Below are 111,253 nucleotides of genomic sequence, written 5' to 3'. Positions count from 1 at the left end.
GACCTGGTAGGCCATCGCCAGTTTCTTGGCCTTCTCGAGCTGGCCCTTGATGGCGAAGGAGTTGTAGGTGCTGAGGAACTTGGCCTTGTCGATGCCCTGTTCGGCGACGAAATCAGCCATCTCATCCGGAGTGGTCAGGCCCTTCGGGTTGCTGTGCAGCTTCTCGAAGATCGCGTGGTGGACCTTCTTCTCCACGCCCATGGATTCCAGGGTCAGGAACAGCTGGCCGTGGATGTCCCAGATACCGCCGAACATGGCCGGAATGCGCACGAAGTGCACGTCGGCGGGCAGCTTCTCGATCCACGGGTTGATGGTCGGTTCGAAGGCATAGCAGTGCGGGCAACCGTACCAGAACAGCTCCACCACCTCGATCTTGCCGGGCTGGGAGACCGGTACGGCCTGGCTCAGCTCGGTGTAGTTCTTGCCCGCTTCGAAATCGGCTGCGTTCGCGTTGAAGGCGAACAGGCCGGCGAAGGCAAGCGCGGCGGTGAAAATCAGGTTACGCATGGTTCACTCCTTGGCTGAGCGGAACCGCCGCGCCCATGGCGCAGCGGGATGAAGCGGTTTGACCGGAAAGGCCAGACACAGTTCGGAGCATTGTAGTGGGGGCGGATGCAAAAAAGGGTGGCCGAAGCCACCCTTTTTTCGAAGCAAATTGTCGCTTTGGCGTTTCCGCCCGCGCCAGGCTGCTTAGTGCAGGCCTTCGATGTAGCTGGAGATCGCAGCGATGTCCTTGTTGGACAGCTTGGCGGCGATGCTGCGCATGATCATCGCGTCGCCGTCGTTGGTGCGCTCGCCCTCGCGGAAGGCGGTCAGCTGCTTGGCGGTGTAGGCCGCGTGCTGGCCACCCAGGTGCGGGAAGCCGGCTTCGGCATTGCCCAGGCCGCTGGGGTTGTGGCAACCGGTGCAGGCCGGCATGCCTTCGGCGAGCTTGCCGCCGCGGAACAGGGCTTCGCCCTGGGCGACCAGCTTGGGATCGGCGGCGCCGATGCTGCCGTTCTGGCTGGAGAAGTAGGCGGCGATGTCGGCCAGGTCCTCGTCGCTGAGGTTGGTCAGCAGGCCGGTCATTTCCAGCACGGTACGCTTGCCGTCCTTGATGTCGTGCATCTGCTTGAGCAGGTAACGCTCACCCTGCCCGGCCAGTTTCGGGAAGTTGGGCGCCATGCTGTTGCCATCGGCACCGTGGCAGGCACCACAGACAGCAGCTTTCGCCTGACCGGCCTTGGCATCGCCCGCGGCGTTCGCCACACCGACAAGACCCAGGGTCAACAGCAGACTCACGATCAATTTGTTCATCAGCTAATCCAATAACGGCTAAGGGTGAAAGAGTAAGGCCGGAGGTTACTTCGACATCCACTGGATAATTGTCTGGTAATCCTCGGCGCTGCAGTCGGTGCACAGGCCGCGAGGCGGCATCGCGTTGAAACCGGTGGTCACATGTTGCACCAGCGTGTCCATGCCCTTGTCCAGGCGTGGCTTCCAAGCGGCGGCGTCGCCCTTCTTCGGCGCCATTGGCAACTGACCATTGTGGCAGGCGCCACAGGCTCTGTTGAAAACGGCTTCCGGATCCTGGGCCGCCAGGGCGCTGGATGCCAGCGCGGCAACGATGGCTGCGAACAGCAGTTTCTTCATGATTGTCCTCATCGCAGGGAACATCCACGTTCTTGATTGCGCGGACTCCAACGTTCCCGTGTGGCTCGACCCTGGGGGATAAAGCGCACACAAAATCCGCGGCATTATATACTTCAGATGCCCAAACGGAAACGAAACCGCCCCCCGCGACACCGCGTCGCACCCGCCGCGAAGTTACCCATGTCCTCGAAGAACACTGCGAAAAACCCCATTCTCGGCCTCTGCCAGCAGGCCACTTTCCTCATTTCCGCCGCCAAGGTGAACCAGTGCCCGGAGGATTCCGGCCTGGAAGTCGCCTTCGCCGGCCGATCCAACGCGGGCAAGTCCAGCGCGCTGAATGCGCTGACCCACGCGAACCTGGCACGGACCTCCAAGACCCCCGGCCGCACCCAGTTGCTGAACTTCTTTCGCCTGGATGACGAACGCCGCCTGGTCGACCTGCCCGGCTACGGTTACGCCAAGGTGCCGATCCCGCTGAAGCTGCACTGGCAGCAGCACCTGGAAGCTTATCTCTCCAGCCGCAATGCGCTAGCCGGCGTCGTGCTGATGATGGATATCCGTCACCCGCTGACCGATTTCGACCGCCTGATGCTCGACTGGGCGCAGGCCAGCCAGCTGCCGATCCACGTGCTGCTGACCAAGGCCGACAAGCTGGCCTATGGCGCGGCGAAGAACGCGCTGCTCAAGACCCGCAAGGAGATCCTCGACGGCTGGGGCGATGTCGCCACCCTGCAGCTGTTCTCGGCACCCAAGCGCCAGGGCGTGGAAGAGGCGCAACTGGTCCTGGCCGGCTGGCTGGGGCTGCTGGACGAGGAAGAAGAGGAAGCCGGCGAGGAGGCCTGAGGCCAAATCGCAGGCAAAAAAAACCCCGAGCTTCGTATGGGGAGGGGGAAGTTCGGGGTTTAAGTCCGGACCGCTAGGGCGGGGTCCAGTAATCTGCCAACACTAAACACTGCAAAGGAGCATCGAAGGGCTTCACCAGCCATTCACGAGTTCTGACTCGGCTCCCGAGGTGAAGTTCAGCGGGTCACAAAAGATTTTTTGTGGAAGGCCCGAAAGTACCCCTTCAGGCTTGCCGGAAGGCCCGTCCAGCGGGCCCTCCGACCGTTCGTCCAGTCGATCAGTGGGCCTCGTCCCAGTTCGCTCCCACACCGGCTTCGACGACCAGCGGCACGTCCAGCTGCGCCGCGTCGCTCATCAGCGGCCGAATGCCATCACGGACCTGGTCGACCAGGTCTTCGCGCACCTCCAGCACCAGTTCGTCGTGCACCTGGAGGATGACGCGGGCATCGATGCCGCTTTCCTGCAGCCAGTTATCCACAGCCACCATGGCGCGCTTCATGATGTCCGCAGCCGTGCCCTGCATCGGCGCGTTGATCGCGGTGCGCTCGGCGGCCTTGCGCATGGCGCCGTTCTTCGAGGCGATTTCCGGCAGGTACAGGCGACGGCCGAACAGGGTCTCGACGAAGCCCTGCTCAGCAGCCTGGGCGCGGGTGCGCTCCATGTAGGCCAGCACGCCCGGGTAACGGGCGAAGTAGCGGTCGATGTAGGCCTGGGCTTCCTTGCGCTCGACGCCGATCTGCTTGGCCAGGCCGAAGGCGCTCATGCCGTAGATCAGGCCGAAGTTGATCGCCTTGGCGCTGCGGCGCTGATCGCCGGTGACCTCGTCCAGCGGCACGCCGAAGACTTCGGCGGCGGTGGCGCGGTGTACGTCGCGGTCATGGCGGAAGGCGTCCAGCAGGCCTTCGTCCTTGGCCAGGTGGGCCATGATGCGCAGTTCGATCTGCGAGTAGTCCGCCGCCAGCAGCTGGTAGCCCTTGGGCGCGACGAAAGCCTGGCGGATGCGGCGGCCCTCGGCGGTGCGGATCGGGATGTTCTGCAGGTTCGGGTCGCTGGAGGACAGCCGGCCGGTCGCCGCCACGGCCTGGTGGTAGCTGGTGTGGATGCGCCCGGTGCGCGGGTTGATCTGCTCCGGCAGCTTGTCGGTGTAGGTGCTCTTGAGCTTGCTCATGGAGCGGTACTGCATGATCACCTTGGGCAGCTCGTAGTCCTGCTCGGCCAGCTCGGCGAGGACGTTCTCGGCGGTGGACGGCTGGCCGGTGGCGGTCTTGGACAGCACCGGCAGGCCGAGCTTTTCATAAAGGATGGCGCCCAGCTGCTTGGGCGAGCCGAGGTTGAACTCCTCACCTGCCAGGTCGAAGGCCTGGCGCTGCAGCTCGACCATCTTCTCGCCCAGCTCGACGCTCTGCTTGCCCAGCAGGTTGGCGTCGACCAGTGCGCCGTTGCGCTCGATGCGCGCCAGCACCGGCACCAGCGGCATCTCGATCTCGGTGAGGACCTTGGCCAGCGACGGGATGGCTTCCAGCTTCTGCCACAGGGTCTGGTGCAGGCGCAGGGTCACGTCGGCATCTTCGGCGGCGTAGGGGCCGGCCTGCTCCAGGGCGATCTGGTCGAAGGTCAGTTGCTTGGCACCCTTGCCGGCGATGTCCTCGAAGCGAATGGTGCTGTGGCCCAGGTACTTGAGCGCCAGGCTGTCCATGTCGTGGCGGGTCGCGGTGGAGTCCAGCACGTAGGATTCGAGCATGGTGTCGAAGGCAATGCCCTGCACGGCGATGGGTGTCGAGGCGTTGGCCAGGACGTTCATGTCGTACTTGGCGTGCTGGCCGACCTTGCGCTTCTTCGGGTCCTCCAGCAGCGGCTTGAGGGCCTTGAGCACAGCGTCGCGGTCCAGCTGCGCCGGTACGCCCATATAGCTGTGAGCCAGCGGCACATAGGCGGCCTCGCCCTCTTTCACGGCGAAGGACACGCCCACCACCTGCGCCTGCTGCGGATCGAGGCTGGTGGTCTCGGTATCGAAGGCGATCAGCTCGGCGGCTTCCAGCTTCTTCAGCCAGGCATCGAACTGCGCTTGTTCCAGGACAATCTCGTAGCTCTTCTCGGCCTCGGCAGCAGCCGGCGCCTCTTCCAGCGCCAGCTGCGGGCTGCCGGCCTTGGCTGCCTGGCGCTGGAGGTCGTCCAGCCCGGTCTTGAATTCGAGGGTGCGATACAGCTCGGTCAGGGCTTCGCGGTCCGGCTCACCGGGGTGCAGGGCGTCGATCTCGATATTCAGTTCGACATCGCACTTGATGGTGGCGAGCTGGTAGGACAGGTAGGCCATGTCCTTGTGTTCTTCGAGCTTGGCCGGCAGGCCCTTGGCGCCGCGGATCGGCAGTTCGGGCACCTTGTTCAGGCTGGCGTAGAGCACATCCAGGCCACCACCGACGCCGGTAAGCAGGCCCAGCGCGGTCTTTTCGCCAACACCGGGTACGCCGGGAATGTTGTCGACCTTGTCGCCCATCAGCGCCAGGTAATCGATGATCAGCTCAGGACCGACACCGAATTTCTCCTTAACGCCATCCACATCGAGCACGCTACCGGTCATCGTGTTGACCAGCGTAATGTGCCCGTCGACCAGTTGCGCCATGTCCTTGTCACCGGTGGAGATCACCACCGCCCGGCCGCCGGCTGCACTCTGCCGGGCCAGGGTGCCGATCACGTCGTCCGCTTCCACGCCTTCCACGCACAGCAGCGGCAGGCCAAGGGCGCGCACCGTGGCGTGCAGCGGCTCCACCTGCACCCGCAGGTCGTCCGGCATCGAAGGACGGTTGGCCTTGTACTCGGCGAACATCTCGTCGCGGAAGGTCCCGCCCTTGGCATCGAACACCACTGCGAAAGGGCTGTCCGGGTACTGCTTGCGCAGGCTCTTGAGCATGTTCAGCACGCCCTTGACCGCTCCCGTGGGCATGCCGGAGGAGGTCATCAGCGGCGGCAGGGCATGGAAAGCGCGATAAAGGTAGGACGAGCCGTCCACGAGGACGAGGGGTGCTTGGCTCATGAGGGGAATCAACCTTTTCAGAAGGGCTCGGGCTAAAATGTCCGTAGCCAATTCGACAAAGGGACAAGGTTATCATGCGTACGTTGAACCGCCTGTTGCTCGCCGCTCTGCTGGGTCTTGGTGCAACCACCGTGATGGCGGCGGACGATGCCCCGACGCCGGAACCGGATGTGACCATCCGCCAGGAAGGCGACAAGACCATCCAGGAATACCGCGTGAACGGTTTCCTCTACGCCATCAAGGTCGTGCCCAAGCATGGCAAGCCGTACTTCCTGGTGCGCCAGGACGGCAGCGACGGCAACTTCATCCGCTCCGACCAGCCCGACAAGCTGATCCCGCAGTGGCAGATATTCAGCTGGTAAACCTTCCCCACCACGACGCTCCAGAGGATTGAGCATGTCGGTATTCACCCCTCTGGAACGTCCGGTTCTCGAAGACTTCCTCGCCCCCTATGGCCTCGGCCGGCTGCGGGATTTCCGCGGCATCGCGGAAGGTTCGGAGAACAGCAACTTCTTCGTCAGCCTGGAACAGGGCGAATTCGTCCTGACCCTGGTGGAGCGCGGCCCGGTGCAGGAGATGCCGTTCTTCATCGAACTGCTCGACGTGCTCCACGAAGCCGACCTGCCGGTGCCCTATGCCCTACGCACCCAGGGCGGCGAAGCCCTGCGCCAGCTCGAAGGCAAGCCGGCACTGCTGCAGCCGCGCCTGGCTGGCCGGCATGAGCGTTCGCCGAACAACCACCACTGCCAGGAAGTCGGCAACCTGCTGGCACGCCTGCACCTGGCGACCCGCGAGCGGATCATCGAGCGCCCCAGCGACCGAGGCCTGGGCTGGATGCTGGAGGAAGGCGGGAAGATGCAGTCGCACCTTGCTGGCACGGCCGCCGATCTGCTGGGTAATTCGCTGAAAGAAATCGCCCGACTGCTTGCCGAGCAACCGGCGCTGCCGCGCGCCAACCTGCACGCCGACCTGTTCCGCGACAACGTGCTGTTCGACGGCCCGCACCTGGCCGGGGTGATCGACTTCTACAATGCCAGCTCCGGCTGGATGCTCTACGACCTGGCGATCACCGTGAACGACTGGTGCTCGACCGACGACGGCGCCCTCGACGCCCCGCGCGCCCGCGCCTTGCTGGCGGCTTATGCGGCCAAGCGGCCGTTCACCGCGTTGGAGGCCGAGCTGTGGCCAGCGATGTTGCGGGTGGCCTGCGTGCGCTTCTGGCTGTCACGCCTGATCGCCGCCGAGGCGTTTGCCGGGCAGGACGTGCTGATCCACGACCCGAGCGAGTTCGAACGGCGCCTGGCGCAGCGGCAGGTGGTGGGGATTCATTTGCCGTTTGCGCTGTGATTGGCGCAGCGACGACTCTGCGTAGGAGCGGACTCCGTCCGCGATAGGGTCGCCCCCGGCCTCACGGCCGGATCGCGGATAAATCCGCTCCTACAAGATCAAAAGCCCCTCACCCTAACCCTCTCCCGCAAGCGGGAGAGGGGACTGTTCGGTGCAGGTTGAGGCCATGGCGTTAGCCGGTATGGACAGCTCCCTCTCCCTCAGGGAGAGGGTTGGGGTGAGGGAATGTGGTCACACTGACTTTCAGAAGAAGACGGTTGCTCCTACGGGGAAATCAGTGTGATGCGAGTGGAGTGAATATCTAACCCGGAGCCGGCATCCCTGCCGCAGCTCCTCTGCTCAAGTCAGCCCCGGCCTGGCCATCCTTGGCCAGTCGTTCGCCGGCGCGACATATGCGGGCGTAAAGATCCAAATCGGAGCCGGCATCCCTGCCGCCACTTCTCTGCTCAAGGTCAGCCCCGGCCTGGCCATCCTTGGCCAGTCGTTCGCCCTTCAAAACGCATGCGTTTTGAGCGGGCTCACCCACATTTCGAATGGCCGCAGTTCAGGCAGGTGGCGCAGCCATCCATCTGCACCACGGCCATGGTGTTGCACTTGCCGCACAGTTGGGCGCCAGCGGGGAAGCCTTCGCCGGGTTCGGCCTTGTTGGTGCCCTGGGCCGCCTCGTAGGCAGCGCGCTTTTCGGCGAGGTAGAGGCGCTGCTCCTGGTCCAGCTGCGGGCCTTCCATCAGGCCGATGGCGACCATGTGGCGTTCGATCACCGCGCCGATCTCGGCGACGATTGACGGCATATAGATGCCGCCGCGTTTCAGATAGCCACCGCGCGGGTCGAACACCGCCTTCATCTCTTCCACCAGGAAGGTGCAGTCGCCGCCCTTGCGGAACACCGCGGACATGATCCGGGTGAGCGCGACGATCCACTGGAAGTGGTCCATGTTCTTCGAGTTGATGAAGATCTCGAAGGGCCGGCGCTGCTCGTACGGGGTGTCCGGGTTGAGCACCACGTCGTTGATGGTCACGTACAGGGCGTGCTCGAACAGCGGCGACTTGATCTTGTAGGTGGCGCCCACCAGCAGCTCGGGGCGCTGCAGGGTCTCGTCCATCTTCACCACGGCGGCGGCCGCGGCGGCTTCGGTGCGGGCCTTCTCTTCGGCCACGTCCACCACCTGGAAGCCTTTGATCTTCTGGTTGATCTTGACGCTCATAGCATTCTCCAGGGGTATCAGTACTTGCCGTAATAGCCTTCTTTCAGGGCGTCGAAGAGGTTGGCAGCAGTATGCATCTCGCCGTCGTATTCCACTTCCTCGTTACCCTTGAGCTCCACCACGCTGCCGTCTTCCAGTTCGAAGCGATACAGCGTCTTCTCCAGATCCGATTCCTTGACCAGCACGCCCTGGAAGGCCGCCGGGTTGAAGCGGAAGGTGGTGCAGCCCTTCAGGCCCTGGCGCCATGCATAGCGATAGATGTCCTTGAAGTCCTCGAACGGGTAGTCGGTAGGCACGTTGGCGGTCTTGGAGATCGACGAGTCGATCCATTTCTGCGCGGCGGCCTGGATGTCCACGTGCTGCTGCGGGGTGATGTCGTCGGCGGTGATGAAGTAGTCCGGCAGACGATGCTTCTCTTCTTCGGCACCCGGCACGGCGTGGTTGTCCACCTGGTCGCGGTAGGCCAGCAGTTCGTAGCTGAACACCGAGATCTTTTCCTTGGTCTTGCGCCCAGGGCGGATCAGGTTGCGCGAATAGTGGTGGGCGAAGCTCGGCTCGATGCCATTGGAGGCGTTGTTCGCCAGGCTCAGGCTGATGGTGCCGGTGGGCGCAATGGAGCTGTGGTGAGTGAAGCGCGCGCCGTGCTCGGCCAGTTCCTCGATCAGTTGCGGTGCATGCTCGGCGACGCGCTGCATGTAGCGCGAGTACTTGGCGTGCAGCACGCGGCCGGCCACCTTGTCGCCGACCTTGAGGCCATCGGCCTTCATTTCCGGACGCTTGCGCAGCATCTCGGCAGTGACTTCGTAGTCCTTCACCAGCGCCGGCGCCGGACCTTTCTCGCGGGACAGCTCCAGCGCCACTTCCCAGCCGACCAGGGCCATCTCGCGCGCCACTTCTTCGGTGAACACGCAGGCTTCCGGGCTGCCATAGCGCAGCTTGAGCAGGGTCAGCGCTGAACCGAGGCCAAGGAAGCCCATGCCGTGGCGGCGCTTGCCGAGGATTTCTGCGCGCTGCTGTTCCAGCGGCAGGCCGTTGATCTCCACCACGTTGTCGAGCATGCGGGTGAACACCCGCACCACTTCGCGGTAGCGCTCCCAGTCGAAGCGCGCGTTGTCGCCGAAGGCATCGACCACGAAGGTGGTCAGGTTCACCGAGCCCAGCAGGCAGGAGCCGTAGGGTGGCAGCGGCTGCTCGCCGCAGGGGTTGGTGGCGCGGATCGCCTCGCACCACCAGTTGTTGTTCATCTCGTTGACCCGGTCGATGAGGATGAAGCCGGGCTCGGCGTAGTCGTAGGTGGAGACCATGATCATGTCCCACAGGTGCCGCGCCTTGACCCGCCCGTAAACCTTGCAGGCCACGCGGCCGTCATCGCCCACCAGGTACTCGTCGTGTAGCGGCCAGTCGCGCCAGACCACCTCCTCGGCGTTCTTCAGGTCGACTTCGTTGCGCTCCTTCTGGTGGATCGGGAACACCAGCGGCCAGTCCTCGTCGTCCTCCACGGCGTTCATGAAGCCGTCGGTGATCAGCAGGCTGAGGTTGAACTGGCGCAGGCGGCCGTCCTCGCGCTTGGCGCGGATGAACTCGCGCACGTCCGGATGGCTGACGTCGAAGGTGCCCATCTGCGCGCCACGCCGCCCCCCGGCGGAGCTGACGGTGAAGCACATCTTGTCGTAGATATCCATGAACGACAGCGGCCCGCTGGTGTGCGCGCCAGCGCCGGAGACGTAGGCGCCGCGCGGGCGCAGGGTGCTGAACTCATAGCCGATGCCGCAGCCGGCCTTGAGCGTCAGGCCGGCCTCGTGGACCTTCTCCAGGATGTCGTCCATGGAGTCGCGGATGATCCCGGAGACGGTGCAGTTGATGGTCGAAGTGGCCGGCTTGTGCCCCTGGGCACCGGCGTTGGAGATGATCCGCCCGGCCGGGATGGCGCCATTGCGCAGGGCCCAGAGGAAGCGCTCGTACCAGTGTTCGCGCAGGGCCTTGTCGCCCTCGACGTCGGCCAGGGCGCGGGCGACGCGCTGCCAGGTCTCGTCGACGCTGCCGTCGATGGGTTTGCCGCTCTTGTGCTTGAGGCGGTACTTGCTGTCCCAGATGTCCTGGGAGGCAGGCTGCAGGGCAAGCATTCCTTGGTCGGCGCCGCGTTGGCGCGCATCGGTCTTGGCCATCCGGGAAATAACCTCCTGTCGGTTGGGTGGCAGGCGCAAATGGAGCGCGAGTAGACCCCATATGTAGGCATGAATTCCTGACGACCATCAATATCTTGTGTCAGGCAACCCCAACTAGACACCATAGACAATTGAACGGCGAACGCCGTCAAAGATGCTGAAAGCCGACGATTGGCGGGGAATTGGGGGAGGAAAGAGAAGGAAATTTCAGATAGAGGGGTGCGGCGATCGGGCGCGGCGGATACGGAGCTTCAAGGGGAAACGTAGGAGCGGACTCCGTCCGCGATTGACCCAGCACCGAGCGGAAGCCATCGCGGACAGAGTCCGCTCCTACGACAGTCATGGGATGGAAATGTCAGCAAAGTAGGGCGCATAAAGCGGAACGCTTTATCCGCCAGCCGAAATCCGGCGGCGGATAACGCCAGAGGCGTTATTCGCCCTACGATCGGATCGGGAAGCTGCAGCAGCGGGCCGACTCAGAGCTTCTCCAGACACCCGGCAAACTCATCCGCCAGATTGCCCAGCAGATTCTCATAACCCTGGGCATCCACCTTCACGCCCACGCCCAGGTCATCCAGCTCGGCCAGGCGCACCGGCAGACCCTGGCTCAGGGTGTCGGCCAGGCGCGGGCGGATCGGCGGTTCGCTGAAGATGCAGGACGGGCCGGCCTTCTGCAGTTGCGCACGCATGGCGGCGACGTGGCGGGCGCCCGGCTGCACGTCGGCGGAGACGGCGAAGACCCCCGCATGACGCAGGCCGTAGGCCTCTTCGAAATAGTCGAAGGCCTCGTGGAAGACGAAGAACGGCTTGCCCTTGAGCGGGTCGATGCGCTGTTTCAGGCGCGCATCCAGGGTTTCCATGCGCTCGTCGAAGGCCTTCAGGTTGGCCTGGTAGCGGCTGGCGTTGGCCGGGTCGGCGATGGCCAGGTCCTCGGCCATGCGTGCGGCAATCACCTGGGCGTTGGCTGGCAGCAGCCAGAAGTGCGCGTCGATCATGCCGGGGCGGTGGTCATGATCGTGCCCGACATCATCGTGGTCATCGTCATGCTCGGGATGGTTCGACTCGCTGAAGTCAGCGAACTTGCGCAGGTGCATGCCGGCCTGGTCCTGCACCGCCACGCTGGGTCCCTTGCGGCTTTCCAGCACCTTGGGCAGGAAGTTCTCCAGGTCCGCGCCGACCCAGTAGAACAGCTGCGCATCGCGCACCCGGCGGATGTCGGAGGGGCGCAGCGAATAGCTGTGCGGCGAGGCGCCCGGCGGCAACAGGACGTCCGGCGTGCCCTCGCCGTCCTGGATGGCGGCGGCGATCAGTTGCAGCGGCTTGATGCTGGTCAGCACGCTGACCTCGGCGCGCACGGGAAGGCTGAGCAGCAGCGCGCAGGCGGCAGTCAGCAGGGCGACGGGACGGAAGGACACGGCGGCACTCACACAGGGGGGACATGACAGAGTAATATAATAACGTCTCTGAACCCGAGCGTCGCCGCGCATGTACAAGATCGCCCCCAAGACTCCCCTCGCCTGCCGCCCGCACGACCACGCCAACTGCGTGGCCAGCGCCCTGGCTGACGCCGACGCGCTGTGCGCGCGTCAGGGCGTACGCCTGACCGAGCTGCGCCGGCGCGTGCTGGAGCTGGTCTGGGCGAGCCACAAACCGCTGGGCGCCTACGACATCCTCGCCGTGCTGAGCGAGGAAGACGGCCGCAAGGCGGCACCGCCGACGGTCTACCGTGCCCTCGACTTCCTCCTGGAAAACGGCCTGGTGCATCGCATCGCCTCGCTCAACGCCTTCATCGGCTGCGCCCACCCCGAACACGCCCATGAAGGTCAGTTCCTGATCTGCCGCGCCTGCCACACCGCCATCGAGCTGGAGCAACCGGCCATCAGCGAGGCCATCGTCGCCGGCGCCAGGGGCGTCGGCTTCGCCGTGGAAAGCCAGACCGTCGAGATCGTCGGCCTCTGCGGCGCCTGCGCTCCCGCCAAGCAGGAAGCCTGATGAGCGACGCCCTGATCCGCCTGCAAGGCGTCGGCGTCAGCTATGGCGGCCAGGCGGTGCTGCAGAACGTCGACCTGACCATCGCCCCCGGCGAGATCGTCACCCTGATCGGCCCCAACGGCGCCGGCAAGACGACCCTGGTGCGCAGCGTGCTCGGCCTGCTCAAGCCCGACACCGGCAGCGTCTGGCGCCAGCCGAAGCTGTCGATCGGCTACATGCCGCAGAAGCTCCACGTCGACCCGACCCTGCCGCTGACCGTCTTCCGCTTCCTGCGTCTGGTCCCCGGCGTGCAGCGCACCCAGGCGCTCGACGCACTGAAGGAAGTCGGCGCGGCGCACGTGATCGACAAGCCGCTGCAGAGTGTCTCCGGCGGCGAACTGCAACGCGTGCTGCTGGCCCGCGCCCTGCTGCGCAAGCCGGAACTGCTGGTGCTCGATGAGCCCGTACAGGGCGTCGACGTCGCCGGGCAGGCCGAGCTGTACCGTCTGATCGGCCGTCTGCGCGACCGCCTGGGTTGCGGCGTGCTGATGGTCTCTCACGACCTGCACCTGGTGATGAGCGCCACCGACAAGGTGGTCTGCCTGAACCGTCACGTCTGCTGCTCCGGCCATCCGGAACAGGTCAGCGGCGACCCGGCCTTCGTCGAGCTGTTCGGCCAGGACGCCCGCAGCCTGGCGGTCTATCACCACCACCACGACCATTCCCACGACCTGCACGGCGAGGTGGTGAAACCCGCCTTCCCGGCCGGCACCCGCTTCACTCCGGTCCACCAGCACGGCCCCGACTGCAACCATGGCTGATTTCCTGCTCAACGCCCTCCTCGCCGGGCTGGCCCTGGCGGTGGTCGCCGGGCCCCTGGGTTCGTTCGTCGTCTGGCGACGCATGGCCTATTTCGGCGACACCCTGTCCCACGCCGCCCTGCTCGGCGTGGCCCTGGGCTTCCTGCTGGACGTCAGCCCGACTCTGGCGGTAACCGTCGGTTGCGTGTTGCTCGCCGTGTTGCTGGTCACCCTGCAACAGCGCCAGCCGCTGGCTGCCGACACCCTGCTGGGCATCCTCGCCCACAGCACGCTGTCGCTGGGCCTGGTGACCCTGAGCTTCATGAAGGAAGTGCGCGTCGACCTGATGGCCTACCTGTTCGGCGACCTGCTCGCGGTCAGCCAGAACGATCTGATGTGGATCATCGCCGGCAGCGCGCTGGTGCTGGGGCTGATCTGCTGGCTGTGGCGGCCGCTGCTGGCGATCACCGTGCACGAGGAGCTGGCGCGGGTCGAAGGCCTGCCGGTCACCGCCATCCGCCTGGCGCTGATGCTGCTGATCGCCATCGTCATCGCCGTGGCCATGAAGATCGTCGGCGTGCTGCTGATCACCTCGCTGCTGATCATCCCCGCCGCCGCCGCCCAGCGACATGCGCGCAGCCCGGAACAGATGGCCTTCGGCGCCAGCCTGATCGGCCTGGTGGCGGTATGCGCCGGGCTCTCGCTGTCCTGGTTCAAGGACACCCCTGCCGGCCCCTCCATCGTGGTCAGCGCGGCGGCCCTGTTCCTGCTGAGCTTTGTCCTGCCACGCCGGACGGTGTAGAATCTGGCGATTTTTTGATCAAAAGAGACCCCGACGCATGAAGTCATTCGTCATCCGCCTGTGCGCGCTGATGGCCATGGCGCTGGCCCTGGCGGCCTGCCAGAGCACCGCGAGCCATCCGCCCAGCAGCAGCGCGTTCGAGACCGAACTGGCCGCCGGCCGTCTGGAATCCGCGCAGCTTGCGCTGGGCTCCGAACAGGAAGACGCCACCCAGCTCGCCGAGCGCCGCAAGCGCCTGGCCGACGCCTACCTGGAGCGCAGCCGCGAAGCCCTGGCCAAGGGCGACGTCAACGGCGCCACCACCGCCCTGACCCGTGCCCGTTCGCTGATGCCGCGCGCCCCCGGCGTCGCCGCCGACGTCAGCGGCCTGCAGAAGCCCGCCCCGGTGCCCGCTCCGGCGACCCAGCCGACCTGCACGCCCTGAGCCCACGGGCGCCCGTTCGCGGCGCTCGTTATTTCCTTTTGTTCCGTGCTTAGCTGAACAAAGATTAATCAGCCATAAAAAAGCAGGTTAAAATGCGCGGTTTTGGCTGACCGCCTACGCTCGTTGCCGACGCCTGTTGATCCGACGGCCCAGGCGGCGAGCGGCGCCTCCCCGTACCCACAAGGTTCGCTACGTGATCGAATTCCACGACGTCCACAAGACCTATCGCGTCGCCGGACGCGATATCCCGGCCCTGCAGCCGACCCGCCTGTCCATCGAGGGCGGCCAGGTCTTCGGCCTGATCGGCCATTCCGGCGCCGGCAAGAGCACCCTGCTGCGCCTGATCAACCGCTTGGAAGAACCCAGCGGCGGACGCATCGTCATCGACGGCGAAGACATCACCGCCCTCGACGCCGACGGCCTGCGCCGCTTCCGCCAGCGCGTCGGGATGATCTTCCAGCACTTCAACCTGCTGGCCTCCAAGACCGTCGCCGATAACATCGCCATGCCGATGAAGCTCGCCGGGACCTTCAGCGCCGCCGAAATCAGCGCGCGGGTGGACGAACTGCTGCAGCGCGTCGGCCTCCAGGAGCACGCCCGCAAGTACCCGGCACAGCTTTCCGGTGGCCAGAAGCAGCGCGTCGGCATCGCCCGCGCCCTGGCCTGCCGGCCGACCATCCTGCTCTGCGACGAGGCCACCAGCGCCCTCGACCCGCAGACCACCGGCCAGGTCCTGCAGCTGCTGGCGGAAATCAACCGGGAGCTGAAGCTGACCATCGTGCTGATCACCCACGAAATGGACGTGATCCGCCGCGTCTGCGACCAGGTCGCGGTCATGGATGCCGGGCGCATCGTCGAACAGGGCGAGGTCGCCGACGTGTTCCTCCATCCGCAGCACGAAACCACCCGCCGCTTCGTCTTCGAGGCCGAGCGCGTGGATGAAGAAGAACAGCACGACGACTTCGCCCACGTGCCGGGCCGCATCCTGCGCCTGACCTTCCGCGGCGAGGCGACCTATGCACCGCTGCTGGGCACCGTCGCGCGCCAGACCGGCGTCGACTACAGCATCCTGGCCGGGCGTATCGACCGCATCAAGGACCAGCCCTACGGCCAGCTCACCCTGTCCCTGGTGGGCGGTGACATCGAAGCCGCGATGACCCAGCTCAATGCCGCCGAAGTCCATGTGGAGGTGCTGCGCGCATGAGCGACTTTTTTGTGAATATCGACTGGTCGGAAATCCTCCAGGCCAGCCTCGACACCTTCTGGATGCTTGGCGGTTCGCTGCTGTTCACCGTCATCCTCGGCCTGCCGCTGGGCGTGCTGCTGTTCCTCACCGGGCCGCGGCAGATGTTCGCCAACCGCGGCGTCTACGGCGTGCTGGCGTTCATCGTCAACGTGCTGCGCTCGCTGCCGTTCATCATCCTGCTGATCGTGCTGATCCCGCTCACGGTGATCCTCGTCGGCACTTCGCTGGGCGTCGCCGGGGCCATCCCGCCGCTGGTGGTGGGGGCCACGCCGTTCTTCGCGCGCCTGGTGGAAACCGCGCTGCGCGAGGTGGACAAGGGCATCATCGAAGCCACCCAGGCGATGGGCGCCAGCACCCGCCAGATCATCTGGAACGCCCTGCTGCCCGAAGCCCGCCCGGGCATCATCGCCGCCATCACCGTCACCGCCATCACCCTGGTGTCCTACACCGCGATGGCCGGCGTGGTCGGCGCCGGCGGCCTCGGCGACCTGGCGATCCGCTACGGCTACCAACGCTTCCAGGACGACGTGATGCTGCTCACCGTGGTGATGCTGGTGGTCCTCGTCCAGATCCTGCAGACCGTCGGCGACAAGCTGGTGGTCCACTACTCGCGCAAATAACCACAGGGCCCGCCGGACGCGGGCCGACCAAGGAGCCAAGCATGAAGAAACTGTTCGCCGCGTTCGCTGCCGCCGCCGTCATCGGCGCCCCGCTGGCCCAGGCCGCCGACACCCTGACCGTCGCCGCCACCCCGGTGCCGCACGCCGAGATCCTCAACTTCGTCAAACCCATCCTGGCCAAGGAAGGGGTTGAGCTGAAGGTGAAGGAATTCACCGACTACGTGCAGCCCAACACCCAGGTCGCCGAGAAGCGCCTGGACGCCAACTTCTTCCAGCACCAGCCGTACCTGGATGAGTTCAACAAGACCAAGGGCACCAGCCTGATCGCCGTCACCGGCGTGCACATCGAGCCGCTGGGCGCCTACTCCACCAAGTTCAAGAAGCTCGACGAGTTGCCCGCCGGCGCCACCGTGGTGATTCCCAACGACGCCACCAACGGCGGCCGCGCCCTGCTGCTGCTGGACAAGGTCGGCGTGATCAAGCTCAAGGACAACAAGTCGATCACCGCCACCCCGAAAGACATCGTCGAGAATCCGAAGAACATCAAGGTGCGTGAGCTGGAAGCGGCCACCCTGCCGCGCGTGCTGACCCAGGTCGATCTGGCCCTGATCAACACCAACTACGCCCTGGAAGCCAAGCTGAACCCCACCAAGGACGCCCTGGCCATCGAAGGCGCCGACTCGCCCTACGTGAACATCCTGGTGGCCCGCCCGGACAACAAGGACAGCGCCGCCATGCAGAAGCTGGCCGCCGCCCTGCACAGCCCCGAGGTGAAGCAGTTCATCCTCGAGAAGTACAAGGGTGCCGTGGTGCCGGCGTTCTGATTGCCGCGACGCTGACGCTCAGGAAAAGCCCGGTCGAATGACCGGGCTTTTTCGTTTCTGGCTCTCTGCTTTTCAGCTTTAGAGGTTTCTGCTTTTCGTAGGAGCGAGCTTGCTCGCGAACCCGCCCAGCCCAGGCGTCACCGGCAAACACGGTTCGCGAGCAAGCTCGCTCCTACAGGTACGCCGGAAGCCGCCGACTAGGCGCAACAAGTTCAGACACTTACTTTTCGGCCACCACGGCAATGCCCGTGGTCGGGTTTGACAGCCCGCAGAAAGGGCGCTTCAGCGCCAGTAGGTGCATGTGAAAACGGCGTACGTTTTTGCAGGCCCCCGCACGCAGAAAATCTGCAACGCTAGATGGTGGAGCGCGCGGGGAGGCCTATTGGTCTGCCGGTTCCTTTTCCCGGTCTGTCAACCCCGCGCGTTCCGCCCCCACTCGATTGACAGCGAGCCAAGGCGGGCTCACTTCCGAAAAGGAGCCTTCCACATGCAAGAGACCTACACCCCCACCTTCTTCAAACGCCACCACCGCACCCTGCGCGCAGTCCTGATCGATCAGCAGCCGTGGTTTTCCGCCTACGACCTGGCGCGCCTGCTGGTGGTGCATTACCCGCAATCCTTCCACCACCGCTTCTTGGCCCACGAAGTACGCAGCGTCCGCCTGCAGTACGTCAGCGGCAAGGAGGAGGTCATCGAAATGCTCAGCGAGGCGGCGCTGTACAAGGCGCTCGTGCGTTTCGGCCACCCCGAGGTCCAGACCCTCGACCTCTGGCTGACCAGAGAGGTTATCCCGGTACTGCGCGACCAAGTCGGCGAGGACAGCATGCATCCCAGGAGGGTGCTGATGACCTGGCACTCCCAACGACTGACGCTGCTGAGCTGGCAAGGCGATCTCTGGATGCCCTGGGAAGACATGCCCCGGCTGGTGGCCGCACACCTCTGACTTCCCCCGCGAACCCAGCGAAGCTGCCTGGGTTCGCCCTATCACGGGCCTTCTGGCGATTTTTTCGCCAACCTTCCCTGCATATTTTCCATGCCACAAAGGCATCGGATTTTCACGGATTCGCGCAAAGCCACGAACGACGAGGCTTGCAGCGGTTCGGCAAAAACACATAGCACCGAAAGTTATTTAAACAGGATAAACAATCACTTCAAGAGCTAAGGCGCTCCGCCAATCATGCAGGTCCGTTCCAAGCGCGACTTAGAGCCGCGCAGACCTGCAAGGAGATCGTTCATGGCTCAACCCCAGCATGCCCTCGCGCCGGATGCCTTCCTGCGCCACGTGCCCGGCGGCGACCTGGTCGATCTCGGCCGCCCGCTGCGCCACGCGCTGGAGCTGGGCCGCCACGTGCCGGCGAAAGCCCGTGCGCTGAGCCGCCGCGAAGCCGTCCTGCTCGGTCTGTTCGCCCTGACGCTGCATGGCGCGGTGATCTACTGGCTGAGCCAGCAGCCCACCCCGCAACTGCCGGAGGTGCCGCCGCAGGTGCCGCCGATGACCATCGAATTCACCGCACCGACTCCGCCGGTAGTCGAACCGCCGCCGCCCGAGCCGATCCCCGAGCCTGTGGTACAGGAGCCGCCGCCCCCTGTGGTGGACGAGAACGCGGTGAAACCGCCGCCGCCCAAGCCGATTCCCAAACCCAAGCCGAAACCGGTGGCCAAGCCCAAGCCCGTGCCCAAGCCGGTCGAGCAGCCTACGCCGCCCAAGGCCGAAACCCCGCCGCCGCAACCGGCTCCGCCAGCACCGGCTCCGGCCCCGCTGACGCCGCCCTCGGCCAATGCCGGTTACCTGAAGAACCCGGCGCCGGAATACCCGCCCCTGGCCCAGCGCCGCGGCTGGGAAGGCACCGTGTTGCTGCGCGTGCACGTCCTCGCCAGCGGCAGCCCGAGCGAGATCCAGGTGCAGAAGAGCAGCGGCCGCGACGCCCTCGACGATGCCGCGGTGCGCGCGGTGAAGCGCTGGAGCTTCGTCCCCGCCAAACGCGGCGACGTGGCCCAGGAAGGCTGGGTCAGCGTGCCCATCGATTTCAAATTGCATTGATTCCCTTTGCCCAGATCAGCCGCACGAGAACCGCGGAAGGAGAACACCCATGAGTCTGCCCCTGAACCCCCTGGAAACCGTCGAAGGCGCAGTCATCTGGCTGCTGGTCGGCTTCTCCGTCGTCACCTGGGGCCTGGCCCTGGTGAAAGGCGTCCAGTTCACCCGCCAGAAGTCCCAGGACAAGCGCTTCCAGAAGCAGTTCTGGAGCGCCACCAGTCTCGAATCCGCCGGTGACCAGGCCGCCGGCAAGCCCGGCGCCGGTGCCCGCGTGGCCCAGGCCGGCTTCGCTGCCATCCAGGTCCAGGACAACGGCCAGCCGGACCTCGCCCAGTCGATCAACCACCAGGACCGCCTCGAACGCGCCCTGCGCCAGCAGATCCAGCGCGAGCGCCGCTCCCTGGAGTCGGGCCTGGCGGTGCTCGCCTCGATCGGTTCCACCTCGCCCTTCATCGGCCTGTTCGGCACCGTGTGGGGCATCATGGAAGCGCTCAAGGGCATCAGCGCGGCCGGTTCCGCCAGCCTGGAAACCGTCGCCGGCCCTATCGGCAGCGCGCTGATCGCCACCGGCGTGGGCATCGCCGTCGCCGTGCCGGCGGTGCTGGTCTACAACTACTTCCTCCGTCGCCTGAAGCTCACCGCGGCCGACCTCGACGACTTCGCCCACGACTTCTACAGCCTCGCGCAGAAGAGTGCCTTCCGCGTCGTCGCCCTGCCCACCGCCACCCGCAAACCGGCGGCTGGCGCCAGCGTGAAGGAGGCGAGCTGACATGGCCTTCTCGACCCAGGACAGCGACGAGGTTCTCTCCGAGATCAACGTCACCCCGCTGGTGGACGTGATGCTGGTGCTGCTGGTGGTGTTCATCGTCACCGCGCCGCTGCTGACCAACGCCATCCCGATCAACCTGCCCAAGACCGAGGCGGTCGCTCCGCCGGAGCAGAAGGACCCGCTGGTGGTGAGCATCGATGGCGCCGGCAAGTGGTTCATCAACAAGGACGAAATCCAGCCCGAGCTGCTGCAGAGCAACCTGGCGGCGGCCAAGGCCAAGGACGCCGAAGTCCGCGTGCAGCTGCAGGCCGACGAGACCGTGAACTACGGCCAGGTGGCCAAGGCCATGGCCTCCATCGAGAAGGCGGGGATTACCAAGCTGGCGGTGATCACCGCGCGCTGAGGAACCTGTAAGACACCTGAAACAGAGCGGGTGTAGAAAGGGACCTTCCACATCGTACCGAGCTTCAAGGCCGCTCTCCCAATACTCAGGCAGGGGTGAGCGGCCTTTTTTTATTTGCGCGCTTCGCGCCGATGGGTGTTGACCGCGTAGGGCGCATAACCCGGAACGGGTTATCCGCCGCAGGCCCCACGGCGGATAACTCTGGCGCGTTATGCGCCCTACCCGCTGCCAATTCCGCGCCAATGGTTGTGGATCACGTAGGAGCGGACTCCGTCCGCGATGTGCAACGGCCAGCTCCGGGCCGCCGGCAATCGATCGCGGACGAAGTCCGCTCCTACGTCCAGAACCGTGGGCGCATAACCCGGAACGGGTTATCCGCCATCGGTCCCACGGCGGCTAACGCTGGCGCGTTACGCGCCCTACCCGTTGCCAATCCCGCGCCAATGGTCATGGATCCCGTAGGAGCGGACTCCGTCCGCGATGTGCAACCGACCGGCTCCGAGCCGCCGGCAATCGATCGCGGACGAAGTCCGCTCCCACGCCCAGTTGGCGTAGCGGTGCACCGCCGTTCGTCGTCCGCCCCGCCCTGGCAATAAACCTATGCCTTTCAGGCCCTTCCGTGGCCGCCAGTCTTCCACTAAGTTGATGACAGATGGAGACCTGAGGGGTACCGCATGACATTGTCTCCCGCTTCGGAAGGCCCGTTCTATCCACCGACACTGGGGGTGCCGGAACGCTTCACACCCGCACAGCTGCGCGCCTCGCTCGACATCACCATGAGCGAACACGGCGCCGGTCCGGTGTGGCTGTTCGCCTACGGCTCGCTGATCTGGCGCCCGGAGTTCCCGGTGGCCGAGGCGCGCCGCGCAAGAGTGCACGGCTACCACCGCGGCCTCTACCTGTGGTCGCTCACCCACCGCGGCACGCCGGAAGCGCCGGGCCTGGTGCTTGGCCTGGATCGCGGCGGCTCCTGCTCGGGCTTCGCCTTCCGCCTGCCCGACGACAACCTCGACGCCAACCTCTACGCGCTCTGGGAACGGGAGATGCCCTACGCGTCCTACCGTCCCGAATGGCTCAATTGCCGCCTCGACGACGGCACCCGCGTGCGCGCCCTGGGCTTCGTGCTGGAGCGCCATCTGCCCAGCTACGCCGGTTCGCTGCCCGACAACATCGTCCAGCACGTGCTCGACAGCGCCCAGGGCCACTTCGGCACCACCCGCGATTACGTCGAACAGACGGCTCGCGCCCTGCGCGAATGCGCCATGCCCGACCTCAATCTGGAAGGCATCCTGGCGCGCTGCTGCCCGTTGCGCCGGGTGCAGGAATAAAGCACTTATCGCCGTTGGTTAGATAGAAATACCGCATAAGCAAAGAATTTCTTATTCCTTAACGAATATTAAAACCCTCCCTAGAATGCCTTCTCATGACGATTCGAGAGGGCCGCCCCATGCGCAACGAACGCATCCGCTACCTGATCGTGCCGGGCTGGCACGGTTCCGACGACGCCCACTGGCAGAGCCACTGGCAGCGCGCCCTGCCGAACGCCGCGCGGGTGCAGCAGCAGGACTGGATCACCCCGCAGCACAACGACTGGGTCGCCGAGCTGGACCGCGAAATCCGCCGCGAGCCCGGCCGCGTGGTGCTGATTGCCCACAGCCTGGGCTGCGTCACCGTCGCCTCCTGGGCGGCCCGCGCTGACCGCCGCGTCCTCGCCCAGGTCGCCGGAGCCCTGCTGGTCGCCCCGGCCGATGTGGAGCGCGAGACGTGCCACGCGGCCCTGCGCAACTTCGCCCCCATCGCCGCGCAGAACCTGCCCTTCCCCGCCGTGCTGGTGGGTTCGGACAACGACGCTGCCTGCAGCCCGCAACGCGCACTGATCCTCGGCCGCGCCTGGGGCGCGGAGACGGTGATCCTGCCGTCGGCCGGGCACATCAACGTGAAATCCGGCCACGGCGCCTGGGAATCGGGCTACCGTCATCTGTATCGCCTGCAGTACCTGATCGACCAGCAATCGCGCCAGCGCGCCTGACCCCCGAGGCAGAACGCGCGGTGTGACGACCGCGCCTATCCCCTCGCGGCGCGGTTTCGGCTAGGGTGAGGCATAGCCCACGCCGGAGACTGCCATGCCACCGCTGCACGAACTGTCCGCCGTCGAACTGCTGGCGCTGTACCGCTCCCACCAGCTCTCCCCCGTCGAGTACCTCGACCACCTGATCACCCACATCGACCGCTGGGAGCCGCAACTGCGTGCGCTCTATGCCTTCGACCCGCAACGGGCGATGGAGCAGGCGCGGCGCTCGGAGGCGCGCTGGATCCGCTGTGCGCCCTGCGGCGAGCTGGACGGCGTGCCGGTGACCATCAAGGAGCTGATCGCCACCCGTGGCGACCCGATCCCCCTGGGCAGTGCCGCCACCCTGCTGCAACCTTCTACCGACGACGCACCGCCGGCCGCGCGGATGTTCGAGGCCGGCGCGATCCTGCTGGGCAAGACCACGGTGCCGGACTTCGGCATGCTCTCCTCCGGGCTCTCCAGCTTCCACGAACTGGCGCGCAACCCCTGGGACCTGCGCATGAATCCCGGCGGCTCCAGCGCCGGCGCGGCCTCGGCGGCCGCGGCGGGCTACGGACCGCTGCACATCGGCACCGACATCGGCGGCTCGGTGCGCCTGCCGGCCGGCTGGTGCGGCCTGGTGGGCTTCAAGCCGAGCCTGGGACGGATTCCCATCGACCCGTACTACACCGGACGCTGCGCCGGCCCGATGACCCGCACCCTGGACGACGCGGCGCTGATGATGAAGCACCTCGCGCGCCCGGACTGGCGCGACGCCACCGCCCTGCCGCCGGCGGAGCTGGACTGGCACATCGAGCCGCTGGAGGTACAGGGCCTGCGCATCGGCCTGCAACTCGACCCCGGCTGCGGCCTGCAACCCGATGCGGAAGTTCGCGCCGCCGTCGAGTCCGTCGCCCGGCGTTTCGCCGAGGCGGGAGCGGAAGTGGTGGAGGTGCAGCCGATCCTCGACCGCGAGCTGCTCGATGGCCTCGACAAGTTCTGGCGCGCCCGTCTGTGGGCCGAGCTGGAAAACCTGCCGCGCGAGCGCCAGGCCAAGGTGCTGCCGTACATCTTCCAATGGGCCGAAGGCGGCTCCGCAGTCAGCGGCACCGACGCGGTGCGCGGCTTCAACCGCACCTTCGACATGCGCCGGCGCGCCGCCGAGCAGTTCCACGAGATCGACTTCCTGCTCTCGCCGACCAACCAGGTCGCCTGCTTCCCGGCCGAGTGGGCCTCGCCCACCAATGACCCGGCGCTGCCCTTCGAGCACATCGGTTTCACCGTGCCGTGGAACATGTCCGAGCAACCGGCACTCTCAATCAACTGCGGCTTCACCAGCGCCGGCATGCCCATCGGGCTGCAGATCGTCGGCCCGCGTTTTGCCGACATCGAGGTGCTGCGCCTGGGCAAAGCCTACGAACACTGGCGCGGCCCCATCAGCCGCTGGCCGCAGCCGCCGGGAGCCAGCTAGGCTCAGACCATCCGCCGAGCACAAGGAACCGATCGCGCGCCCATGTTCTACACCCATTACATCGCCCACTTTCTGGTGGTCATCCAGATACTGGGGATCATCGCCGCCGTCCACGCCGTGCTCAGCGTGCGCACCGCCCAGGGCGCCATCGCCTGGGCGACGTCGCTGGTGTTCATGCCGCTGCTGACCCTGGTGCCCTACCTGGTGTTCGGCCGCAGCCGCTTCGACGCCTATATCGGCGCGCGCCGCCAGGCCAACGAGGAAATGCACGTAGCCGCCGCCGAACTGGACTGGCGCCCCTGGGTGGAAGAGGCCCTCGCTGCCCGCCAGTACCATGCCTACAAGTCGCTCAAGGCCATGGTCGGGCTGGCGCGCATGCCGACCCTGGCCAACAACAAGGTGCGCCTGCTGGTGAATGGCAAGGCATCGTTCGACGCCATGTTCGAGGCCATATCCAGCGCGCGCCAAGTGATCCTCGTGCAGTTCTTCATCATCCGCGACGACGCCCTCGGCCAGCGCCTGGCGCAGCTGCTGCTGGAGCGCGCGGCCAACGGCGTGGACGTGTTCGTGCTGTACGACGGCATCGGCAGCCATTCGCTGTCACGCCGCTACGTGGAGAAGCTGCGCCAGGGCGGTGTGCAGGTACACGCCTTCAGCACCGGCAGCGGGATGATCAACCGCTTCCAGGTGAACTTCCGCAACCACCGCAAGATCGTGGTGGTGGACGGCGTGCGCGGTTTCGTCGGCGGGCACAACGTCGGCGTCGAATACCTGGGCGAGAAGCCGCCGCTGGCGCCGTGGCGCGACACCCACATCGAGCTGCATGGTCCGGCGGTGGCGTGCCTGCAGGAATGCTTCGCCGAGGACTGGTTCTGGGCTACCCACGCGCTGCCGACGCTGATCCTGCCCGATGGCTACGACGACGCCGGGATGCTCTGCCAGGTGGTCCCCAGCGGCCCGGCGGACACCCAGGAAACCTGCTCGCTGTTCTTCGTCGAGTCGATCAACGCGGCGCTGGAGCGGGTGTGGATCACCACGCCGTACTTCGTCCCCGACGAGGCGGTGTTCGCCGCCCTGCGCCTGGCCGTATTGCGCGGGGTGGACGTGCGCATCCTGCTGCCCGCACGGCCGGACCACAAGACGGTGTATGCCGCCTCCAGCCTCTACGCGCTGGAAGCCGTGCGCGCCGGCATCCGGGTATTCCGCTACCAGCCGGGCTTCCTGCACCAGAAGGTGGTGCTGATCGACCACGACAGCGCCGCCGTGGGCAGCGCCAACCTGGACAACCGTTCCTTCCGGCTGAACTTCGAGGTCATGGTGATCACCGTCGACGAAGGTTTCGCCCGCGACGTGGAGAACATGCTGGAGGAGGACTTCGCCCAGTCGGTGGAGATGACCCTGGACGACCGCAAACGCGTGCACCGGCTGCAACAGCTGGGGATGCGGGTGGCGCGGCTGGTGTCGCCGATTCTCTGAGGTCGCTTCTACAGATCAAAAGCCCCTCACCCTAACCCTCTCCCGCAAGCGGGAGAGGGGACCGTATGGTGCAGGATGAAACCACAGCGTCAGCCGGCACGATCTGCCCCCTCTCCCTACGGGAGAGGGTTGGGGTGAGGGAAAGCCAAGCGCAGATTTCGCAGAACGATTCCCTGCACAAAAGAAAACGCCCGACTCACTCTCGTGAGCCGGGCGTTTCTTTCTCTAGCGCGAGGTCATCAGGCTGGCGCGGAGGAGCGGATCAGGTGGTCGAAGGCGGAGAGCGACGCCTTGGCGCCTTCGCCGACCGCGATCACGATCTGCTTGTACGGAACGGTGGTCACGTCACCGGCGGCAAAGATGCCCGGCAGCGAGGTTTCACCGCGAGCGTCGACGATGATCTCGCCACGCGAGGTCAGTTCGATGGTGCCCTTGAGCCAGTCGCTGTTGGGCAGCAGGCCGATCTGCACGAAGATGCCTTCCAGCTCGACGGACTTGAACTCTTCCGAGTTGCGGTCCTTGTAGACCAGGCCGGTGACCTTCTGGCCATCGCCTTTCACTTCGCTGGTCAGCGCGCTGGTGATCACGTCGACGTTCGGCAGGCTGAACAGCTTGCGTTGCAGTACGGCGTCGGCGCGCAGCTTGCTGTCGAACTCCAGCAGGGTCACGTGGGCGACGATGCCGGCCAGGTCGATGGCCGCTTCGACGCCGGAGTTACCGCCGCCGATCACCGCCACGCGCTTGCCCTTGAACAGCGGGCCGTCGCAGTGCGGGCAGAAGCACACACCCTTGGCCTTGTATTCCTTCTCGCCCGGCACGCCCATTTCGCGCCAGCGGGCGCCGGTGGCGAGGATCAGCGACTTGGCCTTGAGGCTGCCGCCGCCCTCGAACTGCACTTCGTGCAGGCCGCCGGCGGTCTTCGCCGGAATCAGCGCGCTGGCGCGCTGCAGGTTCATGATGTCGACGTCGTAGTGCTTGACGTGTTCTTCCAGCTGGCGAGCCAGTTTCGGGCCTTCGGTCTCGGTCACCGAGATGAAGTTCTCGATGGCCATGGTGTCCAGCACCTGGCCGCCGAAGCGCTCGGCTGCCACGCCAGTGCGGATGCCTTTACGGGCGGCATAGATCGCCGCCGCAGCGCCGGCCGGGCCACCGCCGACGACCAGTACATCGAATTCTTCCTTGGCCGACAGCTTCTCGGCTTCGCGGGCCGCGGCGCCGGTGTCGATCTTGGCGAGGATTTCTTCCACGCCCATGCGGCCCTGGCCGAACACTTCACCGTTGAGGTAGATGCTCGGCACCGCCATCACCTGGCGACGCTCGACTTCTTCCTGGAACAGCGCGCCGTCGATGGCGACGTGGCGGATGTTCGGGTTGAGCACAGCCATCAGGTTCAGCGCCTGGACCACGTCCGGGCAGTTCTGGCAGGACAGCGAGAAATAGGTTTCGAACTCGAACGAACCCTGGATGCCCTTGATCTGCTCGATCACTTCGGCGTCGAGCTTGGACGGGTGGCCGCCGACCTGCAGCAGCGCCAGCACCAGGGAGGTGAACTCGTGGCCCATGGGGATGCCGGCGAAAGCCAGACCGATGTTCGCCCCCGGGCGGTTCAGCGCGAAGGACGGCTTGCGCGCATCGCTGCCATCTTCACGCAGGGTGATCTTGTCGGTCAGGCCGACGATTTCGTGCAGCAGCTCGCTCATCTCGCGGGATTTGTCGCTGTCATCGAGGGACGCGACGATTTCGAACGGCTGCTGGACCTTTTCCAGATAGGCCTTCAACTGGGTTTTGAGAGTGGCGTCCAACATGATTCAAATCCTCGGAATTTGAGCAAAGGGGTTCCCCGGCGAGCTGTTCAGCCCACCCTACGCACGCTTTTGGCTTTGGCAGGGAGGATGCCGGTAGGCATCCTCGGGGTATAGCAAACGGTTCGGGGAGCGCAGTGGGCGGGCGCCCGGTGGTTGCGGGGCGGGAGCCGCCGCGCAACCGCTCCCCGAGCGTTCTTAGATCTTGCCGACCAGGTCCAGGGACGGAGCCAGGGTCTTCTCGCCTTCTTTCCACTTGGCCGGGCAGACTTCGCCCGGGTGAGCGGCGGTGTACTGGGCAGCTTTCAGCTTGCGCAGGGTCTCGCCGACGTCACGAGCAATCTCGTTGGAGTGGATTTCGACGGTCTTGATGATGCCTTCCGGGTTGATCACGAAGGTGCCGCGCAGGGCCAGGCCTTCTTCCGGAATGTGCACGCCGAAGGCGTTGGTCAGCTGGTGGGTCGGGTCGCCGATCAGCGGGAACTGGGCTTTGCCAACGGCCGGGGAAGTTTCGTGCCACACCTTGTGGGAGAAGTGGGTATCGGTGGTCACGATGTAGACCTCGGTACCGGCTTTCTGGAACTCGGCGTAGTTGTTGGCGGCGTCTTCGATCTCGGTCGGGCAGTTGAAGGTGAAGGCTGCCGGCATGAAGATCAGAACGGACCACTTGCCCTTCAGGGACTGCTCGGTGACTTCGATGAACTTGCCATTGTGGAAAGCGTTGACCTTGAACGGTTGAACGGCGGTGTTGATCAGATTCATTAGGCAATTCCTCGTAGAGAGTTGTCGTTTAATCGAGTGGTCGATCGGTTGAAATTCGACAGGGGCAAGATTATCGCCTGATGACAAGGAATGCCCATTGATTTAGGGCATCATGAAAATTGAGTCTCTCTATCAAGAGAACTATAAAAGGAAGAAGTTTCCTATCAGACGAAGCGCGACGTCCTACGCCTCGATCCGCCCCGCCAGGCTTCTGGCCCGAGGCTTTCAGCCCGCCCCCGACGCGGCGGCCAAGCCACCTTCGCCCGAAAGCGCCGCGAGGACAACGTCAGTCTCGACGTACGGCACTTCGAAGAATGTCGAGCCCGGCGCTTTCCTGCCCCACTGGTCAAGCCTGCTCCGCTGCCTATGCTTGTGCCTGGGAGCCTGCGCCACGCGGCTCTCGATGCCCACGGACAGCCTTCGCGAAGCGGCGCGGCGCGGCCGCACGCATGACGACGAGGACTCCCGATGATCCAGTTCCTGCTCGGTGACGAAGCGGTCCAGGCCGAAGGATTCGTGCCGGAGACCAGCCTGCTCGACTACCTGCGCATCCACCGCGCACGCACCGGCACCAAGGAGGGCTGCGCCTCGGGCGACTGCGGCGCCTGCACCGTGGTGCTCGTCGAACCGGAGGCTGACGGGCTGCGCTACAGGGCGGTGAACGCCTGCATCACGTTGCTGGGCGCGGTGCACGGGCGCCAGGTGCTGACCGTGGAACACCTCGGCGAGCCCGGTGCGCTGCACCCGGTGCAACAGGCCATGGTGGACTGCCACGGCTCGCAGTGCGGCTTCTGCACGCCGGGCATCGTCATGTCGCTGTTCGCCTGGCACCACTCGCCGCCGCCGCATGATCGCGAGACCGCACTGACTGCGCTGTCCGGCAACCTCTGCCGCTGCACCGGTTACCGGCCGATCCTCGATGCCGCCACGCAGATCGCCGGGCAGCCATGCCGCGACCGCTGCGAGCAGAACACCGCCCTGACCGCCGCCCGTCTGCGGGAAATGTCCGGCGCCGGCAGCCTGCGCGAGGGCGAGGCACAGGCCTGGCTGCCTGGCTCGCTGGACGAACTGGACAGCCTGCTGCAGAGCCATCCGCAGGCCCGGTTGATCGCCGGCGGCACCGACCTGGCGCTGGAAGCCACGCAGGCTCTCAAGGCCTTCCCGGCGCTGATCCACCTGGACCGGGTGAGCGAATTGCATCGCCTGGAAGTCCACCCCGAGCACCTGCTGATCGGTGCCGCGCGGACCTACGCCGATTGCCTGCAGGCGCTGCAGGAATTCCCCGGCGTCGCCGCCCTGCTGGAGCGCCTGGGCTCGCTGCAGATTCGTCAGCGCGGCAGCCTGGGCGGCAACATCGCCAACGCCTCGCCCATCGGCGACATGCCACCGGTGCTGCTGGCCCTGGATGCCCGGCTGCGCCTGCGCAGGGCGGGAGCCGTGCGCGAAATCCCCATCGACGGCTTCTTCACCGGTTACCGCAAGACGCTCCTGCAGCCTGGCGAATACATCGAGGCCGTGCTGATCCCACGCCTGCGCAGTCACCAGCGGTTCCGCGTGGACAAGGTGTCCAAGCGCCGCGACGACGACATCTCCGCCGTGTGCCTGGCCCTGCGCCTGGACCTCGACGAAACAGGCACGGTCATCGACGTGCGCCTGGCCTGCGGGGGCATGGCCGCCACGCCGTTGTGCGGCGCGAAGACCGAAGCGGCCCTGCGCGGCCGGCCGTTCAACGCGGCTGCCGTGGCCGTCGCCCAAGCCGCGATACCAGAGGATTTCCAGCCCATCGACGACCTGCGCGCCAGCGCCGCCTATAGCCTGAAGGTGGCGCAGAACCTGTTGCAGCGCGCACTACTGGAATGGTCCCCAAGCCTTGCCGAGGTGCGCCATGCGTAGCCTGCCACCGCTGGCCAGCAACGGCGTCGCGGTCGCCGTCCACAGCGCCGGCAAGCCCCGCGAGCACGACAGCGCGGCGCTGCACGTAAGTGGCGCGGCGCGCTACGTGGACGACCTGAAGGAGCCGCGCGAGCTGCTGCACGCCGCCGTCGGCCTGACTGAAATCGCCTGCGGCGCCGTGCTTTCCCTTGACCTCGACGCCGTGCGCAGCGCCCCCGGCGTCGTGGCGGTGCTGACCCTGGACGACGTGCCCGGCCACACCGATATCGGCCCGGTGTTCCCCGGCGACCCGCTGCTGGCCGGCGAGCGGGTGAAGTACCACGGCCAGGCGCTGTTCGCCGTCGCCGCCGAGTCGTTGATCCAGGCCCGCCGCGCGGCGCGCCTGGCGAAGGTCGAGTACGCCGAAGAACAACCACTGATCGACCCGCTGCAGGCCAAGGCCGAGGAACGCTTCGTGCGCCCGCCGCACCACATGCGCCGGGGCGATGCGCAGGCGGCGCTGGAAGCGGCTCCGCAGGTGCTGGAGGCCTGCCAGTTCATCGGCGGCCAGGAGCACTTCTACCTCGAAGGCCAGGCTTCCCTTGCCCTGCCCATGGATGACGGCGGCATGCTGGTGCACACCTCCAGCCAGCATCCCAGCGAAGTGCAGAAGCTGGTGGCCGAGGTGCTGGCGATCCCGCTGGCCAGGGTCACCGTGGAAGTGCGGCGCATGGGTGGCGGCTTCGGCGGCAAGGAAACCCAGGCAGCGCCCTTCGCCTGTCTCGCCGCGCTGCTCGCGCACAAGACCGGCCGCGCGGTGAAACTGCGCCTGCCACGCGCCGAGGACATGCGCCTGACCGGCAAGCGCCACCCCTTCCACAACCGCTACCGTATCGGCTTCGACGACGACGGCCGGCTGCTCGCCGCGCAGCTGGAAGTGGTGGGCGACTGCGGCCACTCGCCGGACCTTTCCGACGCCATCGTCGACCGCGCGATGTTCCATGCCGACAACGCCTACTTCATCCCCGACGTCGCCATCTCCGGCTACCGCAGCTTCACCAATATCGTCTCGCATACCGCCTTCCGCGGCTTCGGCGGCCCGCAGGGGATGATGATCATCGAGCGCGCCATGGACGACATCGCCCGCGCGGTCGGCAAGGACCCGCTGGAGGTGCGCAAGCTCAACCTGTACGGCGGCACGCTCGCCGGTGGACAGGGCCGCGACCTGACGCCCTACCACCAGAAGGTCGAGCACAACCTGCTGGGCGAGCTGATCGCGCGGCTGGAACTGAGTAGCGACTATGCGATGCGCCGCTCGGCAATCCATGAATTCAATGCGCGGAGCCCGGTACTGAAGAAGGGCCTGGCGCTGACGCCCGTGAAGTTCGGTATTTCCTTCACCGCGCAGCACCTCAACCAGGCCGGCGCGCTGGTCCACCTCTACACCGACGGCAGCATCCAGCTGAACCATGGCGGCACCGAGATGGGCCAGGGCCTGAACACCAAGGTGGCGCAGATCGTCGCCGAGGAATTCCAGGTGCCGCTGGAGCGTGTGGTGATCACCGCGACGCGCACCGACAAGGTGCCCAACACCTCGCCCACCGCTGCCTCCAGCGGCACTGACCTGAACGGCATGGCCGCCCGCGATGCCGCCCGCACGCTGAAGAAGCGCCTGATCGACTTCCTCGCCGAGCGCGATGGAGTGAAGCCCCAGGAGATACGTTTCGAGCACGGCGGCGTGACCGTCGGGGCGCAGCACCTGGACTTTACCGCAGTCATCCAGGCCGCCTACTTCGCCCGCGTCCAGCTCTCCGCCACCGGCTTCTACCGCACGCCGAAGATCTTCTACGACCGCGAGAAGGGCCAGGGCCATCCGTTCTTCTACTTCGCTTACGGCGCGGCGGTGTCCGAGGTAGAGGTCGACACTTTGACCGGCGAATACCGCGTGCTGCGGGTGGACATCCTCCACGACGTCGGCCGCAGCGTGAACCCGGCCATCGATATCGGCCAGATCGAGGGCGGCTTCATCCAGGGCATGGGCTGGCTGACCACCGAGGAGCTGCGCTGGGACGACACCGGCAAGCTGCTCACCGTAGGACCGGCGACCTACAAGATTCCGGCGGTCAGCGATGCACCGGAAGACTTCCGCGTGGCCCTGTTCGACCGCCCCAACGAGGAGGACAGCGTGTACCTGTCCAAGGCCGTGGGCGAGCCGCCGTTCATGCTGGCGATCTCGGTGTGGTCGGCGCTGCGCGACGCCATCGCCAGCCTGGTGGATTATCGGCTGAGCCCCGATCTGGATACGCCGGCGACGCCGGAGCGGGTACTCTGGGCTTGTGAGGCGATGCGCCAATCCGAGCTGGAGAACCCTCACCCTAGCCCTCTCCCAGAGGGAGAGGGGATTGAACGGCGCGAAGCGAACCCACGGACTCATCCGGCGACTTCGGCACCCGAAGAGATGTCGCTCTCCACCGCTGCTGCGAACAGCTCCCTCTCCCTCCGGGAGAGGGCCGGGGTGAGGGGGTACCCCAACGCGCCGGCCCCCGAACAGGAACCTGAAGCATGACCCGCACCTGGATGGACGCCATCGCCCGCCTGCGCGACAGCGCCGAAGGCTACGTGCTGATCACCGTGATCGGCGTGCAAGGCTCCACGCCCCGCGAGTCCGGCTGCAAGATGCTGGTCACCGCCGGGGAAACCTTCGACACCATTGGCGGAGGTCATCTGGAGTTCGCCGCCATCGAGCACGCGCGCCAGCTGCTGCTGGCCGGCAAGGACAGCCAGGCGCTGGAGCACTTCCCCCTCGGCGCGCGGCTGGGCCAATGCTGCGGCGGGCGCGCCAGCCTGCTGTTCGAGTGCTTTGCCGCGCGCGGCCCGCAGGTCGTGCTGTTCGGCGCCGGCCATGTGGGTCGCGCCCTGGCGCCGCTGCTGGCGGGGCTGCCGCTGCGCCTGGAGTGGGTGGACAGCCGTGCGGCCGAGTTCCCCCAGTCCGTTCCCGAGGGCGTGCGCATGCGCCTGCTGGAGGATCCGGAAGACGCCGTGCACGAGGCGCCGCCGGGCAGCTACTTCCTGGTCATGACCCACAACCACCCGCTGGACTACGCCATCGCCGAGGCCGTGCTCAAGCGCGGCGACGCGGGATTTCTCGGCATGATCGGCTCGCGCACCAAGGCCCGGCGCTTCCAGATGCGCCTGGAGCAGCACGGTTATCCCCAGCAGGTGATCGAGCAGATGCACTGCCCCATCGGCCTAGCCGAAGTGCCGGGCAAGCGCCCGCTGGAAGTGGCGATCTCGGTCGCCGCCCAGGTGATTGCCCGCTATCAGCAGGACGCGCCCGCGCGCCAGACCCGCGAAGGCGTGGAGTGGGCAGCGCTGTGTAGCGAAGGGGCCTGCGGAAACGAAGCGGAAAGCGCAAAAACCTGACCAGTGGGACAACAGTTTTCCCCACCCGCGCCGATACACTCAACGACCCCGTCTCTTCGCCCGCCGCCTGGCGGGCGTTTCGTTGTGCGTTCGGAGGAAAACAAGAAATGCGCCTGCGAAGTATCCAGACCCAGCTCATCCTCAGCATGGGCGCCGCCCTGCTGATCAGCCTGCTCATCGTCCTCGGCCTCTACGCCGTGCTGGTCAACCGCCTGAGCGAGCGCTACCTGCTCGAACAGGCGCTGCCGGCGAGCATCCAGGCGATTGCCAACGACTTCGAGAAACGCCTCACCGGGCCGATCACCGCCGCGGCCGGCATCGCCGACAACAGCCTGGTGCAGGACTGGCTGGCCGCCGGCGAAAGCCCCGAGCGCCTGGCCGAATTCACCCGCTACCTGGGCGGCATCCGCGCCTCGCAGAAGGCCTTCTCGGCGCTGATCACCTCCAACGCCAGCGGCGCCTACTACAGCGACAAGGGCAAGGAACGCACGCTGAGCCGCAGCGAGCCGAAGGACAGCTGGTACTTCCAGTTCATCGACAGCGGCAAGCCGCGCATGTGGAACATCGACACCGATGGCAGCACTGGCGAGCTGGCGCTGTTCATCGACCAGCGCGTGGAGCGTGACGGCAAGCTGCTGGGCATCGCCGGGCTGGGGCTGGAGATGCGCGAGCTATCGACGCTGATCCGCGACTTCCGCTTCGGCCAGTCCGGCCGCGTGTACCTGGTGAAGAACGACGGCCAGGTGCAGATCCATCCCGACACCGCGTTGCCCAAGGGTAGCGGTCTGGCCGACCTGATCGGCGCCAGCGCCGCGAGTGCGCTGCTCGGCCAGCAGGGCTTCCACAGCGCCCGCTTCGAACGCGACGGCGAGGACTACCTGGCTGCCAGCCTGCCGCTGCATGACCTGGGCTGGACCCTGGTGAGCGAAGTGCCGGAGGCGGAAATCTACGCCGACGCCCGCGAGGCGCTGGCCTTCTCCGGCCTGGCTGGCGCCGTGGTTGCGCTGCTCTGCCTGGCGCTGGTGGTGCTGATGGCACGCAGCCTGGCCAGGCCGATTCGCCAGGTCACCAGCGCGTTGCTGGAGATCGGCGCGGGCGGCGGCGACCTCACCCGCCGTCTGGACGACAGCCGCGCGGACGAACTGGGCGACCTCGCCCGTGGCTTCAACCGCTTCCTCGAAGGCCAGCGCGCGCTGATCGGCGCGGTGCTGGGTACCAGCCAGCAACTGCTGCGCACCGTCGGCGAAGTGGCGCAGGTGGTGGACAACACCGCCGACCGTGCCGGCCGCCAGCAGGAAATGACCGACATGGTCGCCACCGCGGTCAACGAGATGGGCAGCACGGTGCAGGAGATCGCGCGCAACGCCGAGCAGGCCGCCAGCGCCTCGCAGCAGGCCCGTGAGGAAGCCGGCGAAGCACGCCGCGTGGTCGGCGGCTCGCTGCAGGTGGGCGAGCGCATGTCCGGCGAGATCGGTGAAGCGGCCAGCGCCGTGGGCGAACTGGCCGGCCAGGTGGCGAGCATCGACCAGGTGCTGGCGGTGATCCGCGGCGTCTCCGAGCAGACCAACCTGCTCGCGCTCAACGCCGCCATCGAGGCGGCCCGCGCGGGCGAGCTGGGCCGTGGCTTCGCCGTGGTGGCGGACGAGGTGCGCACCCTGGCCAGCCGCACCCAGGGCTCCACCGACGAGATTCTCACCATCATCCAGCGCCTCAAGGACGGCGCCGAGACGGCGGTGCGCTCGATGCACTCCAGCCAGCAGACCACCGGACAGAGCCTGGCCGCCAGCGAACAGGCCGGCGCCTCGCTGGGCGCCATCGCCGATCAGGTGGAGCGCATCAGCGACATCAACCACCAGGTCGCCACGGCCACCGAGGAGCAGTCGGCGGTGACCGAGGAGATCAACCGCAACGTGCAGGGCATCGCCGACCTGGCCCACGCCACCACCCGCGAAGTGCAGCACGGCCGCGAGCAGTGCCGGCAACTGCGCACCCTCACCGATGACCTGGCGCGGCAGATGGCGCAGTTCCGCCTTTGAAGGCCCCGGCGCCGGCCTTGCGCCGGCGCCTTTTCCCCAGAGTTACCCACAGCCTTTTCAAGCGAAGCGGCAGGCCTTTCGCTGTAGCAGGCGGGTGATGCCGGCCGATCAGCGCCCGAAGTGTTTCGCCGGCGAGACAGGTTTCCCACAAGTTGCCCACAGATTGTCCAGAGACTTGCCCCCAGCTGCCGGGGCGCCATGCGTCAGCCGAGCGAAAAGCGCGAGCCCAGGCCCTGCAAGCCCTGCATCAGCCCAATGAATAATCTACCGAATGGTCAGAAGTGGCGCTGAAACGAGTTTCAGGCGATTTTCACCCACACCTTTTCCACAGCTTGTTCATATTTTGCTCAACAGCCCTTGACGGAATTGATCAAAAAACGATCGAGCTACTGCAGGCTGCGAAGCACCTGGGCAGGGGAGTTCCTGCCACAGGTTATCCACAGGCGGTTCCACGGCGTTTGGGGAGAACCTTCAGGCGTCGAGCAACTGCGCCTGGACACGACCACGACTGAGGTCGTTGAGGAGTTTCTGCAGGGGGTCGACCTGGGCGGTCGGCAGGTTCACCGTCAGGCGCACGCCTTCGGCACCAAAGGCTTCGTCTTCGACGCTGGCACCCAGCGCCAGCACCCTGGCCTTGAACAGCGCGTGCTCGGCGAAGCTGCAGGCAAAAGCCAGGCGGCTGCTGGGGACCAGCTCGATGCGTTCGGCGTCCTGCAGGCATTTCGCCGCGCAGCCGCCGTAGGCGCGGGCCAGGCCGCCGGTACCGAGCTTGATGCCACCGAACCAGCGGCTGACCATGACCACCACGCGGTCCATGTCCTGCCCCTCGATGGCCACCAGCATCGGCCGACCAGCAGTTCCGCCGGGCTCGCCGTCGTCGCTGAAGCGGTACTGGTTGCCCAGCTTCCACGCCCAGCAATTGTGCCCGGCGCTGGCGTCGCGGTGCGCGGCGAGGAAGGCCATGGCCTCGGCCTCGCTGGCAATCGGCGCGGCGACGCAGTGGAAGCGGCTCTTGCGGATGTCTTCCTCGTAACGGGCGGCAGTGGCGAGGGTGAAACTCATTCGGCGGCTGGCGGCGGCGTCAGCCCGCAACCCTTGAGGATGATGCGGATGAGGTTGTCGCTGGCAGCGCTGAAGTCCTGTTTGGACAGGCGCTTGCGGCCGGTGACGAAGCCGATCTGGGTGGCGAAGTCGGCGTAGTGCTGAGTGCTGCTCCAGATCAGGAAGATCAGGTTCACCGGATCGACGGCGTCCATCTTGCCGGCATCGACCCAGCCCTGGAACACGGCAGCGCGGCCGGCGAACCAGGTGCGGTAGTCCTGGCTGAAGTGCTCGGAAAGGCATTCACCGCCGCTGATGATTTCCATGGCGAACACCCGCGAGGCCTGCGGGAAGCGGCGGGAGAACTCCATCTTGGCGCGGATATAGGTGGCCAGCGCAAGCGCCGGGTCGTCGTCCACGGTGAGGTGGTTGAAGGTGCTGTCCCACAGCTCGAGGATGTTGCTCAGCACCGCCACGTACAGCCCCAGCTTGTTGCTGAAGTAGTAGTGCAGGTTGGCCTTGGGCAGGCCGACGCGCTGGGCAATGGTGTTCATGCTGGTGCCCTTGAAGCCGTGGCGGGCGAACTCCTCCTCGGCGGCGGCGAGGATGGCTTCCTCGTTCTTCTGGCGGATGCGGCCGGCGGGCTTTTCACCTTGGGCGGCGGTATGGGCGGGTACCTGGAGGGTCATGCGGGATGTCCGTGCATTGAGCGGGAGGCGCTGCATGGATAACCCAGGCGCATGAGGGGATTCAAGCAGAAGGAAGGAAAAGTCGCAGAAAACGATGCGCCGCCATCGACATGACGAGCCCCTCCCCGGCGGAGCCCCCGGCAGAACGCCGGGGGCTGCCAGGTCACTTGGCTGCGACCGTACCTGCGGTGTTGTGGTGACCGCCGCCGCCGCTGTTGCCGATCGCAGCACCGGCAGCGACAACAGCCGCACCAATACCAACGGCCGCGCCGACGGTGAGGGAACCCACCAACGGAGTGGACAGACCCAGCCCTGTGCCCGATACGGACGCCGCAGTGCCAGTAGCAGTAGCGGCACCCGCAGTACCAGCGGCACCAGCTGCCGCCGCACCGGCATGGCCGGCGCCCGTTTCAGCGACCGCGGCCTGGGGAACCGGGCGAATCACAGTGCCCTGGTAGAAGCCGCCCTGGTGGGTGGCGTCAAACTGCTCCAGCGGCTTGACCCTGCCATTGCCGCCGGACTGAACATGTTCTTCTTGCTGCGAATGCCTGGACGCTTGCGGAGCCGCCATTACGGGAGCGCACAGGCTCGCGGCGATGGCCGCGACTAACAGTTTTTTCATTGCTCACATCTCCTTGGTGAAGCTAAAGAGATGCAACGCTAGAGCTTACGGGGATCCCAACCAATTGGCCGACAGCCGGATGACTGATCAGACACTTCCGAATTTATTGCGGGATTTGCTGCCAGCGCCCGTACAGGCCGCGGCCACTCCATAAAGAACAACCCCGCCGAGCGGCGGGGTTGTGGGGAACATCAGAAGTGGTACTTGACCAGCGCGCTGACGGTGTTCTGGTCGGTGGTGAAGTACTGCGAATCCTTGATGCCGTACTTGTCGGACCAGTAGTCGTACTCGATACCCACGTACAGGTGCTTGGCCTCGTAGCCCAGGGACTTGCCCAGGTCGTACTTGAGCTGCGGGTTGAAGTGCAGGTTGGCGTGGTAGTCCGCCTGGTTGCGGCGACCGGAGCTGGCGTCCTTGTTGTTGACGACCCAGTCCATGAAGCCGTCGAACAGGATGTCGGAGTTGCCCACCGGGAAGGTGATGGCCCAGGCCGGGGTGATCTGCCAGGCGCCGGACGGCACGCGGTTGCCGTCGGGCTTGCGGTAGTAGAAGTTCAGCTGGAAGTAATCGAAGCCCGGCAGCGCCAGGTCGAAGCCCGGGCCGAGCAGGTAGGACTCGACATCGCCTTCGCCGAACTCGTAGGTGCTGGCCAGCAGGACGTCCTTGACCGGGCCGAAGGACAGGTCGGTGCCGGTGATCTTGCCGAACGACAGGCGCGGGCTGAACTCGCCGTAGTAGGTGTTCTTGCCGTTGTTGGCGCTTTCCTTGCCGTTGTAGTTGATCTGGTCGACGAAGAACCAGATGTCACCCCAGGTCTAGGCGCTCGCACTCTCGAAGGTGAAGGTCTGCTGGATCGGCGGATCGACCTTGAAGTTCTTGCCCCACAGGTAGGTCAGGCTTTCGTTGTGCCAGATCAGCGGACCGTCGTTGACGGCCGGTGCCGGGCTCAGGTCTTCACCGCCGGCCATGGCCTGGCCGGCCGCGAGCAGCCCGCCGGCGAGCAGCAGGGATGCGAGAGTGCGAGTCATGCGTTGCTCCTAATCAGTGCAGTCGTGTTGCGTTTTTTAATTGTCAGCGGAACCTGTCCGGTCGGTCAGGGCCAGGCGAGGAAAAGCAAGATTGGCGCCAATTCCCAGCCGATGTTCCACTTTTATCTCGAATCCCTGGGGACTCATCCTTTGGCAGGTCAAACGCAGGGGGCAAGGGCCGGGCCATTTCCTGACCCACAGGACAACTTCGCCTGATCCTGGGGCAATCCGCTCGGCGACAGCACGGCAATGGGGATCACCCACCGGAAGATTGGATACATGACAAATCTGTTTTGAATCGAATCAATACAAATTATGTATACAACTTCCCTGTAGGAAATCTACCCAATACCTCTGGGGAAACACCCTGCGTTTTCCGGGCGCGGATAATGCCAGACAAGGGCGCTCGCCACACCTGCCAGAGTGCCTCGGGCCGCCGGGCGGTTGACCTTTGCGGGCCTCGTGCCGGGCCCCCGTGCTTTGCCAGCCGGCGACATTGCGCGAAGATATACCGATGAAAGGACAAGCCCCCGAACTGCAACGCCTGATCCCGCTGCTCGAACGCCTGCCGCGGCCGGTCTATGCCCGCGCCGAACGCCTGCGCGCCGGCTCCTGGACCAGTCGGCACCATCACGCCTGGGTGCAACTGTCCTACGCCATCACCGGCGTGCTCGGCGTGCATACGGCTGAAGGCAGTTTCTTCGCCCCGCCGCAGCGGGCGATCTGGATTCCGGCCTTTCTCGACCATGAAGTGGTGACCTCGACCCAGGCGGAGATGCGCAGCCTGTATATCCGCGACGACGCCTGCCGGTGGGCGCCGGATCGCTGCCGGGTGCTGGAGGTGACGCCGCTGGCACGCGAGCTGATCAAGAGCTTCTGCGAACTGCCGGTGGATTATCCCCAGGGCGACAGCGCCGAATCGCGGCTGGTGGAAGTGTTGCTGGACCAACTGCGCGACCTGCCGGAAGTGGCCTTTTCCCTGCCGATGCCGCAGGAAGGGCGATTGCTGCAGCTATGCCAGACGCTGATCGACCATCCCACCGACAGCCACACCCTGGGCGACTGGGCGCAGCGCATCGGCACTTCGGAGAAGACCTTGTCGCGGCTGTTCCAGCGCGAGACCGGGATGACCTTCCGCCTGTGGCGCCAGCGCCAGCGATTGCTCGCCTCCCTCGGCTCGCTGGAGGCCGGCGACAGCGTGACGGCGGCGGCGCTGGATTGCGGGTATGACTCCACCTCGGCGTATATCGCGTCGTTCAAGGGGTTGTTCGGCTTTACGCCGGGGGATCTGTTCCGCCAGCGATAGGCCGTGCCGGCGGAAAGCAATCGCGGACGCAGTCCGCTCCTACGCGGGGATGGGTTCCGGGTAGAAGCGGACTCCGTCCGCGATCGGCTTGATCCGACATCGGGCCGTACCGCCCCACCCGTGCAACATCGGCGGATTTCCGCTCACCATCCCCAGCAATCGGCGCCCATTCGCCGGCCAAGGTCCCCCTGAAAATCGCTCAAACCCCTCTGCCACGCGGCTTTCGCGCCTTGGCACGCTGCCTGCTATCGCCCTCCACACTGCACCGCCCTCGCGGCGCGCCGGCGTGACGTTACGAGCAGTCCGCACGCCTGACGACAACAACGACAAAGAGGAATACCCATGGATAGCGCAAGCGCCGTCTCCGCTTCTGCCGCACCCCGCACGACTTCCCAGCGCATCAAGTCGATCTTCAGTGGCTCGGTCGGCAACCTGGTCGAGTGGTACGACTGGTACGTCTACGCCGCCTTCTCGCTGTACTTCGCCAAGGCGTTCTTCCCCCAGGGCGACATGACCGCCCAGCTGCTGAACACCGCCGCGATCTTCGCCGTGGGCTTCCTCATGCGTCCGATCGGCGGCTGGCTGATGGGCATCTACGCCGACCGCAAGGGCCGCAAGGCGGCGCTGCTGGCCTCCGTGCTGCTGATGTGCTTCGGCTCGCTGATCATCGCCCTGACCCCCAGCTATGAAACCATTGGCGTCGGCGCGCCGATCCTGCTGGTGCTCGCGCGCCTGCTGCAGGGCCTGTCGGTGGGCGGCGAATACGGCACCTCCGCGACCTACCTGAGCGAGATGGCCAACAAGGAGCAGCGCGGCTTCTTCTCCAGCTTCCAGTACGTGACCCTGATCTCCGGCCAGCTCATCGCCCTGGCGGTGCTGATCGTCCTGCAGCAGACCCTGACCGTCGAGCAGCTGGAAAGCTGGGGCTGGCGTGTGCCGTTCTTCATCGGTGCGCTGTGCGCGGTCGTTGCCATGTACCTGCGTCGCAACATGGAAGAGACCGAGTCCTTCAGCTCCAAGAAGGAAGAGCCCAAGGAAAGCCTGATGCGCTCGCTGATGCGCCATCCGAAGGAAGTCCTCACCGTGGTCGGCCTGACCATGGGCGGCACCCTGGCCTTCTACACCTACACCACCTACATGCAGAAATACCTGGTGAACACGGTGGGGATGAGCAAGACCGACTCCACCATGATCTCGGCGGCCACCCTGTTCCTGTTCATGCTGCTGCAGCCGATCGTCGGCGCGCTGTCGGACAAGATCGGCCGTCGCCCGATCCTGATCGCCTTCGGCGTGCTGGGCACCGTCTTCACCTACCCGATCCTCAGCACCCTGCACACCATCGACACCTGGTGGGGCGCGTTCTTCCTGATCATGGCCGCGCTGGTCATCGTCAGCGGCTACACCTCGATCAACGCCGTGGTGAAGGCCGAGCTGTTCCCCACCGAGATCCGCGCCCTGGGCGTGGGCCTGCCGTACGCACTGACCGTCTCCATCTTCGGCGGCACCGCCGAGTACGTGGCCCTGTGGTTCAAGAGCATCGGCATGGAGAGCGGCTTCTACTGGTACGTCACCGCGTGCATCGCCTGCTCGCTGCTGGTCTACGTGACCATGAAGGACACCCAGAAGCACTCGAAGATCACCACCGACTGATTGGGCTTCTTGCCCAGGCCCCGGCGCACACTCTTCGGGGTTTTTTATCCACAAGGCCCGGCATATTGCCGGGCCTTGTCGTTCCTGCTTTTCGCTTTTCGTAGGAGCGAGCTTGCTCGCGAACCGGGTCCGCAGCGAGGCTCGTTCGCGAGCAAGGACAGGGCGTCCCCCTCGGCCCTACCAGAGCAGGTCCGGCGCGTGGGTTATCCTTGCCCCATCCCGTCAAACTGCTGGAGCCTGCCATGACCACCCCGAAATCCGCCCTGATCATCGGCGCCTCGCGCGGCCTCGGCCTGGGCCTGGTACGCGAACTGCTGGATCGCGGCTGGGACGTCACCGCCACCGTGCGCGACGCCGCCAACGCCGGTGAACTGGCCGCGCTGCCGGTGCGCGTCGAATCCCTGCTGCTGGACGACGCGCAGTCCCAGGACCGCCTGGCCGAAGGCCTGGCCGGCTCGCACTTCGACCTCATCTACATCAACGCCGGCATCTACGGCCCGGCGCACCAGTCGGCCATCGACGCCAGCCTGGCCGACGTCGGCCAGCTGTTCATGGTCAACGCCATCGCCCCGCTGCGCCTGGCCGAGCGCCTGCTGCCACGCCTGAACGCCGAGCACGGCGTGCTGGCCTTCATGACCTCCGAGCTGGGCAGCGTCGCCGGCAACACTTCCGGTGGCATGGCGCTGTACCGCGCGAGCAAGGCCGCGCTCAATTCGCTGACCCGCAGCTTCGTCGCCGAGCTGGGCGAAACCGCCATCACCGTGCTCAACCTGCATCCGGGCTGGGTGCGCACCGACATGGGCGGCGAATCCGCGCCGCTGGACGTGGCAACCAGCGCGAAAGGCCTCGCCGACCAGGTCGAAGGCCACGCCGGCCGTGGCGGGCAGTTCTACCTGGACTACCAGGGGACGACGATCGACTGGTGACGCGCCACGCCGTGGGCGTTACCATGCGCCCACGTCTGACCCTCGGGTCAACGCACCTGGATCAGCAGACAGGGTGAACACTGAGCTGGCTCTCTTACCACAGGAGCCGGCCCGCCTCAGGCAACGGCTCCGCCTGATGAGGATTCACTTATGTCTTCCCCGCGTCTGTGGCTGCGCAACCCGCTGGCCATCTTCACTGCCAATGACCAGGATGCCCGCGGCGGCATCGTCGTCCAGGACGGCCGCATCGTCGAACTGGTCGCCGCCGGCCAGCAACCCAAGGCTCCCTGCGAGCAGACCTTCGACGCCAGCCAGCACGTGCTGACGCCCGGCCTGATCAACACCCACCACCACTTCTACCAGACCCTCACCCGCGCCTGGGCGCCGGTGGTGAACCAGCCGCTGTTCCCCTGGCTGAAGACCCTCTACCCGGTGTGGGCTCGCCTGACGCCCGAGCAACTGGGCGTGGCCACCAAGGTCGCCCTGGCCGAACTGCTGCTGTCGGGCTGCACCACCGCTGCGGACCATCACTACCTGTTCCCCGATGGCCTGGAGCAGGCCATCGACGTGCAGGCCGGGGTGGTCCAGGAACTGGGCATGCGCGCCATGCTCACCCGCGGCTCCATGAGCCTGGGCGAGGCCGACGGCGGCCTGCCGCCGCAGCAGACCGTGCAGAGCGCCGAAGCCATCCTCGACGACAGCCAGCGCCTGATCCGCGAATACCATCAGCGCGGCGATGGCGCCCAGGTGCAGATCGCCCTGGCGCCCTGCTCGCCGTTCTCGGTGACCCCGGAAATCATGCGCGCCAGCGCCGAACTGGCCGAGCGCGAGGACGTGCGTCTGCACACCCACCTCGCCGAAACCCTCGACGAGGAAGACTTCTGCCTGCAGCGTTTCGGCCAGCGCACCGTGGACTACCTGGACAGCGTCGGCTGGCTCGGCCCGCGCACCTGGCTGGCCCACGGCATCCACTTCAACGACGAAGAAATCCAGCGCCTGGGCGCCGCCGGCACCGGCGTCTGCCATTGCCCCAGCTCGAACATGCGCCTGGCCTCGGGCATCTGCCCCACCGTGGCCCTGGAAGCCGCCGGTGCGCCGGTGGGCATCGGCGTGGATGGCTCGGCCTCCAACGATGCGTCGAACATGATCCTCGAAGCCCGCCAGGCCCTGTACATCCAGCGCCTGCGCTACGGCGCCGAGCAGATCACCCCGGAGCGCGCGCTGGGCTGGGCCACCCGCGGTTCGGCGAAGCTCATCGGCCGCAGCGACATCGGTGAGCTGGCGGTGGGCAAGCAGGCTGACCTGGCGTTGTTCAAGCTCGACGAGCTGCGCTTCTCCGGCAGCCACGACCCGCTCTCCGCGCTGCTGCTGTGCGGCGCCGACAAGGCCGATCGGATCATGATCGGCGGCAGCTGGCGGGTGATCGACGGCGAAGTCGAAGGCCTCGACCTCAAGCGCCTGATCGCCGACCACACCCAGGCGGCGCGCAAGCTGCTCGGTACGCTGTAAGGCTTCTTCCATGACGGTAGGGCGCCCTCCGCGTCCATTAAGAGCAAGAGCCCCTCACCCTAACCCTCTCCCGCAAGCGGGAGAGGGGACAGTTCAGTGCAGGGAGTACCCAAGGCGTCAGCCGGCAAATTCTGCCCCCTCTCCCTTCAGGGAGAGGGTTAGGGAGAGGGCAGTCCCCGCGAAGAACTTTACGTAGGAGCGGACTCTGTCCGCGATGGTCTCCGGCGCGATGCGGGCCTATCGCGGACGAAGTCCGCTCCTACGCTCCCTGCCTGTCACGTGGCACAACGTGGCTCCGGATGCCACGGGAACGGGCACGTTTTGCCATCGAAAAATCGCTACAACCCGCGCCGTACAAGGTCTGCGCACTACCGCCCGTCGCCCTCCGCACAGCGACGATGAACGGTCATTCAGCAAAAACCCCTCTAGATCAAGGGTCTATCCCCTGCGACGGGAATATGCCGCCAGTTTGACATCATCCATTGGCACTCTAGTTTTAAATCGCAGCGCCGAATTCCTGCTCAAGAAGTAGTCAGCAGCCGTTCGGCCCGGTCACCGGCGCCCGGCAATGGAGTGCATTCATGCGCGATTCACAATTGAACCCGTCCGCGGGTCAAGGCATTGGCCAAGGCTGGCCGCAGCGCCTCATCATCCAGTCCCTGCCGTGGGCCGTCGTCGCCGGCCTGTGCGCCGTGGGCGTGCCGTTCTGGTGGATGCTGCCGGTGGGCTGGGTTTCCAGCCTGGTACTGAGCCGCCTGCTGTGCGGCGCAACCAATGCCGCCAGCGATCCCCAGGCCACCACCCTGCACAGCGACGAGCTGCCGCACTGGCGCCCGCTGCAGGAAGCCATGGAAGGGCACCTGGCCCAGCTCAACGGCCATACCCACCAGATCGACAACCTCCTGCACCAGGCAATCCGCCAGCTCACCGACAGCTTCCATGCCCTCGCCGAGCGCATCGACACCCAGCGTGGCCTGTCCCACTCGCTGATCGAGCGCTACGACGGCCGCGGCCACATGGACGTCGATATCGACTTTCAGCGCTTCATCAACGCCACCCAGGAAACCCTCGGCCTGTTCGTCGAGGCCACCCTGGAGACCAGCCGCACCTCGCAGCAGCTGGTGCAGCGCATGGACCGCGTGACCCACAAGATCGCCGAGATCCTGCAATCCACCCAGGACATGGACGCCATCGCCAAGCAGACCAACCTGCTGGCCCTCAACGCCGCCATCGAGGCCGCCCGCGCCGGTGAGAGCGGCCGTGGCTTCGCCGTGGTGGCCGACGAGGTACGCGCGCTGTCCACCCGCTCCACGCACTTCTCCCAGGCCATCCGCGAGCACGTCGATGTGGTCTATCACGAGATCAAGGACGCCGAAGGCGCCATCAGCCAGCTGGCCGACAAGGACATGTCCTTCGCCCTGGATTCGCGGCAGAAGATCCAGCGCATGCTCGACGACCTCGACGCCATGAACCAGCACACCGTGAAGGTGGTGCAGGAGCTGGACCGCATCTCCCTGGAAGTCGGCGACGGGGTCAACGCGGCGGTCACCGCCCTGCAGTTCCAGGACATGAGCAGCCAGCTGCTCGGGCAGATCGGCAAGCACGGCGCGCGCCTCGGCGCCCTGGCTGTCGGCCTCGGAGCCCTCGATGGCCGCGAACCGGGCGAATGGGGCGAGCGCCTGCGCGGCGAAGTCGCCGAGCTCGGCCGGCCGCTGAGCAACCCGGTGGCGCAGACCAGTCTCAGCGCCGGCGAAGTGGAACTGTTCTGACGCCGTTCCCGTCCCGCCCACAGGAGGCATTGCCATGCTGCAGTCCCTTTACGAATACCTGGCCAACCTCGCCCTGATCGGCTGAGAGCCACTCTTTCCGCGCGCCGGGAAGGCGCGCTGACGCGCCGCCCGGCGGGTAAACACGCATTGCCACCAGGAGAACCAACGCAATGGGTAAGCAGATTCTGATCGTCGATGACTCGGCCTCGATCCGGCAGATGCTGAGCTTCACGCTCAAGTCCGCCGGCTACGAGGTGGACGAGGCCGTGGACGGCAAGGACGGCCTGGGCAAGGCCCAGCGCAAGTCCTACCAGCTGGTCTTCACCGACCAGAACATGCCGAACATGGACGGCCTGTCGCTGATCCGCAGCCTGCGCGACATGGCCGGCTACCGCAGCACGCCGATCCTCATGCTGACCACCGAATCCAGCGACGCGATGAAGCAGCAGGGCAAGAGCGCCGGCGCCACCGGCTGGCTGGTCAAGCCGTTCGACCCGCCGAAACTGCTGGAAGTGACCCGCAAGGTCCTGCCCTAGGGGAACCCGGAATGGCGACTGGTATGGAGCAATTCCTCCAGGTGTTCTTCGAGGAAACCGACGAACACCTGGCGACCCTCGAACTCCTGCTGATCGGGCTCGATCTCGATCAGCCGGACGCCGAGGCGCTCAATGGCATCTTCCGCGCCGCCCACTCGATCAAGGGCTCCAGCGGCATGTTCGGCTTCGACGACCTGACCGCCGTGACCCACGAGCTGGAAACCCTGCTCGACCGCATCCGCTGTGGGCAGACCGCCCTGCACGTGGACATGATCGGCGTGTTCCTCGAAGCCCGCGACGTCCTGCAGCGCCTGCTCGATGCGCACCGCAGCCAGGTGCCCGATCCGGACGTACCGGTGGCCGCCACCGTGGAGCGCCTGCGCGCCTGGCTCGCCGAGCCCGCCGCGGTAGCTGCCGAGGACGGCTTCGGCCTGTTCGACAACGTCCCGGCTGAAACCGCCGCCAGCGCTGGCGATGACTTCGGATTCTTCGACGACGCACCGGGCATGCCCGAGACCGCTTCCAGCGAAACCAGCGCCAGCAGCGACGACGATTTCGGTTTCTTCGACGACGCCCCCGGTGCGCCGGATGCCAAGCCCGTCGAGCCCTACGGCATCTTCGACAAGGCTCCCGGCGCGCCCACAGCCGCAGTCGTCGTACCCAGCAGCGAACAGCCCAAGGCCGCGGCCAGCACCGCAAACAAGCCGGCCGCCCGCGCCGACAGCGAATCCAGCTCCATCCGCGTCAGCGTCGAGAAGATCGACAGCCTGATCAACCTGGTGGGCGAGCTGGTGATCACCCAGGCCATGCTCAGCCAGCTCAGCGAAGACCTCGATCCCACGCATTTCGAGCGCCTGCAGCAGGCCCTGGCGCAACTGGAACACAACACCCGCGACCTGCAGGAATCGGTGATGTCGATCCGCATGCTGCCGATCAGCTTCATCTTCAGCCGCTTCCCGCGCCTGGTGCACGACACCTCCGCGCGCCTGGGCAAGCAGGTCGAACTGATCCTCCAGGGCGAGCACACCGAACTGGACAAGAGCGTCATCGAGAAGCTCAGCGACCCGCTCACCCATATCGTCCGCAACAGCATCGACCACGGCATCGAGACCCCTGCCGAACGCCTGGCCGCCGGTAAGCCGGCCCAGGGTTCGGTGAAGCTCGCCGCCAGCCACCAGGGCGGCAGCGTGGTGGTGGAAATCTCCGATGACGGCCGCGGCCTGTCGCGCGAACGCATCCTCGCCAAGGCCCGCGAGAAGGGCTTGGCCGTACACGACGCAATGACCGACGCCGAGGTCTGGCAACTGATCTTCATGCCCGGCTTCTCCACCGCCGAAGCGGTCACCGAGCTGTCCGGCCGCGGCGTGGGCATGGACGTGGTACGGCGCAACATCCAGGCCATGGGCGGACGCATCGACATCGATTCGGCGCCCGGCATGGGCACCCGCATGAGCATCCGCCTGCCGCTGACCCTGGCCATCCTCGACGGCCTGATCGTCGCCGTGGAGCAGGTCAACTACGTGGTGCCGCTGACCTACATCGTCGAGTCGCTGCAGGCCCGTGCCGACGACGTGCGCGGCCTGGCCGGCGAGGACTCGACGGTGATCCGCGTGCGCGGCGAATACCTGCCGCTGTTCTCCCTCAACCAGCTGCTGCGCATCGGCGCGCCGCCCGTGCCGGCGGAGCAGGGAATCGTGGTGATCCTCGAATCCGAGGGCAAGAGCTTCGCCCTGCAGGTGGACGAACTGGTCGGCCAGCAGCAGGTGGTGATCAAGAGCCTGGAACAGAACTTCCGCCGGATCGACGGGATCGCCGGCGCCACCATCATGGGCGACGGCAGCGTCGCCCTGATCCTCGATGTAGACGCCCTGCCGCGCCTGGCGGCGCAAGGAGAAAGCACCCATGAGCGCAGCTGAAGCCGCCACCGCGACGAGCCCGGAGCAGGAATACCTGACCTTCACCCTGGGCCGCGAGGAGTACGCCATCGACATCCTGCGCGTGCAGGAAATCCGTGGCTACGACCAGGTCACGGCGATCGCCAACGCCCCGGCCTTCATCAAGGGCGTGATCAACCTGCGCGGCGCCATCGTTCCCATCGTCGACCTGCGCATCAAGTTCAACCTGGCCGACATCAGCTACGACCAGTTCACCGTGGTGATCATCCTCAACGTCGGCCGACGCATCGTCGGCGCGGTGGTGGATTCGGTCTCCGACGTGATCGCCCTGGCCGGCGAGGAGATCAAGCCGCGCCCGGAATTCGCCGCCAGCTTCGACACCGAGTACCTGCTGGGCCTGGCCACCGCCGGCGAGCGGATGCTGATCCTGGTGGACATCGAAAAACTCATGACCAGCCGCGAAATGGCGCTGGTCGACGACGCCGCGGCCTGAGCCGGGCAAACCCTGACAGAGCAGAGGATCAAGACAAATGGGTCTGTTCAACGCACACGCCGTGGCGCAACAACGCGCCGACCGCATCACCGCCATCCTCCACAGCCTGGTGGACGGCAACCTCGACGTGGCCATCGGCGAAGCCCCGGCCGCCGGCTACGAACGTCTCTACGACGGGCTGCGCAGCATCCAGCGCAACCTGCGCGAGCAGCGCGCCGAACAGGCCCAGGTGGAAGCCCTGGAAGCCGGCCTGGTGGAGATGACCCGCCAGCACGAGCTGGGCTGGATCGACGAGGTGATCCCGGTGGACAAGTTCGCCGGCCGCCCGGCGCGCATCGCCAAGGGCATCAACGACCTGGTCGCTGCGCACATCGCGGTGAAGATGAAGGTGGTCGCCACCGTCACTGCCTACGGCAAGGGCGACTACTCGGTGGAGATGGACCGTCTGCCGGGCAAGAAGGCCATCATCACCGAGGCCATCGACGGCGTGCGCAACAGCCTCAAGGCCAACGCCGATGCCGCCGAGTACAACGCGCGGATCAAGAGTGCGCTGGATAACGTCTCGGCCAACGTGATGATCGCCAACAACGATCTCGAGATCATCTACATGAACCGCACGGTGACCGAGATGCTCGGCAATGCCGAGGCCGACATCCGCAAGCAGTTGCCCAACTTCAACGCCGGCCGCCTGATGGGCACCAACATCGACATCTTCCACAAGAACCCGTCGCACCAGCGCAACATGCTGGCGCACCTGACCGCGCGGCATAAGGCCGAGCTGAACCTGGGCGGTCGGCGCTTCGCCCTGGACGTGGTGCCGGTGTTCAACGATGGCGGCGAGCGCCTGGGCTCGGCCGTGCAGTGGACCGACCGCACCGAGGAATACCGCGCCGAGCAGGAAGTCTCGCAACTGGTGGACGCCGCCGTCGCCGGTGACTTCAGCAAGCGCATCGACGCCGGCAACAAGGAAGGCTTCTTCCTGAAGATCGCCACCGGCCTGAACAACCTGGTGGATACCGCCGACAAGGGCCTGCGCGATGTCACCCGGGTACTCGGCGCCCTGGCCCAGGGCGACCTGACCCAGCGCATCGACGCCGACTACCAGGGCACCTTCGGCGAACTCAAGGACTACGCCAACGAAACCGCGCAGAGCCTGTCGCGCATGCTCGGGCAGATCCGCGAGGCGGCCGACACCATCCACACCGCCGCCGGCGAGATCGCCAGCGGCAACGCCGAACTGTCCACCCGCACCGAGCAACAGGCCTCCAGCCTGGAGGAAACCGCGTCGAGCATGGAGGAGCTGACCAGCACCGTGAAGCTCAACGCCGAGAACGCACGCCAGGCCAACTCGCTGGCGGTGAATGCCTCGGAAGTCGCCACCCAGGGCGGCAGCGTGGTGCAGAAGGTGGTGGGCACCATGTCGGCGATCAACGACTCGGCGCGCAAGATCGCCGACATCATCGGGGTGATCGACGGCATCGCCTTCCAGACCAACATCCTCGCCCTCAACGCCGCGGTGGAAGCGGCACGTGCCGGCGAACAGGGCCGCGGCTTCGCCGTGGTGGCCGGTGAAGTTCGCACCCTGGCGCAGCGCTCCGCCGCCGCCGCCAAGGAGATCAAGACGCTGATCAACGACTCGGTGGACAAGGTCGAGAGCGGCAACACCCTGGTCGCCCAGGCCGGCCAGACCATGAGCGACATCGTGGTCGCCATCAAGCGCGTCACCGACATCATGGCCGAGATTGCCGCCGCTTCCGCCGAACAGAGCAGCGGCATCGAGGAAGTGAACGGCGCCGTGTCGCAGATGGACGAGATGACCCAGCAGAACGCCGCGCTGGTGGAAGAAGCCGCCGCCTCGGCCGAGGCCCTGCAGGAGCAGGCCGGCATGCTCAACCAGCAGGTCGCGGTGTTCAGGCTCGAAGCCGTTGCCGCCACCGTGGTGCCGCTGGCCTCCGCACGCCCGGCCCGCGCCGAGCCGGTCGCGCACACCTCGCGCGCCGCCCGCGGCGTGGCCAAGGCGGTGCGCGCCAAGGGCAAGGAAGACGACTGGGAAGAGTTCTGATCGGGCGGGGCTGAGGGATGGCGGCGGCCGGAGCAATGGGAGGGTCGGCTGCCGCGGGCGGACCAGGGAGGGTCGGGCGATGTTCGCCACACCGACTTCAAGAGCCCCTCACCCTAACCCTCTCCCAAAGGGAGAGGGGACTGATCGGCATGGTTGGAAATGCCGTGCCACCCGAATACACCGTACGGCCCCCTCTCCCTCTGAGCGGGGCGCGCAGCCAGGGCTGGGGTGAGGGCAATGCCCCGCGCAGAACTTTCTCACTCCAACAAAGAGGTAGGGCGCATAACGCCACCAGCGTTATCCGCCATCGCGACGGATGACCGTGCCGGGTCAGCGCCCCACGCAATCCCGCTCAACTCCGAGACCAACCGATGTCGATCAACCTGCCCGCCCCCGAGCACGAATTCCACTACACCCGCCGGGACTTCCAGCAGGTGCGCGAGCGTCTGTACCAGCACGCCGGCATCAGCCTCTCGGAGAGCAAGCAGCAGCTGGTCTACAGCCGCCTTTCGCGGCGCCTGCGCAGCCTGCGGCTGGGCAGCTTCGCCGAGTACTTCGCCTACCTGGAGAGCCACGAGGAAGAATGGCAGCAGTTCGTCAACGCGCTGACCACCAACCTCACCGCATTCTTCCGCGAGAAGCACCACTTCGACCACCTCGGCCGCTTCGCCATCGAGCAGCTGCGTGACCATCGCCCGCTGCGCTTCTGGTCCACCGCGTCGAGCACCGGCGAGGAGCCCTACTCCATGGCCATGACCCTGGTGGACGCGTTGGGCAGCTTCGCCCCGCCCGTCGAGCTGATCGCCTCGGACATCGACACCGGCGTCCTTGGCCAGGCGCGCCAGGGCGTCTATCCGCTGGAGCGCATCGAAGCGCTGAGCCCCGCGCAGAAGAAGCGCTTCTTCCTCCGCGGCACCGGCGGCAATGCCGGCAAGGTGCGGGTGGTGCAGGAACTGCGGCAGCTGATCGACTACCGGCAGATCAACCTGCTGGACAAGGAATGGGGCATCGCCGGGGGACTCGACGCGATCTTCTGCCGCAACGTGATGATCTATTTCGACAAGCCGACCCAGACCCGCCTGCTCGAACGCATGGTGCGCCTGCTGCGGCCTGGCGGGCTGTTCTTCGCCGGGCACTCGGAAAACTTCGTCCACGCCAGCCACCTGGTGCGCTCGGTGGGCCGCACGACGTACCAGGCGGTGGGGAGCCATTGATGGGCGCAGCCCTCGACCAACCCAATCGCTACTACGATCCGCGCTTCGGCATGGAGGCAGTGAAGCTGCTGCCCGGCGAGTGCTATGTCACCGCCGAGCCGGTCATGCTGGTCACCGTGCTCGGCTCCTGCGTCTCGGTGTGCCTGCGCGACCGCAGCTGCGGCCTGGGCGGCATGAACCACTTCATGCTGCCCGGCGACACCGGCGTGCAGGGCCTGATGTCCAACTCCGGGCGCTACGGCGTGCACGCCATGGACCTGCTGATCAACGGCCTGATGCGTCGCGGCGGCCAGCGCCGGCACTTCGAGGCCAAGGTGTTCGGCGGCGGCTCGGTGCTGAAGAACCTCAGCGCCGATGTCGGCCAGCGCAATGCCGAGTTCGTCCTGGCGTACCTGGACAACGAGAACATCCCGCTGGCCGCCCAGGACCTGCTCGATATCCACCCGCGCAAGGTCTACTTCTTTCCCGACAGCGGCCGGGTACTGGTGCGCAAGCTGCGCACCCTGGCCAACGACACGGTGCTGCAGCGCGAGCAGCAATACCGCCAGCAACTGTCCCACCGCGCGCGCGGCGGGAGCATCGACCTGTTCTGAAGCGAGGTGAGCGTGATGCCCGTCAAGGTCCTGATCGTCGACGACTCGGCGCTGATCCGCAGTCTGCTCAAGGACATCATCCAGCAGGATTCCGAGCTGCAACTGGTGGGCGCGGCGCCCGACGCCTTCGTCGCCCGCGACCTGATCAAGCAGCACTCGCCCGACGTCATCACCCTGGATGTGGAAATGCCGCGCATGGACGGCCTGACCTTCCTCGACAAGCTGATGAAGGGCCGGCCGACGCCCGTGCTGATGATCTCCTCGCTCACCGAGAAAGGCTCCGAAGCCACCCTGCGCGCCCTGGAACTGGGCGCCATCGACTTCATCGCCAAGCCGCGCCTGGGCATCGCCGAAGGCATGCAGGCGTATGCCGAGGAAATCTGCGCCAAACTCAAGGCCGCCGCCCGCGCGCGCCTGCCCCGTGCACGCCCGGCAGCCTCGACCAGCGCACCGGCAGCGAGCAGCGCGCCGCTGCTGAGCACCGAAAAGATCTTCGCCATCGGCGCCTCCACCGGCGGCACCGAGGCGATCAAGGAAGTCCTGCTGGGGCTGCCACCGGACTGCCCCGGCACCGTGGTGACCCTGCATATGCCGCCGGGCTTCACCAAATCCTACGCCGAGCGACTGGACCGGCAGACGCGCCTGTCGGTACGCGAAGCCCGCGACGGTGACCGCATCCTTCCCGGCCACGTGCTGCTCGCCCCCGGCGACTTCCACATGGAGGTGCAGCGCAGCGGTGCCAACTATGTCGTGCGCCTGCACCGCGAAGCGGCAGTGAACGGCCACCGGCCAGCGGTGGACGTGATGTTCAACTCCCTCGCCCGCTGCGCCGGGCGCAACCTCATCGCCGCCCTGCTCACCGGCATGGGCAAGGATGGGGCCCGGGGATTGCAGGCGATCCGTCAGGCCGGCGGCCACACGGTGGCCCAGGACGAGGCCACCTGCGTGGTCTACGGCATGCCCCGCGAGGCCGTGGAGCTGGGCGCAGCCAGGGAGGTCCTGCCGCTGGAGCGCATAGCAGGCTCCCTCCTACAGCAGGCACGCCAGAGTGGAAGTGGGAACAGGGTCTAGTTCTGCAGGAACCATCCGACGACTTCGAGCGACTTTTCAAACAGGGTCTAGACTCAGGCCAATTGACCGGCGCCAAGATTATGGCGATCCGATATCAATTTGGTTTGATTGTGCCCGTATACAAAATGCACAATTGAGCTTTCGCCAAAAGACCGGCACACGGCGGGCGACACGGGGAATCAAGAGAGCCATGGCGGCAAGATGGGGGTTGCGCGGCAAATCGGTGGTGGCACTGCTCATCGCCTGTCTCCTGGCTTTGGTTCCGGCGGTGATGCTGGGCTGGAAGGCCATGGAGGACATCCGCACGCATTTCGGCCTCGCCTTCGCGAGAAACTTCACACTGCTCAACCAGCAGAAGATCATCGCTCCGGTGATCCGCGAGCTGGCGCTGTCGCGGCGTCTGGCAGAGTCCGTGGTGACCCAGGACTGGCTGCTGGCCGAGAACGACCCGGCGCGGCGCGCGCTGTTCTTCCGCGAGGCCGAGGGCTTTCGCGCGGACCAGCACAACTACTCCTACTTCGTCGTGGTGGACTCTTCGCGCCACTACTACTTCAACGACTCCAGTTCGCCGCTGTCCAACTCGCCGCGCTACACCCTGAGCGAGAGCGACCCGCAGGACGCCTGGTACTTCGATACCTTGAAGCGCGACGAGACCTACAACATCAACGTCAACTACGACGCCAAGCTGAAGGTCACCAAGGTCTGGTTCAACATGGTGGTGCGCGCCGGCAACGAGAAGGTCGGCCTGGCCGGCGGCGGCCTGGACCTCACCGAGTTCCTCGACCAGTTCATCTCGCGCCGCGAGGCCGGGGTGACGCCGATGATCGTCGACCCCGACGGCGCCATCCAGGCGCACCCGGATACCCGCCTGATCGCCTACTCCTCCGGCTCCAGCGGCCAGGCCAAGCACCACGTGTTCGACCTGCTGGCCAACGACCAGGAGCGCACAGCGTTGCGCCAGACCCTGCGCCAGGCCGAGGCCAACCCCGGTGAAGTGGAAACCCTGTGGGGCACCATCGACGGCAAGGAACAGCTGATCGCCACCGCCTACATCCCGCAATTGCGCTGGCACGTACTCAGCGCCATCGACCTGCATGCCGCCCAGGTACTCGACAGCCGCTGGATCTGGCCGCTGGTGGGCACCCTGGCCGGGCTACTGGCGATCCTGCTGATCGGCTTCGCCTACACCGTCGACCTGCTGGTGCTGCGTCCGCTGCGCGGCCTCAAGCAATCGGCCAAGGCGATCGCCGCCGGGCAGTACGACAGCCCGCTGCCGCGCACCCGCCCGGACGAGATCGGCGAGCTGTCCAGCGCCTTCGCCAGCATGGCCGACCAGGTCCGCCGGCACACCGAGGAGCTGGAGGACAAGGTCCAGCAGCGCACCCAGGCGCTGGAAAAGGCCAACCGCGAGATGGCCGCCGCGCAGAAGAAGATCGGCGACTCCATCGACTATGCCAGCCTGATCCAGCGCGCCATCCTGCCTGATCGCCAGCTGCAGGCCTCCCTCGGCCAGCACCATTTCGTCCTGTGGAAACCCCGCGACGTGGTCGGCGGCGACTTCTACATCTACCGCGAAGGCCCGCTGGACAGCCTGATCGGCGTGGTCGACTGCGCTGGCCACGGCGTGCCCGGAGCGTTGATGACCATGCTCGCCCTGGCCGCCATCGACCATGCCATCGACAGCGTGAAGAGCCACGACCCGGCCGCCATCCTGCGTGAGACCGACCACGTGATGCGCGGCATGCTCGGCCAGGAAGAATTCACCCACTCGCTGGCCACCAACATGGATGCCGGCCTGGTGCGCGTCGACCACCAGCGCAAGGTGCTGCATTTCTCTGGCGCGAAGATTTCCCTGTTCGCCAGTGACGGCAGCGACGTGCGCGAATACAAGGGCGCGCGCCGCGCCATCGGCGACAAGCGCCAGGGCGACTATCAGGATGTGGAAATCCCGATGGAAGCCGGCTGGACCTACTACCTGTGCACCGACGGCTTCCTCGACCAGGCCGGCGGCGAGCACGGCTTCGGCTTCGGCAACAGCCGCTTCGCCGACCTGCTGCGCAACCACGCGCGCAGGCCGCTGGCCGAGCAGGCCGACGTATTCGCCGCTACCCTCGCCCAATACCAGGGCGAGCAGCCGCAGCGCGACGACATCACCATTCTCTCTTTCCGCTTCGACTAGGGGTTATTCCATGGAATCGCTAGATCTGTTGGCCATGCGCGAGAGCTACACCCGGCAACGCATATTGCTCTGCTTCAACGGCCCCATCTCGCGCAGCCTGATCGAGGAAATCGGCCACGCGCTGCGCAACTATATGCAGGCCGAGCAGGCGCACCCCAGCGAAGCGATGGACGTGTTCGCCGTCTACATCGAGATGACCCAGAACATCCGCCACTACGCCACCCAGCGCGGCTACAACGACCAGGAGGCCTCGGCCACCGTGGCGATTGCCCGCGACGACGAGGGCCACTACGTGGTCTCCGCCGGCAACCTGGTGGAACTGGCCGACGGCCAGGGCCTGGTGCGCAGCATCGAAGCCATCGCCGGGCTGGACAAGGCCCAGCTCAAGGCCGCCTACAAGGAACAGCTGCGCCGCCCGCGCGACGCCGAAGCCTCCACCGGCGCGGGCCTGGGCCTGCTGGACATCGCCCGCAAGTCCAGCGCGCCGCTCAAGACCTCACTCACCGAACAACCCGACGGCCGCGCCTTCTTCAGCCTGCGCGCCGTGATCTGATCCGCGAAATTCAGGAAGACCCGACATGAGCGATCTCAACGTCACCGGAACCCAATCCACCCCCCAGATCCATGGCGACTGGCAGGCCGGCATCCTTGCGATGCAGGGCGACTCCTACCCGGAGAACTCCTACGAGCTGTTCGGCCAGGTCATCGAATGGGTCGAACGCTTCCTCACCCAGGAACAGCGCCCGCTGGAACTCGACCTGCGCCTGCTGTACCTCAACACCAGCTCGATCAAGGCCATGATGGACATCTTCGACCTGCTCGAAGAAGCCCACAGCCAGGGCCGCGCGACCAGCGTGGCGTGGCACTATGACCGACGCAACGAACGCGTCGCCGAGCTGGCCGAGGAATTCCGCGAGGACTGCACCTTCCCCTTCGTCATCCAAGCCTACGACGAGTAAGAGCCATGACGACCGAGCGCGAGCTGGACCTGCTGATCGAAGAACTGCTGGCCGACCCCCAGTACGAAGGCCACCCCCTGCGCGAGGCCCTGTACCAGAAACACCAGCAATCCCTCGACCAGCTCGCGCGCCTGGAGCGCATCGCGCGGATTTCCGACGGCTTCCAGTCCATGGCCCGCGCGCAGAACAGCACCCTGTCCGAGCGCTACCACAAGCAGCTGCGCCAGCTGGAGAAGGTCGCGCGCATCTCCGACCGCTACCAGGACATGATGCGCGACCTCAACGTCGCGCTGAAGGAAGCCTCGACCCACGACACCCTCACCGGCATCGCCAACCGCCGCCTGCTGATGGAACGCCTGCGCGAGGAAAGCGAACGCGCCCAGCGCCACGGCGAGTCCTATGTGCTGGCCATGCTTGACGTCGACCGCTTCAAACAGGTCAACGACACCTGGGGCCACGAAGTGGGCGACCGCGTGCTGGTGGAAATCGGCCGCGCCATGGAATCCGCCCTGCGCCAGTACGACCTCTGCGGCCGCTGGGGCGGCGAGGAATTCCTGCTGATCCTCCCCGACACCCGCCTGGCCGACGCCGCCACCATTATCGAACGCGTGCGCAATGACATCCGCTGCCTGGCCGTACGTGTGGGCACCAACGCCCTCTCCGTCACGGCCAGCTTCGGCGTCGCCGAACACCATCCGGGCGAGAGCTACTCCCAGACCCTCAGCCGCGCCGACGCCGCCCTGCTCGACGCCAAGCGCAGCGGGCGGGACAAGTGCGAGTTCGCCACCGCCTGAGGCACTCCCGCGCACGGGTAGCCTCGCGGGGGCAGACCGATTAAGGTCACAGGACCGCAAGCAAAGGATGCAGCATGGCCACCAAGCCCCCCGCCACTCGCCAGCAGACTCACCTCGCTGTGCTGATCGACGCCGACAACGCCCCCGCCGCCATCGTCGAAGGCCTGTTCGAGGAAATCGCCAAGTACGGCGTCGCCAGCGTCAAGCGCATCTACGGCGACTGGACCAAGCCCAACCTGGGCAAGTGGAAACAGGTGCTGCTCGACCACTCCATCCAGCCCATGCAGCAGTTCGCCTACACCAGCGGCAAGAACGCCACCGACAGCGCTCTGATCATCGACGCCATGGACCTGCTCTACACCCGGCGCTTCGACGGCTTCTGCCTGGTCTCCAGCGACAGCGACTTCACCCGCCTGGCCGCACGCCTACGCGAGGAAGGGCTGACCGTCTACGGTTTCGGCGAGGAAAAGACACCCAAGCCCTTCGTCTCCGCCTGCGACAAGTTCATCTACACCGAGATCCTCCGCGCAGCGCCAGAACCCGTCGCGGAGCCCTCGCCGACCGCTGACAAGGCTGCGGCCCCGAGCACCGCCGAAGCGCCCAGGCCCGCCAGCAAACCCAAGTCGCAGAAAGTGCCGCTGGACTTCATCGCCAAGGTGCTCGACGACATCGACGGCGACGACGATGACTGGGTGCAGCTGGGCGCCCTGGGACAGAACATCAGCAAGCTGCAGCCGGCGTTCGATCCGCGCCTGTATGGCTTCAAGAAACTCAGCGACCTGATCAAGGGCCACCCCAAGCGCTTCGAACTGCAGGCTCGGGGCATCGGCAGCTCAGGCGGCAAGGACCTCTATGTACGCAACGTCGGCCCGGTGCGCTGAGCCTGCCTCAGCGCAATGAAGCACTCGCTCGGCCGGCATTAGACTGGCCGGCGAATCTGCGATGGAACCGCCCCATGCGTACCTGGCTGATCGCCCTGCTCCTCACCCTCGCCGCCGGCGCTGCCCAGGCCGGCACCCTGCGCTGCGGCACCGGCCTGATCAACGAAGGCGACCCGATGGACGAGGTGCTGGCCAAGTGCGGACAACCAGACAAACGCGCCATCGTCCCGCCGACTCCGCCCCGGCGCGGGCCGGACGGCAAGATCATCCCCGGCAGTCCGCAGCTGGAAACCTGGATGTACGGCCCCAGCAACGGCGCGTACCGCTACCTGCGCTTCCGCGATACCCGGCTGGAGCTGGTGCGCACCTCCCGCCAGGAAGAGTTCTGATTCCCGCCGCGCGTTCGCCCCAGGGGAGAACCACCCGGCCGCGGCGCACCTACTTTGCCGGCGACTGCTGGCGGATCACCTCGAACACGCCCTGCACCACCTTGGCCATGCGTCCGTAATCCAGGCGATCGGCCGTGTCACCGGCCAGGTGGTACTGCTCGTTCCGGAAGAACGCCGTGTCCGTCACCATCAGCGCCGCAAAGCCCTCGTCCCAGTAGCTGCGGTGATCGGAAAAGTCCACGCCCTCCAGCTGGCGCGGCGCGTTCATCGAACGCACCGGCAGGTCGCTGGCGCCGGCCATCACCGCCTTGGTCTCACGGATGAGCCGCACATCGCCGGGCCGCCCGACCAGGGCGATGAAATCGCCGGCGTCGGGGTAGAACGCCTTCATCAGCGGCGAAGGATAGTGCTGCGAGCCGGGCGTCGAATCGAAGTAGCCGATCATCTCCAGCGCCAGCATCAGGCGCAGCGGCCGCCCCGACGCCCGCAGCGCCCGCGCGTGGGCGACGCTGCCCATGGCATCGGTGGCGTAGTTCGGCGGCTCCTCCAGGGAATACGCCACCAGCTCGACGCCAACCGGCGGCGGATCGGCCTGGAGCAGGCGCGCCAGCTCCAGCAGGCCGGCCACCCCGCTGGCATTGTCGTCCGCCCCTGGGGTGTGGGTTTCGCGGCTATAGCCCTGGCCCGGCAAGGCCTCCCCGTGGGAATCATAGTGCGCGCCCACCACCACCAGCGGCCCCTGCGCCGGGCCGAAGCGGGCCACCACGTTGACGTAGTCGTGCATCCCTGCGCGGTAGCGCTGCAGCGTCACCTCGGCCCCTACCTCGCGAAACTGCGCCTCGATGTAGCGCGCCGCGGCCTCCAGGTTGGCCAATTGATCAGCGCTGCGCGGATAGAACTCCTCGGCCAACTGGCGTACGTGGCGCTGCAACGCCAGCGCATCCACCGCCGGCGGCGTCGAAGCCACTGGCCTGACACCCGGTTGGACGACCCAGAACCCGGCCACCATGGAAAACACGGCGAGCCCCCCCACCACCAGATACAGACTGTGCAACAGCATTTTCATGAACACCTCGAGCACTGATCCAGCGCGACATGTGGACCATCCACCAATCCCGCCAGCGCGGCGCCGACCTGTAGGCCATTGCGTCAGCCGGAACAAGTGACAGGGTGCGAAATCCGCTGCGGTGCGCCTGGAAACCTGCCTGCGTCACACTGCAGCGGCGGGTTGTCCCCCTCTCCGACCTTCGGCTCCCTATCCAACCCGGTCGCGTCTCCCTAGACTGGTCGCCTTCGCCAATCCGGAGGGCACCATGCAAACCCCATTCGATTTCACCCTCGGCATCGACCCGCAGGCGCGCGACGTCGTGGTCAAGGGCCTGCTCGCCTACAACCTGGGCCAGATGGGCCGCAGCAACACCTACGACGACTTCGAGCTCTATGCCCGCGACAACGACGGTGAAGTGGTCGGCGGCATGTTCGGCCAGTCCGGCATGGGCTGGCTCTACATCGACTACCTCTGGCTGCAGGACGACCAGCGTGGCAGCGGCCTGGGCAGCCAGCTCATCGCCCTGGCCGAAGACGAAGCCCGCCGCCGCGGCTGTGTCGGTTTGTTCCTCTACACCTATACGTTCCAGGCCCCCGGCTTCTACGAGAAGCAGGGCTTCGAGCGCATGGGCGTGCTGGAAGACTGCCCGCCGGGACATCAGCGCATCTACCTGAAGAAACACCTGGGCTGATCCCCGCACCGCTCCCTTGTAGGAGCGAGCTTGCTCGCGAACCCACCCGACGCCGGCCCTGCCGGTGTGTCACCGATAGCCAGTCCCCATGACTCCTGCGCTCGGCCAGCCCTCACCCTAACCCTGGCTGCGCGCCCCGCTCAAAGGGAGAGGGGACCGTTCGGCGCGTAGCGAAACCACCGTGGCAGCCGGCACGATCTGCCCCCGCAGGGCGCATAACGCCCCCGGCGTTATCCGCCGCTCTGGCGGATAACCCGTCCCGGGTTATCCGCCCTACGACTGCATGACTTCTGCGCGGGGCAGCCCTCACCCTAGCCCTCTCCCAGAGGGAGAGGGGACCGTCCGATGCGTCGCGAAACCACTGTGGCAGCCGGCACGATCTGCACCCGTAGGGCGCATAACGCCCCCGGCGTTATCCGCCGCTCTGGCGGATAACCCGTCCCGGGTTAGGCGCCCTACGACTCATGGCTCTGGCTCTGGCTCTGGCTCTGGCTCTGGCTCTAAAAGACTTCCAGAAAAATATCAGCGCGCTCCGACTGCCCCTTTCAGGAGGCCTCGTTGAAGCGGAGTTTCAGGGGTTGAGCGACATGGATGTCGCGAGAGCGCTGTCGGGCCAGGGATGGCCCGTCAGCGCGGGCCCCTGAAACTCCGTTTCAACGAGGGAATTTTTCGCCTAAGCGAAAAACCGGATGCAGGGGCAAGACCTTTGCCTACTTTGGGTCTCTCCAAAGTAGGTCGCCCGAGGGGGCGAAACACAGACTTCGCGCGCGCACCGAAGCGACGCAGAACACCCAGCCTAAAAGCATCGCGGACAAAGTCCGCTCCTACGTAAACGGAAATGCCGGTGCCAGGCGGTTCGCGAGCAAGCTCGCTCCTACACGCTCGCCGGAAACGGCTTCTTGTTGGCCACTCCCGCTCTTCCTATTCTCGCCCCCGTCACATTCTGTGGCCCAGGTTTGGCGACCTGGAACTAGTGGCGCGAAAGCGCTTGATGGCGCTTGCGAGAACAGCGAATGTTCTTGCAGGTCCCCGCACGTGCAGAATTTTCTGCAACGCTCAATGGCGGATCGCGCGGGGAGACCTCCGGGTCTGCCGGGCACCACTAGCCGGTTCGCCAACCCCGTGCGGTCTGCCTCCCTTCGTTTGGCGACGTCGATGGCAGCTCTCAACTTCTAGTGGAGCTTCATCAATGCACAACACCTACACCCCAACCTTCTTCACCCGCAAAAAACGCTTCCTGCGCGGCCTGATGATCGACAACCAGGCCTGGTTCGTCTCCCGCGACATCGCCCGCCTGCTGTCCGTCCAGTACCCCGACAGCCTCCATCACCGCTTCTTCCCTCACGAAGTCCAGACCGTTCACCTCACCTACCGCACCGGCAGCGAAGAAGAAACCATCCTCATCAGCGAAGCCGCCGCCTACAAAGCCCTCGTCCGCTTCGGCCACCCCGAACTCGAATCCCTGGACCATTGGCTTTCACAGGACGTGATTCCCACTTTGCGCGACCAGTACAACCCGGAATGCGCCAACCCCCGCCGCGTCCTCCTCACCTGGGACGCCCGCCGCCTGATGCTGCTGAACTGGCAAGGCGGCCTCTGGATGCGCTGGGAAGAAATCCCCCGGCTCGCCTGGAACGACTAGCCGCAAAAGAAAAAGGGCCGCATCAGCGGCCCTATTGGTCGTAGTGGTATCGGCACTGCAGGATCGTCAGCGTCTCGGCCTCGAAAAAATAGACCAGGCGGTGCTCACGGGTAATGCGGCGGGACCAGAAGCCCGACAGGTCACCCTTCAACGGTTCCGGTTTTCCCGTGCCCTTGTGCGGCGTGCGCCGGCACTCTTCGATCAGCTCGTTGATGACGCGGAAGACATCCGCGTCACCCTGCTCCCAGAACTGATAGTCCTCCCAGCCATGGCTGGTAAAGGCGACACTGATGGAGCCGCGGGCGGCCGACTTGTTACGGCTTTTCGACTTCACGTTCAACGGTCAGCTCCTTGACCTGAGCCTTGCCCGCCCGCACCTCATCGAGGGATTCGCGCAGCCGCTTGGCGTTGGCAGTGGAACTCAGCAGGTAGAGGGTTTCCTGCATGCCGTTGTAGTCCTCCAGCGACATCATCACCACCGGCTCACCGCGCTGGCGCGTGATGACCGCCGGTTCGTGATCCCGGCACACATCGTCCATGGTCTGCTTCAGGTCGGCGCGGGCCTGGGTGAAGGTGAGTACTTGCATGAAAGGTCATCCTTGCCGCCGATGGCGAACAGTGGCGTGCGAGCCAACATTGTACTGAACTACGTACCATCTTTTCAGTGCCACTGATCCACAAATCCCGCCCACAAAAAAGGCCGGTCATCCGACCGGCCTTTCTCTTAACGCTTATTCACCCTCAGCCATTGCTGGGGAAGGCGAATTGCGCCGCTTCGTGCGACTTGCGCTGCGGCCAGCGCTGGGTGATGGCCTTGCGCTTGGTGTAGAAGCGCACGCCGTCCGGGCCGTAGGCGTGCAGGTCGCCGAACAGCGAACGCTTCCAGCCGCCGAAGCTGTGGTAGGCCACCGGTACCGGCAGGGGTACGTTGACGCCGACCATGCCGACTTCGATCTCGTCGCAGAACAGGCGAGCGGCTTCACCGTCGCGGGTGAAGATGCAGGTGCCGTTGCCGTACTCGTGGTCGTTGATCAGCTGCATGGCTTCTTCCAGGCTCTTAACGCGCACGATGCACAGCACCGGGCCGAAGATTTCTTCCTGGTAGATGGTCATGTCCGGGGTCACGCGGTCGAACAGGGTGCCGCCGACGAAGAAGCCGTTCTCGTGACCGGCCACCTTGAAGTTGCGGCCATCGACCAGCAGCTGGGCGCCCTGCTCGACACCGGTGTCGATGTAGCCGGTGACTTTCTGCTGGGCAGCGCCGGTAACCAGCGGGCCCATGTCCAGGCCGCAGGAGGTGCCGGCGCCGATTTTCAGGGCCTTGATCTGCGGAACGATCTTCTCGACCAGCGCGTCGCCGATCTGGTCGCCGACGCACACGGCCACGGAGATGGCCATGCAGCGCTCGCCGCAGGAGCCGTAGGCTGCACCCATCAGGGCGCTGACGGCGTTGTCCAGGTCGCAGTCGGGCATCAGCACGGCGTGGTTCTTGGCGCCGCCCAGGGCCTGTACGCGCTTGCCGCGCTTGGTGCCTTCGGAATAGATGTACTCGGCGATCGGGGTCGAACCGACGAAGCTCAGGGCTTTGACTTCCGGGGCTTCGATCAGCGCGTCCACGGCGGTCTTGTCGCCATGCACCACGTTCAGCACGCCCTTGGGCAGGCCGGCTTCTTCGAACAGCTCGGCGATCAGCAGGGTGGAGCTCGGGTCACGCTCGGACGGCTTGAGGATGAAGGTGTTGCCGCAGGCAATCGCCAGCGGGTACATCCACAGCGGCACCATGGCCGGGAAGTTGAACGGGGTGATGCCGGCAACCACGCCGATCGGCTGGAAGTCGCTCCAGGCGTCGATGTTCGGGCCGACGTTGCGGCTGTATTCGCCTTTCAGGATTTCCGGGGCGGCGCTGGCGTACTCGACGTTCTCGATGCCGCGCTTGAGTTCACCGGCGGCGTCTTCCAGGGTCTTGCCGTGTTCTTCGCTGATCAGCTGGCTGATGCGCGCTTCGTTGGCTTCGAGCAGTTGCTTGAAGCGGAACAGCACCTGGGCGCGCTTGGCCGGCGGGGTGTTGCGCCAGGCCGGGAAGGCGGCCTTGGCGGCGTCGATGGCCTGCTGCACGGTTTCGCGGCTGGCCAGCGGGACCTTGCGGATGGCTTCGCCGGTGGACGGGTTGAAGACGTCGGCGGTGCGGCCGGTGTCGGCGATCATCTCGCCGCCGATCAGGTGCTTGACGGTGGTCATGGGAAGTCTCTTCTCGCTGAAAGTGTGGGGCGGGGCGCTTTCAAGAGCCCCTCTCCCTAGCCCTCTCCCTGAAGGGAGAGGGGATTGTTCGGTGTGAAGCGTGGGCTGCAAGGCACGCCGGCTGCCACTCTAGAATGGCTGGCGGCGACGTGCCTTCTCGCGTGCCCGCGCGTTCAGTGGCTGTGCGGGTGGTCGTCGCTCTTGAGCTCGATCTCGATGAACGCCACTTCGTGATCGCAAGGGTTGATCACGTTGTGCTCGGTACCGATCTGGCGGGTGTAGCTCGCCCCCAGGACCAGCGGCGCGCGCCGCTCGCCTTCGGGGGTTTCCAGCAGCAGCTCGCCGTTGGTCACCGGGACCACGACGTATTCCATGCCGTGGCGGTGCCAGCCGGTCTCGGCACCGGGGGCGAAGCGCCACTCGGTGACCAGGACCTTGTCGTTGTCGATCTGTACCGTCGGGACGGCCTTCGGACGCTCGCTCACTTACGCAACCCCGTTGAGGGCATCGCCGACGGCGCTGAACAGGCGGTCCAGGTCCTCGGGCTTGGCGTTGAAGGTCGGGCCGAACTGCAGGGTGTCGCCGCCGAAGCGCACGTAGAAGCCTTCTTTCCACAGCTTCATGCTGGCTTCGAACGGACGCACGATGGCGTCGCCGTCACGGGCGCCGATCTGGATGGCGCCGGCCAGGCCGCAGTTGCGGATGTCGATGACGTTCTTCGCGCCCTTCAGGCCGTGCAGGGCTTTCTCGAAGTACGGAGCCAGTTCCAGCGACTGCTGGATCAGGTTTTCCTTTTCCAGCAGGTCCAGCGCGGCGATACCGGCGGCGCAGGCAACCGGGTGCGCGGAGTAGGTGTAGCCATGGCCGAACTCGACGGCGTATTCCGGCAGGTTCTGGCCCATGAAGGTGTCGTAGATTTCGCTGCTGGCGATCACCGCGCCCATCGGGATGGCGCCGTTGGTGACCTGCTTGGCGACGTTCATGATGTCCGGCTTCACGCCGAAGAACTCGGCGCCGGTGGCCTTGCCCATACGGCCGAAGGCGGTGATCACTTCGTCGAAGATCAGCAGGATGTTGTGCTGGTCGCAGATTTCGCGCAGGCGCTGCAGGTAGCCCTTGGGCGGAACCAGCACGCCAGCGGAACCGGACATCGGCTCGACGATGACGGCGGCGATGTTCGAGGCGTCATGCAGCTCGATCAGTTTCAGCAGCTCGTTGGCCAGTTCGACGCCGCCGGTCTCGGCCATGCCTTTGGTGAAGGCCATGCCCGGCTGCAGGGTGTGCGGCAGGTGGTCGACGTCCATCAGCTGGCCGAACATCTTGCGGTTGCCACCGATGCCGCCCAGGGCGGTGCCGGCGACGTTCACGCCGTGGTAGCCACGGGCGCGGCCGATCAGCTTGGTCTTCTGCGCCTGGCCTTTCAGACGCCAGTAGGCGCGGGCCATCTTGATCGAGGTGTCGGCGCACTCGGAGCCCGAGCCGGTGAAGAACACGTGGTCGAGGCCGGCCGGAGTCAGCTGGGTGATCTTCTCGGCCAGCTTGAAGGACAGCGGGTGGCCGTACTGGAACGCCGGGGAGTAGTCGAGGGTGGTCAGCTGCTTGGCGACCGCGTCGGCGATTTCCTTTCGCGAGTGGCCGGCGCCGCAGGTCCACAGGCCCGACAGGCTGTCGTAGATCTTGCGGCCCTGGTCATCCACCAGCCAGCTGCCTTCGGCGGCGACGATGATGCGCGGGTCCTTGTGGAAGTTGCGGTTGGCGCTGAAGGGCATCCAGTGGGCCTTCAGGTTCAGTTCGCTGGCCACCGACGGGGTGACGTTCACTTGCTGGTTCATGCAGCTTGTCCTCGAAGACAGTCTTGTTGGGCGCGCAGGCCGCGTCGGGCCTGGTGCGATGAGACTAGATTGGGCCTGACTAAACGTGAGTTAAAGCTTATTCTTCTTACGTTCAGTTTCGGATTGGTAAAACTAAAATGGCGAAACAACGGGCGCCTTCCCTGGGCCAGGTCAGCGATTTCGAGATCCGCCTGCTGCGCATCTTCAAAACCATAGTCGAGTGCGGCAGCTTCTCGGCCGCCGAGAGCACCCTGGGCATCAGCCGCTCGGCCATCAGCCTGCACATGGGCGACCTGGAAAAGCGCCTGGGCATGCGCCTGTGCCAGCGCGGCCGAGCGGGCTTCGCGCTGACCGACGAGGGCCGCGAGGTGTACCGCGCGACCCAGTCGCTGCTGGCGGCGCTGGAGGGCTTCCGCGCCGAGGTCAACGAGCTGCACCAGCACCTGCGCGGCGAGCTGAACATCGGCATCATCAACAACCTGGTGACCCTGCCGCAGATGCGCATCACCCACGCCCTGCGCGCGCTGAAGGCCAGCGGGCCGGGGGTGCGGATCAATATCGGCATGACCACGCCCAACGAGATCGAGCTCGGGGTTCTCGACGGACGGCTGCATGTCGGCGTGGTGCCGCTCATCAGTCCGCTGTCCGGGCTGGAGTACTCGTCCCTTTATGAAGAGCGCTCGCTGCTGTTCTGCAGCCAGGAGCACCCGCTGTTCGAGCGCGAGGATGCGGGCATCACGGTGGAGGAAATCCACGCCTGCGACGCGGTGGCGCCCAGCTACCGCATCCCCGCCGAAGCCCAGGAGCGCCACCAGGAACTCTCCGGCAACGCCGCCGCCTCCGACCGCGAAGGCATGGCCTTCCTCATCCTCACCGGCAGCTACATCGGCTACCTGCCCGACCACTACGCCGCCGACTGGGTCGCCCAGGGCCGCCTGCGCGCGCTGCGGCCGGAGCGCTTCCACTACGACATCCCGCTGACCGTGGTAACCCGCAAGGGCCGCCGACCGAACCTGGTGCTGGAGCGGTTCCTCGAGGCGGTGGCGCAGAGTCGCTGAGACGATGCTTTCGTAGGAGCGGACCCCGTCCGCGATGGCATCCGGCGCGATGCGGGCCTATCGCGGACGGAGTCCGCTCCTACGCCAACCCCCGGCCGCAGTGTAGGAGCGAGCTTGCTCGCGAACAGACTCCGCTGCAGGGCTGGTTCGCGAGCAAGCTCGCTCCTACGAAAAGCCACACAAGCCACATTCTGCCTATCCAATTTGTCGCCCCAGCCACCAAAAAACCTATACCCCCTCCCCTGCAGCCCGCGGGCCGCGGGGTTTGCGTGGGTGCAGCTTTTCCCTAGCCTGCGACTACAAAAAACATAATTTCGCTATTCCCAGCCTCTGAACAGAATGCGGCCAACACCTCATCGCAAGCCGCAACAAGAACAAACGTGATCAGAGTCTGAGGAAGCAAGCCATGACCGACCTGAATCCAGGCGCCTTCGGCAAGAAGTCGCTTGATAACCTGGAAATCGACACGCTGGTCGTTGGCGCCGGACAAGCCGGCGTGGCCATGAGCGAGCACCTGACCCAGCAGGGCGTGCCGCACCTCGTGCTGGAAAAGAGCCGCATCGCCGAAGCCTGGCGCACCGGCCGCTGGGACTCGCTGGTCGCCAACGGCCCGGCCTGGCATGACCGCTTCCCGAACCTGGAATTCCCGGTGGGCCCGGACGACTTCCCGGCCAAGGAGCAGGTCGCCGACTACTTCGTCGCCTACGCCAAGCAGTTCAACGCGCCGATCCGTACCGGCGTGGAAGTGAAGAAGGTCACCCGCAACGAAGGCCGCCCCGGCTTTGCCGTGGAAACCTCCGAAGGCACGATCCAGGCCCTGCGCATCGTTTCCGCCACCGGCCCGTTCCAGCGCCCGGTGATCCCGGCCATCGCGCCCAGGGACGAAGGCCTCTACCAGATCCACTCGGCCAAGTACTTCAACCCGCAGCAACTGCCCGACGGCGCCGTGCTGGTGATCGGTGCCGGCTCCTCCGGCGTGCAGATCGCCGACGAGCTGAACCGCGCCGGCAAGAAGACCTACCTGTCCGTCGGCGCCCATGACCGTCCGCCGCGCTCCTACCGCAACCGCGACTTCGTCTGGTGGCTGGGCGTGCTCGGCCTGTGGGACGCCGAGGAAGTGCAGCCGGGCCGCGAACACGTGACCATCGCCGTGAGCGGTGCCCGTGGCGGCGAGACCATAGACTTCCGCCGCCTGGCCAACGAAGGCATCGTCCTGACCGGCCTGACCCAGTCCTTCGACGGGGGCAAGGTGACCTTCCGCGACGACCTGGTGGCCAACCTCAAGGCGGGCGATGACAACTACCTGGGCCTGCTCGACGCCGCCGATGCCTACATCGAGCGCAACGGCCTGGACCTGCCGCTGGAGCCGGAGGCCCGCCAGGTCTACCCGGACGCCGAGTGCATCCGCAACCCGCTCGCCGAACTGAACCTCGCCGACGCCGGCATCACCGCGATCATCTGGGCCACCGGCTACGCCGTGGACTTCAACTGGCTGCAGGTGGACGCCTTCGACGACAAGGGCAAGCCCAAGCACCAGCGCGGCGTGTCCCGCGAGCCGGGCGTGTACTTCGTCGGCCTGCCGTGGCTGTCGCGCCGGGGTTCGTCGTTCATCTGGGGCGTGTGGCACGACGCCAAGCACGTGGCCGGGCACATCGCCACCCAACGCCGTTACGTCGAATATCAGGACGCCTCGCAGCGCGAAGGCTCCGTACCGAAAGCCGCATCCTGGGAGTAAGAGATGCCTACCCATACTCGCATTCGCATGTTCAACACCAAGGACACCTACCCGAACCAGACCCTGGACAACGACCTCTGCCAGGCCGTGCGCGCCGGCAACACCGTGTACGTACGCGGCCAGGTCGGGACCGACTTCGAGGGCAACCTGGTGGGGTTGGGCGATCCGCGTGCCCAGGCCGAGCAGGCGATGAAGAACGTCAAGCAACTGCTCGAAGAAGCCGGCAGCGACCTGTCGCACATCGTCAAGACCACCACCTACCTGATCGACCCACGCTACCGCGAGCCGGTCTACCAGGAAGTGGGCAAGTGGCTGAAGGGCGTGTTCCCGATCTCCACGGGCCTTGTGGTCTCGGCCCTCGGCCAGCCGCAGTGGTTGATGGAAATCGACGTGATCGCCGTGATCCCGGACTGATCGATGAACTGAAAGACGCTGCGGCGACGCGGGATTTCCCGCCTCGCCGCTTCGTCGTTTGTGCAGCTTTTGTGTGCAGATAGAACAAGCCAAGGAGCCACCATGACCTTCTCCATCGTCGGCCGCTGCGCCGAAACCGGACAACTGGGTATCGCCATCAGCTCCTCGAGCATCGCCGTGGGCGCCCGCTGCCCCTGGGTACGCGCCGGCGTCGGCGCGGTGGCCACGCAGAACATCACCCTGCCGGCCCTCGGCCCGCAGATCCTCGACCAGCTCGAAGCCGGCCTCGAACCCGGCGCGGCGCTGGACAAGGCGCTCTCCAGCAACGGCTACAGCCAGTACCGCCAGGTGACGGTGATCGACCACCACGGCAAGGTCGCGCTGTTCACCGGCAGCGAAGCTTTGGGCGTGTACAACGCCGTGGCTGGCGAGAACTGCGTGGCGGCGGGCAACCTGTTGTCCTCCCCCGCGGTGATCGAAGCCATGACGGCGGCCTTCGAAGGCGCCAACGGTTGCCTGGCCGAGCGCCTTCTGGCTGCCATGCAGGCAGCGATGGCCGCCGGTGGCGAAGCCGGCCCGGTGCATTCGGCGGCGCTGAAGGTGGTCGGCGACCTGGTCTGGCCGATCGTCGACCTGCGCGTGGACTGGGCGGATGAAGCGCCCATCGATGAGCTGGAGAAACTCTGGGTGGCCTACAAGCCGCAGCTGGAGGACTACCTGGTGCGCGCCCTCGACCCGACCAAGGCGCCGAGCTACGGTGTGCCAGGCGACGAGTAACATCACCGTCGCAACGGGCAATGTCTGCGAAGCCTTGATGCTCTGAGTGCAGGCATACCCCCTCTCCCCCGCCCTCTCCCTGAAGGGAGAGGGAGCTGTCCGTGCCGGCTGACACCCAGGATGTCTCCTGTGCCGATCGGTCCCCTCTCCCTTCAGGGAGAGGGTTAGGGAGAGGGCCGCCCCAACGCAATAATAGTGGTTAGTAAAAAGCTCTGAAGCAGGACCCGACCATGCCTTCCAGCCGTGAAATCCTCGCCGACCTGATCGCCTTCGACACCGTCAGCCGCCACTCCAACCTGGCGCTGATCCACTACATCCGCGACTACCTCGCAGGCTTCGGTATCGCCTGCGAGCTGTTCCACGATGCCGAGGGCGGCAAGGCCAACCTCTACGCCACGCTGGGTCCGCAGGATCGCGGCGGCGTGTGCCTGTCCGGCCACACCGACGTGGTGCCGACCGACGGCCAGCCGTGGACGGTGCCGCCGTTCGAGCTGACCGAACGTGACGGCAAGCTCTACGGGCGCGGCACGGCGGACATGAAGGGCTACATCGCCTGCGTGCTGGCGGCGGTGCCAGCGTTCCTCGCCCAACCGCTGCGCCTGCCCGTGCACCTGGCGTTCTCCTACGACGAGGAAGTCGGCTGCCTGGGCGTGCGCTCGCTGCTCGCCGCGCTGGAGCATCGCGAGCACAAGCCGATGCTGTGCATCATCGGCGAACCCACCGAACTCAAGCCCGTGCTCGGCCACAAGGGCAAGCTCGCCATGCGCTGCCAGGTGCACGGCGCGCCTTGCCACTCGGCCTACGCGCCGCAGGGCGTGAACGCCATCGAGTACGCGGCGAAGCTGATCGGCCGCCTCGGCGAAATCGGCACCCGCCTGGCCGCGCCAGAACGCCATGACCCGCGCTTCGACCCGCCCTATTCCACCGTGCAGACCGGTGTGATCAGCGGCGGCCGCGCGCTGAACATCGTGCCCGCCGAATGCCAGTTCGATTTCGAAGTGCGCGCGCTGCCCAGCGACAACCCGCAGGAAGTCGCCGATGACCTGCGCGCCTTCGCCGAGGCCGAGTTGCTGCCGAAGATGCGTGCGGTGAAGGCCGAGACCGATATTCGCTTCAGCGAGATTTCCGCCTACCCGGCGCTGGTGACCGACCAGCAGGCCGAGGCGGCCGAGTTGATCGCGCTGCTGAGCGGTTCGCGCGACTTCACCACCGTTGCCTATGGCACCGAGGGCGGGCTGTTCCACCAGGCCGGCATCCCCACCGTGGTCTGCGGCCCGGGCAGCATGGACCAGGGCCACAAGCCGGACGAGTTCGTCAGCCTGGAGCAGTTGGCCAGGTGCGATGACATGATGGGGCGGCTGGCGGAGTGGTTGCGCGGCTGAAGCCCAGCGCGGTTTATTCGATTGCGTAGGAGCGTAGGAGCGTAGGAGCGGACTCCGTCCGCGATCGCCACCCGGCGGCACCAGCCTACCGGCCGGATCGCGGATAAATCCGCGCCCCCAAGAGCAAGGGCCCCTCACCCTAACCCTCTCCCAGAGGGAGAGGGGACTGTTCGGTGCAGGATGAAACCGCAATGCCAGCCGGCACGATCGGCTCCCTCTCCCCCTGGGAGAGGGCTGGGGTGAGGGTATGCCCCGGCACGGGATTTCAGATCAAGTTCGCGAGCAAGCTCGCTCCTACAGGTCTGCCGCGACCAGCTCTGCGTAGGACCGAGGGGGACGCCTAGTCCTTGCTCGCGAACCCACCCCAGCCAAGGAGCCTCAGGCAAACGCCGCGCGCAGCTCGTCCATGCTCGCAAAGTAATGCGCCGGGCTTTCCGCCATCAGCTCTTCACGGCTACCAAAGCCATAGCCGACGCCCGCGGCGGACAGGCCGTTGCGGTGCGCGCCGATCAGGTCGTGCTTGCGGTCGCCGATCATCAGCGTCTGCGTCAGGTCCAGTTGCTCGATGCCCAGCAGGTGCTCGATCAGCTCGACCTTGTTGGTCCGCGTGCCGTCCAGCTCGCTGCCGTAGATCACCTTGAAGTGCCGGGCGAAATCGAAGTGCCGGGCAATTTCGGCGGCGAATACAGTGGGCTTGCTGGTGCAGATGTACAGCGTGCGACCCTGGCCGCCGAGCAGTTGCAACAGCTCGGCAACGCCCTCGAACACCTTGTTCTCGTACAGCCCGGTGTCCTTGAAGCGCACGCGGTAGTGGTTCACCGCTTCCCAGGCGCGCGCCTCGTCGAAGTCGTAGGTGCTCATGAAGCACTGCAGCAGCGGCGGGCCGATGAAGTGTTCGAGCTGGCGCAGGTCCGGCTCGTCGATGCCCAGCTGGGCGAGGGCGTACTGGATCGAACGGGTGATGCCCTCGCGCGGGTCGGTGAGGGTGCCGTCGAGGTCGAAGAGGATGTTCTGGTAATGCATGGGATCAGCGTCCGGCCGCGAAAGTCGGGCGGGAAGGATACTGCGCATGGCCGCCCGCGCGAAGCACGGATCGTCGAACCCCACCTCAGGGCGCCGCGCCCTGCCCTTGCCGCAACACGCGAAAGCCACCGCTGACGTTGACCGGTTCGGCCTCGCCAGCGCCATAGGTCTGGGCTGTGGACTGCTCGTCCGGCTCATCCTCCGGTTGCGCCAGCCGGCCGGTCAGGCTCTGCTGCACGCGCGCGCCAAGGTGATCGACGCCGGACATCACCCCACCGTCCGGGTCTCGCATCAGCGCCAGCCACTGTTCGTCGAAGGCGGCGTTGATCTCCTTGCGCAACTGGGTTTCCACCTCGGGCCGTTCGTGGTCGTTGCCGGCCATGCTGAACAGGGTGAAGGCCACCGAGATGACCGAGCCCGCAACCTTGCCCGCCGCGCCTGCGACCACGCCGGCGATGCTGCGGTTGCGCAGTTCGTAGACCAGCTTGGCGCTGGTGCGTTGGGCCACCGGTGAGACGCCGTTGACCTTGGTGCCGGCACCCGCCTTGCCGGCGGCGGTGCGGATTTCCTGCATCAGCGCAGCGAAGGCCGGCAGCTTGCCGATGTCCTTGGCGTACACCACCTGATACAGCGATGCATCGCGGCTGGAGGGCGGGCCGAGGGAGATCGCCGGGATGCCCATCAGGTGCTCGTCGAAGGCCTTCTGCGGGATGCCGCGGCGCGCGGGGATTTCCTTCACCGCCACGGTCAGCAGCTCGATGTAGTGCCGGGTGGCCTTCTCCATCACGGCGTCGGGGTCGACCTGCTTGGCCACCGGGATCAGCACCTGCTTGCGGTACTGCTCCTGCAGGTAAACGGCGAGCTTGTCGACGGTGGGGTCGAGGTCGCCATGGGAGCCCATCTTGTACCAGGCGACCTTCATGCCCAGCCATTGCTGGGTCCAGTAGCTGGAGAACCAGGGAATGAATTGCTCATCGGTGCGCTGGTAGACCAGGTCCATCCACTGCTGCATCGCCTCTTCGGCGTAGGCGCGGGCCTGGGACGTGGCGGCCAGGGAGGCGGCGCCGATATCGGCATCGACCTGGCGCCAGGTGGCTTCGGTGAGGGGGGCAGCGGGCTGCACGGAATGCTGAGCGCAACCGGAAAGAACCAGCAGAAGCAGGGCGAGAACACCGCTGCGCCGCCAGGGCGACCCCGTGGCGCTGGGAGAGCACAGACTGTTCATGGCCGCTCGCCGGCTCGGCGCCGCGACGGGCGCCTGTGGCTGACCTCGGCCGGGCACGCGAAGGCGTCCGGTCACCGAAATTCAGTATAAGGCGCGGGGTACCGCTTGGCAGGCCGTCTGGCGGTTGGGCCGGGCACCGGGTGGTGCTGAAAGAGCCCCTATCCCTAACCCTCTGACTAGGCGTCCCCCCCATGAAGGGAGAGGGGACTGGTCCGAGTCTCTGGGAGGTACAGAGCTCGATGGCAACACCGAATGGCTCCCTCTCCCTTCAGGGAGACGGCGGGGGAGAGGGGACCCCAGAAGGTAGGGCGGATAACGCCTCAGGCGTTATCCGCCATCGGGGTATCAGCAAGTGACGATGGTTCGCGAGCAAGCTCGCTCCTACCAAAAGCGGGAGCTGCCGATGAAGCGGCGCCCCCTGTAGGAGCGAGCTTGCTCGCGAACCGCCCGTCAGCCGGCAAACCCCTCGGCAATATGCTGATCCTTCAACTTCACGTAGTTGCTCGCCGAATAGGTGAAGAACGCGCGCTCCTTGTCGGTCAGCGGTCGGGCCTTCTTCACCGGGCTGCCGACATACAGGAAGCCGCTCTCCAGCACCTTGCCCGGTGGCACCAGGCTGCCGGCGCCGAGGATCACTTCGTCCTCGATCACCGCGCCGTCCATGACGATGGAGCCCATGCCCACCAGGATGCGGCTGCCGATGGTGCAGCCGTGCAGCAGCACCTTGTGGCCGATGGTGACGTCCTCGCCGATGGTCAGTGGGAAACCGTCCGGGTTGAATGGGCCGGCGTGGGTGATGTGCAGCACGCTGCCGTCCTGCACGCTGGTGCGCGCACCGATGCGGATGCGGTGCATATCGCCGCGGATCACGACCAGCGGCCAGACCGAGCTGTCCGCGCCGATCTCCACGTCGCCGATGACCACGGCGCTGGCGTCGACGAACACGCGCTCGCCGAGAGATGGCGTTTTGCCCTGATAGGTTCGAATCGTCACGATAGCTTTCCTGTGGCTGCGGATGGGTCCGATTGTATTTAAGATGGCCGGGTGTTTCTTCAGCCAAGGTGCCACCGTGAGCGCGAATCCCCTTCTGCAGAGCTACGACCTGCCGCCCTTCTCCTCCATTCGCCCCGAGCACGTGAAGCCGGCCATCGAGCAGATCCTCGCCGACAACCGCGCCGCCATCGCGCGCATCCTCGCCCAGCAGAACGGCACCCCGACCTGGGCCGGCCTGGTGCTGAGCATGGACGAACTGCATGACCGCCTGGGCAAGGCCTGGAGCCCGGTCAGCCACCTCAACGCGGTGTGCAACAGCGCCGAGCTGCGCGAGGCCTACGAAGGCTGCCTGCCGCTGCTGTCCGCCTACTGGACCGAGCTGGGCCAGAACCGCGAGCTGTTCAAGGCCTACGAGGCGCTGGCCGCCAGCTCCGAGTCGAAAGGCTACGACGTCGCCCAGAAGACCATCCTCGAACACGCCCTGCGCGACTTCCGTCTGTCGGGTATCGACCTGCCGGCCGATCAGCAGCAGCGCTACGCCGAAATCCAGACACGCCTGTCCGAGCTGGGCAGCCGCTTCTCCAACCAGCTGCTGGACGCCACCCAGGCCTGGACCAAGCACGTCACCGACGAAGCGGCGCTGGCCGGCCTGACCGACTCGGCCAAGGCGCAGATGCAGGCCGCCGCAGAGGCCAAGGAGCTGGACGGCTGGCTGATCAGCCTGGAATTCCCCAGCTACTACGCGGTGATGACCTACGCCGAAGACCGCGCCCTGCGCGAAGAGGTCTACGCCGCCTACTGCACCCGCGCCTCGGATCAAGGCCCGAACGCCGGGCAGAACGACAACGGCCCGGTGATGCAGGAAATCCTCGACCTGCGCCAGGAGCTGTCGCGCCTGCTGGGCTTCAAGAACTTCGCCGAACTGTCCCTGGCCACCAAGATGGCCGAGACGCCCGAGCAGGTGCTCAACTTCCTTCGCGACCTGGCCGTGCGCAGCAAGCCCTTCGCTGCCCAGGATCTTACGCAGCTCAAGGCCTACGCCGCCGAGCAGGGCTGTCCGAGCCTGCAGAGCTGGGATGCCAGCTACTTCGGCGAAAAGCTGCGCGAGGCGCGCTACAGCGTTTCCCAGGAAGCACTGCGCGCCTATTTCCCGGTGGATAAAGTGCTCACCGGCCTGTTCACCATCGTGCAGAAGCTCTACGGCATCCAGATTCGCGAGCTGAACGACTTCGAGCGCTGGCACCCGGACGTGCGCCTGTTCGAGATCGAAGAAAACGGCCAGCACGTCGGCCGCTTCTACTTCGACCTCTACGCCCGCGCCAACAAGCGCGGCGGTGCCTGGATGGACGGCGCCCGCGACCGTCGCCGTACCGCTGGCGGCGACCTGCAGGCGCCGGTGGCTTATCTGGTGTGCAACTTCACCCCCGCCGTCGGCGGCAAGCCGGCGCTGCTGACCCACGACGAAGTGACCACCCTGTTCCACGAATTCGGCCACGGCCTGCACCACCTGCTGACCCGCGTCGAACACGCCGGCGCCTCGGGCATCAACGGCGTGGCCTGGGACGCGGTGGAGCTACCGAGCCAGTTCATGGAGAACTGGTGCTGGGAGCCCGAGGGCCTGGCGCTGATCTCCGGTCACTATGAAACCGGCGCGCCGCTGCCCCAGGACCTGCTGGAGAAGATGCTCGCCGCGAAGAACTTCCAGTCCGGCCTGATGATGGTCCGCCAGCTGGAGTTCTCGCTGTTCGACTTCGAACTGCACGCCACCCACGGCGACGGCCGCAGCGTGCTCCAGGTGATCGAGGCAATCCGCGATGAAGTCGCGGTGATGCGCCCGCCGGCGTACAACCGCTTCGCCAACAGCTTCGCGCACATCTTCGCCGGCGGTTATGCGGCCGGTTACTACAGCTACAAGTGGGCCGAAGTGCTGTCCGCCGACGCATTCTCCCGCTTCGAGGAAGAAGGCGTGCTCAACCCGGCGACCGGCGCGGCGTTCCGTGAGGCGATCCTGGCCAAGGGCGGCTCCCAGGAGCCGATGGCGCTGTTCGTGGCCTTCCGTGGCCGCGAGCCTTCCATCGACGCCCTGCTGCGCCACTCGGGCCTCTCCGAGGAGGCGGCGTGATGAGCGAGGTGAAGAAGCGCTTCATCGCCGGGGCGGTCTGCCCGGCGTGCAGCGAGCAGGACAAGATCGTCATGTGGGACGTCGACGGCGTGCCCCACCGCGAATGCGTGGCCTGCGGCTACTCCGACACGCTCAACGCCCAGGGCCAGTCGGTACCCAAGGAGCTCTCCACCCGCGTCAACACCAGCGCGCTGGAAAAGCCCAAGGACCCGAAGGTGCAGGGGGTGCAGTTCTTCCCCAATCCGAAGCTGAAGAAGCCGACGGAGTAACGCCTGCTCGATGCGTGGAAAATGCCCCGGCTTGCCGGGGCTTTTCTTTTTCCGCCATCTACTTCTTGCTCACCTCTCCTATAATGACCAAAATTCGGCCCATTATTTGGAACCATTTCTATGCAGAACCTACTCGCCAACACTGCCGTCAGTGTCTCGGAACTGAAGAAGAATCCGTCTGCCGTGCTGGCCGAATCCGGCGGTGAGCCGGTAGCAGTGCTCAATCACAACAAGGTGATGGGTTACATGGTGCCCGCGGAACTGTTCGAGTCGATTATCGAGCGCCTGGAAGACCTGGAACTGGCGGAAATTGCCCGCTCGCGACTGAGCGAAAAGGGCGTTCCGGTATCGCTCGATGACCTATGAGCTTGAATTCTTGCCGGCCGCATTGAAGGAATGGCACAAGCTGGGCCATACCGTGCGTGAACAATTCAAGCGCAAGTTGGGCGAGCGTCTGATCAATCCTCGCGTCCAGGCCGACGCGCTCCATGGCCTACCGAATCACTACAAGATCAAGTTGCGTTCGGCGGGCTATCGCCTGGTCTATCGCATCGAAGACGAACGGGTGGTGGTTGCCGTCGTCGCCATTGGCAAGCGAGAGCGTGGCGCGGTCTACAGCACCGCAGAACAGCGCCGCTGAAACAAGGCTCCTGGAGCGCCGAAGCGTCTGTCGCCGCATCGACATCAAGGAAACGAACCTCGTGGCATTCCTAGAATGAGCACCGATCTCGCCCTGCCGGCCAGCCCATGATCGCCATGGCCGGCTAGTCTGTAAGTCGTCCCCGCAAGGAATCCGCCCGATGCCGCCACCGACCCCAAGGAAGCGCCGCCGTGCTTGACCGCTTTGGCATGCTGGAGGTGATGCGCGCCTCGCGCCTGAGTCGTTACCCGATCAACCCCGTGCTGCGCGAAACCCATGGCTTCAAGGGCCGGCTGATCTTCTTCCTGCTGCTGGCCGGGGCGCTGGTGTTCACCTTCGGCGCGCTGGGGCACGACATCCACGCCAGCGGCACGCAACTGCAGCCGGGCTGGTCGGTGCTGGTCCTGGTGGTCGCCTTGTTGATCGCGCTGGGCTTCGAGTTCATCAATGGCTTCCACGACACCGCCAACGCGGTGGCCACGGTGATCTACACCAACGCCCTGCCGCCGCGCTTCGCCGTGGCCTGGTCGGGGTTGTGGAATTTTCTCGGCGTGCTGTTCTCCAGCGGCGCGGTGGCTTTTGCCATCGTCTCGCTGCTACCGCTGGACCTGTTGCTGAAGGTGGATAGCAGCGCCGGCCTGGCGATGATCTTCGCCCTGCTGATCGCCTCGATCCTGTGGAACCTCGGCACTTGGTGGCTGGGGCTGCCGGTGTCCTCGTCGCACACGCTGATCGGCTCTATCGTCGGCATCGGCTTGGCCCACGGCGCCATGGCCGGGCACATCGGCATCTCCGGCAATGCCTGGGCGCAGCTGCTGACGGTGGGTTACGCGCTGTTCCTGTCGCCGGTGGTGGGCTTCTTCGCTGCCTTCGTGCTGCTGCGGGTGATGAGCTCGACCCTGCGCAACCGCGCGCTGTTCCACGCGCCGGAAGGCCGCACGCCGCCGCCGCGGTGGATTCGCGCGATCCTCATCCTGACCTGCACCGGCGTGTCCTTCGCCCACGGCTCCAACGACGGGCAGAAAGGCATCGGCCTGATCATGCTGATCCTGATCGCTACCGTTCCCCTGGCGTTCGCCGTGGATCGCGCCCATTCACCCGAGCAGACTCGTCAATTGCTCGCCCTTACCCAGGCCAGCCACGCGCAGCTGCAGCGCGAGGGCGGCGCTCCCGCGGCAGACCCGCGCCAGGCGCTGCTGAGCTACCAGGAAAATGGGCAGGTGCTGCCGGAACTGCTGCCATCCCTGGGCAGCGTGATCGGCGATATCAGCGCGCGCCTGGAGCACTACGGTCAGTTGGACAAGGTGCCGGCAGAAGAGGTGCAGGACCTGCGCAACGATCTCTACCTGAGCCTGGAAACCATCCGCCTGCTGGACCGCAGCGAGCAGCACTTCGAGCTGGAAACCTGGAGCAGCCTGCAGGCGCTGCGCCACGGCGGCGAGCGGGCCATCCGCTTCATTCCGATCTGGGTGAAAGTTGCTGTCGCCCTCGCACTGGGCCTGGGCACGCTGGTGGGCTGGCGGCGCATCGTCACCACGGTCGGCGAGGGCATCGGCAAGACCCCGCTGACTTATGCACAGGGCGCCTCGGCGCAGCTGGTGGCGATGCTGACCATCGGCGCGGCGGACGGCTTCGGCCTGCCCGTGTCGACGACCCAGGTGCTCTCCTCCGGCGTCGCCGGCACCATGGCAGCCAACGGCAGCGGGCTGCAGTGGCCGACCATCCGCAACATGCTGCTGGCCTGGGTACTCACCCTGCCGGCGGCGATCGGGCTGGCGGCTGGGCTTTACTGGCTGTTCACCCGCTTGCTCTGACCAACCACCGTAGGGCGCATAACCTGGAACAGGTTATCCGCCGATCGACTGTCGGCCGATAACGCTGGCGCGTTATGCGCCCTACTTCGGCTGACGGACAAGACACTGTAGGAGCGCTTCAGCCAGCCAGCGACCGCCGAGCAGGTAAAGCTGGCTGTGGAAAACTCAGTGGATTACTGTATTCATATACAGTATTTCTTCAGAGCTTTCCCACATGAGCACTTCCCTTCCACCCCGCGGCCGGGGCACCGCCAGCAATCCGCACAACCGCTTTGCGCCGACCACCTCGGAGCCTGTGGATAACGACTGGTACGACGAGGTGCCCAAGCCGCAAGTGACCGAAATCCGCACCGAGCGGGCGAAGTCGGTGATCTCGCGCAACCAGTCGCCGGACCTGCCCTTCGACCGCTCGATCAACCCCTATCGTGGATGCGAGCACGGCTGCATCTACTGCTACGCCCGCCCCAGCCACGCCTACTGGGACCTGTCGCCGGGGCTGGATTTCGAGACCAGGCTGATCGCCAAGACCAACGCCGCCGAAGTGCTGGAAGAGGAACTCAGCCGCAAGGGCTACGTCTGCGCGCCGATCAACCTGGGTGCCAACACCGACCCGTACCAGCCCATCGAGCGCCAGCAGCGGCTGACCCGGCAGATTCTTGAGGTGCTGCTGCGTTATCGCCATCCGGTGACGATCGTCACCAAGGGCTCGCTGATCCTGCGCGATCTCGACCTGCTGGCGGAACTGGCGAAGCACAACCTGGTGGCCGTGATGATCAGCCTGACCACCCTGGACGACGAGCTCAAGCGCATCCTCGAACCCCGCGCCGCTGCGCCGTCCGCGCGCCTGCGGGCGATCCGCGTGCTGCGCGAACACGGCATTCCGGTGGGCGTGCTGTGCTCGCCGATGATCCCGATGATCAACGACCGCGAGCTGGAAGCGCTGCTGGAGGCCGCCCACGACGCCGGGGCGCAGAGCGCCAGCTACATGATGCTGCGCCTGCCACGGGAGGTCGGCCCACTGTTCGAGGAATGGCTGGCGGCGCACTACCCGCAGCGCGCCAACCATGTGATGAGCCTGATTCGCCAGGTGCGCGGTGGGGAAATCTACGACAGCCGCTTCGGCCATCGTTTCCGCGGCGAAGGCCCGTTCGCCGACCTGCTGGCCAAGCGCTACGAAGTTGCCCTGCGTCGCCTGGGCCTGAACCGACGCGGCAACTTCGGCCTGGACTGCACGGCGTTCGCTCCGCCGCGCAGCCAGATGAGCCTGTTCTGAATCAGCGGTCCGGAGCCACCAGGTCCGCCATCATCTGGGCAAGCTGCAACGGCGAATTGAGCAGCTTATCGAGGACGACCAGGGCGTTCTTCTCCTCCTTGCTGACCTTGCTGCCGAAGCCGAGGAAGCCGCCACCGGAGGACTCCGCCACGGCCTTGCCCAGAGCCAGCAGGTCGGCCTTGAAGGCTGCCGCGTCGGTGTCGCTGGCCTGCTGGCCGAGCAGGCGGTTGACGTCGACGAAGTACTGCAGGCGGTTGAACTCGGGGTCGATGAAGCGCTGCAGGAAGTCCATCAGCACCGCGCGGCCACTGGGCGTATCGGGGCTGAGTTCAGTCATCACGCGCTGCATCAGCACACTGGGGTACTTGCCGGACTCCTTGAACAGCTTGCCGAAGGCGGCGGCCTCCTTGGCATCGATCTCACCGTCGGCGCTGGCGACCATGCAGAAGACCGCCACAGGCGCTTCGCGCAGGTGCTTCCAGTCGTCGCTGGAGAAACCGGCGAAGCCGGTCATGCCGGTGATCTGGTCCTGCTGGTGCTCCTTCCAGATGGCAACGCCCTCGGCATTGCCGTCGCGGCCTTCGTAGAAGGCGTCGATCAGCGGCTGCAGCTCGTCCTGGGCGATGCCGGTGACGCCCAGCAGCTTGGGCTTGAACACGGCAAAGCCTTCATGGCTGTGGGCATGGCGGTAGGGAACCGCCAGCTGCATCTCGCGACGCGGTTCGGCGTAGGAAATCACGTTCAGAATCAGCGCATCGACCTTACCGACTTCCTTGTGGGTCACGAAGCCGTCGACGATCCACACCGCGCCCAGCGCCTGCTGGGTGTTCTCCTGGTACATGCGCTGACCGGCCTGCATGGCCTCCTCGCCGGTGTCCGCCATCAGCACCACCATCTTCAGCCCGCCACCCGGCTCCAGGCAGTGGAACATCGGCATCAGCAGCTCGCCGCCGCTGACCGTCTGCACTGCGCTCGCGGCCGCGTTGCCGGCCATCCGGTAGATATCCTGCATGGTCACATCCTTGTTCTTGGAAAAAGGGGGAAGGGTCCGGCATCGTGCGCCCCGCTCGTCATCCTGACCAAGCGTCAGGCCCGGTGGTCCGGGTCTGACAGAAGTCACAGCGAATAATGTCATATTGCCTTTAAGCAGAATATCGGCGACTTCACACTGGCACTGTGACATTTCATCGCCATGATAGCTTGCCGATATCATCGCGGAATATCGGCGAAACATCATGCAAAAGCTCATTCCAGAGCGGTTTTTTAATTTTGGTTTAATCTTCTTCCTCTAGGGTTTGAGCACAAAGTGACCAACCGGTCACGCCAGATTTTTTCCTGCGGCTGTGCCTTTTCTCCCCAGGGAGAGCGTCGGCTGACGTGGGAAAATTCTTCGTCATTCTTCGAGGCTGATACATGAACGATAAAACGCACGGTGAGGATCACGCCCACGAAACGGCTGACGAGGCGCTTCGCCATATCGTCGAAGGCTTCCGCCAGTTCCGTCATGAGGTCTTCCCGCAGCAGGAAGAACTGTTCAAGAAGCTGGCCCATGCGCAGAACCCGCGCGCCATGTTCATCACCTGTGCCGACTCGCGCATCGTCCCCGAGCTGATCACCCAGAGCTCACCGGGCGACCTGTTCGTCACCCGTAACGTCGGCAACGTGGTGCCGCCCTACGGCCAGATGAACGGCGGCGTATCCACCGCCATCGAATTCGCGGTCATGGCCTTGGGCGTGCAGCACATCATCGTCTGCGGCCACTCCGACTGCGGTGCGATGAAGGCGGTGCTGAATCCGCAGTCGCTGGAAGGCATGCCGACGGTAAAAGTCTGGCTGCGCCATGCCGAAGTGGCCCGCACCGTGGTCGCCCAGACCTGCGGCTGCGCCACCAACGAGCACCTGGGCGTGCTGACCGAGGAGAACGTGGTGGCCCAGCTGGACCACCTGAAGACCCACCCGTCGGTGGCGGCGCGCCTGGCTTCCGGCCAGCTGTTCATCCATGGCTGGGTGTATGACATCGAGACCAGCGCCATCAAGGCCTACGACGCCCAGGAAGGTCGCTTCCGCGCCCTCGACGGCGAGGGTCCGACGCCCAGCGCCACCCCGCGTCCGCGCTACTCCCCGCAATAAGCTGCTGATACCAGCAAGCTCTAGGGGCGCGGCGGCCCAGCAGAACAAACGCCGCGCCCCTCTTCTGACTTGATCCCTGCCTGAGGCGTACGCCGCCACCGCGTTCGCCATCCCCTTGAATTGCGCGTGTCGATGCGGTCGAGACCGGCGTCGTGGGCTTTCGCGCGCCCGAAAAATGCACGAAGGAGAACAGCGCCATGTCGGCATCCCACTCTGCTGCATCCGGCTTTTCCCAATTACGCCAAGTGCTGCCACGCGACCTGCTCGCGTCGGTGGTGGTGTTTCTCGTCGCCCTGCCGCTGTGCATGGGCATCGCCATCGCTTCGGGCATGCCGCCGGCCAAGGGGCTGGTGACCGGCATCATCGGCGGCCTGGTAGTCGGCTTCCTCGCCGGCTCGCCGCTGCAGGTCAGCGGCCCGGCAGCAGGCCTCGCGGTACTGGTCTTCGAACTGGTGCGCACCCACGGCATCGCCATGCTCGGGCCGATCCTGCTGCTGGCCGGCGCCCTGCAACTGCTGGCAGGCAGGCTGCGCCTGGGCTGCTGGTTCCGCGTCACTTCGCCGGCCGTGGTCTACGGCATGCTCGCGGGCATCGGCATCCTCATCGTGCTGTCGCAGGTCCATGTGATGCTCGACCTGAAGCCGCAAGCCTCCGGGCTGGATAACCTGCTGGCCTTCCCCTCGGCCCTGCTGTCCGAGACCAGCGGATTCGATGCGGCTTTGCTCGGGCTGGGCACCATGGCCTGCATGGCGTTGTGGGAGCGATTCAAGCCAGGCAGGCTGCGCATGCTGCCCGGCGCGCTGATCGGCGTGAGCCTGGCGACGCTGGCGAGCATGGCGCTGCACCTGGAGGTGCTGCGGGTGAGCGTGCCGGAGAACCTCGGCGACGCCATCGACTGGGTGCGCCCGGCTGACCTCGCCGCCCTGCTCGATCCGACGCTGTTGCTGGCCGCCGTGGTAGTGGCCTTCATCGCCAGCGCCGAAACCCTGCTCTCGGCGGCAGCGGTGGACCGCATGCACAGCGGCCCCCGTTCGGACATGGACCGCGAGCTGAGCGCCCAGGGCGTGGGCAACATGCTGTGCGGGCTGGTCGGCGCGTTGCCGATGACCGGGGTGATCGTGCGCAGTTCGGCCAACGTGCAGGCCGGCGCACGCAGCCGCGCTTCGGCGATCTTCCACGGGCTCTGGCTACTGGGCTTCGTCGTGCTGCTGGGCGGGCTGCTGCGGCAGATCCCCATCGCCAGCCTGGCCGGCGTGCTGGTCTACACCGGGATCAAGCTGGTGGACGTCAAAGCGCTGCGCTCCCTCGGCCGCTACGGGCGCATGCCGATGCTGGTCCATGCAGCGACCGCCCTGGCGATCGTCGCCACCGATCTGCTGACCGGCGTGCTGCTGGGCTTTGCATTGACTGTGCTGAAGCTGGTGTTCAAGGCCGCGCGACTGAAGATCAACCTGCGCTACGACGACGAGGGCAACGGCGCCGAGCTGCGTCTGGTCGGCGCGGCGACCTTTCTCAAGGTGCCGGCGCTGGCCCGGGCGCTGCAATCGGTGAAGCCGGGCACGCACCTGCGCGTGCCGCTGCAGCACCTGAGCTACATCGACCACGCCTGCATGGAGTTGCTCGAAGACTGGGGCCGCACCGCCGCGGCCAGCGATTGCCGGCTGTCCATCGAGGGCAACGGCTTGCGCCGCCGCGTGGAAGGCCGGGTCCGCGCACTGCAGAGCGCGAGCTGAGGCTCAGTCGCGGCCCAGCTCCAGTTCAACCCCGAACTGCCGCGACAGGCACGGCCACTGCTGCCAGGCCATGACCACCTGCGGGTCATTGAGGCTGGCGCGGTAGCTGATGGCGGACTCGGCGCTGAAGGTGCTGTCGTCGAGCATGCCGTTGACCGCGTGGTGCACCGCTTCGTCCAGCTGGTTGGCGAACGGCTCGCCGATCAGCTGGTGCGCCACCAGGTTGGCCACCGTGGTGTCCAGCGGGATCAGCGGCTGGTTGAAGTGGGCGATGTAGCGGTCGTTCACTTCTTCCACCAGGCGATGGGCGAGGTAGGCCTCGTCCAGCAGCGCGTCGAGGCCGTCGTGGCCGTCGAGCAGCGCCGGCGGGGTGAGGAAGAACTGCTCGGCGAGCTTGAGCACCGGCTTGATGCGTTCCTCGATGCCGGCAGCGCGGGCCACGGCATTGGCAGCATCGAGGAAGTCGGGAACCTGCTCGATATAGGCGTGGACGAAGCGCGTCAGGGTGCCGCTGGGGTCTTCGCCGGTGAGGGCAATGCTCGGATGCAGACTTTGCAGCTGGCTCTGGATCAGGCGGGCGAGATGACCATGACGGGACTCGAGCAGATGGGCAGTACGGATCAGCTCACGCAGTGCAGCGGTGTTCATGACAGCTCCAAGACAACGGGTTTGGAAAGTGAAGAAAGACCTTAGCCGCACCCCGGCCGCAGCTAAGACGCGATTGTCATATTCATGAGCTGGTTATGCCGGCGCGGCATATCAGACGGCCAGCATGGTACTCCAAACCCGCGCCAATCGTGGCTTTGAGATCACACTTCGGTCTTTCAAACAGAGTTTTTACTCTGCGTTGTTATGTCGCAACCCGTGGCTATACTCCGCTTCGACACACCGAAAACCTGATGGACCCGGCCTGCCCTGCGTGCTGCCGAGGTACGACGTCAAAGTAAGTTGTCTTGGCGGTCACTCCCTTGGCCGTTGGCTTGTTCAGGCTCGACCCCTCTGCAATGGGGATCGCGGCCAGGGCGCTATGCCGGCGGGATAAAAACAACGATAAGGGGAACCCGAATGCTGCGACATCCACGAGTCTGGATGGGCTTCCTTTTGCTCTTGGCTTTCAGTCAGGCAAACGCCGCCTGGACGGTCAACATGGCCCCCGGTGCGACAGAAGTCAGCCGTAACGTCTTCGATCTTCACATGACGATCTTCTGGATCTGCGTGGTCATCGGCATCGTCGTCTTCGGCGCGATGTTCTGGTCGATGATCGTCCACCGCCGGTCCACCGGGCAGCAGCCCGCGCATTTCCACGAAAGCACCACGGTGGAAATCCTCTGGACCGTCATTCCCTTCCTGATCCTGGTGGTGATGGCCGTCCCGGCCACCAAGACGCTGATCCACATGTACGACACCTCGGAGCCCGAGCTGGACGTGCAGGTCACCGGCTACCAGTGGAAGTGGCAGTACAAGTACCTGGGCCAGGACGTGGAATTCTTCTCCAACCTCGCCACGCCCCAGGACCAGATCCACAACAAGGCCGACAAGGACGAGCACTACCTGCTCGAGGTGGACAACCCGCTGGTACTGCCGGCCGGGGTCAAGGTGCGCTTCCTGGTCACCTCCAGCGACGTGATCCACTCCTGGTGGGTGCCGGCCTTCGCGGTCAAGCGCGATGCCATCCCCGGCTTCGTCAACGAGGCCTGGACCAAGGTCGACCAGCCCGGCGTCTACCGCGGCCAGTGCGCCGAGCTGTGCGGCAAGGACCACGGCTTCATGCCCATCGTGGTGGACGTCAAATCCAAGCCCGACTTCGACAAGTGGCTGGCCGAGCGCAAGGAAGAGGCAGTCAAGCTCAAGGAGCTGACCAGCAAGGAATGGACGAAGGAAGAACTGGTCGCCCGTGGCGACAAGGTCTACCACACCATCTGCGCCGCCTGTCACCAGCCTGAAGGCCAGGGCATGCCGCCGATGTTCCCGGCGCTCAAGGGTTCGAAGATCGTCACCGGGCCCAAGGAGCACCACCTGGAAACCGTGTTCAACGGCGTCCCGGGCACGGCCATGGCGGCCTTCGGCAAGCAGCTCTCGGAAGTGGACATCGCCGCGGTGATCACTTACGAGCGCAACGCCTGGGGCAACAACGACGGCGACATGGTGACCCCGCAGGACGTGGTCGCCTACAAGCAGAAACAACAATAAGGAGGCCGCGATGAGTACCGTGATCGATCACCCCGACCATTCTCACGCCGGCGACCACCACCACGGCCCCGCCAAGGGCCTGATGCGCTGGGTACTGACCACCAACCACAAGGACATCGGCACGCTGTACCTGTGGTTCAGCTTCTGCGCCTTCCTGCTCGGCGGCTCCTTCGCCATGGTGATCCGCGCCGAACTGTTCCAACCGGGCCTGCAGATCGTCGAGCCGGCGTTCTTCAACCAGATGACCACCATGCACGGCCTGGTGATGGTCTTCGGCGCGGTGATGCCAGCCTTCGTCGGCCTGGCCAACTGGATGGTGCCGCTGATGATCGGCGCGCCGGACATGGCCCTGCCACGCATGAACAACTTCAGCTTCTGGCTGCTGCCGGCGGCCTTCGGCCTGCTGGTGAGCACCCTGTTCATGCCCGGCGGCGGCCCGAACTTCGGCTGGACCTTCTACGCGCCGCTGTCCACCACCTTCGCGCCGCACAGCGTGACCTTCTTCATCTTCGCCATCCACCTGATGGGCATGAGTTCGATCATGGGCGCGATCAACGTGATCGCCACCATCCTCAACCTGCGCGCCCCGGGCATGACGCTGATGAAGATGCCGCTGTTCGTCTGGACCTGGCTGATCACAGCGTTCCTGCTGATCGCGGTGATGCCGGTGCTGGCGGGTTGCGTGACGATGATGCTGATGGACATCCACTTCGGCACCAGCTTCTTCAGCGCGGCCGGCGGCGGCGACCCGGTGCTGTTCCAGCACGTGTTCTGGTTCTTCGGCCACCCCGAGGTGTACATCATGATCCTGCCGGCGTTCGGCGCCGTCAGCTCGATCATCCCGGCCTTCAGCCGCAAGCCGCTGTTTGGCTACACCTCGATGGTCTACGCCACCGCCTCGATCGCCTTCCTGTCCTTCGTCGTGTGGGCGCACCACATGTTCGTGGTGGGCATCCCGCTGGTGGGCGAGCTGTTCTTCATGTACGCGACCATGCTGATCGCCGTGCCCACCGGGGTGAAGGTGTTCAACTGGGCGTCGACCATGTGGCAGGGCTCGCTGACCTTCGAGACGCCGATGCTGTTCGCCGTGGCCTTCGTCATCCTGTTCACCATCGGCGGTTTCTCCGGTCTGATGCTGGCCATCGCCCCGGCGGACTTCCAGTACCAGGACACCTACTTCGTGGTGGCGCACTTCCACTACGTGCTGGTGCCCGGCGCGATCTTCGGCATCTTCGCCTCGGCCTACTACTGGCTGCCGAAGTGGACCGGCCACATGTACGACGAGACCCTGGGCAAGCTGCACTTCTGGATGAGTTTCATCGGCATGAACATGGCGTTCTTCCCGATGCACTTCGTCGGCCTGGCCGGCATGCCACGGCGGATTCCGGACTACAACCTGCAGTTCGCCGACTTCAACATGGTCTCGTCCATCGGCGCCTTCATGTTCGGCACCACCCAGCTGCTGTTCCTGTTCATCGTCATCAAGTGCATCCGCGGCGGCCCGCCGGCACCGGCCAAGCCGTGGGATGGCGCGGAAGGCCTGGAGTGGACCATTCCCTCGCCAGCGCCGTACCACACCTTCAGCACTCCACCCGAGGTGAAGTGACAGGTCTTGCGTAGGAGCGGACTCCGTCCGCGATCGGCTCCCGCCAAGCACGGAGCCCGCCCCTGCGAAACGAGGACGACGAGATGAGCGACGGCAACATCGAAACGCGCAAGCTGGTGACCCGGCTGGTCATTGCCGTGGTCGCCATGTTCGCCTTCGGCTTCGCCCTGGTGCCGCTGTACGACGTCATGTGCAAGGCACTGGGCATCAACGGCAAGACCTCCGGCAGCGCCTACCAGGGCGATGGCCAGGTGGTCGATCAGTCCCGCGAGGTGAAGATCCAGTTCGTCGCCAACAACAACATCGACATGGTCTGGGAATTCCACCCCGAGTCGGAACAACTGGTGGTGCATCCGGGCGCGGTGAACCAGATGCTGTTCGTCGCCCGCAACCCCACCGACAAGCCGATGACCGCCCAGGCGATCCCGAGCATCGCACCGTCGGTGGCGGCTACCTACTTCCACAAGACCGAATGCTTCTGCTTCACCCAGCAGGTCCTGCAGCCGGGCGAGCGCATCGAAATGCCGGTGCGCTTCATCGTCGACCGCGACCTGCCCAAGGATGTGCGTCACCTGACGCTTGCTTACACGCTGTTCGACATCACTGCCCGCAAGCCACCCGTGGCCAGTAACGAGCGCTGAAGGGCAAAGGAGAACAAGAGAGATGGCAACCCACGATCCCTATTACGTCCCCGCGCAGAGCAAGTGGCCGATCATCGCCACCATCGGCATGCTGGTGACGATGTTCGGCGTCGGCACCTGGATGAATGACATGAGCGCCGGCAAGGAGCACTCCCACGGCCCATGGATCTTCTTCGCCGGCGGGCTGATCCTGGCGTACATGCTGTTCGGCTGGTTCGGCAACGTCATCAAGGAAAGCCGCGGTGGGCTCTACAGCCCGCAGATGGACCGTTCGTTCCGCTGGGGCATGAGCTGGTTCATCTTCTCCGAGGTGATGTTCTTCGCCGCCTTCTTCGGCGCGCTGTTCTACGTGCGCCACTTCGTCAACCCGTGGCTGGGCGGCGAAGGCCACCACGGCATCTCGCACATGCTCTGGCCACAGTTCGAAGCCGGCTGGCCGCAACTGAACAACCCGGACAACAAGCTGTTCCCGCCGCCCAGGGAAGTGATCGATCCGTGGAAGCTGCCGCTGATCAACACCCTGCTGCTGGTCACCTCCAGCTTCACCGTGACCTTCGCCCACCACGCGTTGAAGAAGAACCATCGCGGCCCGCTGAAGATGTGGCTGGCGGCGACCGTGGCGCTGGGTGCCTGCTTCATCGTGCTGCAGGCCTACGAGTACCACGAGGCCTATAGCGAGCTGGGCCTGACCCTGGGCTCGGGCATCTACGGCGCGACCTTCTTCATGCTCACCGGCTTCCACGGCGCCCACGTGACCATCGGCGCGATCATGCTGAGCATCATGCTGATCCGCATCATCCGCGGGCACTTCGACGCCGACAAACACTTCGGCTTCGAGGCGGCCAGCTGGTACTGGCACTTCGTCGACGTGGTGTGGATCGGGTTGTTCATCTTCGTTTACGTGCTGTGAGGGCGCACACCCTGTAGGAGCGAGCTTGCTCGCGAACTGCCCAACACTGAGGCATTAGGGAAAAGCGTTCGCGAGCAAGAACTAGGCGTCCCCCTCGCTCCTACGAAGAACAAGAGGCATTAGGGAAAAGCGTTCGCGAGCAAGAACTAGGCGTCCCCCTCGCTCCTACGAAGAACAAAACGGGATCAGAAATGCCAGGGTGCGGAGCTGCCGAGTTGGCCGCTGAAGAAACCCCAGGCGATGAGCGCGACGGTCAGGGCGGTGAGGGTGACGCGCACGGTCAGCGCGTTGACCACCCGCGAACCATGGCCCTCGTCCTTGACCAGAAAGAACAGGCCACTGAACAGACTGACGACGGTCGCCAGCAACAACAGAACGATCGCAGCTTTGAGCACTACCGGCCTCCTGTCCGCAGGGGACTGGGGTTGAGGGGAATGTCTTGCAGTATAGCCAGCACGCATCTGAGCACCGGACCGATCCCGCCAAGGGAAGCCGCGTCACGCGCGCCTTCCGGCCCGGCCTCGCGCCAACCCTGGTGGTCCTCGCACTGCTGCCGGTACTGATCGGCCTGGGCTTCTGGCAACTCTCCCGCGCTGCGGAAAAACGCACCCTCCTCGCCGCCGCCGAAGTGCAGCGCCAGCAGGACCCGATCAGCATTGCCGAGCTCGAACGCCTGCCGCCGCGCAGCTATGTCCGCGTGCGCCTGCAAGGCCAGCTCGACGCCGAACACACCGCCCTGCTCGACAACCGCACCCGCAACGGCCAGGCCGGCGTCGAGGTGCTGCAGCCCTTCTTCGACCGCATCGGTCATCAGTGGCTGCTGGTCAACCGCGGCTGGGTGCCCTGGCCGGACCGCCGCGTACCGCCAAAGATCGATACGCCCAGCCATGACCTGCTGCTGGACGCCTGGACCTACGTCCCTTCGGCTGCCGGCCAGAGCGCCCCGCTCGCCAGCTGGCCACGCCTGATCACCCAGGTGGACGCCCCATTCCTGTGGGACCAGCTCGGCCGCGAAGGCAGCCCGCTGGAAATCCGCCTGGAGCCGGGCGACGCCGCCTTCGACACCGACTGGCCGATCGTCGCCATGCCGCCGGAGCGCCACGTCGGCTACGCCGTGCAGTGGTTCGCCCTGGCCATCGCCCTGTTCGTCCTCTACCTCTACCTCGGCATCCGTCGCGCACGGGAGACCTTCGACCATGACCGCCATGACCCTGAATGACCCTTCGGCCCGCCGCCGTGGCCGTGTGCAACTGCTGCTGATCCTCGGCTTTGTGCTGGGGCCGATGCTGCTCGCCACTGCCATGTACAAGCTGCAATTCTGGGTGCCGGAGGGCCGCAGCTACCACGGCGACCTGATCGCCACCGGACAGACCCCAGCCGACCTCGGCGTGCAGGACGACAAGGCCAGCGACCAGTGGCAACTGCTGGTGACTGCGCCGGAAACCTGCACCAGCGATTGCCAGCAGCTGGTCTACCTGGCCCGCCAGATCAACATCGGCCTGGGCCGCGAAGCCAGCCGCGCGGAACACGCCCTGGCCTTCGCCAGGCCGCTGCCGGCCGAGTTCACCGGCCTGCTCGACAAGGACTACCCGCGCCTGCAGCGCCTGGGCCTGACACCCAACCAGCACACCGGCGCGCAGCCGCAACTGTGGATCGTCGACCCCCACGGCAACCTGGTGCTGCGCTACGACGCCAAGGCCAACGGCAAGTCGATCCTCAAGGACCTGCAGCTGCTGCTGAAGCTTTCGAACATCGGTTAAGCCGGTCGAGACATCGCCAGCCCCACGACAACAACAAGATCGGGAGCGACGCATGATCCAGGCAAGACGCAAACCCGCCTTCTACCTCGCCGTGCTGGCCACGGCGCTGGCCTTCGTGGTCATCCTGCTGGGCGCTTACACCCGCCTGACCCACGCTGGCCTCGGCTGCCCGGACTGGCCCGGCTGCTACGGCTTCGTCCACGTACCGCTGAACGAGGCGCAACTGGCCCACGCCGAAATGCACTTCCCCGACTCGCCGGTGGAGGCGCAGAAGGGCTGGAACGAGATGATCCACCGCTACTTCGCCGGCAGCCTCGGCCTGCTGATCCTCGGCCTGGCGGTCCATGCCCTGGTGCGTCGCGGCCGCGATGGTCAGCCAGTGCGCCTGCCGCTGGTGCTGCTCGCAGTGGTGATCGCCCAGGCGGCGTTCGGCATGTGGACGGTCACCCTCAAGCTCTGGCCGCAGGTAGTCACCGCGCATTTGCTCGGCGGCTTCACCACATTGTCGCTGCTGTTCCTACTCAGCCTGCGCCTGTCCGGCGCCTTCGCCCCGCTGCAATTGCCATCGAAACTGCGCGCGCTGGCGGCGCTGGCCCTGCTGATGGTGATCGGGCAGATCGCCCTCGGCGGCTGGGTCAGTAGCAACTACGCGGCAGTGGCCTGCATCGATCTGCCGATGTGCCACGGCGAATGGTGGCCGAACATGGACTTCGCCAACGGCTTCCACCTTACCCAGCACATCGGCCCGAACTACCTGGGCGGCCAGCTCGACAGCGACGCCCGCACCGCCATCCACATGACCCACCGCATGGGCGCGCTGTGCGTGACCGCGGTGATCCTGCTGCTGGCCTGGAACCTCCAGCGCCACGGCCTCATCGGCATCACCGCACTAATGCTGCTGGGGTTGTCCTTGCAGATCGGCCTGGGCATCAGCAACGTGCTGCTGCACCTGCCACTGCCGGTGGCGGTGGCGCACAACGGCGGCGGCGCCTTCCTGCTGCTGATGCTGGTGCTGGTGAACTATCGGGTGCGCGCACCCGCAGCGAAGCGCGTCGAGCTGCCCGCCAGCAGCGCGATGGCCCTGAACGCGATGGAGCGTCCGGTGGCTTACCCCTCGCAGGGGTGACATTGCACGGTTGAGCACGATGGCCGGCGCCAAGGCGCGCCGGTATCCCATTCAAGAAGTCAGGAGAAATGCCCATGGCCAGCGTCATCAGCACTTCCAGCCAAGCCAGCTGGCGCGACCTGCTCGAACTGACCAAACCCAAGGTGGTCCTGCTCATGCTGATCACCTCGCTGATCGGCATGCTGCTCGCCACCAAGGCCGGCGTGCCCTGGCAGGTGCTGGTGTTCGGCAACCTCGGCATCGGCCTGTGCGCCGGCGGCGCGGCGGCGGTGAACCATGTGGTGGACCGGCGCATCGACTCGATCATGGCGCGCACCCACAAGCGCCCGCTGGCCGAAGGACGCGTCTCGCCACCCATCGCGCTGGGCTTCGCCATGCTGCTGTCGGTGGCCGGCATGGCGGTGCTGCTGGTGTTCACCAATGAGCTGACGGCCTGGCTGACCCTGGCTTCGCTGCTGGGTTACGCGGCGCTCTACACCGGCTTCCTCAAGCGCGCCACGCCGCAGAACATCGTCATCGGCGGCCTCGCCGGCGCCGCCCCGCCGCTGCTGGGCTGGGTCGCGGTGACCGGGCAGGTCTCCGCCGAACCGCTGCTGCTGGTGCTGATCATCTTCGCCTGGACCCCGCCGCACTTCTGGGCGCTGTGCCTGCACCGCAAGGATGAATACGCCAAGGCCGACATCCCGATGCTGCCGGTGACCCACGGCGAGCACTACACCAAGCTGCACATCCTGCTCTACACCCTGGTGCTGTTCGCCGTGACGCTGATGCCCTTCGCCATCCACATGGCCGGGCTGGTCTACCTGTTTGCCGCCCTGGCCCTGGGCGCGCGCTTCCTCGACTGGGCCTGGGCGCTCTACTGCGGCAGCCGACCCCATGCGGCGATCAAGACCTTCAAGTACTCTATCGCCTACCTGTTCCTGCTGTTCATCGCGCTGCTGGTGGACCACTACCTGCCGCTGCACCTGAACTACTGAGGGTTCGCGGGCAAGCTCGCTCCTGCATAGTTCGCCCCTGCAGGAGCGAGCTTGCTCGCGAACATCGCCGCCCCATGCCACCCATGGGAGATGAACGGCAGCCAAAGCCCAGACGTCCCGACCCACGAGAACCCCATGTCCCGAGTCAACAAGACCGTCATCATCCTCGTCGCCATCGTCGCCCTGATCCTCGGCCTCACCGTCCAGAAGGTGCTCAACCAGCGCCACCAGCTCGATCCGACCGTGCTGCTCGACGCCGGCATCGTGATCCTGCCGCAGACCCGCAGCGTCCCCGACCTCAGCTTCACCGACCAGGACGGCCAACCGTTCCAGACCGCCAGCCTGAAGGACAAGTGGTCCCTGCTGTTCTTCGGCTACACCTTCTGCCCGGACGTCTGCCCCACCACCCTGGCGCAGTTGCGCGAGTTGCAGACCAAGCTGCCGCCGGAAGTAGCGAAGAACCTGCAGGTGGTGTTCGTCAGCGTCGACCCGCACCGCGATACCGCGCCACGCCTCAAGGAATACCTCGGCTTCTTCAATGCCGGCTTCAAGGGCATCACCGGCTCGGAAGAAAGCGTGCAGAAGCTGGCCAATGCCATGAGCATCCCCTACATCCCGGCGGACACCAGCAAGCCCAACTACACCGTGGATCACAGCGGCAACCTGGTGCTGATCGGACCGGACGGCACCCAGCACGGCTTCGTCCGCGCCCCGCTGCACAACGACAAGCTGGTCGCCCAGTTGCCCAGCGTGGTCAGCGTCGGCAACTGATCCCCCGCGACACCCTGTCTCACCCCCAGCGGCCACCCGATAGCGGTGGCCGTTGTTTTTTCTGCGCCATTCCTACCTTCTGCGGATAAATCCGCAGATTCTGCTAAACCTCTTCTCAAGGTCCTGAGCCGGTGTAACACGCGGTCTTGATGCCTCAGATCAATTTTCCTGACCCCGTAGTCAATGTAAAAAATCTGCTACAGAAATCCAGGCATCAGGAATGACTCATACTCCATATTAGAAACATTAATTAACACCTATGCCTGAGCCTGTTGCAGGATTACCGGGCCTTTCGGTGGGCATGGGGAGCCTCTGATGGGTGGTCATTCACGGCGAGGATGACATTTCCGTCCGGTCACAATAGGCAATTAGGCTAAACGCCAGGGTCCACGCGGCCTCGGTGGCGACCGGAAAACTACGGGTCCAAACGTGACTTGTAGTTATCGCTTGGTGCCACTCCAGAACTTCTTGATGCCCTCCAGGTTCGATTGCACAATGCCGCGGCCGCCGGGTCACAACCCGGTCATACGACAAGCTCTTAAAACAAAAAACAGACCGTTGCCAGTTCAAAACCCGGGTCGCCAACGTAGTAGCCCGGACAATCCCAGGATCACGCAGGAGATTTGCGAGTGCAGATCGGTGTACCCCTCGAGACCCAAGGCGGTGAGACGCGGGTCGCAGCAACGCCGGAGACGGTCAAGAAACTGATCGGGCAAGGCCATCAGGTGGTCATCCAGAGCGGTGCGGGCCTCAGCGCCAGCCAGCCGGATGCCGCCTATGAAGCCGTTGGCGCAAAGATCGGCAGTGCTGCCGATGCCTACGGTTCGGAGCTTGTGCTGAAGGTTGTCGCGCCCAGCGAAAGCGAGCTGGCGCAGATGAAGCCGGGCACCGTGCTGATCGGCATGCTCAACCCGTTCAACAACGAGAACATCGCCCGCATGGCCGAACGCGGCATCACCGCCTTCGCCCTCGAGGCCGCGCCGCGTACTTCCCGTGCGCAGAGCCTGGACGTGCTCTCCTCCCAGGCCAACATCGCCGGCTACAAGGCCGTGCTGCTCGCCGCCCACCACTACCCGCGCTTCATGCCCATGCTGATGACCGCCGCCGGCACCGTTAAGGCCGCCCGCGTGCTGATCCTTGGCGCTGGCGTCGCCGGCCTGCAGGCCATCGCCACGGCCAAGCGCCTGGGTGCGGTGATCGAGGCGTCGGACGTACGCCCGGCAGTGAAGGAGCAGATCGAGTCGCTGGGCGCCAAGTTCGTCGACGTGCCCTACGAGACCGACGAGGAGCGCGAGTGCGCCGAAGGCGTTGGCGGTTACGCCCGCCCGATGCCGGCCTCGTGGATGGAGCGCCAGGCCAAGGCCGTGCACGAGCGCGCCAAGCAGTCGGACATCGTCATCACCACCGCACTGATTCCGGGCCGCAAGGCGCCGACCCTGCTGCATGAGGCGACCGTCGCCGAAATGAAGCCGGGCTCGGTGGTCATCGACCTCGCGGCATCCCAGGGTGGCAACTGTCCGTTGACCGAAGCCGACCAGGTGGTGGTCAAGCACGGCGTGACCATCGTCGGCCTGAGCAATCTGGCCGCGCTGGTGCCGGCGGACGCCTCCGCACTCTATGCACGCAACCTGCTCGACTTCCTCAAGCTCACCCTGACCGCCGAAGGCTTCACGGTGAACCTGGAAGACGACATCGTCGCTGCGTGCCTGATGTGCCGTGACGGCCAGATCGTGCGCAAGAACGGCTGAGCCCTTCTTATATAAGAACGCGCCGGACCCCGCGTCCGGCCCTGAAGACCGGTGAGAAACTATGGAAGACATGCTGATCTCCCACGGCATCTACAACCTGATCATCTTCGTGCTGGCGATCTACGTCGGCTACCACGTGGTCTGGAACGTCACCCCTGCCCTGCACACCCCGCTGATGGCAGTGACCAACGCCATCTCGGCGATCGTGATCGTCGGCGCCATGCTGGCCGCCGCCCTGACCGTCACCCCGCTGGGCAAGGCCATGGGCACCCTGGCCGTGGCCCTGGCGGCCGTGAATGTGTTCGGTGGCTTCCTGGTCACCCGGCGCATGCTGGAAATGTTCAAGAAGAAAGCGCCGAAGGCGGAGAAGCACTGACATGAGCATGAACCTCGTCACCCTCCTCTACCTCATCGCCTCGATCTGCTTCATCCAGGCCCTCAAAGGCCTGTCGCACCCGACCACGTCGCGCCGCGGCAACCTGTTCGGCATGATCGGCATGGGCATCGCGGTGCTGACCACCGTGGCCCTGGTGTTCAAGATCAGCACCGAAATCGCCACCACCGGCATCGTCTACGTGATCGTCGGCCTGCTGATCGGCGGCACCGCCGGTTCGATCATGGCCAAGCGCGTCGAGATGACCAAGATGCCGGAACTGGTCGCCTTCATGCACAGCATGATCGGCCTGGCCGCCGTGTTCATCGCCATCGCCGCCGTGGTCGAGCCGCAGTCGCTGGGCATCGTGCAGAACCTGGGCGACACCATCCCGGCCGGCAACCGCCTGGAGCTGTTCCTCGGCGCAGCCATCGGTGCCATCACCTTCTCCGGTTCGGTGATCGCCTTCGGCAAGCTGTCGGGCAAGTACAAGTTCCGCCTGTTCCAGGGCGCTCCGGTGCAGTTCACCGGCCAGCACATGCTCAACCTGGTGCTGGGCCTGACCACTCTCGGTCTGGGCCTGCTGTTCATGTTCACCGGCAACCTGACTGCCTTCGTGGTGATGCTGGCCCTGGCCTTCATCCTCGGCGTGCTGATCATCATCCCGATCGGCGGCGCGGACATGCCGGTCGTGGTATCGATGCTGAACTCCTACTCCGGCTGGGCCGCGGCAGGTATCGGCTTCTCGCTGAACAACTCGATGCTGATCATCGCCGGCTCCCTGGTGGGCTCCTCGGGCGCGATTCTCTCCTACATCATGTGCAAGGCGATGAACCGCTCGTTCTTCAACGTCATCCTCGGTGGCTTCGGCGCCGAAGCGGACGCTGGTGGCCCGGCAGGTGCGAAAGAAGCCCGCCCGGTGAAATCCGGTTCGGCCGACGACGCCTCCTTCCTGCTGACCAACGCCGACAGCGTGATCATCGTCCCCGGCTACGGCCTGGCGGTGGCCCGTGCCCAGCACGCGCTGATGGAACTGGCAGAGAAGCTGACCCATCGCGGCGTCAACGTGAAGTTCGCCATCCACCCGGTTGCCGGCCGCATGCCGGGCCACATGAACGTCCTGCTGGCCGAGGCCGAAGTGCCTTACGAGCAGGTGTTCGAGATGGAAGACATCAACTCCGAGTTCGGCCAGACCGACGTGGTGCTGGTGCTGGGCGCCAACGACGTGGTCAACCCGGCGGCAAAGAACGATCCGAAGTCGCCGATCGCCGGCATGCCGATCCTCGAGGCGTACAAGGCCAAGACCGTGATCGTCAACAAGCGCTCGATGGCCAGCGGCTACGCCGGCCTGGACAACGAACTGTTCTACCTGGACAAGACCATGATGGTCTTCGGCGACGCCAAGAAAGTCATCGAAGACATGGTCAAGGCCGTCGAATAAGACGACCGTCGATCCACAAGACACCGGCCTCGCGCCGGTGTCTTGCTTTCGGGCAACCGGGCTCTCCATCCAGGAGAACGCTCGACATTGGTAGTAGGAAGGCCCCCGGCCGGGCGATTTTTCGACCTTGGTATAACAGCCAAAAATCGCCGAGTCCCTAGACTGGCCGCCTCGCACTTCCTACTGCCCCGAGGTTTCCCCATGTTCCGTGATCGCGTGCGTATGTCCTCCCTGTTGGACAAGGTGATGACTGCCGACCAGGCCGCGGCCCTTATCCAGGACGGCATGACCGTTGGCATGAGCGGTTTCACCCGCGCCGGCGAAGCCAAGGCCGTACCCAAGGCCCTCGCCGAACGCGCCAAGCAGGAGCCGCTGCGCATCAGCCTGATGACCGGCGCCAGCCTGGGCAACGACCTCGACAAGCAGCTCACTGAAGCCGGCGTGCTGGCCCGCCGCATGCCCTTCCAGGTCGACAGCACCCTGCGCAAGGCGATCAACGCCGGTGAGGTCATGTTCATCGACCAGCACCTCTCCGAGACCGTCGAGCAGCTGCGCAACCACCAGCTCAAGCTGCCGGACATCGCCGTCATCGAAGCCGTCGCCATTACCGAGGAAGGCCACATCGTGCCGACCACTTCGGTGGGCAACTCGGCCAGCTTCGCGATCTTCGCCAAGCAGGTGATCGTTGAGATCAACGTCGCGCACAACCCCAACCTGGAAGGCCTGCACGACATCTATATCCCGACTTACCGCCCGACCCGCACGCCTATTCCGCTGACCAAGGTCGATGACCGCATCGGCAGCACCGCCATCCCGATCCCGGCGGAAAAGATCGTCGCCATCGTCGTCAACGACCAGCCGGATTCGCCATCCACCGTGCTGCCGCCGGACGACGAAACCCAGGGCATCGCCAACCACCTGATCGACTTCTTCAAGCGTGAGGTGGACGCCGGCCGCATGAGCAACAGCCTCGGCCCGCTGCAGGCCGGCATCGGCAGCATTGCCAACGCGGTGATGTGTGGCCTGATCGAATCGCCCTTCGAGAACCTGACCATGTACTCCGAAGTACTCCAGGACTCGACCTTCGACCTGATCGACGCCGGCAAGCTGCGCTTCGCCTCGGGCAGCTCCATCACCCTCTCGGCGCGGCGCAACGCCGATGTGTTCGGCAACCTGGAGCGTTACAAGGACAAGCTGGTGCTGCGTCCGCAGGAGATCTCCAACCATCCTGAAGTGGTACGTCGCCTAGGCATCATCGGCATCAACACCGCGCTGGAGTTCGACATCTACGGCAACGTCAACTCCACCCATGTGGGCGGCACCAAGATGATGAATGGCATCGGCGGCTCGGGTGACTTCGCCCGCAACGCGCACCTGGCTATCTTCGTCACCAAGTCCATCGCCAAGGGCGGCAACATCTCCAGCGTGGTGCCGATGGTCAGCCACGTCGACCACACCGAGCACGACGTCGACATTCTCGTCACCGAAGTCGGCCTGGCCGACCTGCGTGGCCTGGCGCCCCGCGAGCGCGCCCGGGTGATCATCGACAACTGTGTGCACCCATCCTACCGCGATGCCCTGAACAGTTACTTCGATGCCGCCTGCGAGCGCGGCGGGCATACTCCGCACATCCTGCGCGAGGCCCTGGAGTGGCATATCAATCTGGAAGAACGCGGCCACATGCTGGCGGCGAGCTGATTGCAGACGCCTGGCGGGCCATTCAGCAATGAATGGCCCGCCAGGGTTTACAGCCGGAAAAAAACCACGTAAAAACACTCCTGAACAGATTTTTATCCCGCACCAACTGTTCAGCTTCCCCCGCCGCTACCCTGACCGGCACCTGCTAAAAACCTCAGACGCCCACCAATTGCGCACCAGAATGGAGCGCAGCGGTACAGTTCGCCCCGAAAAAGACCATTACAGTTCGAAATTACAATCGGCTGAGCAGCTGCAATACAGTGCAACTGTACCTGTCATCCCTGACTAAAAAGTCAGATCATATGCTCAATCCATTCAGCAACTTGACTACTCGCCACAAGCGAGAAGGATGACCACCATGGAACGTACCCTCGGTTCCGCAGCTCTGAGCACCACCCGTAGCACCTCCAGCGCCCACCGTGGCCTCGTCGGCACCGTCCGCCTGTGGCAGCGCCGCATGGAAAGCCGCCGTCAGCTGGCCCGCCTGGACTCCCGCCTGCTGGCCGACGCCGGCATCAGCGAAGCCCAGCGTTACGCCGAACTGAACAAGCCGTTCTGGCGCTGATTCAACAGTACAACTGAGCCACATTCTTCAGGCTCGCCGTAACTGTACTGGTAGTTTGCCTGAGGCCGCTCATCTGGAGCGGCCCGTGGCAACTCGAAGCCTCTTCCCCTGCATTCCCCTCTGCTTCGTTTCTTCTGGAACAGCCACCCCATTCGAGGGCGGTACAGTTCTGTTTTTCCCGTCGCTGTACCCCCGCAATATCCCGTCGCTGCCCCTGATGCGCCGCGCCCGCGAGTGCGAGCCTGTACCGACCGTCCGATTCGGTCTTCAGGAGGCCTGCCATGGAACGCACACTGTCTTCCTCGCACTTCACCCCCCGCCCTGCATCCCTGCTGCGCCGCCTGCCCGGCATCTTCGGCGAATGGTTGCGCAATGCCCGCACCCGCCGCCAACTCGCCGAACTGTCCAGCCTGCAGCTGGCGGATATCGGCGTCAGCCCCAGCGAGCGTGTGCGCGAAATCTCGAAACCCTTCTGGCGCTGAACGCTGGTGACGCCGATCAGTCTTGGCTAGTCTGACCCCAGGTAGAGTGGCCGCCCCGGCCACCTTGCATGGTCTTATCCGGAGCCACTTCCATGAAGAACAGCCTTCGCCTGATCGCTGCCGCTGCCCTGATCGGCTGCACCACCGGCGCCTTCGCCACCAGTTTCGTCTACACCACCGACCTGTCGGTGCGCGCCACCGGCGCCACGTCCGATGGCACCTCGAAGATCAGCGACTCGTTCAAGGACGACAAGATCGTCCTCGAAGCCCGCGATGACGCTGCTTCCTTCGTTGCCAGCCAGGGACAGATCCGCGGCGCGCACCTGGAAGCCGCCCTCGCCCACATCCGCAGCAAGCTGCCGACCCTGGCGGCCAACGACCAGCAGCTGGCCCAGGCGATCCTGACCATCTGATCCGCCCTTCCCGCCGCGCCGGGCCTCTCGCCCGGCGCTCCGCGCTGGCTCTCCCCGGCGCATTCCGTTAGCCTTGGCGGCCGAGTTTTTTCGATCCTTTCCGCCATGCGTACATTGCTGTTCCTGCTGCCGCTACTGACCTGTTCCCTGCCTGCCCAGGCTTTCGACCAGACGACCCAGTTCCCGGTCATGACCAGCTATGCCACCAGCCAAGTGACCAGTGCGCCATTCGACAACAAGCTGCTGCGCGGCGCACGCGACGATGCGGCCCAGTTCGTCGCCACGGATGGCGCTGCAAGGGGCGCGCGCCTGGAAGCGGCACTGCACTGGCTGCGGCAGAACGACCCGGCACTGGCGGCAAACGATCGGGAACTGGCCGAAGCAATTCTTGCCAAATAAAGTTGTGTGCAGCTCCCGCTGCCCTTTCGGAGACATCCATGCGCCTCAGCTCGCTTTCCAAGAGCCCCCTGATCCTCGGCCTGCTGCTTGCAGCCTGCGCGTCCGGCGCCCAGGCCCACTCGGTGGTCCGCGTGTTCAACATCACCACCAACGCCTTCGCCCGCAGCATCGACTTCACCTCCGACACCACCACCTCGGTGCGTGACATGAAGGTCGTCCGCGAAGCCCGCGACGACGCCGCCAGCTACGTCGGCAGTGACGGCGCGATCCGTGGCGCCCAGCTGGAAGCGGCGTTCAAGGTGCTGCGCGAGCAGGTGCCGCAGGCGCGTGAAGCCTCCGACCAGGACCTGGCCGAAGCCATCCTCGCGCTGTGAAGCTCCGGGCTGGCCGCTGGCTGGCGGCCCTGGCACTGACCGTCGCCGCCAGCAGCCAGGCCGCGCTGCGCCTGGAACTGGCCGACGATGGCCTGAACGCCGCCCAGCGCCAGGCCAGCCAGCAGCTCCTCGACGAAGCCCTGCAGACCCTGCCGCCGCGCTTCGTCGAGCGCCTGGACCGCCGCGTCGAGGTGCAATGGCGCGACGACCTGCCCAGCAATGGCATGGGCCGCACCCTGCGCCCCGGCGCCATCGCCCTGAACACCCGCTATCTCGGCCCGCTCACCGACGGCAGCGCCGCCACCGAACAGACCGGCCGCACCCATGGCACCCTGCGCCGCGAACTGCTGGCCACCCTGCTCCACGAGCTCACCCATCTCTACGACCGCGCGCGCCTCTGGGAAACCGACGAAGGTCAGGTGATCCGCCGCTGCACGCTGCGCGACAAGAGCCTGGGCCGCGTCGGCGCGCCGGCTGAATGCCGCGGCCAGAACGGCCGCCGCTTCACCCTCTCCGACGACCCGCGGCTGCTCGACCTGGCCGGCTGGCCGCAATACGCCGGCAAGCATGGCGAGCGCGAACAGCACAACCGCTTCCTGCTGCGCAGCCCGGACCGCTACGAGCTGACCAACCCGCGCGAATACGTCGCGGTGAACATGGAGTACTTCCTCCTCGACCGCAGCTTCGCCTGCCGTCGGCCGGCGCTGTACCGCTATTACGCCGAACGCTTCGGCGAGCGCCCGCACGACGCCTGTTCGACGCAGTACGCCTACCTCAACGCCGGCCGCGATTTCGGCCGCCAGCCGCTGGGCTACCTCGACCCGGAGCGGGTCTACGAAGTCGACTACCTGATCGCCGAGGCCAACACCGAGATCGCCAGCCGCTGGGGCCACACCATGCTGCGCCTGGTGGTCTGCGCGCCGGGGCGCCCGCGCGGCCCGGACTGCCGCCTGGACCTGGACCAGCACCTGGTGCTGTCCTACCGCGCCTTCGTCGGCGACCTGCAGCTGTCCAGCTGGGACGGCCTGACCGGCGCCTACCCGTCGCGCCTGTTCGTGCTGCCGCTGTCCCAGGTGATCGAGGAGTACACCAAGATCGAGCTGCGCAGCCTCGCTTCGATTCCGCTCAAGCTGAGCCGCGATGAAGTCGCCAGCCTGGTGGAGCGCTCGGCGCAGAGCCACTGGAGCTACGACGGCAACTACTACTTCCTGTCCAACAACTGCGCGGTGGAGACGCTCAAGCTGCTGCGCAGCGGTATCCAGCGGCAGAGCCTGCAGACGGCGGACAGCATCACTCCCTACGGCGTCCTAGGCCTGCTGGAGAACAAGGGCATCGCCGACGCCAGTGTCCTCGACAACCCCAAGGAAGCCCTGCGCCTGGGCTACCGCTTCGACTCCTTCCGCGACCGCTACCAGGCGATGTTCGACGTGCTGAAGAAGCGCATGAACGTCCCGCAGGACAAGGTGGAGGACTGGCTTGCGCTGCCCGCCGTGGAGCGTCGCCAGTGGTTCGACAAGGCCGACCTGCGCGCCAGCGCCGCCCTTCTGCTGCTGGAGCAGGCCTCGCTGCGCCGCCAGCTGCTGCTCGCCCAGGACGATCTCAAGCAGCAGTACCTGGGCAACCGCGAGGCGATGCAGGCCAAGCCCGACCTTGCCGCCGCCGGCAAGACGCTGCAGCAGATCCTCGACGACAGCGGCTTCCTCAGTCGCCCAGCGGAACTGCTCGACGGCGGCTACGGCCTGCCCCAGGCGCCGGAAACGGCGACCCTGGAGAAACAGACGCAGCAACGCCAGCAGCGCCTGCGCCAGCTCAGCGACAACCTCGATCGCGAGGTGCGCGCCCTGCTCACTCCCGAGCGCCGCGACGAGCTGGCCGCACTGGAAGCCAACACCAAGCAGATCGGCGCGCACCTGCGCGAACTGCACAAGGCCTCGGGCGGGCTGGAGCTGCCCTGAGCGTGAACGCCTGCGCAGCCGGCAGCCAATCGCGGATGAATCCGCTCCTACGGTGCCTTGGGCGAGCATTTGCGGGATAGGTGGGCACCGTAGGAGCGGACTCTGTCCGCGATCAGCCCGCATCGCGCCGGTTGCCATCGCGGATAAATCCGCTCCTACGAAGAGCATGAGCGCTTGGGTTACTTCGCCTCTGCCCGCTCCAAGGATTGAGCCGCGAACCAACGCTCACCGGTGGCTCAGAGCTTCTCTTCCCACTCCTCTTGCAGATGCTCGTCCAGGTGAATCCACGGCAGGCGGCTGTTCACCCAGATGTGCCGGTCCGGCAGCACCGTGGCGACCTCATCCAGCGTCGCTGTCGTCAGGTCCATCGTCTGCGGCGCCTGATCGGTGAACAGCGCCAGCTGCGCGCCGCAAGTGGCGCAGAAGTAACGAACGCAAGGCGGTGACGACCGGTATTCAGCGGGCGTGCCGTGGGTCCAGCGGAAGCTCGCCCTGGGCACCGTGACCCAGGTGGTGACGATGCCGCCAGTGGTGCGTCGGCAGATCGAGCAGTGGCAATGGGCGACGTCCTTCAGCTCGGCGTCGCACTCGTAGCGCAGCTGGCCGCAGTGGCAGCCACCCCGGTGTACTCTGTCCATCTCTCCTCCTGTCAGAACTGGCTGAATCCATGCCCACCGCGCCGCTGCTCTCCCGGACTGCCCAGGGCCACCTGTCGCTGGACATGGAGGACGATCCCGGCAACCTGTGGCCGGCCTTGCTGGAGCATCTGCACACGCGGGGTGCGTCAGGTATCGAGCACGATCACATGGGCAGCGCCCTCGATGCCAGTATCGGCCCGCATTTCCGCCTGGGCGCCGTCATGCTCAGGAGCGGCTGGGACAACTGGTCGGGCTACTACCTGATGGCCGACTCGTCTGCCGGCGATGCCCTGCTGCAGGAGCTCTACACCTGGCTGCTCACCCAGCCGGTGTAAAGGGCTCAGTCGGCCGGTTCGCCGCTGCCCAGCTCGGCCTGGGCACGTGCCAGCGCATCGAGGAATGCCCCAGGCACCTCGCCCGGCTCCGCACCCTGGCGGGTCACGCAGTGGAATTCCGAAACGAAGGCCAGCTGCGTCGGACGGATCGCCCGCAGGCGCCCGTCGGCCACCCACTGGGCAGCATAGTGGGTGGGCAGGTAGCCGATGAAGGCGCCGCTGAACAGCAGGTTGGCGATGGCCTCCATGCTGTAGGCATTGGTCGCGCGAGTGAACACCAGGCCGTGGGGCCGCCGGCTTTCAGCCATGTAGCCGCGTCCGACGTACTCGGCCGCGCAGATCTGCTCCAGGGAAGGCTCGTCCAGCACACGCTCGAAGAACGGATGCCCCTGGGCGCAATAGAGGTTCTGCTGCTCGCGGAACAGCAACTGGTAGCACAGGCCCGACAACCGATGGTGGAACGCGCCGATGGCCAGTTGCAGGCGCTCCTCCAGCACGGCGTTCTCCAGCTCGTCCGGGCGCTGGGTGTGCAGGTTCAGGCGCACCCGCGGATAACGCTCGCGGAACAAGCGGATCGCCAGCGGCAGCGGCCAGCATTGCTGGCCCAGCACACCGTCGACGCAGCCCAGCTGCAGCACCTCGCGGTCGCGGCCAGCCAGGCCCGTCACCTGCTCGCGGAAGCGCTCGATGTCGGCGAACAGCTCCAGCGCCGCCTCATACAGCTGCTGGCCTTCCTCGGTGAGCTGGAAGCCGCTGCTGCCGCGCCGGCACAGCGAGTAGCCCAGGCGCAGTTCGAGGTCGCGCACCAGCACGCTCAGCCGTGACAGGCTGGTGTTCAGGCGCACCTGGGCGGCGGTAAAGCCGCCGGCCTCGACGATCGTGCAGAAGGTGCGCAGCAGGCGCAGGTCGATATCGGAAAGATTGCCCAGCATCGGAGTTCTCGTGGCGGCGCGCGCAGGCCTTCCGTTATAGCGCCGAGCGCGCCGCCCCGTGAACCCCCGCGATGGTCAGCGGCGTGCGGCGATCGAGTCGGCCAGCACGCAGAGCAGCTCGAACAGCATGGTGGCGCCGACCAGCGCGGTCGCCCCGCCCTGGTCGAACGGCGGCGAGACTTCCACCACGTCCGCACCGATCAGGTTGAGCCCCTGCAGGCCACGGACCAGGTGCTGCGCTTCAAGCGTGGTCATACCGCCGATCTCCGGCGTGCCGGTGCCGGGCGCGAAGGCCGGGTCGAGTACGTCGACGTCGAAGGTGACGTATGTCGGGCCCTGCCCGACTACCCGGCGAACCTCGGCCAGCGTGGCCTCCACGCCCAGGTCGGCGAACTCCTCCATGTGGATCACGCGGATGCCCTGCTCGATGGCGAAGGCTTCATCGTCGGCGTCATAGATCGAACCGCGGATGCCGATCTGCACCGTGCGCTTCGGGTCCAGCAGGCCCTCCTCGATGGCGCGGCGGAACGGCGTGCCGTGGGTGTAGGGATTGTCGCCGAAGTAGCGGTCGTTGGTGTCGGAATGGGCATCGAAATGCACCATGCCGATGGGCCGCTCGGCCGCCAAAGCGCGGAAGATCGGCAGGGTCACCAGGTGGTCGCCGCCCACCGACAGCGGCACGGTACCGGCGGCATGGATGCGCCGGTAGAACCCCTCGATCTGCTTGAGCGAGTCGAGCAGGTCGATGGGGTTCACCGGAGCGTCGCCGATGTCGCCGATGCGCAGCAGGTCATAGGGCGCGATGTGGCTGACATGGTGCACCTTGCGCATCAGGCTCGACTGGTTGCGCACCTCCCGCGGGCCGTGGCGGGCGCCGGCACGATTGGTGGTGCCGCCGTCCCAGGGCACGCCGAGCAGGGCGATATCCAGCTGCGCCGGGTCCTCGAAGATGGGCAGGCGCATGAAGCTGGGGATACCGGCGAAGCGTGGGACCTGGGCGGCGTCCAGGGGCTGTGGGAAGACATCAGGCATGGAGATTCTCCTTGTTGTGGCGGCTCGAAAGGCCTGTCGCAGCCTGCGATGCCGGCCCCCGCCAGCCAATCCCCGAAGCAGCAAGCCAGCTTTCGCCAGCGCGAAAGTCGCCGCAAAGCCCACGCCAGAAAGGCTGCGGCAAGCTTTTCCGGAAAATCTCCGCCAAGCCAAGCGCTTGATTCGTATACGTATGTTATCGTTGTAAACACTGTATACAGCGTAAACGGAGCTGTTCAAAAAGTGACCACCGTTGTCTCGTTCCGCGCCGATGACGCCCTTGTGGCGGCGCTGGACCAACTGGCCCGCGCCACCCACCGGGACCGCCCGTACCACCTGCGCCAGGCCCTGGCGCAGTACCTGGAGCGGCAGAGCTGGCACGTGGCGGCCATCGATGAAGGGATGGCGGACGCCGATGCCGGCCATCTGCTGGAACACGCCGTCATCGAAGCCAAGTGGGGCCTGGCATGAGCCTGCAGTGGACGCACAAGGCCGCGGCCGACCTGGACGCCATCTACGACCACTACGTCGTGCTGATCGGCCCGGAAAAGGCGCTGCGGGCCATCCAGGACATCGTCGAGCAGGTGAGCCCGCTGGCGAACCTGGAGCTAAGCAGCGGTGGAGTGCCCAGCGAGGTGCCCGGCGTACGCGAATTGCCGGTGGAGCGCTGGCCGTACCAGGCCGCTTTCCGGGTAAAGGGCCGTTCTGTGCAGATTTTGCGCATCGACCGTGTGGATAACTCGGGGTAAAAGTGGCCACACGGTTACAAGATGTTTCAAAGTATTGACTTTATGATTCGATCAAAAAGCGATCAAAAGATCATGGTTATTTCTTTTGGTCATTTAGCTATTCGATCCCACAGGATCGGCCAGAACATGATCGAATGACTGAGATATAGTCACGAAATCTCGGCGCCGCCTGGCTTTTTCCAGGCAACAAAAAACCCGGCCTTGGCCGGGTTTTTTCGTTTTGCGCTTTTTGCGCAGCGACGTCAGGCCGCTTGCCAGTTCACCGGCAGTTGGCCTTCTTTCCAGGCGAATCGATCGAGGTGGCTGACCACCACGCTCTGCAGGCGCTCGAGGCTTTCCGCGGTGGCGGCTTCGGCTTGCAGTTGCAGCTCTTCAGCGGTGGCCTGCAGGCGGCAGGTGCCGAAATCGAAGGTCAGTACGCCGCGCTCTTCGGTCAGCTCGACCGGCAGCTTGTGGGCGAAGTGGTTGCACAGCCGCTTGAGGTACTTGGCGGCTTCCGGGGTGGCGACGGTGGCATGGCTCGCAGGCATCTTGTCTCTTCTCCATTTTGGGAGATGACATCCTAGGCTGCGGCAATCAAGGGAAAAACCCGCTATTTTGCCTTTCACTCTTTAGCGGAGCTTCACAATGGACAATCTTCGCGGCATGGCGGTGTTCGCCACTGTGGTCGCCCGCGGCTCCATGGCCGCGGCGGCCGAAGCGCTGGGGATGACGCCCTCGGCGGTCAGCCAGCAGATCCGCAAGCTCGAAGCCCACGCCCAGGTGACGCTGCTGCACCGTACCACCCGCAAACTGACGCTGACCGAAGCGGGAGAGGCCTTCTACCGCAGCTGTGCGCAGATGCTGGCGATCGCCGAGGAGGCCGAGCAGCGCCTGGGCGAATGGCGCGAGGCGCCCGTGGGCGAACTGCGCCTGGCGGCGCCCGTGGGCTTCTCCGGCAAGCTGATCACCGAGGCACTGCGCCCGCTGCTGGAGAATCACCGTCAGCTGCGCCTGCAGCTGTTCTTCCATGACGAGCAGATCGACCTGATCGAGCAGCGCATCGACCTCGCCATCCGCGTCGGCAGCCTGTCCGATTCCAGCCTGGTGGCGCGGCACCTGGCGGAGTGGAACAACATCATCTGCGCCGCTCCCGCCTACCTGCGGCGCCTGCCGGCCATCGACCATCCGCAGCAGTTGCAGGGCATGGACTGGCTGGCGTTGAACACCGTGGCGCACCAGGGCTTCCTGAACTTCAGCGGGCCGGGCGGAGAGGGCTGCAAGTTGCGCCTGGAGCCGCGAGTAGCGGCCAACAGCATGATCGCCCTGCGCCAGTTCACCCTCGATGGCCTGGGCGTGTCCTGCCAGCCGGAGCCGGAAGTGCGCGAGGCGCTGGAGGAGGGCAGGCTGGTACGGCTGCTGCCGGAATGGTCGCTGCCGCCGTTCGGCATCTACGCCGTTACCCCGCGCCGCGACGCCCAGCCGGCCAAGGTGAAGGTCGCCATCGAGGCGCTGCGCCGGCACCTGGGCGGCTCGACCACACTGCGCTTCCACGCGCCGGTCTGAGGCGCGCTACCATGCTCGCCTCGATGACCGGAGTGAACACGACATGGCCCTGAACTGGACCTGCAAGCACCACAGCGACCTGACCAAGGAAGAGCTCTACGCCTTCCTGCAACTGCGCACCGAAGTCTTCGTGGTGGAGCAGAAGTGCCCCTATCAGGAAGTCGACGGCCTCGACCTGGAAGGCGACACCTGCCACCTGATGGTGAAGGAAGGCGGCCAGCTGATCGGCTACCTGCGCCTGCTGGACCCGCAGCGCCACGAGGGCGACGTGGTCATCGGCCGCGTGGTGATCGCCCCGCAGGGCCGCGGTACCGGCCTGGGCCACCAGCTCATGGAGCAGGCGCTGCAGGCCATCGCCCAACGCTGGCCGGGGCTGCCGGTCTACCTGTCGGCCCAGGCGCACCTGCAGGGCTATTACGGTCGCTACGGCTTCGCCCCGGTGACCGAGGTCTACCTGGAAGACGACATCCCGCACATCGGCATGCGCCGCAACGCCTGAGTCAGCGCGGCAGGTTCTCGCGCCATGCGCCCGGGCTGGTGCCATACCAGCGGCCGAAGGCGCGGGAGAAGCTCTGCAGGTCGCCGTAGCCGAGCTGGTCGGTGATCTGCGCGAGCGACAGCGCCGACTCCTCCAACAGGTCCAGCGCCCGGTAACGGCGCTGTTCGTCCAGCAACTCGCTGTAGCGCCAGCCCTGGCCGAGCAATCGGCGCGCGGCGGTGCGCTCGGTGAGGTGGCGCCCCTCGCAGAAGGACTGGAAGCTCGCGCCCTGGGGCAATTCGCGGGCGATGTAGTCGGCCGCCTCGTCCAGCAACGTACTCTGGGTCTGGCTGCGCGCCTGGTCCAGCAGCGCCACCAGGGTGCCTTCCAGCTCCGCATTGGCGGGGGACAACGGGTGGCGGAACAACTCGGGCGCCAGGTGCAGCACGACCTCCGGCGCGCCCCATGTCAGCGGCACGCGCAACGCCTGTTCATGCACCTGCGCAGTGGCCGGCGCCGGCCCCGGCAGATCGATCCCCAGCAGCGGGTCCTGGTCGATGCCGCTGGCCAGCAGCTTGCGCCGCAGCAGGCTGCAGATGCCCAGCACCGTGTACTCGCGGCTCTGCCGGCCGGAAAGCAGCGCACCCTGTTCGCTGAGTACCAGCGCGACCTCCCCCTCGTTCTCGCGCAGGTCCGCACGCAGCGAGCCGTTGAAGTAGGGGAAGTATTCGCAGAAATAGCGGCAGGCGGATTCGAGCGTCGGCGCCACGTCGAACTGGTAGGTCAGCCCGTTGGTCAGCGTCGAGGCAAAGCGCTTGCCCGCCAGCAGGCCGATGGCCGCTTCGCCGCTGGCCTGCTCGGCCAGGTCCCAGAAGCGCCGCGAGAGGAACAGCGGCACGCGCACCAGCGGCGTGCGCAACTCCAGCAGCGAACGGCGAAAGCAGGCTTCCAGCTCCGCGCCCGGAATGCCGCGCGACAACAGCTCTTCCATGGCCGGCAACAGGGTCGGCGCGTAGAAGGCGTTGGACGGATCGGCGGGGCGAACGCTCATGGCTTGCGAAGGCTCGACGGGGCTGGCCGGCTGACCTTACGCATTGCCTCGCCCACCCACAAGTCAGCTCAGGCCCGGTAGTGGCGGGCGAGGAAGTCCAGCAGCAGCGCGTTGACCCGCTGCGGCTGCTGGCTCTGGATCCAGTGGCCGCAGTTCTCCAGCACGTGCTGCTCCAGCTTCGGCACATGCTCGGGCATGCGCTGGATGGTATAGGCCTCGAAGCGCCCGACGGGGTCGCGGTCGCCGATCAGGAACAGCGTCGGCTGCTCGACCTTGCGCCCCACCAGCGACTCGCTGCGCTGCCAGCTGCGCTCGAAGTTGCGGTACCAGTTCAGCGCACCGTGGAAGCCACGTCCCGCGAAGGTCCGCACGTAGTACTGGAAGTCTTCGGCGTTGCACCAGGCCGGGTG

The 111,253-nt window shown here is 65.8% G+C and carries 109 protein-coding genes and 2 pseudogenes (2 of these 111 cut by a window edge); 80 read left to right on the top strand and 31 right to left on the bottom strand.

Annotation, left to right across the window (positions count from 1 at the left end; translation table 11 throughout):
• The 3 genes from HNP46_RS04060 to HNP46_RS04050 form a co-directional block, all read right to left on the bottom strand.
• Positions 1-507: the 5' portion of a thiol:disulfide interchange protein DsbA/DsbL gene (locus HNP46_RS04060; protein WP_184586222.1), read on the bottom strand. It extends 135 nt beyond the left edge of the window; only the first 507 of its 642 coding nucleotides appear in the window; the start codon lies at positions 505-507; its stop codon lies off the left edge, out of view.
• 183 nt (positions 508-690) lie between these two features.
• Positions 691-1,296 (bottom strand): c-type cytochrome, encoded by a 606-nt coding sequence (locus tag HNP46_RS04055; RefSeq protein ID WP_184586221.1) that lies wholly within the window; start codon positions 1,294-1,296, stop codon positions 691-693.
• Between the two features lie 45 nt (positions 1,297-1,341).
• Positions 1,342-1,632 (bottom strand): c-type cytochrome, encoded by a 291-nt coding sequence (locus HNP46_RS04050; RefSeq protein WP_138213303.1) that lies wholly within the window; start codon positions 1,630-1,632, stop codon positions 1,342-1,344.
• Between the two features lie 180 nt (positions 1,633-1,812).
• Between HNP46_RS04050 and yihA the strand changes: the two genes are divergently transcribed.
• Positions 1,813-2,475 (top strand): ribosome biogenesis GTP-binding protein YihA/YsxC, encoded by a 663-nt coding sequence (gene yihA, locus HNP46_RS04045; protein ID WP_184586220.1) that lies wholly within the window; start codon positions 1,813-1,815, stop codon positions 2,473-2,475.
• 277 nt (positions 2,476-2,752) lie between these two features.
• On the opposite strand, the gene polA is transcribed toward yihA, so the two are convergent.
• Positions 2,753-5,506, bottom strand: a complete 2,754-nt coding sequence (gene polA / locus HNP46_RS04040) for a DNA polymerase I (RefSeq protein WP_184586219.1) — start codon at positions 5,504-5,506, stop codon at positions 2,753-2,755.
• 74 nt (positions 5,507-5,580) lie between these two features.
• Here polA and HNP46_RS04035 point away from each other — a divergent pair, with 74 nt between their 5' ends.
• Together HNP46_RS04035 and HNP46_RS04030 are read left to right on the top strand one after the other, a co-directional pair.
• Positions 5,581-5,868: a DUF2782 domain-containing protein gene (locus HNP46_RS04035; protein ID WP_184586218.1), complete on the top strand. Its 288-nt coding sequence runs from the start codon at positions 5,581-5,583 to the stop codon at positions 5,866-5,868.
• A 34-nt stretch (positions 5,869-5,902) separates the two neighbouring features.
• A complete protein-coding gene (locus HNP46_RS04030; protein ID WP_184586217.1) occupies positions 5,903-6,853 on the top strand; it encodes a homoserine kinase in 951 nt (316 codons plus the stop codon).
• A gap of 518 nt (positions 6,854-7,371) precedes the next feature.
• Here the strand turns inward: HNP46_RS04030 and HNP46_RS04025 are convergent.
• The 3 genes from HNP46_RS04025 to znuA all read right to left on the bottom strand — a co-directional run bounded on the left by HNP46_RS04025 (position 7,372) and on the right by znuA (position 11,638).
• Positions 7,372-8,058 (bottom strand): NrdJb, encoded by a 687-nt coding sequence (locus HNP46_RS04025; RefSeq protein ID WP_184586216.1) that lies wholly within the window; start codon positions 8,056-8,058, stop codon positions 7,372-7,374.
• Between the two features lie 17 nt (positions 8,059-8,075).
• Entirely contained in the window at positions 8,076-10,223 is a 2,148-nt protein-coding gene (locus HNP46_RS04020) for an adenosylcobalamin-dependent ribonucleoside-diphosphate reductase (RefSeq protein ID WP_184586215.1), read from the bottom strand.
• Positions 10,224-10,699: 476 nt separating this feature from the next.
• Positions 10,700-11,638 carry a zinc ABC transporter substrate-binding protein ZnuA gene (gene znuA, locus HNP46_RS04015; protein ID WP_184586214.1) on the bottom strand — a complete coding sequence of 313 codons (939 nt, stop codon included), beginning with the start codon at positions 11,636-11,638 and terminating at the stop codon, positions 10,700-10,702.
• A 70-nt stretch (positions 11,639-11,708) separates the two neighbouring features.
• Between znuA and zur the strand changes: the two genes are divergently transcribed.
• From zur to cls, 15 genes are all read left to right on the top strand, one after another.
• Entirely contained in the window at positions 11,709-12,215 is a 507-nt protein-coding gene (gene zur, locus HNP46_RS04010; protein ID WP_184586213.1) for a zinc uptake transcriptional repressor Zur, read from the top strand.
• The gene (gene znuC, locus HNP46_RS04005; RefSeq protein ID WP_184586212.1) at positions 12,215-13,015 is read left to right on the top strand and encodes a zinc ABC transporter ATP-binding protein ZnuC; all 801 of its coding nucleotides are present in this window, start codon (positions 12,215-12,217) and stop codon (positions 13,013-13,015) included. The genes zur and znuC overlap by 1 nt, the downstream gene beginning before the upstream one ends.
• The gene (gene znuB, locus HNP46_RS04000) at positions 13,008-13,796 is read left to right on the top strand and encodes a zinc ABC transporter permease subunit ZnuB (RefSeq protein WP_184586211.1); all 789 of its coding nucleotides are present in this window, start codon (positions 13,008-13,010) and stop codon (positions 13,794-13,796) included. The genes znuC and znuB overlap by 8 nt, the downstream gene beginning before the upstream one ends.
• A 37-nt stretch (positions 13,797-13,833) precedes the next feature.
• On the top strand, positions 13,834-14,220 hold the full coding sequence (locus tag HNP46_RS03995) for a hypothetical protein (protein WP_184586210.1): 387 nt from the start codon (positions 13,834-13,836) through the stop codon (positions 14,218-14,220).
• Positions 14,221-14,413: 193 nt separating this feature from the next.
• Positions 14,414-15,424: a methionine ABC transporter ATP-binding protein gene (locus HNP46_RS03990; RefSeq protein ID WP_184586209.1), complete on the top strand. Its 1,011-nt coding sequence runs from the start codon at positions 14,414-14,416 to the stop codon at positions 15,422-15,424.
• On the top strand, positions 15,421-16,086 hold the full coding sequence (locus tag HNP46_RS03985; protein WP_184586208.1) for a methionine ABC transporter permease: 666 nt from the start codon (positions 15,421-15,423) through the stop codon (positions 16,084-16,086). Before HNP46_RS03990 ends, HNP46_RS03985 begins: the two co-directional genes overlap by 4 nt.
• A gap of 41 nt (positions 16,087-16,127) precedes the next feature.
• Positions 16,128-16,910, top strand: coding sequence for a MetQ/NlpA family ABC transporter substrate-binding protein (locus tag HNP46_RS03980; protein ID WP_184586207.1), 783 nt, complete (start codon positions 16,128-16,130; stop codon positions 16,908-16,910).
• Between the two features lie 487 nt (positions 16,911-17,397).
• Entirely contained in the window at positions 17,398-17,853 is a 456-nt protein-coding gene (locus HNP46_RS03975) for a BRO-N domain-containing protein (protein WP_184586206.1), read from the top strand.
• A 291-nt stretch (positions 17,854-18,144) separates the two neighbouring features.
• Positions 18,145-18,951: an energy transducer TonB gene (locus HNP46_RS03970; RefSeq protein WP_184586205.1), complete on the top strand. Its 807-nt coding sequence runs from the start codon at positions 18,145-18,147 to the stop codon at positions 18,949-18,951.
• Between the two features lie 49 nt (positions 18,952-19,000).
• A complete protein-coding gene (locus HNP46_RS03965) occupies positions 19,001-19,717 on the top strand; it encodes a MotA/TolQ/ExbB proton channel family protein (RefSeq protein WP_184586204.1) in 717 nt (238 codons plus the stop codon).
• A 1-nt stretch (position 19,718) separates the two neighbouring features.
• A complete protein-coding gene (locus HNP46_RS03960; RefSeq protein ID WP_081518837.1) occupies positions 19,719-20,120 on the top strand; it encodes an ExbD/TolR family protein in 402 nt (133 codons plus the stop codon).
• 674 nt (positions 20,121-20,794) lie between these two features.
• Positions 20,795-21,448 carry a gamma-glutamylcyclotransferase gene (locus HNP46_RS03955; RefSeq protein WP_184586203.1) on the top strand — a complete coding sequence of 218 codons (654 nt, stop codon included), beginning with the start codon at positions 20,795-20,797 and terminating at the stop codon, positions 21,446-21,448.
• A 119-nt stretch (positions 21,449-21,567) separates the two neighbouring features.
• A complete protein-coding gene (locus tag HNP46_RS03950; protein ID WP_184586202.1) occupies positions 21,568-22,149 on the top strand; it encodes an alpha/beta hydrolase in 582 nt (193 codons plus the stop codon).
• Positions 22,150-22,243: 94 nt separating this feature from the next.
• Positions 22,244-23,641 (top strand): amidase, encoded by a 1,398-nt coding sequence (locus HNP46_RS03945; RefSeq protein ID WP_184586201.1) that lies wholly within the window; start codon positions 22,244-22,246, stop codon positions 23,639-23,641.
• 42 nt (positions 23,642-23,683) lie between these two features.
• Positions 23,684-25,117 (top strand): cardiolipin synthase, encoded by a 1,434-nt coding sequence (gene cls / locus HNP46_RS03940; protein WP_184586200.1) that lies wholly within the window; start codon positions 23,684-23,686, stop codon positions 25,115-25,117.
• Positions 25,118-25,356: 239 nt separating this feature from the next.
• Here the strand turns inward: cls and ahpF are convergent, their stop codons facing one another.
• Positions 25,357-26,922, bottom strand: coding sequence for an alkyl hydroperoxide reductase subunit F (gene ahpF, locus HNP46_RS03935; protein ID WP_184586199.1), 1,566 nt, complete (start codon positions 26,920-26,922; stop codon positions 25,357-25,359).
• A gap of 195 nt (positions 26,923-27,117) precedes the next feature.
• Entirely contained in the window at positions 27,118-27,681 is a 564-nt protein-coding gene (ahpC, locus tag HNP46_RS03930) for an alkyl hydroperoxide reductase subunit C (protein WP_184586198.1), read from the bottom strand.
• 468 nt (positions 27,682-28,149) lie between these two features.
• Between ahpC and xdhA the strand changes: the two genes are divergently transcribed.
• The 5 genes and pseudogenes from xdhA to HNP46_RS36135 all read left to right on the top strand — a co-directional run bounded on the left by xdhA (position 28,150) and on the right by HNP46_RS36135 (position 35,012).
• Complete coding sequence (gene xdhA, locus HNP46_RS03925; protein WP_184586197.1) at positions 28,150-29,574, top strand: xanthine dehydrogenase small subunit; 1,425 nt, start codon at positions 28,150-28,152, stop codon at positions 29,572-29,574.
• The gene (gene xdhB / locus HNP46_RS03920; protein ID WP_184586196.1) at positions 29,567-32,119 is read left to right on the top strand and encodes a xanthine dehydrogenase molybdopterin binding subunit; all 2,553 of its coding nucleotides are present in this window, start codon (positions 29,567-29,569) and stop codon (positions 32,117-32,119) included. The genes xdhA and xdhB overlap by 8 nt, the downstream gene beginning before the upstream one ends.
• The gene (xdhC, locus tag HNP46_RS03915; RefSeq protein WP_184586195.1) at positions 32,116-32,976 is read left to right on the top strand and encodes a xanthine dehydrogenase accessory protein XdhC; all 861 of its coding nucleotides are present in this window, start codon (positions 32,116-32,118) and stop codon (positions 32,974-32,976) included. Before xdhB ends, xdhC begins: the two co-directional genes overlap by 4 nt.
• Positions 32,977-33,083: 107 nt before the next feature.
• Positions 33,084-34,145 (top strand): annotated as a pseudogene (locus HNP46_RS36140) (HAMP domain-containing protein); the annotation flags it as partial.
• 129 nt (positions 34,146-34,274) lie between these two features.
• On the top strand, positions 34,275-35,012 hold the full coding sequence (locus HNP46_RS36135; RefSeq protein WP_409372397.1) for a methyl-accepting chemotaxis protein: 738 nt from the start codon (positions 34,275-34,277) through the stop codon (positions 35,010-35,012).
• A 471-nt stretch (positions 35,013-35,483) separates the two neighbouring features.
• On the opposite strand, the gene HNP46_RS03905 is transcribed toward HNP46_RS36135, so the two are convergent.
• The 4 genes and pseudogenes from HNP46_RS03905 to HNP46_RS03890 all read right to left on the bottom strand — a co-directional run bounded on the left by HNP46_RS03905 (position 35,484) and on the right by HNP46_RS03890 (position 38,392).
• Positions 35,484-36,074, bottom strand: a complete 591-nt coding sequence (locus HNP46_RS03905; RefSeq protein ID WP_184586193.1) for an IMPACT family protein — start codon at positions 36,072-36,074, stop codon at positions 35,484-35,486.
• The gene (locus HNP46_RS03900) at positions 36,071-36,742 is read right to left on the bottom strand and encodes a TetR/AcrR family transcriptional regulator (protein ID WP_184586192.1); all 672 of its coding nucleotides are present in this window, start codon (positions 36,740-36,742) and stop codon (positions 36,071-36,073) included. The genes HNP46_RS03905 and HNP46_RS03900 overlap by 4 nt, the downstream gene beginning before the upstream one ends.
• Positions 36,743-36,905: 163 nt before the next feature.
• Positions 36,906-37,364 carry a hypothetical protein gene (locus HNP46_RS03895; RefSeq protein ID WP_184586191.1) on the bottom strand — a complete coding sequence of 153 codons (459 nt, stop codon included), beginning with the start codon at positions 37,362-37,364 and terminating at the stop codon, positions 36,906-36,908.
• A gap of 191 nt (positions 37,365-37,555) precedes the next feature.
• A pseudogene (locus HNP46_RS03890) lies at positions 37,556-38,392 on the bottom strand (outer membrane protein OmpK).
• A 508-nt stretch (positions 38,393-38,900) separates the two neighbouring features.
• Here HNP46_RS03890 and HNP46_RS03885 point away from each other — a divergent pair.
• The 18 genes from HNP46_RS03885 to HNP46_RS03800 all read left to right on the top strand — a co-directional run bounded on the left by HNP46_RS03885 (position 38,901) and on the right by HNP46_RS03800 (position 58,618).
• The gene (locus tag HNP46_RS03885; RefSeq protein WP_184586361.1) at positions 38,901-39,698 is read left to right on the top strand and encodes an AraC family transcriptional regulator; all 798 of its coding nucleotides are present in this window, start codon (positions 38,901-38,903) and stop codon (positions 39,696-39,698) included.
• Positions 39,699-40,040: 342 nt separating this feature from the next.
• Positions 40,041-41,348 carry an MFS transporter gene (locus tag HNP46_RS03880; RefSeq protein WP_184586190.1) on the top strand — a complete coding sequence of 436 codons (1,308 nt, stop codon included), beginning with the start codon at positions 40,041-40,043 and terminating at the stop codon, positions 41,346-41,348.
• Between the two features lie 242 nt (positions 41,349-41,590).
• Positions 41,591-42,274 carry an SDR family oxidoreductase gene (locus HNP46_RS03875; protein ID WP_184586189.1) on the top strand — a complete coding sequence of 228 codons (684 nt, stop codon included), beginning with the start codon at positions 41,591-41,593 and terminating at the stop codon, positions 42,272-42,274.
• A 150-nt stretch (positions 42,275-42,424) separates the two neighbouring features.
• A complete protein-coding gene (locus HNP46_RS03870; protein ID WP_184586188.1) occupies positions 42,425-43,783 on the top strand; it encodes an 8-oxoguanine deaminase in 1,359 nt (452 codons plus the stop codon).
• A gap of 581 nt (positions 43,784-44,364) precedes the next feature.
• Positions 44,365-45,552 (top strand): methyl-accepting chemotaxis protein, encoded by a 1,188-nt coding sequence (locus HNP46_RS03865; protein WP_184586187.1) that lies wholly within the window; start codon positions 44,365-44,367, stop codon positions 45,550-45,552.
• 170 nt (positions 45,553-45,722) lie between these two features.
• On the top strand, positions 45,723-46,088 hold the full coding sequence (locus HNP46_RS03860; protein WP_024766255.1) for a response regulator: 366 nt from the start codon (positions 45,723-45,725) through the stop codon (positions 46,086-46,088).
• A gap of 11 nt (positions 46,089-46,099) precedes the next feature.
• A complete protein-coding gene (locus HNP46_RS03855) occupies positions 46,100-48,004 on the top strand; it encodes a chemotaxis protein CheA (protein WP_184586186.1) in 1,905 nt (634 codons plus the stop codon).
• Positions 47,991-48,476, top strand: a complete 486-nt coding sequence (locus HNP46_RS03850) for a chemotaxis protein CheW (RefSeq protein ID WP_184586185.1) — start codon at positions 47,991-47,993, stop codon at positions 48,474-48,476. The genes HNP46_RS03855 and HNP46_RS03850 overlap by 14 nt, the downstream gene beginning before the upstream one ends.
• Positions 48,477-48,513: 37 nt before the next feature.
• Positions 48,514-50,538 carry a methyl-accepting chemotaxis protein gene (locus tag HNP46_RS03845; protein ID WP_184586184.1) on the top strand — a complete coding sequence of 675 codons (2,025 nt, stop codon included), beginning with the start codon at positions 48,514-48,516 and terminating at the stop codon, positions 50,536-50,538.
• 371 nt (positions 50,539-50,909) lie between these two features.
• Positions 50,910-51,752 carry a CheR family methyltransferase gene (locus HNP46_RS03840; protein ID WP_184586183.1) on the top strand — a complete coding sequence of 281 codons (843 nt, stop codon included), beginning with the start codon at positions 50,910-50,912 and terminating at the stop codon, positions 51,750-51,752.
• The gene (cheD, locus tag HNP46_RS03835; RefSeq protein ID WP_184586182.1) at positions 51,752-52,345 is read left to right on the top strand and encodes a chemoreceptor glutamine deamidase CheD; all 594 of its coding nucleotides are present in this window, start codon (positions 51,752-51,754) and stop codon (positions 52,343-52,345) included. Before HNP46_RS03840 ends, cheD begins: the two co-directional genes overlap by 1 nt.
• Before the next feature lie 15 nt (positions 52,346-52,360).
• Positions 52,361-53,416, top strand: a complete 1,056-nt coding sequence (locus tag HNP46_RS03830; protein ID WP_184586181.1) for a protein-glutamate methylesterase/protein-glutamine glutaminase — start codon at positions 52,361-52,363, stop codon at positions 53,414-53,416.
• Between the two features lie 190 nt (positions 53,417-53,606).
• Complete coding sequence (siaA, locus tag HNP46_RS03825) at positions 53,607-55,595, top strand: biofilm regulation protein phosphatase SiaA (protein WP_184586180.1); 1,989 nt, start codon at positions 53,607-53,609, stop codon at positions 55,593-55,595.
• Positions 55,596-55,605: 10 nt separating this feature from the next.
• Positions 55,606-56,148, top strand: coding sequence for a biofilm regulation protein kinase SiaB (gene siaB, locus HNP46_RS03820; RefSeq protein ID WP_184586179.1), 543 nt, complete (start codon positions 55,606-55,608; stop codon positions 56,146-56,148).
• 25 nt (positions 56,149-56,173) lie between these two features.
• A complete protein-coding gene (gene siaC, locus HNP46_RS03815; protein WP_184586178.1) occupies positions 56,174-56,554 on the top strand; it encodes a biofilm regulation phosphoprotein SiaC in 381 nt (126 codons plus the stop codon).
• 5 nt (positions 56,555-56,559) lie between these two features.
• Entirely contained in the window at positions 56,560-57,348 is a 789-nt protein-coding gene (gene siaD / locus HNP46_RS03810; protein ID WP_221454602.1) for a biofilm regulation diguanylate cyclase SiaD, read from the top strand.
• Between the two features lie 74 nt (positions 57,349-57,422).
• Positions 57,423-58,229: an NYN domain-containing protein gene (locus HNP46_RS03805; RefSeq protein ID WP_184586177.1), complete on the top strand. Its 807-nt coding sequence runs from the start codon at positions 57,423-57,425 to the stop codon at positions 58,227-58,229.
• Between the two features lie 74 nt (positions 58,230-58,303).
• A complete protein-coding gene (locus tag HNP46_RS03800; protein ID WP_184586176.1) occupies positions 58,304-58,618 on the top strand; it encodes a DUF2845 domain-containing protein in 315 nt (104 codons plus the stop codon).
• 49 nt (positions 58,619-58,667) lie between these two features.
• Here HNP46_RS03800 and HNP46_RS03795 read toward each other — a convergent pair whose 3' ends face one another.
• Positions 58,668-59,684: a M28 family peptidase gene (locus tag HNP46_RS03795; protein WP_184586175.1), complete on the bottom strand. Its 1,017-nt coding sequence runs from the start codon at positions 59,682-59,684 to the stop codon at positions 58,668-58,670.
• A 247-nt stretch (positions 59,685-59,931) separates the two neighbouring features.
• Between HNP46_RS03795 and HNP46_RS03790 the strand changes: the two genes are divergently transcribed.
• Positions 59,932-60,357 carry a GNAT family N-acetyltransferase gene (locus HNP46_RS03790; RefSeq protein ID WP_184586174.1) on the top strand — a complete coding sequence of 142 codons (426 nt, stop codon included), beginning with the start codon at positions 59,932-59,934 and terminating at the stop codon, positions 60,355-60,357.
• Positions 60,358-61,546: 1,189 nt separating this feature from the next.
• The gene (locus tag HNP46_RS03785) at positions 61,547-61,999 is read left to right on the top strand and encodes a BRO-N domain-containing protein (protein ID WP_184586173.1); all 453 of its coding nucleotides are present in this window, start codon (positions 61,547-61,549) and stop codon (positions 61,997-61,999) included.
• Positions 62,000-62,030: 31 nt separating this feature from the next.
• Here the strand turns inward: HNP46_RS03785 and HNP46_RS03780 are convergent, their stop codons facing one another.
• The 5 genes from HNP46_RS03780 to HNP46_RS03760 form a co-directional block, all read right to left on the bottom strand.
• Complete coding sequence (locus HNP46_RS03780) at positions 62,031-62,339, bottom strand: Txe/YoeB family addiction module toxin (RefSeq protein WP_184586172.1); 309 nt, start codon at positions 62,337-62,339, stop codon at positions 62,031-62,033.
• Positions 62,314-62,586: a type II toxin-antitoxin system Phd/YefM family antitoxin gene (locus tag HNP46_RS03775; RefSeq protein WP_184586171.1), complete on the bottom strand. Its 273-nt coding sequence runs from the start codon at positions 62,584-62,586 to the stop codon at positions 62,314-62,316. The genes HNP46_RS03780 and HNP46_RS03775 overlap by 26 nt, the downstream gene beginning before the upstream one ends.
• A gap of 154 nt (positions 62,587-62,740) precedes the next feature.
• On the bottom strand, positions 62,741-64,237 hold the full coding sequence (locus tag HNP46_RS03770; protein WP_184586170.1) for a CoA-acylating methylmalonate-semialdehyde dehydrogenase: 1,497 nt from the start codon (positions 64,235-64,237) through the stop codon (positions 62,741-62,743).
• A gap of 173 nt (positions 64,238-64,410) precedes the next feature.
• On the bottom strand, positions 64,411-64,722 hold the full coding sequence (locus HNP46_RS03765) for a cupin domain-containing protein (protein WP_054910633.1): 312 nt from the start codon (positions 64,720-64,722) through the stop codon (positions 64,411-64,413).
• Positions 64,723-66,069 (bottom strand): aspartate aminotransferase family protein, encoded by a 1,347-nt coding sequence (locus tag HNP46_RS03760; protein WP_081518871.1) that lies wholly within the window; start codon positions 66,067-66,069, stop codon positions 64,723-64,725.
• Between the two features lie 137 nt (positions 66,070-66,206).
• On the opposite strand from HNP46_RS03760, the gene HNP46_RS03755 reads away from it, so the two are divergent.
• From HNP46_RS03755 to argE, 5 genes are all read left to right on the top strand, one after another.
• A complete protein-coding gene (locus tag HNP46_RS03755; RefSeq protein ID WP_184586169.1) occupies positions 66,207-67,127 on the top strand; it encodes a LysR family transcriptional regulator in 921 nt (306 codons plus the stop codon).
• 406 nt (positions 67,128-67,533) lie between these two features.
• Entirely contained in the window at positions 67,534-68,862 is a 1,329-nt protein-coding gene (locus HNP46_RS03750; RefSeq protein ID WP_184586168.1) for a flavin-containing monooxygenase, read from the top strand.
• Positions 68,863-68,865: 3 nt separating this feature from the next.
• Entirely contained in the window at positions 68,866-69,276 is a 411-nt protein-coding gene (locus HNP46_RS03745) for a RidA family protein (protein ID WP_015474916.1), read from the top strand.
• A gap of 102 nt (positions 69,277-69,378) precedes the next feature.
• A complete protein-coding gene (locus tag HNP46_RS03740) occupies positions 69,379-70,053 on the top strand; it encodes a DUF1028 domain-containing protein (RefSeq protein WP_184586167.1) in 675 nt (224 codons plus the stop codon).
• Between the two features lie 230 nt (positions 70,054-70,283).
• Positions 70,284-71,435 (top strand): acetylornithine deacetylase, encoded by a 1,152-nt coding sequence (argE, locus tag HNP46_RS03735; protein WP_184586166.1) that lies wholly within the window; start codon positions 70,284-70,286, stop codon positions 71,433-71,435.
• A gap of 378 nt (positions 71,436-71,813) precedes the next feature.
• Here argE and HNP46_RS03730 read toward each other — a convergent pair whose 3' ends face one another.
• From HNP46_RS03730 to HNP46_RS03720, 3 genes are all read right to left on the bottom strand, one after another.
• On the bottom strand, positions 71,814-72,458 hold the full coding sequence (locus tag HNP46_RS03730; RefSeq protein ID WP_184586165.1) for an HAD family hydrolase: 645 nt from the start codon (positions 72,456-72,458) through the stop codon (positions 71,814-71,816).
• Positions 72,459-72,543: 85 nt separating this feature from the next.
• Positions 72,544-73,683: a hypothetical protein gene (locus tag HNP46_RS03725; protein WP_184586164.1), complete on the bottom strand. Its 1,140-nt coding sequence runs from the start codon at positions 73,681-73,683 to the stop codon at positions 72,544-72,546.
• Between the two features lie 450 nt (positions 73,684-74,133).
• The gene (locus HNP46_RS03720) at positions 74,134-74,676 is read right to left on the bottom strand and encodes a gamma carbonic anhydrase family protein (protein WP_184586163.1); all 543 of its coding nucleotides are present in this window, start codon (positions 74,674-74,676) and stop codon (positions 74,134-74,136) included.
• Positions 74,677-74,752: 76 nt separating this feature from the next.
• Between HNP46_RS03720 and prlC the strand changes: the two genes are divergently transcribed.
• From prlC to HNP46_RS03690, 6 genes are all read left to right on the top strand, one after another.
• Positions 74,753-76,798: an oligopeptidase A gene (gene prlC, locus HNP46_RS03715; RefSeq protein WP_184586162.1), complete on the top strand. Its 2,046-nt coding sequence runs from the start codon at positions 74,753-74,755 to the stop codon at positions 76,796-76,798.
• A complete protein-coding gene (locus HNP46_RS03710) occupies positions 76,798-77,067 on the top strand; it encodes a YheV family putative zinc ribbon protein (protein ID WP_184586161.1) in 270 nt (89 codons plus the stop codon). Before prlC ends, HNP46_RS03710 begins: the two co-directional genes overlap by 1 nt.
• 120 nt (positions 77,068-77,187) lie before the next feature.
• Positions 77,188-77,433, top strand: a complete 246-nt coding sequence (locus HNP46_RS03705) for a type II toxin-antitoxin system Phd/YefM family antitoxin (protein WP_184586160.1) — start codon at positions 77,188-77,190, stop codon at positions 77,431-77,433.
• Positions 77,423-77,707: a type II toxin-antitoxin system RelE family toxin gene (locus tag HNP46_RS03700; protein WP_184586159.1), complete on the top strand. Its 285-nt coding sequence runs from the start codon at positions 77,423-77,425 to the stop codon at positions 77,705-77,707. Before HNP46_RS03705 ends, HNP46_RS03700 begins: the two co-directional genes overlap by 11 nt.
• A 209-nt stretch (positions 77,708-77,916) precedes the next feature.
• Entirely contained in the window at positions 77,917-79,521 is a 1,605-nt protein-coding gene (locus tag HNP46_RS03695) for an inorganic phosphate transporter (protein ID WP_184586359.1), read from the top strand.
• 214 nt (positions 79,522-79,735) lie between these two features.
• Positions 79,736-80,794 (top strand): PA0069 family radical SAM protein, encoded by a 1,059-nt coding sequence (locus tag HNP46_RS03690; protein WP_184586158.1) that lies wholly within the window; start codon positions 79,736-79,738, stop codon positions 80,792-80,794.
• Between the two features lies 1 nt (position 80,795).
• Here HNP46_RS03690 and HNP46_RS03685 read toward each other — a convergent pair whose 3' ends face one another.
• Positions 80,796-81,806 carry a hypothetical protein gene (locus tag HNP46_RS03685; protein WP_184586157.1) on the bottom strand — a complete coding sequence of 337 codons (1,011 nt, stop codon included), beginning with the start codon at positions 81,804-81,806 and terminating at the stop codon, positions 80,796-80,798.
• Positions 81,807-82,207: 401 nt separating this feature from the next.
• Here HNP46_RS03685 and HNP46_RS03680 point away from each other — a divergent pair, with 401 nt between their 5' ends.
• A complete protein-coding gene (locus HNP46_RS03680; protein ID WP_184586156.1) occupies positions 82,208-82,924 on the top strand; it encodes a carbonic anhydrase in 717 nt (238 codons plus the stop codon).
• A gap of 197 nt (positions 82,925-83,121) precedes the next feature.
• Complete coding sequence (locus HNP46_RS03675) at positions 83,122-84,657, top strand: SulP family inorganic anion transporter (protein WP_184586155.1); 1,536 nt, start codon at positions 83,122-83,124, stop codon at positions 84,655-84,657.
• Positions 84,658-84,660: 3 nt separating this feature from the next.
• Here the strand turns inward: HNP46_RS03675 and HNP46_RS03670 are convergent, their stop codons facing one another.
• Positions 84,661-85,305, bottom strand: coding sequence for a hypothetical protein (locus tag HNP46_RS03670; RefSeq protein WP_184586154.1), 645 nt, complete (start codon positions 85,303-85,305; stop codon positions 84,661-84,663).
• A 417-nt stretch (positions 85,306-85,722) separates the two neighbouring features.
• Between HNP46_RS03670 and coxB the strand changes: the two genes are divergently transcribed.
• The 4 genes from coxB (at position 85,723) to HNP46_RS03650 (ending at position 90,004) form a co-directional block, all read left to right on the top strand.
• Positions 85,723-86,847, top strand: a complete 1,125-nt coding sequence (gene coxB / locus HNP46_RS03665; RefSeq protein ID WP_184586153.1) for a cytochrome c oxidase subunit II — start codon at positions 85,723-85,725, stop codon at positions 86,845-86,847.
• A 10-nt stretch (positions 86,848-86,857) separates the two neighbouring features.
• Positions 86,858-88,453 (top strand): cytochrome c oxidase subunit I, encoded by a 1,596-nt coding sequence (ctaD, locus tag HNP46_RS03660; protein ID WP_184586152.1) that lies wholly within the window; start codon positions 86,858-86,860, stop codon positions 88,451-88,453.
• An 83-nt stretch (positions 88,454-88,536) separates the two neighbouring features.
• On the top strand, positions 88,537-89,094 hold the full coding sequence (locus tag HNP46_RS03655; protein ID WP_024763721.1) for a cytochrome c oxidase assembly protein: 558 nt from the start codon (positions 88,537-88,539) through the stop codon (positions 89,092-89,094).
• 22 nt (positions 89,095-89,116) lie between these two features.
• Positions 89,117-90,004 carry a cytochrome c oxidase subunit 3 gene (locus tag HNP46_RS03650; RefSeq protein ID WP_184586151.1) on the top strand — a complete coding sequence of 296 codons (888 nt, stop codon included), beginning with the start codon at positions 89,117-89,119 and terminating at the stop codon, positions 90,002-90,004.
• A 185-nt stretch (positions 90,005-90,189) separates the two neighbouring features.
• Here HNP46_RS03650 and HNP46_RS03645 read toward each other — a convergent pair whose 3' ends face one another.
• Entirely contained in the window at positions 90,190-90,399 is a 210-nt protein-coding gene (locus HNP46_RS03645; protein ID WP_015474903.1) for a twin transmembrane helix small protein, read from the bottom strand.
• Between the two features lie 44 nt (positions 90,400-90,443).
• Here HNP46_RS03645 and HNP46_RS03640 point away from each other — a divergent pair, with 44 nt between their 5' ends.
• From HNP46_RS03640 to HNP46_RS03570, 15 genes are all read left to right on the top strand, one after another.
• Positions 90,444-91,223, top strand: a complete 780-nt coding sequence (locus HNP46_RS03640; protein ID WP_184586150.1) for an SURF1 family protein — start codon at positions 90,444-90,446, stop codon at positions 91,221-91,223.
• The gene (locus HNP46_RS03635) at positions 91,201-91,764 is read left to right on the top strand and encodes a hypothetical protein (protein WP_184586149.1); all 564 of its coding nucleotides are present in this window, start codon (positions 91,201-91,203) and stop codon (positions 91,762-91,764) included. Before HNP46_RS03640 ends, HNP46_RS03635 begins: the two co-directional genes overlap by 23 nt.
• Before the next feature lie 52 nt (positions 91,765-91,816).
• Entirely contained in the window at positions 91,817-92,890 is a 1,074-nt protein-coding gene (locus tag HNP46_RS03630; protein WP_184586148.1) for a COX15/CtaA family protein, read from the top strand.
• Positions 92,891-92,964: 74 nt separating this feature from the next.
• Positions 92,965-93,867, top strand: a complete 903-nt coding sequence (gene cyoE, locus HNP46_RS03625; RefSeq protein ID WP_045213552.1) for a heme o synthase — start codon at positions 92,965-92,967, stop codon at positions 93,865-93,867.
• A gap of 135 nt (positions 93,868-94,002) precedes the next feature.
• Positions 94,003-94,638, top strand: coding sequence for an SCO family protein (locus tag HNP46_RS03620; protein WP_184586147.1), 636 nt, complete (start codon positions 94,003-94,005; stop codon positions 94,636-94,638).
• A gap of 629 nt (positions 94,639-95,267) precedes the next feature.
• Positions 95,268-96,386, top strand: a complete 1,119-nt coding sequence (locus HNP46_RS03615; protein ID WP_184586146.1) for a Re/Si-specific NAD(P)(+) transhydrogenase subunit alpha — start codon at positions 95,268-95,270, stop codon at positions 96,384-96,386.
• Between the two features lie 61 nt (positions 96,387-96,447).
• Positions 96,448-96,762 carry an NAD(P) transhydrogenase subunit alpha gene (locus tag HNP46_RS03610; RefSeq protein WP_015474896.1) on the top strand — a complete coding sequence of 105 codons (315 nt, stop codon included), beginning with the start codon at positions 96,448-96,450 and terminating at the stop codon, positions 96,760-96,762.
• A gap of 1 nt (position 96,763) precedes the next feature.
• Entirely contained in the window at positions 96,764-98,200 is a 1,437-nt protein-coding gene (locus HNP46_RS03605) for an NAD(P)(+) transhydrogenase (Re/Si-specific) subunit beta (RefSeq protein ID WP_184586145.1), read from the top strand.
• A gap of 201 nt (positions 98,201-98,401) precedes the next feature.
• On the top strand, positions 98,402-99,898 hold the full coding sequence (locus HNP46_RS03600) for an acetyl-CoA hydrolase/transferase family protein (protein WP_184586144.1): 1,497 nt from the start codon (positions 98,402-98,404) through the stop codon (positions 99,896-99,898).
• A 358-nt stretch (positions 99,899-100,256) separates the two neighbouring features.
• A complete protein-coding gene (locus HNP46_RS03595; protein WP_015474893.1) occupies positions 100,257-100,463 on the top strand; it encodes a DUF1127 domain-containing protein in 207 nt (68 codons plus the stop codon).
• A gap of 281 nt (positions 100,464-100,744) precedes the next feature.
• Positions 100,745-100,945: a DUF1127 domain-containing protein gene (locus HNP46_RS03590; RefSeq protein WP_184586143.1), complete on the top strand. Its 201-nt coding sequence runs from the start codon at positions 100,745-100,747 to the stop codon at positions 100,943-100,945.
• Positions 100,946-101,037: 92 nt separating this feature from the next.
• Complete coding sequence (locus HNP46_RS03585; protein WP_184586142.1) at positions 101,038-101,358, top strand: DUF2388 domain-containing protein; 321 nt, start codon at positions 101,038-101,040, stop codon at positions 101,356-101,358.
• Between the two features lie 105 nt (positions 101,359-101,463).
• Positions 101,464-101,757, top strand: a complete 294-nt coding sequence (locus HNP46_RS03580; protein WP_184586141.1) for a DUF2388 domain-containing protein — start codon at positions 101,464-101,466, stop codon at positions 101,755-101,757.
• Between the two features lie 38 nt (positions 101,758-101,795).
• Positions 101,796-102,131, top strand: coding sequence for a DUF2388 domain-containing protein (locus tag HNP46_RS03575; protein WP_184586140.1), 336 nt, complete (start codon positions 101,796-101,798; stop codon positions 102,129-102,131).
• Entirely contained in the window at positions 102,128-104,086 is a 1,959-nt protein-coding gene (locus HNP46_RS03570) for a DUF4105 domain-containing protein (protein ID WP_184586139.1), read from the top strand. The genes HNP46_RS03575 and HNP46_RS03570 overlap by 4 nt, the downstream gene beginning before the upstream one ends.
• Positions 104,087-104,322: 236 nt before the next feature.
• Here HNP46_RS03570 and HNP46_RS03565 read toward each other — a convergent pair whose 3' ends face one another.
• Positions 104,323-104,724, bottom strand: coding sequence for a GFA family protein (locus HNP46_RS03565; protein ID WP_184586138.1), 402 nt, complete (start codon positions 104,722-104,724; stop codon positions 104,323-104,325).
• A 29-nt stretch (positions 104,725-104,753) separates the two neighbouring features.
• Between HNP46_RS03565 and HNP46_RS03560 the strand changes: the two genes are divergently transcribed.
• The gene (locus HNP46_RS03560) at positions 104,754-105,059 is read left to right on the top strand and encodes a hypothetical protein (protein ID WP_184586137.1); all 306 of its coding nucleotides are present in this window, start codon (positions 104,754-104,756) and stop codon (positions 105,057-105,059) included.
• 5 nt (positions 105,060-105,064) lie between these two features.
• On the opposite strand, the gene HNP46_RS03555 is transcribed toward HNP46_RS03560, so the two are convergent.
• Positions 105,065-105,991: a LysR family transcriptional regulator gene (locus HNP46_RS03555; RefSeq protein ID WP_184586136.1), complete on the bottom strand. Its 927-nt coding sequence runs from the start codon at positions 105,989-105,991 to the stop codon at positions 105,065-105,067.
• Positions 105,992-106,066: 75 nt separating this feature from the next.
• Positions 106,067-107,023 carry an agmatinase gene (gene speB, locus HNP46_RS03550; RefSeq protein WP_184586135.1) on the bottom strand — a complete coding sequence of 319 codons (957 nt, stop codon included), beginning with the start codon at positions 107,021-107,023 and terminating at the stop codon, positions 106,067-106,069.
• Positions 107,024-107,263: 240 nt separating this feature from the next.
• Here speB and HNP46_RS03545 point away from each other — a divergent pair, with 240 nt between their 5' ends.
• Together HNP46_RS03545 and HNP46_RS03540 are read left to right on the top strand one after the other, a co-directional pair.
• Positions 107,264-107,491 carry a CopG family ribbon-helix-helix protein gene (locus HNP46_RS03545; protein ID WP_184586134.1) on the top strand — a complete coding sequence of 76 codons (228 nt, stop codon included), beginning with the start codon at positions 107,264-107,266 and terminating at the stop codon, positions 107,489-107,491.
• A complete protein-coding gene (locus HNP46_RS03540; RefSeq protein ID WP_184586133.1) occupies positions 107,488-107,769 on the top strand; it encodes a type II toxin-antitoxin system RelE/ParE family toxin in 282 nt (93 codons plus the stop codon). Before HNP46_RS03545 ends, HNP46_RS03540 begins: the two co-directional genes overlap by 4 nt.
• Positions 107,770-108,011: 242 nt before the next feature.
• Here HNP46_RS03540 and HNP46_RS03535 read toward each other — a convergent pair whose 3' ends face one another.
• Positions 108,012-108,299 (bottom strand): DUF2218 domain-containing protein, encoded by a 288-nt coding sequence (locus HNP46_RS03535; RefSeq protein ID WP_184586132.1) that lies wholly within the window; start codon positions 108,297-108,299, stop codon positions 108,012-108,014.
• Between the two features lie 97 nt (positions 108,300-108,396).
• Between HNP46_RS03535 and HNP46_RS03530 the strand changes: the two genes are divergently transcribed.
• Both HNP46_RS03530 and HNP46_RS03525 read left to right on the top strand, forming a co-directional pair.
• The gene (locus tag HNP46_RS03530) at positions 108,397-109,314 is read left to right on the top strand and encodes a LysR family transcriptional regulator (protein WP_184586131.1); all 918 of its coding nucleotides are present in this window, start codon (positions 108,397-108,399) and stop codon (positions 109,312-109,314) included.
• Positions 109,315-109,357: 43 nt separating this feature from the next.
• Complete coding sequence (locus tag HNP46_RS03525) at positions 109,358-109,813, top strand: GNAT family N-acetyltransferase (RefSeq protein WP_184586130.1); 456 nt, start codon at positions 109,358-109,360, stop codon at positions 109,811-109,813.
• 1 nt (position 109,814) lies between these two features.
• Here HNP46_RS03525 and HNP46_RS03520 read toward each other — a convergent pair whose 3' ends face one another.
• On the bottom strand, positions 109,815-110,843 hold the full coding sequence (locus tag HNP46_RS03520; protein WP_184586129.1) for an AraC family transcriptional regulator: 1,029 nt from the start codon (positions 110,841-110,843) through the stop codon (positions 109,815-109,817).
• Between the two features lie 68 nt (positions 110,844-110,911).
• Positions 110,912-111,253 carry the 3' end of an alpha/beta fold hydrolase gene (locus HNP46_RS03515; protein ID WP_184586128.1) on the bottom strand. It continues 609 nt past the right edge of the window, so only the last 342 of its 951 coding nucleotides appear in the window; its start codon lies beyond the right edge, outside the window; its stop codon occupies positions 110,912-110,914.

This window comes from Pseudomonas nitroreducens (genome assembly GCF_014204515.1).
Classification (GTDB): Bacteria; Pseudomonadota; Gammaproteobacteria; order Pseudomonadales; family Pseudomonadaceae; genus Pseudomonas; species Pseudomonas nitritireducens_A.
Note: the sequence above shows the minus strand (reverse complement) of the source record. Positions and strands in the feature narration are given on the sequence as shown.

What these genes read in the sequence shown, in the direction of transcription:
- HNP46_RS04055 (WP_184586221.1), bottom strand. Translation starts at nt 1,296, where the DNA reads ATGAACAAATTGATCGTGAGTCTGCTGTTGACCCTGGGTCTTGTCGGT.
- HNP46_RS04050 (WP_138213303.1), bottom strand. Translation starts at nt 1,632, where the DNA reads ATGAAGAAACTGCTGTTCGCAGCCATCGTTGCCGCGCTGGCATCCAGC.
- yihA (WP_184586220.1), top strand. Translation starts at nt 1,813, where the DNA reads ATGTCCTCGAAGAACACTGCGAAAAACCCCATTCTCGGCCTCTGCCAG.
- polA (WP_184586219.1), bottom strand. Translation starts at nt 5,506, where the DNA reads ATGAGCCAAGCACCCCTCGTCCTCGTGGACGGCTCGTCCTACCTTTAT.
- HNP46_RS04035 (WP_184586218.1), top strand. Translation starts at nt 5,581, where the DNA reads ATGCGTACGTTGAACCGCCTGTTGCTCGCCGCTCTGCTGGGTCTTGGT.
- HNP46_RS04030 (WP_184586217.1), top strand. Translation starts at nt 5,903, where the DNA reads ATGTCGGTATTCACCCCTCTGGAACGTCCGGTTCTCGAAGACTTCCTC.
- HNP46_RS04025 (WP_184586216.1), bottom strand. Translation starts at nt 8,058, where the DNA reads ATGAGCGTCAAGATCAACCAGAAGATCAAAGGCTTCCAGGTGGTGGAC.
- HNP46_RS04020 (WP_184586215.1), bottom strand. Translation starts at nt 10,223, where the DNA reads ATGGCCAAGACCGATGCGCGCCAACGCGGCGCCGACCAAGGAATGCTT.
- zur (WP_184586213.1), top strand. Translation starts at nt 11,709, where the DNA reads ATGTACAAGATCGCCCCCAAGACTCCCCTCGCCTGCCGCCCGCACGAC.
- znuC (WP_184586212.1), top strand. Translation starts at nt 12,215, where the DNA reads ATGAGCGACGCCCTGATCCGCCTGCAAGGCGTCGGCGTCAGCTATGGC.
- znuB (WP_184586211.1), top strand. Translation starts at nt 13,008, where the DNA reads ATGGCTGATTTCCTGCTCAACGCCCTCCTCGCCGGGCTGGCCCTGGCG.
- HNP46_RS03995 (WP_184586210.1), top strand. Translation starts at nt 13,834, where the DNA reads ATGAAGTCATTCGTCATCCGCCTGTGCGCGCTGATGGCCATGGCGCTG.
- HNP46_RS03985 (WP_184586208.1), top strand. Translation starts at nt 15,421, where the DNA reads ATGAGCGACTTTTTTGTGAATATCGACTGGTCGGAAATCCTCCAGGCC.
- HNP46_RS03980 (WP_184586207.1), top strand. Translation starts at nt 16,128, where the DNA reads ATGAAGAAACTGTTCGCCGCGTTCGCTGCCGCCGCCGTCATCGGCGCC.
- HNP46_RS03975 (WP_184586206.1), top strand. Translation starts at nt 17,398, where the DNA reads ATGCAAGAGACCTACACCCCCACCTTCTTCAAACGCCACCACCGCACC.
- HNP46_RS03970 (WP_184586205.1), top strand. Translation starts at nt 18,145, where the DNA reads ATGGCTCAACCCCAGCATGCCCTCGCGCCGGATGCCTTCCTGCGCCAC.
- HNP46_RS03965 (WP_184586204.1), top strand. Translation starts at nt 19,001, where the DNA reads ATGAGTCTGCCCCTGAACCCCCTGGAAACCGTCGAAGGCGCAGTCATC.
- HNP46_RS03960 (WP_081518837.1), top strand. Translation starts at nt 19,719, where the DNA reads ATGGCCTTCTCGACCCAGGACAGCGACGAGGTTCTCTCCGAGATCAAC.
- HNP46_RS03955 (WP_184586203.1), top strand. Translation starts at nt 20,795, where the DNA reads ATGACATTGTCTCCCGCTTCGGAAGGCCCGTTCTATCCACCGACACTG.
- HNP46_RS03950 (WP_184586202.1), top strand. Translation starts at nt 21,568, where the DNA reads ATGCGCAACGAACGCATCCGCTACCTGATCGTGCCGGGCTGGCACGGT.
- HNP46_RS03945 (WP_184586201.1), top strand. Translation starts at nt 22,244, where the DNA reads ATGCCACCGCTGCACGAACTGTCCGCCGTCGAACTGCTGGCGCTGTAC.
- cls (WP_184586200.1), top strand. Translation starts at nt 23,684, where the DNA reads ATGTTCTACACCCATTACATCGCCCACTTTCTGGTGGTCATCCAGATA.
- ahpF (WP_184586199.1), bottom strand. Translation starts at nt 26,922, where the DNA reads ATGTTGGACGCCACTCTCAAAACCCAGTTGAAGGCCTATCTGGAAAAG.
- ahpC (WP_184586198.1), bottom strand. Translation starts at nt 27,681, where the DNA reads ATGAATCTGATCAACACCGCCGTTCAACCGTTCAAGGTCAACGCTTTC.
- xdhA (WP_184586197.1), top strand. Translation starts at nt 28,150, where the DNA reads ATGATCCAGTTCCTGCTCGGTGACGAAGCGGTCCAGGCCGAAGGATTC.
- xdhB (WP_184586196.1), top strand. Translation starts at nt 29,567, where the DNA reads ATGCGTAGCCTGCCACCGCTGGCCAGCAACGGCGTCGCGGTCGCCGTC.
- xdhC (WP_184586195.1), top strand. Translation starts at nt 32,116, where the DNA reads ATGACCCGCACCTGGATGGACGCCATCGCCCGCCTGCGCGACAGCGCC.
- HNP46_RS36135 (WP_409372397.1), top strand. Translation starts at nt 34,275, where the DNA reads ATGACCGACATGGTCGCCACCGCGGTCAACGAGATGGGCAGCACGGTG.
- HNP46_RS03905 (WP_184586193.1), bottom strand. Translation starts at nt 36,074, where the DNA reads ATGAGTTTCACCCTCGCCACTGCCGCCCGTTACGAGGAAGACATCCGC.
- HNP46_RS03900 (WP_184586192.1), bottom strand. Translation starts at nt 36,742, where the DNA reads ATGACCCTCCAGGTACCCGCCCATACCGCCGCCCAAGGTGAAAAGCCC.
- HNP46_RS03895 (WP_184586191.1), bottom strand. Translation starts at nt 37,364, where the DNA reads ATGAAAAAACTGTTAGTCGCGGCCATCGCCGCGAGCCTGTGCGCTCCC.
- HNP46_RS03880 (WP_184586190.1), top strand. Translation starts at nt 40,041, where the DNA reads ATGGATAGCGCAAGCGCCGTCTCCGCTTCTGCCGCACCCCGCACGACT.
- HNP46_RS03875 (WP_184586189.1), top strand. Translation starts at nt 41,591, where the DNA reads ATGACCACCCCGAAATCCGCCCTGATCATCGGCGCCTCGCGCGGCCTC.
- HNP46_RS03870 (WP_184586188.1), top strand. Translation starts at nt 42,425, where the DNA reads ATGTCTTCCCCGCGTCTGTGGCTGCGCAACCCGCTGGCCATCTTCACT.
- HNP46_RS03865 (WP_184586187.1), top strand. Translation starts at nt 44,365, where the DNA reads ATGCGCGATTCACAATTGAACCCGTCCGCGGGTCAAGGCATTGGCCAA.
- HNP46_RS03860 (WP_024766255.1), top strand. Translation starts at nt 45,723, where the DNA reads ATGGGTAAGCAGATTCTGATCGTCGATGACTCGGCCTCGATCCGGCAG.
- HNP46_RS03855 (WP_184586186.1), top strand. Translation starts at nt 46,100, where the DNA reads ATGGCGACTGGTATGGAGCAATTCCTCCAGGTGTTCTTCGAGGAAACC.
- HNP46_RS03850 (WP_184586185.1), top strand. Translation starts at nt 47,991, where the DNA reads ATGAGCGCAGCTGAAGCCGCCACCGCGACGAGCCCGGAGCAGGAATAC.
- HNP46_RS03845 (WP_184586184.1), top strand. Translation starts at nt 48,514, where the DNA reads ATGGGTCTGTTCAACGCACACGCCGTGGCGCAACAACGCGCCGACCGC.
- HNP46_RS03840 (WP_184586183.1), top strand. Translation starts at nt 50,910, where the DNA reads ATGTCGATCAACCTGCCCGCCCCCGAGCACGAATTCCACTACACCCGC.
- cheD (WP_184586182.1), top strand. Translation starts at nt 51,752, where the DNA reads ATGGGCGCAGCCCTCGACCAACCCAATCGCTACTACGATCCGCGCTTC.
- HNP46_RS03830 (WP_184586181.1), top strand. Translation starts at nt 52,361, where the DNA reads ATGCCCGTCAAGGTCCTGATCGTCGACGACTCGGCGCTGATCCGCAGT.
- siaA (WP_184586180.1), top strand. Translation starts at nt 53,607, where the DNA reads ATGGCGGCAAGATGGGGGTTGCGCGGCAAATCGGTGGTGGCACTGCTC.
- siaB (WP_184586179.1), top strand. Translation starts at nt 55,606, where the DNA reads ATGGAATCGCTAGATCTGTTGGCCATGCGCGAGAGCTACACCCGGCAA.
- siaC (WP_184586178.1), top strand. Translation starts at nt 56,174, where the DNA reads ATGAGCGATCTCAACGTCACCGGAACCCAATCCACCCCCCAGATCCAT.
- siaD (WP_221454602.1), top strand. Translation starts at nt 56,560, where the DNA reads ATGACGACCGAGCGCGAGCTGGACCTGCTGATCGAAGAACTGCTGGCC.
- HNP46_RS03805 (WP_184586177.1), top strand. Translation starts at nt 57,423, where the DNA reads ATGGCCACCAAGCCCCCCGCCACTCGCCAGCAGACTCACCTCGCTGTG.
- HNP46_RS03800 (WP_184586176.1), top strand. Translation starts at nt 58,304, where the DNA reads ATGCGTACCTGGCTGATCGCCCTGCTCCTCACCCTCGCCGCCGGCGCT.
- HNP46_RS03795 (WP_184586175.1), bottom strand. Translation starts at nt 59,684, where the DNA reads ATGAAAATGCTGTTGCACAGTCTGTATCTGGTGGTGGGGGGGCTCGCC.
- HNP46_RS03790 (WP_184586174.1), top strand. Translation starts at nt 59,932, where the DNA reads ATGCAAACCCCATTCGATTTCACCCTCGGCATCGACCCGCAGGCGCGC.
- HNP46_RS03785 (WP_184586173.1), top strand. Translation starts at nt 61,547, where the DNA reads ATGCACAACACCTACACCCCAACCTTCTTCACCCGCAAAAAACGCTTC.
- HNP46_RS03775 (WP_184586171.1), bottom strand. Translation starts at nt 62,586, where the DNA reads ATGCAAGTACTCACCTTCACCCAGGCCCGCGCCGACCTGAAGCAGACC.
- HNP46_RS03770 (WP_184586170.1), bottom strand. Translation starts at nt 64,237, where the DNA reads ATGACCACCGTCAAGCACCTGATCGGCGGCGAGATGATCGCCGACACC.
- HNP46_RS03760 (WP_081518871.1), bottom strand. Translation starts at nt 66,069, where the DNA reads ATGAACCAGCAAGTGAACGTCACCCCGTCGGTGGCCAGCGAACTGAAC.
- HNP46_RS03755 (WP_184586169.1), top strand. Translation starts at nt 66,207, where the DNA reads ATGGCGAAACAACGGGCGCCTTCCCTGGGCCAGGTCAGCGATTTCGAG.
- HNP46_RS03750 (WP_184586168.1), top strand. Translation starts at nt 67,534, where the DNA reads ATGACCGACCTGAATCCAGGCGCCTTCGGCAAGAAGTCGCTTGATAAC.
- HNP46_RS03745 (WP_015474916.1), top strand. Translation starts at nt 68,866, where the DNA reads ATGCCTACCCATACTCGCATTCGCATGTTCAACACCAAGGACACCTAC.
- HNP46_RS03740 (WP_184586167.1), top strand. Translation starts at nt 69,379, where the DNA reads ATGACCTTCTCCATCGTCGGCCGCTGCGCCGAAACCGGACAACTGGGT.
- argE (WP_184586166.1), top strand. Translation starts at nt 70,284, where the DNA reads ATGCCTTCCAGCCGTGAAATCCTCGCCGACCTGATCGCCTTCGACACC.
- HNP46_RS03730 (WP_184586165.1), bottom strand. Translation starts at nt 72,458, where the DNA reads ATGCATTACCAGAACATCCTCTTCGACCTCGACGGCACCCTCACCGAC.
- HNP46_RS03725 (WP_184586164.1), bottom strand. Translation starts at nt 73,683, where the DNA reads ATGAACAGTCTGTGCTCTCCCAGCGCCACGGGGTCGCCCTGGCGGCGC.
- HNP46_RS03710 (WP_184586161.1), top strand. Translation starts at nt 76,798, where the DNA reads ATGAGCGAGGTGAAGAAGCGCTTCATCGCCGGGGCGGTCTGCCCGGCG.
- HNP46_RS03705 (WP_184586160.1), top strand. Translation starts at nt 77,188, where the DNA reads ATGCAGAACCTACTCGCCAACACTGCCGTCAGTGTCTCGGAACTGAAG.
- HNP46_RS03700 (WP_184586159.1), top strand. Translation starts at nt 77,423, where the DNA reads ATGACCTATGAGCTTGAATTCTTGCCGGCCGCATTGAAGGAATGGCAC.
- HNP46_RS03695 (WP_184586359.1), top strand. Translation starts at nt 77,917, where the DNA reads ATGCTGGAGGTGATGCGCGCCTCGCGCCTGAGTCGTTACCCGATCAAC.
- HNP46_RS03690 (WP_184586158.1), top strand. Translation starts at nt 79,736, where the DNA reads ATGAGCACTTCCCTTCCACCCCGCGGCCGGGGCACCGCCAGCAATCCG.
- HNP46_RS03685 (WP_184586157.1), bottom strand. Translation starts at nt 81,806, where the DNA reads ATGCAGGATATCTACCGGATGGCCGGCAACGCGGCCGCGAGCGCAGTG.
- HNP46_RS03680 (WP_184586156.1), top strand. Translation starts at nt 82,208, where the DNA reads ATGAACGATAAAACGCACGGTGAGGATCACGCCCACGAAACGGCTGAC.
- HNP46_RS03675 (WP_184586155.1), top strand. Translation starts at nt 83,122, where the DNA reads ATGTCGGCATCCCACTCTGCTGCATCCGGCTTTTCCCAATTACGCCAA.
- HNP46_RS03670 (WP_184586154.1), bottom strand. Translation starts at nt 85,305, where the DNA reads ATGAACACCGCTGCACTGCGTGAGCTGATCCGTACTGCCCATCTGCTC.
- coxB (WP_184586153.1), top strand. Translation starts at nt 85,723, where the DNA reads ATGCTGCGACATCCACGAGTCTGGATGGGCTTCCTTTTGCTCTTGGCT.
- ctaD (WP_184586152.1), top strand. Translation starts at nt 86,858, where the DNA reads ATGAGTACCGTGATCGATCACCCCGACCATTCTCACGCCGGCGACCAC.
- HNP46_RS03655 (WP_024763721.1), top strand. Translation starts at nt 88,537, where the DNA reads ATGAGCGACGGCAACATCGAAACGCGCAAGCTGGTGACCCGGCTGGTC.
- HNP46_RS03650 (WP_184586151.1), top strand. Translation starts at nt 89,117, where the DNA reads ATGGCAACCCACGATCCCTATTACGTCCCCGCGCAGAGCAAGTGGCCG.
- HNP46_RS03635 (WP_184586149.1), top strand. Translation starts at nt 91,201, where the DNA reads ATGACCGCCATGACCCTGAATGACCCTTCGGCCCGCCGCCGTGGCCGT.
- HNP46_RS03630 (WP_184586148.1), top strand. Translation starts at nt 91,817, where the DNA reads ATGATCCAGGCAAGACGCAAACCCGCCTTCTACCTCGCCGTGCTGGCC.
- cyoE (WP_045213552.1), top strand. Translation starts at nt 92,965, where the DNA reads ATGGCCAGCGTCATCAGCACTTCCAGCCAAGCCAGCTGGCGCGACCTG.
- HNP46_RS03620 (WP_184586147.1), top strand. Translation starts at nt 94,003, where the DNA reads ATGTCCCGAGTCAACAAGACCGTCATCATCCTCGTCGCCATCGTCGCC.
- HNP46_RS03610 (WP_015474896.1), top strand. Translation starts at nt 96,448, where the DNA reads ATGGAAGACATGCTGATCTCCCACGGCATCTACAACCTGATCATCTTC.
- HNP46_RS03605 (WP_184586145.1), top strand. Translation starts at nt 96,764, where the DNA reads ATGAGCATGAACCTCGTCACCCTCCTCTACCTCATCGCCTCGATCTGC.
- HNP46_RS03600 (WP_184586144.1), top strand. Translation starts at nt 98,402, where the DNA reads ATGTTCCGTGATCGCGTGCGTATGTCCTCCCTGTTGGACAAGGTGATG.
- HNP46_RS03595 (WP_015474893.1), top strand. Translation starts at nt 100,257, where the DNA reads ATGGAACGTACCCTCGGTTCCGCAGCTCTGAGCACCACCCGTAGCACC.
- HNP46_RS03590 (WP_184586143.1), top strand. Translation starts at nt 100,745, where the DNA reads ATGGAACGCACACTGTCTTCCTCGCACTTCACCCCCCGCCCTGCATCC.
- HNP46_RS03585 (WP_184586142.1), top strand. Translation starts at nt 101,038, where the DNA reads ATGAAGAACAGCCTTCGCCTGATCGCTGCCGCTGCCCTGATCGGCTGC.
- HNP46_RS03580 (WP_184586141.1), top strand. Translation starts at nt 101,464, where the DNA reads ATGCGTACATTGCTGTTCCTGCTGCCGCTACTGACCTGTTCCCTGCCT.
- HNP46_RS03575 (WP_184586140.1), top strand. Translation starts at nt 101,796, where the DNA reads ATGCGCCTCAGCTCGCTTTCCAAGAGCCCCCTGATCCTCGGCCTGCTG.
- HNP46_RS03565 (WP_184586138.1), bottom strand. Translation starts at nt 104,724, where the DNA reads ATGGACAGAGTACACCGGGGTGGCTGCCACTGCGGCCAGCTGCGCTAC.
- HNP46_RS03560 (WP_184586137.1), top strand. Translation starts at nt 104,754, where the DNA reads ATGCCCACCGCGCCGCTGCTCTCCCGGACTGCCCAGGGCCACCTGTCG.
- HNP46_RS03555 (WP_184586136.1), bottom strand. Translation starts at nt 105,991, where the DNA reads ATGCTGGGCAATCTTTCCGATATCGACCTGCGCCTGCTGCGCACCTTC.
- speB (WP_184586135.1), bottom strand. Translation starts at nt 107,023, where the DNA reads ATGCCTGATGTCTTCCCACAGCCCCTGGACGCCGCCCAGGTCCCACGC.
- HNP46_RS03540 (WP_184586133.1), top strand. Translation starts at nt 107,488, where the DNA reads ATGAGCCTGCAGTGGACGCACAAGGCCGCGGCCGACCTGGACGCCATC.
- HNP46_RS03535 (WP_184586132.1), bottom strand. Translation starts at nt 108,299, where the DNA reads ATGCCTGCGAGCCATGCCACCGTCGCCACCCCGGAAGCCGCCAAGTAC.
- HNP46_RS03530 (WP_184586131.1), top strand. Translation starts at nt 108,397, where the DNA reads ATGGACAATCTTCGCGGCATGGCGGTGTTCGCCACTGTGGTCGCCCGC.
- HNP46_RS03525 (WP_184586130.1), top strand. Translation starts at nt 109,358, where the DNA reads ATGGCCCTGAACTGGACCTGCAAGCACCACAGCGACCTGACCAAGGAA.
- HNP46_RS03520 (WP_184586129.1), bottom strand. Translation starts at nt 110,843, where the DNA reads ATGAGCGTTCGCCCCGCCGATCCGTCCAACGCCTTCTACGCGCCGACC.